This is a genomic window from Pseudarthrobacter sp. NIBRBAC000502771 (genome assembly GCF_006517215.1).
Lineage (GTDB): Bacteria > Actinomycetota > Actinomycetes > Actinomycetales > Micrococcaceae > Arthrobacter > Arthrobacter niigatensis.
The window spans coordinates 1,065,174-1,180,516 of sequence record NZ_CP041187.1 but is presented as its reverse complement, the minus strand read 5'-3'; the positions used below and the strand labels follow the sequence as shown (position 1 = coordinate 1,180,516).

The following is a 115,343-nucleotide window of genomic DNA, read 5'->3' as shown; positions in this document are numbered from 1 at the left end:
CGAATTGCGGTGTCGCACCCCGGAATTTCTACAGAAAGTAGAAGGGCGCTCCTCCTAGTTTACGGCTTTCCTGCGCCGGTGCGGGCATCGTGCCGGAGGGTCAGGCCGGACAGAACCCACAGGACGCCGGAAATAATGGCCCCTCCCCCGGCAACGCCCAGCAGGGCATGGGCCCCGAGGTTGACGAAGAACGGCAGCAGGATGGCGGTGCCGATCCCGATGATGCCCGACGCGATCCAGTCCCGGGCCAGCACGTGGCGCCCCCGGCGCTGAAGGCCGCAGGCAAGCTCAAAGACACCGGCCACGCCCAGCCCCAGCGCGGCAATGACTGCGAACAAGAGGTCACTGTGCAGCAGGACCACCGCAAAACCAGCCCCGGCCAGGACGGCGCCAGCGGCGGAAAGCAGCTTTCCAGGGGCGGAATTCCGGGCGAAACCCACCGCCGGGACACTCCGGAGGGACAGCACACCCGTCGCCAATAGGTAGAGGCCTCCGGCCCAGCCCATGACCTCCACGGAAGGCGAAGTCCAAAACACCGTCACTGCGCCGAACACCAGGGCAGCCGCCGAGCGCAGCAGCACCGGCTTCCAGAGGTCGGTACGGGGGGCAGTTCCTTGGGCAGCATCCGCGGGGATGGAAGATTGCGTCACCGGTCCAGTTTAGTGGGGGCTGATGGAAGGTCGAACCGGGCGCTGTTCCCCGGTTTGCCTACAGTCAATTCAGGCGGAGCCCAGCACCATCCAGCGGTCGGACCGGGCTCGCACGCCCAGGGTGAGTGCCCGCGCGGCCATGTATCCCACGCCGAAAGCGGCCCACAGCCACCCCAGCCCTGCGGCGCCGGTTGCACCGGAGAGTGCCACCCAGGCGAGCAGCGGCACATAGATGGCGATGTTCACCAGCCCTGCGAGGGCGAGGTAGCGGGCGTCCCCCGCGCCGATCAGCACACCATCGAGCACAAAAACGTAGCCGGCGATGGGCTGTCCGGCGGCCAGGACCCAGAGCGCAACGGTGAGGACTGACTGCACGTGGGGATCCGTCGTGAACAGGGCTCCCGCCCAGGGGGCAACCGCAGCCAGCAGCAGGCCTGTCACTACGCCGAACCCGGCGCCCCACCTGATCATGGTCCCGGTCAGCAGGCGCGCCCTGCCGGCATTGGAGGCACCGAGCTCCTTGCCGATGAGCGCCTGCGCAGCGATGGCCAGGGCATCCAAAGCGAACGCCAGGAAGGAAAAGATGGTCATGGCCAACTGATGGGCGGCAAGGTTGACTTCACCCTGGGCCGTTACCACCAGCACGGTGGCCAGTATTGCGGCCCGCAGGCTGAGCGTGCGCAGCATGAGCCAGGATCCAACCCGCGTCATGCTGCGGATGCCCCGCCAGCTGGGCAGCAGGCTGACTCCGTGCCGTACGGCGTTCCGGCGGACCATCGCCACGTAAACCGCAGCCATGGCCCACTGGGCAAGGCTGGTGCCGATCGCCGAACCGGTTACCGACGAGCCCAGCCCGTAGACAAGCCACAGGTTCAGCAGCGCGTTGACGCCGAATCCGGCCGTGGCCACCACCAGCGGGGTCCGGGTGTCCTGCAGGCCGCGCAGGACACCCGTGCCGGCGAAAATCAGCAGCATGGCCACCAGTCCCGGCATGGACCAGCGGAAGTAGTCGATGGCAAAGGTGCGGACACTGCCCTCCGCGCCCAGTAGGTCGATCAGCGGTTCGGCCGCAGCGAAGCCGGCGGCGGCGAGCAGCAAGCCCAGGAGCGTAGCCAGCCACACGCCGTCGCGCCCTGCCGCGAGGGCCTTGCCGAGTTGTCCGTCCCCGATCGCGCGGGCCACGGCGGGCGTCGTCGAGTAAGCCAGGAAGACCATGAGCCCGACGGCGGTCTGCAGCACCGCTGATGCCAGCCCCACGCCTGCGAGCTGCGCGACACCAAGGTGCCCCACAATCGCCGAGTCGGCCAGCAGGAACAGGGGTTCAGCCACCAGCGCCCCGAACGCAGGGATGGCGAGGCGAAGAATTTCACGGGCAGGCCCGCGCCCTCCGGAGACGGCGGCAAGGGCAGGTTGTTGGGGCACGTTGCCAGCCTAACCGGGCCGCACGCGGGACCCTTCAAGGCATGACAAAGACCACAAGTATGACGAATTAGTTGACACTACAACTATTAATCCGGGACAGTGGAACCCATGAACAAGTCTGCACTGACCACCACTGCCCTGGCCGCCCTACGAATCATCCTCGGCTTCCTCTTCGCAGCCCATGGCTGGCAGAAGTTCAATGAATGGACCATCGCCGGCACCCAGGCGTCCTTCGCCAAGATGGGCGTCCCGGCCGCCGACGTCATGGCCCCCGCGATCGCCGTCCTCGAACTGGCAGGCGGCATTGCCCTGATCCTGGGAATCCTGACACGGGTCGTGGCCGCCCTCCTCGTGGTGGACATGCTGGGGGCCCTGTTCCTCGTACATGCCCCCGCCGGTATCTTCGCGGCAAACGGAGGCTACGAACTCGTCCTCCTGCTGGCAGCGGCATCCTTCGCCCTGGCACTTACCGGAGCCGGCCGGCTGTCCGTGGACCGCGCCCTCTTCGGCCGCCGTCCGGAATCCCGGCTGGCAGTCCTCGCGTAGCCCCTCCCCACGCCACGAACGGCGGCAGGCCACCAAAGGTGCCTGCCGCCGTCGGACTTTAAGCTGCGCTTCGCATTGTTGCAGCGCCAACCGGCCGGTAACCGGGGCCGCCAGTAGGATCGCAGCATGACTGAGACCGGCCGCCCCAACTCCGTGACCCTCCGCTTCCTCGCCGCCCCCACCGACGTGGGCCACAGCGGCTCGGTGGATGCCGGCACAGTGCTTGAGTGGGTGGACAAGGCCGCCTACGCCGCCGCGGTGGGGTGGGCCAAGTCCTACTGCGTGACCGCCTATGTGGGAAACATACATTTCGCCGATCCCGTCAACAGCGGCGACATGGTGGAAGTGGAGGCCACCATCGTTTACACCGGCCGCTCCTCCATGCACATCCACACCGTGGTCTCCTCCGGCGATCCCAAAGGCGGCCCGGCCACGATGCGGAGCCAGTGCATGGTGATCTTTGTAGCGGTCGGCGAAGATGGCAGGCCGATCCCGGTTCAGCAGTTCCAGCCCTCCACCCCAGTCGAGATTGAGCAGCGGGACCACGCCTTGGCCAGGATCAAGGTCCGGGAACAGATTGTGGAAGCCATGAACCGGCAGGAATATACAGACGCCGGCACTGCCGAGCGCGTGACGCTGAGGTTCATGGCAGCCCCCACCGACGTGAACTGGGGCGGGAAGGTCCACGGCGGCATCGTCATGAAATGGATCGACGAAGCAGCCTATGTCTGCGCCTCCCGCTACTGCGGCAGGGATACCGTGGCCGTATTCTCCGGCGGCGTCCGCTTCTACCGGCCCTTGCTGATCGGGCACGTGGTGGAAGTGGAAGCCCGCCTGGTCTACACCGGGACCAAGGGCATGCACATCGCCGTCCACGTCCGCTCCGGCGACCCCAAGGGCCGGGAGCTGGATCTCACTACCTACTGCCTCACCGTGATGGTGGCGCGCGACGACGAAGGCAACTCGGTGCCGGTTCCCGCGTGGGTGCCGGTCAGCGAGGAGGACAAGCGGCTGCATGCCCACGCCCGCGAACTCCTGGAGATCCGGGGTACGGCGCCCGGCAACCGCCTGCCGAACCACCTGCTGGCCGCCGCAGGGCCTGCCGGCAGCGCCGCGGCCCGCTCCGGGAACGAAGGGGACTAGAAGCCTCCACCGCCAGCGTCGCCCGCCATGTTCGCAAAGCGGGAGTAGTGGCCCTGGAAGGCGACCACAATGTCCTTGGTGGGGCCGTTACGGTGCTTGGCCACCAGGATGTCCGCCTCACCGGCCCGGGGTGATTCCTTGTCGTAAACATCTTCGCGGTGGAGCAGGATCACCATGTCGGCATCCTGCTCGATGGACCCGGACTCACGGAGGTCCGAGACCATGGGGCGCTTGTCCTGGCGCTGTTCCGATCCACGGTTCAGCTGGGACAGGGCAATGACGGGAACCTGGAGTTCCTTGGCGAGGAGCTTCAGCGCCCGGGAGAACTCGGAAACTTCCTGCTGGCGGGATTCCACCTTCTTGCCCGAGCTCATAAGCTGCAGGTAGTCGAGGATCACCAGCTTGAGGTCGTGCTGCTGCTTCAGGCGGCGGCACTTGGCACGGATTTCCATCAGGGACATGTTGGGGCTGTCATCGATGAACAGCGGGGCATCGTTCATGCGGCCCATGGTGGTGGCGATCTTGGACCACTGCTCGTCCTTGATGGTTCCCTTACGGAGGTCCTGGAGCCCAATGGTGGCTTCGGCGGACAACAGGCGCATGGCGATCTCGTTCCGGCCCATTTCCAGGGAGAACATCACCGTGGCGAGGTTGTTCTTGATGGCCGCGGACCGGGCGAAGTCCAGGGCGAACGTCGACTTACCAACGGCGGGGCGCGCGGCGATGACGATCATCTGGCCGGGGTGCAGCCCGTGGGTCAACTCGTCGAGTTCGTAGAAACCTGTGGGGACACCGGTCATCCCCTCCCCGCGGTGGCCGGAAGCCTCAATTTCGTCCACCGTGGACTCCATGACGTCCTTCAGCACCACGTAATCCTCCGCGGTGCGGCGTTCGGCCACGGCGTAAACCTCGGCCTGGGCCTGGTTGACCAGGTCCTCCACCTCGCCGTCGGACCCATAGCCCAGCTGGACAATCTTGGTGCCGGCGTTGACCAGGCGGCGAAGCACCGCCCGTTCGGCCACGATCTCGGCGTAATAGCCGGCGTTGGCGGCAGTGGGGACGGTCTGGATCAATTCGTGGAGGTAGGCGGGCCCACCGATCCTGTTGATCTCGGCCCGCTTGGTCAGTTCATCGGACACGGTAACCGCATCCGCGGGCTCGCCGCGGCCATAGAGGTCGATGATGGCCTCATAGATGGTCTCGTGCGCCGGGCGGTAAAAATCCTGGCCGCGGAGGATCTCGACAACATCCGCGATGGCATCCTTGGACAGCATCATTCCGCCCAGGACTGACTGCTCGGCCGCGATGTCCTGTGGCGGCTTCCGGCTCGCGTCCGATCCACGGGTTGCCTCGACAGGGTCCAGATGCGCGATTGACAAAGCTGCCGTCCTCCATTTGTACCGGGTGTGCAGTCCGGTGATCCATCCTGTTCGTGGCTCCGATGTCCGGATCCGCCACGCGTCCAGGTCTACCCGCAGGCCCTGACAATCACGTGCCGGAGTTCCGGAAACCAGCTCCGGACCGGAGTTATCCCCAATATCCACAGCTTTTCCACAAAAAGATGTGGAGGAAGCATGGATGAGGTCCCAGTGGCCAGAACAGGGATCCTGTTTCGGCCCCAGAGAACAGGTACCCCGCTACGCTAACTGGCATGGGGGCCGCCGCAAAGCCAGCATGCCGCACACCCTGTGGATAACCTGTGCAGTATGCGGCATAGCTTGTGCACAGCCTGTGGGGAAGTCTGTGGATACAAAGTTTTTTTCGCCCTCCTTATGCCCCTGAACTGCGATAACACTGCCACCAGCATGTGGAGTAAATATTTCTTCCGCGGAATTTCATCCACAGGCACTGAGTGGGATCCGCAGCGATGGAAGGTGCGGAACGGCCCCGGAAGAGCCCTGCCCCCCGTCCGTGGCGCTCCTCATATTCCAGTGCGGGAGTTTGACTGGCGCCTGCGCGGCCCTGTATGCGGAAGAGTGAATATTGCTGTGGATAAACCCGATCTGGATTAGGCTCTAGGTATGGGCGATCTCCTGCTGGTGCTGTTGCCGGCGATTGTTTTGGTGGCCCTCCTCTGGGGAGTCGCCACCGCGCTGCGGCCGCGCGATCCGGGCTTGTCGGAGGCCGCAAAGTACCAGCGCGAGCTTGCCGAGCGGTCGGCACGCCACTACGCGGCCCAGGTCCAGGCGGCCACTGCCGCCCGGGACCGCTTGGCCGCCGCCACCCACCCCAGCCAAAACGCCCAGCAGCACAACCAGCAGCAGGAATATATCCGTGCGGCCCGCCAGCAAAGCGAACGCACCTGGCAAAGGCCAGGAACAACAGAGAACGGCACGTGAAAATGGAATCCCTGGCGGTCCCGGTCCTTATCCTGCTCGCGGTTGTTACTGGCGTCATACTGGCGTACCGCGCCTTCCGCACCCGCAAGGCAACGCGCGGCACAGCTCCCGCCCAGGCCGCTGCCTCGTCGCAGGAATTGGCCCGCGCGGCTGCGGGCCGCTTGTCCGAGGACCAGCACCGGCGGCTCTATGCCCTGATCGCCCAAGGGCAGGCCATGGCCGCCATCAAGCTCTACTACGAGGCCACCGGCGAGGGACTGCGGGCCTCCCGCGACGCTGTCGGCGCCATGGCGGCCCACCCCCAGCCTTACCGGGCCCAGGAGCCGGTGCAGGTCCCGGAGGAGGACGACGACGAGCCAGAGCGGTTCCCGTACCGCTACCGGGCGATCGCGAGCAAAGGTGACGTCACCCGGGAAGTAAGCAGCAACATGCTTAACGACGAAATTTACGGAAGGATCCGGACGCTGGCCCGGAGCGGAGAAACGGAGGCGGCAGCCACCGCGCTGACTCGGCACTCGGATATCTCGCTCAAGCAGGCCCGGGAGTTCATCGCGCTGCTGGACGACTAGGCTAGCGGCCAGCCGGCCTCCCTGGAACTGAGGTCCAGCCCATCACTGCTGCTCGTATCGAGCCCCCGCGATAGCTGGCGGCCCAGGTCACCCCGGTCTCTGTCCGGCCGTCGTCAGCCACAAGTTTGGCGTTCTACTTGCCAGTCGAGCCGCTTCTTATAGATTGCGTCGAACGAGCTTGTGCAGACAACCGCGTTCGTGGTTCCACTCGGCTTAGGCGCAGGCTCCGGCCGGTCAGGCGTTGCCGGAAATGCCCGCCAGCAGCTGCTCGAACGGCAGGGACTCCAGCGGGACTTCCTCCCGGCCCGGCTGCGGGCCGTCAAGCAGGCGCGTGAACTCGCCGGCTGCGCGTTCGATGCGGTCCGCGAGGGATCCCCCACCCTCCTCTGCGGTTCCCCAGTCCTGCGGTCCTGCAAAGACTCCGGTGGCTGCCATGCGCGTCCGGAGGTAGCTGAACAGGGGCCGCATTGCGTAATCCAGGACCATTTGGTGCCGGTCCGTTCCGCCGGTGGCGCCCAAGAGGACGGCCTTTCCGTCGAGTGACTTGGGATCAAGGACGTCGATAAAGGACTTGAAGAGGCCGCTGTAGGAGGCACTGAACACGGGAGTGACCGCAATGATTCCGTCGGACGCCTTCAGGCCCGCGATGGCGTCCGCCAGGCGGGGCGCGGCGTAGCCGGTAACAAAGTTGTTGGCGATGTCCACGGCCAGGTCGCGGAGCTCGACGACGTCCACGGCCACCTCATAACCGGCTGCTTCCAGCTGTCGCGTGGCGGCGACCGAAAGCTGGTCAGCCAGCAGCCGACTCGACGAAGGTACGCCAAGCCCTGCGGAGAGGACGGTGATGCGGCGGGTTTCCATGGCATTCTCCTGGTGTTTGTTCAGTTCATCATACATGCGTATGCATCTATACCTTTGAACTGTTGCGCGCAGCGGAGTATTCCCGGGCGAGCCTTGCCGGGCGCCGGATCAGAGCAGGACGGTGCCCCGGATACAGGTAGTGGACTCGCCGCCGACCCAGACGTCTCCGTCCTCCGTACTCACGTGGATGCGCCCGTCCCGTCCCAGGACGGTCCCCTGCGAGGCCACATACTGCTCCGGCGCCCTGCCGCTTCCCACCAGCCACTGGGCGGCACCGGCGTTAAAGCTGCCGGTGACGGGATCCTCTACCGTTCCAGCACCCGGCAGGAACGTGCGGACTTCAAAGTCGGTTCCGGCTCCGGGATGGTATGGCCCTATGACGCCGATCTTCAGGTCGCCCATGGCAGCCTGGTCCGGTTCCAGGGCCAGCACCTGCTCTGCGGATTCCAGCAGGACGCCAATCCATTCCGGGCCGTTCACCAGCCAGCACGCGTCAACGATGTCCCCGGCAGACACCCGCAGGGCGGCGGCCAGTTGCCGGCGGACCGGGTCCTCCACAGGGCCGAAACGTGTCAGGGGCGGCGCTGCGAAAGCCAGCCTGCCGCCGTCGAGCTTTATCCGGACCAGCCCCGCGGCGCATTCCTGCACCACGTGGCCGCCGGACTTCGGCACCCCTCCGCTCTCCAGCCAGGAATGCGCAGAGCCCAGCGTCGGATGGCCTGCAAAGGGAAACTCCTCGGCCCCGGTGAAGATCCGGACCCTGTAGTCCGCCCGCGGATCCCGGGGAGGCAGGAGGAAGGTGGTTTCCGAGAGGTTGGTCCAGTTGGCGAAGTGCTGCATGGTTGCCGCGTCCAGGCCCTGGGCATCAAGCACGACGGCGAGCGGGTTGCCGCGGTAGGCCTGTCCGGCGAAGACATCCACCTGGTGAAATGGGCGATGGCGGGGGTTCGGGTTCACCGGAGCAGGCTACCACCGGAAAACGAAAGACCCCCGCTGCCGGAGTCCGGCAGCGGGGGTCTTGGCGTGAGGCGGGGAAATTACTTTCCTGCCACCACGTCCAGTTCGATCACAGCGGCAACGTCAGCGTGGAGGCGGACGTTGGCCTGGTAGGTGCCAACCGACTTGATGTGGGCGGGCAGTTCAACCTTGCGCTTGTCGATCTTGCCAAGGCCTGCGGCCTCAACAGCGTCAGCAACGTCGCCCTGCTTGACGGTGCCGAACAGGCGGCCGGACTCGCCGGCCTTGACGACCAGCTTGACCGGCTTGGCGGACAGTGCAGCGGCCTGCTTCTGAGCATCTTCCAGGGAAGCGTGCTCGCGGGCGGCACGGGCAGCCTTGATGGACTCAACCTGCTTCTCGCCACCCTTCGACCAGGTCAGGGCGAAGTTGCGGGGCAGCAGGTAGTTACGTGCGTAACCGTCCTTGACCTCGACAACATCGCCAGCAGCACCGAGACCGGTGACCTCGTGGGTCAGAATGAGCTTTGCCATGTTAGTTAATCCCTTCCTTAGCCGCGGCCAGCGCCGGAGTAAGGCAGCAGAGCAACTTCGCGGGCGTTCTTGATTGCCTGGGCGATCTTGCGCTGTTCCTGCACCGTGACGCCAGTAACGCGACGGGCGCGGATCTTGCCGCGGTCGGAGATGAACTTGCGCAGCAATGCTACGTCCTTGTAGTCGATGACAGTGATGTCAGCGGCCTTCAAGGGGTTGGACTTTGGTTTGGGCTTACGGAGTTCAGCCTTAGCCATCGTGGAGCTCCTATTCTATGGAGCCCGTGGATATTGATCCACGGGATGGTGGTGGTCCGACGGCGGCAGTGCCCGGGTGCATCTTGCACCTTGGCAGCCCCAGCGCCGGGCCGTTGTTTAGGTTTTAGAAGGGAGGTTCGGAATCGGGGCCGTTGCCCCAGCCGCCTGCATTGGACACACCGGGCGTAGCCCAGGGATCGTCCTGTGCAGCCTGCTGGTTGCCGCCGCCCCAGCCTCCACCGGAGTTGCCGCCCTGGTTTCCACCAGAGTTGCCGCCTCCGAAGCCACCGCCGCTGTTGCCGCCACCGAAGCCGCCGCCACCCTGTCCGCCGGAGCGCTGGGTACGGTTGACCTTGGCGTTGGCGTAGCGCAGGCTGGGGCCGATTTCGTCGACCTCAAGCTCGATAACGGTGCGCTTTTCGCCTTCTTTTGTTTCGTAGGAGCGGCTCTTCAGGCGGCCGGTAACGATGACGCGCATGCCCTTGGTCAGGGACTCCGCGACGTTCTCGGCTGCTTCACGCCAAACAGCGGCGCGGAGGAACAGGGTCTCCCCGTCCTTCCACTCGTTGGACTGGCGATCAAAGGTGCGGGGGGTGGAAGCGATGGTGAAGTTCGCTACTGCCGAACCTGACGGTGTGAACCGCAATTCCGGGTCATTGGTGAGATTACCGATGACCGTAATGGTGGTCTCGCCTGCCATCTACTGCCTCCTTGTTCGATCCTGGGTGAAGAGTGCGTTTCCTGCGGGGTAAAGAATGAAGAATGGTGCTGAATTACTCAGCAACAACCTTCTGCTCTTCGGGGCGGGTGATCTTGGTGCGCATGATGGTCTCGTTAAGAGACAGCTGGCGGTCAAGTTCCTTGGCGGTCTCCGGCTTCGCGGTGAAGTTCACCACGGCGTAGATACCTTCGGACTTCTTCTTGATGTCGTAAGCCAGGCGACGACGGCCCCAGATGTCAACCTTCTCGATGGTTCCACCATCGTTCGTGATGACGTTCAGGAACTTCTGAAGCGACGGCTCAACGGTACGCTCTTCGACCTCGGGGTCGATGATTACCATCAATTCGTAAGGACGCATATGTGAACCCACCTCCTTTGGGCTAAGCGGTTACGGCATTTCCGTAACAGGAGGTTCATTTGCGATTCCGCGCGATGCCCGGCCACCGGAACGGAGGCAGGACGCAGCACAGACTTCAATATCCTAGTGCATTTGGACCCGATAGGCGATTCACGCTTGACCCAAGGCTAGCCCGCATGGATGCGGGACGGGGCCGGGCATGGTCGCTATGTGGAAAAGCCCCGCGCCCTGCAGGGTGCACTAGCAGTGGCCACGCCTGGGGCAGGTGAACGCCACGCGGGGGAAGTGAGACCCGTTACCTTATTGTGATTATCAGCGGGGTCTCGTGTACGGTCTTCCGGGGGCTGCCCCAGCCAGCCCCAATCCGGAGGACGCCGAGTTCTGCCGCCTCCCGGATCCACTAGGTTTCAGGCAGAGACGGGGGACCCAAGCCTCTCGGGCCGGATTTCCGCGCCTTGGGGTGAAGCCGCGCCAAGCGGCCGAATGGCCTCATTCGAACCCGACAGCTAACCCCGCAGGCGTTATGAGAGGTAATGTCCCCATGCCCGTATTACCCAAACGTAAAAGCAATGCATCATCCCGTTATCAAACCGAAATTAGTGGGCCCTTGACACAGGCGCCTGCCGTCCGGGGGCGAAAGCTTCAGTTTGCTGCCGGATTAGCCGCCACTGTCCTCGGGGCCGCAGTATTGGGCATTGGATTCAGCCAAGCTTCAGGCACTCCCGACGTGGACCGCGTAGCTAGCTCCGCTGACACAGTCAGCCAGCCAGTTGTCGCTGAACAAAGCCCGGTCCTTCCTGCATCGCCCGCTCCCGCAACCTCGCCCGCAGCCAGTGAACCCGCAGTCACCCCCATCGAGGCGGCCGCACCACAGGCTCCTGTTGCACCTGCACCGGCTTCCCCCGCTCCGATCGCCCCGATGTCTGCGCAATTGGCAAGCACCGGCACCTCACAACCCGTCGGTGTGCCGGGCAATTGGACCATGACCTTCGCTGACGAATTCAACGGAGCTGGCCTAGACGCAGCCAAGTGGTCCAATTGCTGGTTCTCCCCCGGCTGCGGAACCATGAACAAGGTTTCCACCAGCCCGGCAAACGTCTCGGTAGCGAACGGAAACCTGTCACTGGGCCTCGCCTCAGCCACCTCCGGCGGCCTGGTGTCCACCAACCCCAATGGGGGAGCCGGCACCGGGTACCAGTTCACCACCGGCTACGTCGAAGCCAGGATCAAGTTCACCGGTAATGCCAACGGGCTGACCAACTGGCCTGCTTTCTGGACCACCGGGCAATCTTGGCCGGCCACCGGCGAAAACGACATTGCCGAGGTCCTCAAGGCGAAAATGACCGTCAACTACCACTCCAGCTCGGGCACCCACAACCAAGGCACCGTCCCCGGGAATTGGGCCAACGAGTACCACACCTTCGGCCTCCACAGGATGGCAAACTCGTCGGATGTGTACTTTGACGGCGTCAAGGTCAAGTCCTACCCCACGGACGACGGGAATGCTCCGCAGTACATCGTGCTGAACGTCGGTTCCTCCTCGACGAACCCCGTGTACGGCCCGCAGTCACAGATGATGGTGGACTACGTCCGGGCTTGGCAGTAACAAGCCCCATGCCACCCGATGAAAGGGCGACGGCGGGACCTCCCGCCGTCGCCCTTTTCGCTTTCCTCAAGGTTGCCTAAAGCGACCCTCTGCCAGGGAAGTGATCCAGTAAACTCTTGCAATGAAGCTCCTGTACGTGACGGAAAGCGTGCCCAACCGGGATCCTGAGCAGGGGGACGGAAGCTCAATGATTCCGTACGAAGTGATCCTGCACCTCCCTTCGGACGTGGCCGTCACGCTCTTGACTTTTTCGGGTCCCGTTCCCGTTCCGGAGGAAATCAGGAGCCGCTGTGACACGGTGTACGAACTGGCGCCCCGGCAGGAACTATCGGCCTTTGCCCGCTCCGTGGGCGGCCTGACGGGACTGGGGAAACACCGGCGTTCCACCCCTTCTGCCCGCGCCGCAGCCACTCGGTTGTCCGCGGGTATGGACGCTACACTGATCCATGGCCCCCACGCCCTCTTCCTGTCCCACAGTGTCAACGGGCCACTGGTACTGCAGACCGTAGACCCCTGGTCCATTCGCGCCAGTATGGACACGGCGAGGGCACGCACCCTACAACCCGCGTACCGTCTGCGGGAACATGTGGCGGCCCGCGCTGAACGCCACCTGCCGTCCCGGGCCCGGCTTCTCACAGTCGGCGCCAGGGACGCAGCAGCTTGGTCCGCCTCATTGGACCGGGCCGTCACCAGCATCCCCAACGGCACGGCAACGGCCACCGGTCCCCGCCTCGAGGGCGACGCCCCGGTTGTGTGCTTCGCCGGAAGCCTGAATTACGGACCGAATGTGGACAGCGCCACCGTACTGGCCAGGAGGATCGCCCCGCTGGTGTGGCAGGAGGTTCCGAATGCCCGCTTCGTCATCGCAGGGCGGCAGCCCACGCCGGCGGTGCTGGCGCTGGCCGGGCCCCAGGTGGACATCCTGGCCAACGTGCCCTCCATCCTGGACGTGTTCCAAGCTGCGGACGTGGCTGCTTTCCCGGACGAGCACGGGGTGGGTATCCGGAACTCCGTCCTGGAAGCCCTCGCCGCCGGAGTGCCCGTGGTGGCCACACCCGTGGCCGCGAGGGAACTTCCCGCGCACCCGTTGCTTGCCGTTCGGGACAGTCAGGAGGCTCTTGCCCGCAAGGTGGTGGAGCAACTCTCGGCTCTAAAGCCACCGCAAGGGGATCTCCCCAGAGGCCGGCCGGGTGTTGCCGCAGGTGCAGTCCGCACTTGGGAAACCGTGGCAGGCGAGTACCTGGCGGAAGTCCGGGCAGCCATGGCGGGCGAACTCTCCGAAACGAACGGGCAACCATGACGTACGCACCGGGGGAATTGGAGCGCAAGGGAGTCCGGGGAGCCCTGTGGCAGGGACTGGCCTTCGCCTCGGGCAGGGTGATCGTGCTGGTGACCACCGTGGTCTTGGCGCGGCTCCTCTCGCCTGAGCAATACGGCCTCGTCGCGCTTGCGCTGGTGCTGATGGCCTACGCCGAAACTATCGCCGACGCCGGAGTGGGACAGGCCCTTGTCTACCTGCCCAAGACTCCCGTCATCGCAAGATCGGCGCTGCTGCTGTCCGTTGCCTTGGGTGCAGTGCTTGCCGTGGCAGCCCTGCTGGCCGCGGACACGGTGGAGGACCTCCTTGAGCTGGACGGGGTAGCACCTCTGGTGCAGGTCCTGGGTGTTTCCGTGCTGGCCACCGCCTGCGGCGCCGTCCCGGAAGCCATCATGCGTCGGGACCTGAAGTTCAGGCAACTCACTGCGGCGCCGGTACTGCGCGCCGCGACCATGGGAACGGTGACCCTCTACCTGGCCTTTACCGGCCATGGCGCCTGGTCTCTCGCCGTCGGGACGGCCGCCGGGTCCGTGGCATATGCCGCCACCTGCTGGTTCCTGGTCCGCCACGAGGCACCCTGGCAGATCTGGCGCGTAAGCAGAAGCGCCATCGCGGCAAATGTCCGCTTCGGTGCCCCAGTCGCTGGAAGCACCATGCTGGCCAGAGCGATCTTCGACGTCGATTACCTCGTCATCGGAATCGTCCTCGGAGCGCATGCTCTGGGCCTGTACACCCTCGCCTTCCGGCTGCCGGAGGCCCTGATCCTGAACGTTTTCTTCGTGCTGTCCACTGTCCTGTTTCCCTTGTACACGCAAGTCCGCGGCGACCGGCAGCGGCTGCGGGACGGATACTTGAAGAGCGTCACCGTCCAGGCCCTGTACGGCATCACGGCCGGCGTGGGGCTTGCCGTCGTGGCGCCGGTCCTGGTACCGGTCTTGTTCGGAGCGCAATGGGAACAATCGGTTACGCCGCTGGTTTTCCTTGCCCTGTATGCGGCCGCCCGGTCCCTTGGCGCCGGTGCCAATGATGTCTATAAAGCCTTGGGCAGGCCCGGACTTTCAATCTGGATCTCCGTTGTCCGCCTGGTTGTTCTTCTTCCCGCACTGATCTTTGCCACCCGGTGGGGCATTGTGGGTGTTGCATGTGCCCAGATGGTGGTAGCCGTTGTTTTTGCCTTTGGAATGCAGGCTGTGGCAGCAAAGGTGATGGGGACCAGGATGCGCCGGATGATGCGTGCCGCCGCGCCCGGAATGGTATGCGGGGCGGCCGTAGGCCTGGTGGGACTGCTCAACCTGGCCCGGCATTTAGTGGGGCCAGTGCCCACCTTAGCGGTCATGGTGGTTGCCGGGGTGGGCCTGGTGTACTGCGTGCTGCGGTGGGGCTACAGGGACCTGCACGACGAGGTTCTGGGGCTTTTCAGGCGCACCCACGGCGCATCAGAGACAGCTGAAAGCCGGGCTTCATAGGTCCGCCCTAGGCGGCGTTAAGGACGTGGCGCCACAACCAGAAATCCCTGTCCGACTGGAGGGCCATCCGGACTTTTCTGTTGCGCTGGGATGGGTCCACTTCCGCTTCCTGCGCCAACCGGTCGACCATTGTGGCAGTGGAGCGCGCCCACGTAGCAATAACCAGTAGTGGCAAAAGGTCCTGGTCGACTCCCCGCGTGCCGAGGTGGCGGGAAAGCGGGTCGATGGCCCAGCCCTGCTCGCCAAAAGCCTTGTCGAAGGCCGCAGCCTGGGCCTCCCGCGCAAATGCCTGCTCGCTGGATTCACTCAGGTACTGAAGGTAGAACACCAGGTCGTGTCCGGGAACGCCGTCGGTGAGGGAGCGTTCCCAATCCATGACCTGGAGGGCACCGCCAGATTTAACGAGGAGGTTCGGGTGGCTCAGGTCGCCGTGCTCGATCACCGCGGGCAGTTGCGACCGACGGAGTGGGGCAAGGAGTTCGTGCGTCTGCTGGACCATTTCATTGATGTGGGCGTCGGGGCCTGTCAGCTCTTCCAGGGCTGCAAGCGGAGCGGCAACGGCGCGCTGATACCACTCCACGTTGCTGGCGGCGGGCTGCGTGCAGGGAAGGGCCCCGACAAATTCGGTGCCCGCGGCGACGGCGGCCGGCAGGTCCGCCGCTACTGTCCGGGGATCTAACGGCAGGCCGGTCAGCGCGGTTTCAACCAGGACAGTGTATGGCCCCACGTCCCGAACTGCCACGAGTCGTGGAACACCGGCGCCTGAGTCGCGCACTACGGTGGAGAGTTGGGCCAGCATGGCCGCTTCACGAAGGACGCCGCTGTTATCCCCAGGCTGACGGGGCACCTTCACCACAAGGGCAGGTTCTGTCCGCCGGAATGGGAACACCAGGGCCACTACATGGCGGGAGGTGACAAACCGCGGGGTGAGCAGCAGCGTGTCCCATCGCTTGCCCAGTCCGTACTGGTCAAGCGCGAACTCGTCGTAGTGGTCCCGCAGGAATTGGTCGAAGAAGGTCATTGCTCCACAATCCTCTCCGGCCGCCGCCCCGTAACCGTGCCATCGGGGACGAGGAGATCAAAGACGTGCAGTGCCAGAGCTATGTGGACTGCTGCCGCCTTAAGGAGACCAAAGCGCACATCCTTGCGTAGGGCCACGGTGTCCCGAATGGATACGCCGGAGCGGACCGAAACCAGCCGGGCAGTCCGCGCGCGATTGGGGGCGTTCCAGTACAAGGCGACGTCCTGATACCCACAGCGTTCCAGCGTCCGTTTCCAGCCCCTCAACGTGCGTGGCCCTGAATGCCGGAAAAGGGTTCGGCCAGCCTCCACGCAAATCCACCCACCCGGCTTCAGCGCCCGTCCTGCTCTTTCCACCTGGCCAGGATCCGGCGAGGCAAGCATCACCACATCGCATGTTCCGCCGGGTAAGTCTTCCTGCTGGTCCAGCCTTACCGCCTGCGGATCCAGAAGCCGAAGTGCCGATTCTGTTTCAGGACTGATGCTTCCCGCAAAGCCCAGAGTGCGCGGCTGCAGGACGGGAAGCAGGTAACGCCAGTCAAGGAGACGCCAGAGGTGCAGGGAAAGGCCTTCGCCCATCCCGCTTTCCGGTGCGGGCCCGCTTTGGGTTGAGGGACCTACGCCGGATCCCGGGTGCGGGGCATGGCCGGCAGTGGTTGCCCGGCGTGCAGGGGAGCATTTGTCCCAAATGATACGGGTAGCCACTTGCTGGACAGCCTCCACTGGCTGGGCGGCGTCCACCACCCGGGTGCCGGGGAGCCGCGCGGCCAAACGGAGGTAGTCGTTCCGCCACGACTCCAGGAGCTCGGGGCTGTGTTCGCCTTTCCGCTCAAACATCACCGCACCGGGAACGTCCAGCACCAGTAGCACTTCCGGCGCCGGGATGATTGCCAGGGCCAGGGCATTACTCACCCGGGCCAGCGTGCCGCTGCTGGAACCAGCCAGCAATGCGTCGTAAGCCACCCGGTCCATCAGGACGACCTTGCCCATGCGGCGGTAGAACCTGGCCAGGATTCCGCCGCGCACCAGCCGGTAGACCTTCTTGGCAGTCCTTCCGCCCGGAATCCGGTTGAGCACCGAGTCAAAAGGCCCGGCACCCCACAGGCCCATGTACACGTACTTGGTGGGCAGCGGTACGTCAGCGTGCAGCCCGTTCAACAGGGTTGTCTTGCCGGCTCCGTCTGGAGCCATCACCCCCAGAAGGGGAGTATGGCCCCGGAGCCGGGCACCAGAGCGCCTTAGTACCCGGCTGACCTTTTCGATCAACGCAGGGTTTACCCCTCCACTCCAGGATGCCTTCATCCGGGAGGCCATGGCCGGCGCCTCCTCGAACCGTCCGGCGAGGACCACGTTCAACATATCGGTTGCCAGCCCTGCACCCATCCTTCGCCGGACCGACTCCGCAATCCGTCCGCCGTCTGCCGCCACCTTGGCAGCCGACTGCGCAGCTTCCTGCCGCCCCTGCGCTATTTCACCCTTGTCCATGAACAAGTGCAGCAACAGTAACCAAGCCTGGTCCGCGGCGTCGGGCAGCCAGTAGGAGCCATGCCGGGTCCTCCGACGCAGGCAACGGGCCGCCCATGGGGTACGCCATTGCTGGCAGGAGCCGAAGGCCAGCTCGGAAACAACGTCGAGCTTGATCCAGGCGCCCTCCTCCACTGAGTAGCAAAAATAGAACCTGTGGCTCCCATGGCCCCATGCCACAACCCGGCAGAATCCTGCCGACCCCAGAATGTCGTCGAGCCGGGAAAGGAGGTCACTGTCAACCAGGATGTCCACGTCCCCTGAAGGGAGGGCGAGATCATCCTCGCCGCGGAGCAGGAGCCATGGCAGCCCGGTTCCGTCAAGCGTGTCGAAAACTGCTCTCACCTTAGGGTGGATCTGCTGCTCCGCGGGGACTTTCGGCTCCGCTGAGGCAGCGAGGCGCCCCAGCTCTTCGGGACCTGGAAGCTCACTGGCAATATCCATTGTGCAATCCCCCAACTCGATCTGGACCGCGCCCGCGGCACTTGGTTCGTTCACGGTACGTAGGCATACTGGGCCACCCAATCGACCTGCAGGTGACCCGCTACGTCAGCACTGGGAAAGGATTCGGTTGCATTGTCGGCGGTCTCAGCCTGGAGCGTCCAGCGCATCGAGGTGTTGGGCACTCCGGAAGAATTCCGGGTCTGCCCTACCAGCTGACCGTCTAGATACCACTTCACCTTGCCAGGGGTCCACTCTGTGGTGGCAACGTGCCAGTTGCCCGGTCCGGACGCTGAGTACTGCCGGTCTGGTGGGTCAAATTTCATGGTCCCGTGATCGAGGGACCCCTTAACCGCCGAACTTCCGTACAACTGGCCGTCAAGGCCGCCTTCCGGCCAGTCGATTTCTCCCTCATTCCAGTTGTCACTGGAGGGCCATAAAAGAAAGGCAATCTTGTAGCCAGGCAGGGAATCATACTTGAACCTGACGGAGTAGCGACCATACGTCTGTCCCTGATAGCCGAAGGGAATGACGCTGGCCACCCTCGGTTTTCCACCGGACATGTGAAGGTAGTAATCGAGCGTTCCATCGGTTACGGATAACACGGCATCAGGCGTGTAGGTGCCCTGGCCGGAGGAGTCAACGAAACCTGAATAACCCCGCATGGCACTCCCGTACACATCTTCCACCTGGCCCGGTGCCGCAGGAAGCAGGAAGTCCTGCGCCGCCACCAACTTCCAGCCGGGCAGGTCGCCCTGCGGCATCCCGTCCGGGACGCCTTTGGTTTGGACAAATATCACCGCACCCACCATCAGCGACATCATGGCCACTGCCCAGACCTTCCAAAGGGAATCCTTCCCACGGGGGCCGTCAACGTTCCACGCCGTACTTGTATACACGGACCGTCCCATTATCGAAGACGCTCTCAACGCCGGCTCCTTCCGCAAGCATGGCCTCAACTTTCGGCATCAACGTGGTTTCGATCCGGTGTTCGCGGGCAGCGCGCGCATTCTGCTCATCGGAAATGACGACGTAAACCTCCTGGCCGCCCTTGAGATGCCTTACATAAGCCTGGAATGAGGACATGTTGATGTCCTGCGCGAACTCCTTCGCATAGTCGTACAGCGGTGTAACGGTTCCCCAGGCCAGGTAGTGCGCATAGTTGGGTCCTTGAAGGAGCGGGAAGAAGTATCGCGTCCCCAGGATGAGATCGCCTGGCTTAGTGTTGGCGTCCAGCCATTGGCCCGCAGTGACTTCCGCTTTTGGAACCTTGTATTGTCCGGCAGTCTGCAGGTGCACAAAAGAGAAGAGCAGTGCCAGCACCACCAGCGCGGATGCCGCGGTAACCGTTGCCCGCTGCTTGCGGACCGTTCCTCCCCAAAACAGCCAGGCGACTCCAATAGCCAGCCAGGGCAGGGCGAAAAGATATACCCGGAAGCGGGCTTCCCCGCCGTACGCCTGGCCGAACAACCCCAGGCTTGGAGCCACGGCCAGCCATGCCACCGCCAAGGTCGTGCGGACCTGACCGCTCCGGAGCTGGCGGACGAATCCTGCCGCACCAAGGATGCCGACGAAAACAGTCAGCACCGTGGCAAGTGCGCGCCCCATTCCCGGAGCCGTGAACAGTATGTCCAACAGCGGACCCGTGGCGCTGCCGGGTGCCTTGTACCCAGCGTTGGCGAAAAAGTTGAAGCCTGAGAACAGTCCATATTTGTCCCGGATGTAATCGATGTTGGGAATCAGGAACAGCAACGGCAGGACCAGGAGCGTCGGGCCAAGCCACCGGGGCCGGAAGTGCCCTCCTACGAAGAGTGGAAGTAGCCCAAGGACAGCCATGTACGGTGTCAGTTGATGGCTGATAACTATGACGGCCTGGATGCCGATGATAGCTGCGACAACGAGGGACTGCCGGCCGCCCGGCCGGCTGTCCCAACCGTCCCGGTCCTGGTGGATTTTTCCTTGGGCGAAAAGCCGGACGGCCAGCCCTTCCAGTGCCACGCCCCACCGCCCGGGAGCGGAGCGGAGGAATGTCAGTGCGAGTAGGCAAAGCGCCAGGTACAAAGAGTAGGAAAAGGACTGCGGTGAGTAGTAGTTCTGGTTTACCCAGTCTCCCAGGGTGAAAACCAGGGCCGCGGTCCAGTAGATGCGGCGGCTTTTCGAAAGACTGCGGGCGATGGCCAAGACCAATACCGCATCAAGAAGGGCGAACCCTGCTTCGGCCCACGCCGCATAGCTAATGGGAGTGCGGTAGCCAATCGCCTCCCCCAGGAAGGCGCTGTAGGAGAAGAAGCCCGGCCACCTGTTGTAAATGTCAATTAACGGATCAACGTGGCCTGTTTCCGTTATCAGCGAGGTGACCGCCATGTGCTTGTAAACCCAGGGGAAGCGCGGCACATCCATGAGCAGCGGGGCAGTGCCGTAAAGAATGGCAACCACCCCTGTGAGTGCAGAGCTTGTCAGCCAGGCTGAGGCGCCGTTCCTCGAGGCCACCGTCCATATGGACACTCCCAGCACCATGGCAAGCGACAGGAACCACAAGGGTGGCAATGCGGGAAGCAGGCCAAACGAACCCAGGTGCCCAGTCGAAGTCACAAGCAAGCTCAGAACCCATAAGACCATTCCCGCGAACAGGACCAGCCAGGGCTTCAGGCCCTTTCGGCGCAGAGCAATGGGACGCCCTAACGTCCATTTGATGCCCCGGTTTCTCGGCCTGTAAAGACCTGTGCGGCGTTCCCCGTCCTCCCGCCGAGGCGCGGAGTGATGGGAAAGGAGGAGACTGGCTGCCGACGGAAGCAAAATAAGGGCCGCCACCTCATGCGGGTACCAGAATCCAGTCCATGCCATCGCTGCCGCGAAGCCGCCGAATAAGACCGCACTGGCCGTCAGGGTCCAGACCAGCCGGGCAGCGGGCTCAATGGAGCGTACGCCGCGCAGCAGCGCCCAGCCAGGGAGCATGGCGCACGCAAGCAGCTTTATCGGTGCTGCGAAATCACCGCCAACGTCGAAAAGGATCAGGAGTGCGGTCACTGCGCCTGCGAGAGCGAATGCCACATCAAGCTGACTGGCCCGGGCACGAACAGAGCCCGGGGGCTGCTGGGGCTCGGACAGTCCGTCCTTGATCATCAAGGCCATATCTTCCTCCTGGTACCTGCGGATCATGCAAGTTTCTTGGGATTACGTTGCGGATGGTTCCACGTGTCGCCGCAGGGCGGACCTGCGGCGGGAGACTGCGTACTTGTAGGGACCCGCGGCCACCGCCAGCAGCTGCAGCCAGAGGAGTCGTTCCACCTGGGATTCCAGTGAGCTGTGGATTGGCTGCCCCTGGGACTCAAACGGGGTAATCTGTCGACGTCGATTCAGGAATTCAAGTCCAACTCCCCAACTCCTGGCTAGGGCCAGCCTTGCCGTCCGGGGGTCAATCATCACCTTGGTCATCCAGGCCCCCAGCCCGTTACCGTAGCCGCGGGCCTGTATCCGCAGGTCTTCCAGACCATCCCGGTGGCGGTGCCAGACAATGGCCGCCGGCTGGACCACTAAGGCATGCCCCTCAAGGAGGACACGGGTGAACATGTCGATGTCCTCCCCGCCGCCGGTGGGAGTCCCAACCCCCAGCGCGGGGTCGAATCCGCCGAGGCGGAGGGCTGGTTGCCGCCTCAAGGCAAAATTTGCTCCTGTACCGAATGCTCCAGGGCTGAACGGGAACTTTGGGAGCGCCACGGGCGGGTTGGCGAGGGAAAACACCTGAGGGACCAAGCTCCTTGACCAGCTGACCTTCGAATCAAAATAACCTTGGGTGGGGGTCCGCAGCTCTCCAGCCGGCACGAGCCCGGTGACACAGGCAGCAGCGGGGACCGCGTCGAATGCCGCGGCGATTTCCCGCAGCCAGGATCTGTCCACCACAACATCGTCATCGGTGAAGGCCACGATCTCACCGCTGGAGTGCCTAAGGCCGGTGTTCCTGGCATGGGAGAGGCCCGGTACGGGTTCCGACACCAGCCGTACCCGCTGGTCCCTGAACTCACGACGCACCAGTTCTTCGGTGTCGTGCGTGGCAGGCGCATTGTCAACCACCACGACATCAAAGTGTGCGTAGTCCAGCGCAAGGATGGTCAGCAGGGCACTCCGCAGCTGCTGGGTGCGGTCCCTGGTGCAGACCACCACCGTGATGAGGGGGTTTGTCACCGCAGGGGGGAATGATGGCACTGGCGACAGGGACGCCAGGGCGTCCTCGAAGTCAGTCCGATCCACGATTCCTGCCGGCGACGGCACATCGACAAACCCCCGCACAGCCCCTGCTGCACGCACCAGCAACCGGGCACGTTCATATCCATGATGATTCTCCAGTTCGAATCGGGAGCACTGCGCGAGGTCCTCAAGGTCCACAGACCCGATCCACCGGGCGCCCGGCCAGGTGGGTGGCGAGAGGGACTCCATGGCGGGCACCAGGACCAAGGACTCATCCTGCAAATCCTCAAGCATCTGGCTGGCACCTTCGCTCATTGCACTTCCCGCCACTGCCCGGCGGCCGGGGCCAGCACCACGTCGTCTTCGTCCTGGCCCGTCCAACGCTGAAGCCGACGTCCACGGAAGTAACCGGCCGCTGTGCAGGCCAGGACCGCAATGACGGCACCTGCCCGCCCCAGCCCGTCCGGGCTACCCTCTCGCCGCCATGACGTTAGGCCGGTGAAGACTGCGCGCGGGAGGACGCTGCGGACATAGCGGCGTTCGGGGCCGAGCGCCCGTTTGTGGCCCACGAGCTGGCTGACCTGGGCTTTGGACAATCCCTCAGCCCATGACCTGGACATCATGTAGCGCCAGGTTCCGCGGGACGCGGGAACATGGTGATGTACCAATGCGGCCGGTTCGTAGACAATGCGCGATCCCGGCAAGCCCATCCGGGAACGGATGCAGATTTCGGTTTCCTCGCATCCAAGTGGCAGGTGTCCCTTCCTGCCCAAGGATTGGTTGAAGCCGCCCACCTGCCGAAGGACTTCAAGGCGGAAGGACATGTTTGCCCCGATCACGTTCCGGACTTCCGAAGCCACGCGTGGCAGCCCGCGATGGCTGCAACCGACGATCCAGTCCAATTCCTCGGCGAAGTACCCCGGCCGGCCGGATTCCCAGAGCGGGACCACCTTGCCGCCCACAGCCAGCACATCCTGGTCGTCGTACAGCGCTACGAGACGTTCGAGCCAATCCGGTGCCGCCTCGGCGTCGTCATCCAGGAAGGCGACGATATCCGAGTCGGCGAGCCCGACTCCCGTGTTGCGGGCCCCGGACAAACCTGGGAGACCTGTGCTCTCAACGACCGTGACGTCATCGACAATCTCGATGAGCCGCTCGTACAGGTCCTCGTTGTGGTCGATGACCACCAACACTTGCTCGGGGGCAAGCGTCTGGTTGCGGACGGATTCGATCACGTCGAGCAGCATGCCCCACCGCTCCGAGGTGAAGGCGCAGATCACAACCGTCACGGACAGGGGTTTGGCGCGATCAAGCATGCTGCCCCACCGCCGTCGCAACAAGGGCCTCTTTCGGCTTCACGGCGGCAGTGAGAACGCTGTGGGGATCCACCGGAAGCCTGGGGAAGCGTACGTTGGAGTAGGTGTACTTCACGCGGCGGAGCGCCTCCGGCCGGGCACCTGCCGTGGGCGCCTCCCAGAGCGTGCATTCGCGGGCCAAGGTATGCAGCACGCGCCAACCGTCGCGGAACGTCTGGAGGTTCGATGCTCCGGAAATCCGGTCCAGCTCAAGGCTGGGAACTTCGGCAATCCTTAGGCCGCCCTTGGCAGCCCGGACGATGAGTTCGGTTTCGATTTCGAAGCCGTCCGACTGCAGCTCCAGCACCTCCAGGCATTCCCGCCGAAATGCAATGTATCCGTAGCAGAGATCCGAGTAATTGCTGTGCAGGACAGCGTTAGCCAATCCCGTGAGCGCCCTGTTCCCTGCCTTCCGAAGCCGGGTCAGGTCTTCCGATCCGCCACCGGTTACGTGGCGGGATCCCTTCACGAAGTCGAAATCGTGCTGCAGGGGTGCCACGAACCAGCCAATCTCCTGTGGATCCATGCTTCCGTCGGCATCCAGCATCACGATGATGTCCCCTTTAGCGGCCGTAAAGCCGGCGCGGAGGGCCACCCCTTTTCCCTTGCGTGTCTCATTGACCACCACCACGTCGGGGCGCAGCGCCTTAGCCACTTCGACAGTCTTGTCCTGCGAGCGGCCGTCCACGATGATCACCTCATCGACGTAGGAGGGCATCCGGCGAAGAACCCATGGGAGGTTCTTCTCCTCGTTCAGGGTGGGAATGACCACGCTGATTGAAGCTTGCGGAAATACGTGTCCCGGCTCGGAAAAAAGAGCTGGAAGTTGGGGCGAAATCGACAATTGCCTCACCACTTCATGACAGTTCGGATTCTGGACAATGCCGCGGGCGGTCTCGCCGCGGCAAATACGCTTGATCCGGTCATGGTCTGGTCGCTGATCCCCCAGCAACCCAGTCGCCAATCCTCTGGCCGTTCCCGGCAGACTACCCCCTACCTAATCCGGGTATCACGAGTAGTAGGTACTCACTTTTTACCCGGGGTTCACCCCCCGTTAGGCAAGTAAAGGGCTCGGTGCCGGCGCACGCGATTAGGTATAGGGGAATCAACGAACCCAATATTTGTTAGGTAGCGGGGCCTCGGAAGCCAGTATTTAGGTATGCCACTTGCATTGCCGTGCCACGTGTTCGGGCATACGCTTTCGGTACTTGGGGGCAAGAGCTCTTTGAGGACTGGGCCAAACGGGCGGAGTTCCCCGATCCCACCTATGCCCGGGAGTTCTCCTATGAAGCTCAAACGCAGACTTTTTCCGATCAGGATGGGCCAGGCCTTAGGCGTGGCCCTGGTTCTTGCAACCACCATCCTCGGCGTACCTGGTACTGCCGTGGCCGATCCCGTCTACGGCACGCAAAGCATCGCCTACTCAGGTGTGGCCAATCCGCCCACTTCCGACAAGCCGCAAAGCAAGCTTTGGTGGAATGATGGGTCGTGGTGGGCGGACATGTGGACGTCCGGTGCCGGCTGGAGCATTTACCGGCTGGACCGTACCTCCAACAGCTGGGTGGATACCGGGGTGGTGAACGACACCCGGGGCAGCACGCTCGCCGACACGCTTTGGGACGGGACCCACCTGTTCATCGCCTCGCACGTGGTCACCGTCAGCACCGACGGTTCCCCCAAACCATCGCTTTCCGGCCAGCCAGCCAAGCTCTACCGGTACAGCTACGCCGCGGGAAAGTACACGCTGGACCCCGGTTTCCCCTCGACGATCACCAACAATTCAAGTGAATCCATGACGATCGACGCGGATTCTGTGGGCGGCGTGTGGGCAACCTGGACTCAGGTGGGCGGGAACTCGACGTCCGGCTTCACCAACACCGTCTACGTGAACTACTCCACCAACAACGGTGCGACGTGGGGTACCCCGTTCGTCCTCCCGGTGGCCAGCCCCAACCCGGCCCCCGATGACATTTCCGCAGTGGTGGCATTCGGCGGCGGCCAGATCGGCGTCATGTGGAGTGACCAACTGACGGACACCATGTGGTGGGCTACGCACGCCGACGGGAAGCCCGCGAACGCCAACTGGAAACTGCAGCCGGCAATCAGGGGTAATGGGCAGGCCGATGACCACCTGAACCTCAAGACCCTGCAGGCAGACCCCTCAGGCCGGGTTTTCGCCGCGGTGAAGACTAGCCTCAACGACACGTCCTCCGATAAGACACTGCCGCAACTTCTCCTGCTGGTCTTCAAGCCGGGTACGGGCGCCTTCACCCAGTCCACCATAGCCACCACCGGCGACTGCGTCTCCCGCCCCCAGATCGTCCTGGATACCCAGAACAACCTGGTGCGGGCATTCCACACGGCACCGCCCACCTCGGTGGCCGGCTGCGCGTTCTCCGGCGTTGCCGGCAGCATCTACGAGAAGACCGCCTCCATGGACAATCCTGTCTTCGGGTCGGGCCGCGGCACGCCGATCATGCAGGCCGCGTCGTCGTCGAACATCAACGACGTCACCACCAGCAAGCAGAGCGTGAACAACGCTACCGGGCTGGTGGTCATGGCCAGCGACAACGTGGCCAAGCGCTACTGGTTCTCCGACCGGCCGCTGGGCGGCACTCCGCCGCCGGCAGGGCAGGCACCCGTGGCGTCGTTCACGGCCAACCCCACCACCGGCACGGCGCCGCTGAACGTCACCTTCACGGACACGTCAACAAATACGCCTACTTCCTGGGCGTGGGACTTTGGCGACGGCGGCACGGCAACAGTCCAGAATCCCGCCCACTCCTACGCGGCGGCCGGGACCTACACCGCCAAGCTCACGGCTACCAACAGCACGGGTTCGTCCTCCGCGACGGCCACTATCAGCGTCACCAGCACGCCACCACCGCCGACATCCGGCGGGATCACGGTGGTGAACGCCAACACGGCGAACTCAGGCACCGCCGTGACCACGGCTTCGTTGGCGGTTCCCGCCGGCACTTCCGCCGGTGACGTGCTGGTGGCCGCCATCACCGTGGACCTCAACCCCGGCCTGACGGCGCCTGCCGGCTGGACGGCGATCGTCAACGGGCAGTCCATCAACGCCTCCTCCACCTCCGGAGCGCGGGCTTACGCCTTCTACAAGGTGGTGGGTGCCTCCGATCCGGCCACCTACAACTGGATCCTCAGTTCGGCGGCAAAATGGGGTGGCGGCATCACGGCATACCGCGGGGTCAACAACACCACGCCGCTGGACAGCCCGGTGGTGACGGCGGCTGACACCAGCTACTCCGCCACCAGCATCACGGTGGGCAGCATCACCACGGCCACCAACGGCGCCATGCTGATCGGCGGAGTGGGCTGCGACTGCAGTGCTCCGGTGGTCACCGCGCCATCGGGCTGGACAGAACGCTGGGAGGCCGCTGCCGGCCAGGTTGCCGAGCAGGCGGACAAAACCCAGGCGACTGTGGGTTCAAGCGGAACCGCTACCTGGACCCTAAGCGCCGCTCGGGCTGTGGCCGCATGGCAGACCGCCCTAAAGCCTGCGGCGTAGGGCACGTAGTAAGGACGTTCGGTACGCATGCGGGGCCCCGGGGCTGCATCCAGCAGAGCCCGGGGCCTTCCGCTGCGCGCCGCTACTTCACCACAGAGAAGTGGTCCATGAAGCCGCTTTCCGATACGGGAACGAAACGCGCATCGAGGCGCCCTTCCGTGATGTGGACATCCAGGGTGCCCAAGGCGGGATTTCTATTCGCTGCGGACCATGCAGCGAAGTACGGGGCCTCCGGGTCGTCGCCGGACAAATCGTGCTCACCAGCGCCACCCGTTCCGACGCCCGCAAAGATGGTGCCCTTGCCGGAGGTCACCTGGCTCTCCGTGCTGGCAATGCAGGACCTCACTGCACTACCCGAAAATATCCAGGGGCAAGCGCCGTTGATGCCCAGCTGGTGACTCCGCTGGTACGCGTGCTCATGGGCCGTAAGAACCAGGTCGACCTTCTTACTTATGAGCAGGTTGGTCAGTGGCTGGCCGGCCTCGCAGCCATAGTGGCCCAAACTGAAGCAGGGTACGTGCATGGCAACTATCGTCCAGGGAACGTTGGCCTCCCTTGCCCCGTCGATCGCTGCTTCGGTCCATTTGTACCGTTCGCTGCCCCGCGAGTAGTCGAACTCGTCTTTGTCCTTGAATTCAAGCCCGGGTGATACCAAAATCATCCGAACCAGCGGCTTGTCCAGGGGGATGTCGACATACCATTGCCTTCCATAGGTTCCCTGTAAGCCTTGGAGTCTGTTAGGCAGGCAACCCGCGAAAACGTCGATGTCTCCCTCACTGCCGTCGCTTTCGTGGTTGCCTGCAATCAATTCGTAAGCAAAGTCCTCCCCTAATTTGCTTGTCACCACGTCGCAGTAATCCTGTTCCGCACCTGCTTTATAGGACAGATCACCAAGGGCAATGTTGAAGTCGGGCCTCAAACCCGAAACCACTTCCAAAACAGAGCGCGCACCGGCGCCCATGCCCATGTCCCCGGCTGCGGTGAAGTGTACAGCCCGCCCGTCCGTCGGCGGCTGTTGTTCCTGGCAGGCGGCTAACCCCAGGGAGCATCCTGCGACCAGAAGGGCTGCCAAAACGCGGTAACCGACACTTCCCATACCACAACCCATTCAAGTTTCCGAAGGTGCCCCAGCAACGAATTCCCTAGAGCATAGCGGCCCGGCGCGTCGAGGGACGAGCCGCTCTTGGCGGAACCTTGCTCGCAGCCCGGAACCTTGATCAAATACAGGCGCCAATCTTGATGGAATCCAGCGGGAACGTTGTGGTAAGGCTGCTGGTTGCGGGCTATATTCGCAGGTACCGGCAGAATCCGCACTGGGGAGCGGACGGCCGGGACGTGATCCGGCAGTGCAAGAATGCGGTCTCCTTCTTCGACGAATGGGGACACCATGCCACTTATTGGCCGAAGCAAAGAACTGGACCGCGTCCTCTCAGTTATTCGCGGGCCCAAGGACACTGCACTGGCGGTGATCGGCCGCAAAGGGACAGGCAAAACAGCCCTTTTGTCGGCAATCCGCATGCTCTCCGATTACCGCACCGTCTTCCTGTCCGCCACTGCCGCTGAATCGGACTGGCCACTGTCCGGGCTTACTGCACTCTTGAATGACATGGACGATCCCGTCCTGAACCGGATTGCTGACGAGCTGCTCCACGACAACACCGGCGCCATGAGCGTACCGGCAGTTTCAAGCATGCTGCTCAACGGCCTGCACCAGCGCTCGTCATCGCGGACCGTCGTCGTGCTCGATGATGTCGACCAGCTGGATCCCAGCAGCCAGGCGGTCATCGGCTTTGTGGCCAGGCGTTTGGTGGGTACGGATACCGTCCTTTTTGTCAGCATGCGGGAGGACCTGCCCGAGAGCCCCTTCAGCGGGCTCGCTGCCCTGCGCCTCGGTCCGCTGGGCTACAGCGACACTGTGCGGATGCTGGAGAGCATGCCCGCCAAGAGGACCACGACGGCGGCTGCCCACGCGGTTGCCGCAGCCGCCGGCGGCAACCCGCTCGCCGCCGTCGACCTTTACACCCGGTTGCTGGAGAGGCACACCGCAGGCAAATATGCGCTGCCCGTCCCGCTGCCCTCCGGGGGCAGCTTTGACGCGGAGTGCGCGTCGGTTGTCGGCGGTCTGACCCCCGGCGCCCGTAACGTGCTTGACCTCCTGGCTCTTTCCTTCCGCAGCGACATCTCGACGATCGAGAAGATCGACCGGGACGTGTGGACAAGCGTTGACGAACTGCTGGCTGCCGGCCTGGTGAAGCGAACAGGTCCCCACCTGGGGATCGGTGACCAGCTGCTGCGGGGATATGTCTTCGCGGCCATGACGCCGGCCGTCCGCACGGCCAACCATCGGGCCCTGGCAGAAGCAGCAAGTGACACCGATCCGTATGCCCGCAGGTGGCACATGAGTTTTACCGCACTGGAACGGCAAACCCCGTTCCAGCTGCTCCGTCACGCCGTTGACCTGGTTCGCAACGGTGAAGTGAGTTTTGCCGTGGAGTACATCGAGCGGGCGCTCACCATAAACCCCTGGGAGGCGGAAACGGCGGCCCGGCTGACCAGCGTTGCAGAAATGCTGTTCAACCGGGGTGAGTTTGTGTACGCCCGCCGGTACCTGGAGTGGGCCCAGCGGGTAACGCGCAATCCCGCACTGATCCTGCGGTTGACGGGCCTCTCCTTTGAAATCCAGTTCGCCCAAGGGGCTGCCGTGCGTTCCAGCATGGTGCTCCGGCTGGTGAAGGAATTCGGCCAGCACGATCCGGCCTACGCTGCGAGCCTGCTGTCCATCGGCGCCTTGTACTATGCGGAGAGGTGGGAACTGGAGGAGGCCTCGGAGCTCCTGCGCCACGGCAAGGGATTCCGCGGGTCCGCGTCGGCACATTGCCTGGGCATCGCTGAGCGCGCCGAGCTATTGATTGAGTCGATTGGCGGCGGAACTGCCGGCCTTGGCCGGCGGCAGGAACAAACGGGCGCCGCCCGGGCCGCCGGGCTTTTGATGCATGGCAGGGCCCTCACCTACGCCGAACACTATGAAGGCGCCCACGAAACTTTCGCCCTGCTCAGGAGTTCCGACGAACCAGGCCACGTTAACTGGCAGGAAACCGCAGCGTTCATGGCAGTGGACAATGCAATCCGTGCCGGTAACGTGCGCGCGGCGGTCCGGCTGATTGACGAACTTGAACTTTCCGAGCCCGAACTCAAGTACCACCGCGGCACGCGCCACCTTTTCCGGGTTTGGCGGGCACATTCCCTCGGTGACGACGCCCAGGCCCGGGCGTATGCCGCCGAGGCACTTCGCTATGCGGGTGCGGACAGCCACCCTGCCATCACGGCACAGCTTGCCGCCTGCCAAGGCCAGTTCGCGCTGCTGCGCGGCGACCTGGCCGAGTCCGTTGCCCAGTTGTCCCGGGCCGCCGAAATCGGCATGCGGTTCGGCAACCCCACGCTCCTGCGCTGTGAGGCGGACCTTGTTGAAGTACTGGTCCGGCTCGGCCGGCACCAGGAGGCCACGCAGGCACTTCTGCGCCTTGAGAGCCGCTCGGTGGGGCTCCGGTCACCATGGCTGATGATGGCTGTGGCCCGTAGCCGTGCCCTTCTCGCGGACGGCGAACAGTCACTGCAGCTTTTCAGCCAGGCACTGGACAGCAGGAACGGGCACACTCTTGAAAGGGCAAGGACCCTTGCCTGCTATGCGGAGCGGTTGCACGCCTTTGGCAGGCTGCGGGACGCACGGGATGCGTTGCTGCGGGCCAAGGTGATGTTCGACGAAGCCGGCGCGGATGCGTGGACCCAGCATGTGGACGCCCTCCTCCTGGATGAACGCATGGAGCCTGCCCGCCCGCAGGGCAACCCGGCAATGCTGTTGCTTGCGGACCATGAGCGGTCGTTGGCGAAGATGGTGGCACGGGGCATGCGCAACAAGGAAATTGCTGCCACCTTGTATGTCTCCGTGCGCACGGTCGAAGTGCGCCTCACCGCCATCTACCGAAAGCTCGGCGTCGAGTCCAGGGCCCAGTTGACGGCACTCGCCGCTGGCAAGGGATCCGCGGCCGCTGAACCCTACGTCCTGCCCGTCCTATAGGCCTAAAGTCCCGCAATTTGCAGGTACCCGCAGTTTCCACACCCTTGCACTGAGGTACCCACAAAGGCCTTCCCGATTCACCCTCAACCGCGTCAGTCCAGGGCTAGTTTTGCTTCACGGCCAGAGAACAGGCAGCTGCGTTGGAAAGGGGCACGATGGCGGAAATACCAGTAGCCAAAACCCGGCAGGCTGCCTTTGTCTGGCCCGTTGCTCCCGCTGCTGCACAGCGGGTGGCAACACCGCAGCCGGCGGCAGCGGACACCGCAGGAACCCGGTTCCCGCTGCCGCCGGCTGCATCCACTGGTTTTGAAGGGAAAGCCCGGCCCCGTAAGGCAACCGCAGCCTGGATCTCCCGGCATGTCAATCTCCTGCGGGGCGCTGACGCCGGTATGGTCATGGGCGCCGTCTACGCCGGTTTCCTCCTCTCCGAAGAAGGTTTCTCGCCTGCAGGTCCAAGGGACGGTGGCGCAGCGGCCGCGGCAGCAGCACTCACGGTCATCTGGTTGGCGGCGCTGGAGGCGTACCACACCAGGGATCCCAAGGTTCTCGGCATTGGCGCCGACGAGTACAAGCGGGTGGCTTCAGCCACCCTGCGCATTTTTGGGCTGATGGCCCTCGCCGCGGTGGTGTTCTCCGTTCATGGCGCAACCGCGTTCGTCATGGTGTCATTGCCGGTGGGGCTGGTGGCACTGACCGCCAACCGGTGGGTATTCCGCAAGCGGCTGGCGGCGGAAAAGCTTCACGGCCGGCACCTCTCGAGGGCCGTTGTGGTTGGCGAACCGGAGGACGTCAGGTACGTCATACAGCAAGTGTCCCGGCGGTCAGGGGCGGTATACGAAATCCTGGGGGCCTGCCTTCCGGGGGCCCGGAAGGGAACCGGGCTCCGGGTGGAAGGTTGCTTGGTGCCGGTGCTCTCGTCGACGGATGCAATCGCCCGGACCGTCCGCTTGGTGGACGCGGACTCGGTCATCGTTGCCGGTCCGCTGCCGGGGGGAAACAAGTTCATCCGTGAGCTGGGCTGGAAACTTGAGGAGTCCTCCACGGAGCTGATCCTGGCGGCCACGTTGACCAACGTCGCCGGCCCGCGGATCCACTGGCGCCCGGTGGATGGGCTGCCCCTCATGCATGTGGATATTCCGCAGTACAGCGGCGCAAAGCACGCGTTGAAGCGGATCATGGACGTCATTGGCGCACTGGCCGCGCTCCTGGTGCTCTCGCCGGTGCTCCTGGTGCTGGCCGCGGTGGTCCGGCTGGACAGTCCCGGGCCCATCCTCTTCCGGCAGGACCGGATTGGCAAGGACGGCAAAGTGTTCGGAATGTTCAAATTCCGCTCCATGGTGTCCGACGCCGAGGCGCAGCTGGCTTCCCTGGACCAGCAGAACCAGGGGTCCGGGGTGCTCTTCAAAATGAAGGATGACCCCCGAGTCACGCGCTGCGGACGCTGGATGCGCAAGTACTCCCTGGACGAACTTCCCCAGCTCTGGAACGTGGTCCTGGGGAACATGAGCATGGTGGGCCCGCGGCCCCCGCTGGACCGCGAAGTCAGCGGGTATGAACGGCACACCCACCGCCGTCTCCTGATCAAGCCTGGCATCACCGGCCTCTGGCAGGTCAACGGCCGCTCGGATCTGTCCTGGGAGGAATCGGTCCGGCTGGACCTCTACTACGTCGAAAACTGGTCCATTGCAGGAGACCTGCTGATCCTTTGGCGGACATTCCGGGCCGTCGTCCGGCCGTCCGGCGCCTATTAGCACAACCACAAAATGGGAAGTCAATCACATGAGAGTATTCGCCACTCACACCCACGCCCCTGACCAACCGCGGCCTGCGCGGAAACTCCGTATCGCCGTCGTCGGTGCCGGCTACTGGGGACCAAACCTGGCCCGCAACCTGCAGGCCAGTCCCGACTGGGACCTGGTGGCAATCTGCGACCTTGACATTGAACGCGCACGGAAACTGGCTGCCACGCTCGGGGATATCCCGTGCGTGGAGTCCATGGATGAGTTGCTGGACTTTTGCGAAGTGGATGCGGTGGCCATTGCGACGCCGGCCCGCACCCACCATGGTGCGGTGATGACAGCGCTGCGCGCCGGCAAGCATGTGCTGGTGGAAAAGCCGCTGGCGGACAGCAGGGAACACGGGCTGGAAATGGTAGCCGAGGCCAGGGCAAACGGGCTGGTGCTCATGGCGGACCACACCTACTGCTACACGCCGGCTGTCCTGAAGATGCAGGAGCTGGTGCAGTCCGGCTCGCTCGGGGAAATCCTGTTCGTGGACTCCACCCGTATCAACCTGGGCCTCGTCCAGCCTGATGTGGACGTCTTCTGGGACCTGGCGCCGCATGACCTTGCCATCCTTGACTTTGTCCTGCCGGGCGGGCTGAATCCATCAGAGGTTTCCGCGTTCGGCGCGGACCCGCTGGGCACGGGCCGGGACTGCGTGGGGCACCTGAACTTCCGGCTTCCCAATGATGCCACCGCCCACGTCCACGTGAACTGGCTGAGCCCCACCAAAATCCGCCAGATGGTTATTGGCGGGTCCCTCCGCACCCTGGTCTGGGACGACCTCAACCCGCAGCAGCGGCTCAGCGTCTATGACCGCGGTGTCAGCCTCGACCGTCAGCCCAGATCGGTGGGCGAGAAAGCCTCCACCGCAGTTTCCTACCGCCTGGGCGACACCTGGTCCCCCGCATTGCCGGAACGGGAGGCCCTGAGCCTGGTGGTACAGGAACTTGCGTCCTGCATCCGGCACGGCCAGGAGGCCAGGACAGGCGGCAGCTCCGGGCTGCGGGTGCTGTCAGTCCTCGAGGCGGTCACCCGCAGCCTGGGGATGGATGGCCAGGCGGCACCGGTGGCAGGCTCCGCCATGGCAGGAACCGGCACCGGAATGGAGGGGGCACGGTGAGCGCGTTGGAAGGTGCCACCGTACTGGTGACGGGCGGCGCCGGGACCATCGGATCCACCCTGGTGGATTCCCTGATTGAGGCCGGGGTCAGCCGGATCGACGTGCTGGACAATCTGGTCCGGGGCCGGCTGGACAACCTCTCCGGCGCCGTGGCGACCGGGCAGGTCGAACTGGTTCGGGGTGCCATCCAGGACCGGGACCTGGTGCATGACCTCACCAGGGGCAAGGATCTGGTGTTCCACCAGGCCGCTATCCGCATCACCCAGTGCGCCGAGGAACCACGGTTGGCCCTGGAAGTGCTGGTGGACGGTACGTTCAACGTCCTGGAGGCCGCCGCGGAGCACAAGGTGGACAAGCTGGTGGCGGCATCAAGTGCCTCCGTGTACGGGATGGCCGAGGAATTCCCTACTCCCGAACGGCATCATCATGCCAATAACGACACCTTCTATGGCGCAGCCAAGTCGTTCAACGAAGGCATGGCCCGCAGCTTCCGCGCCATGGCCGGCCTGGACTATGTGCTGCTCCGCTACTTCAACGTGTACGGGCCGCGGATGGACGTCCACGGCCTGTACACAGAGGTCCTGGTGCGGTGGATGGAGCGGATCATGGACGGCCGGCCGCCGCTGATTTTTGGCGACGGCCTCCAGACCATGGATTTCGTCCACACCGCTGACGTGGCCAGGGCCAACGTCCTGGCGGCCGCCAGCGGCGTCACCGAGGGCATCTACAACGTGGCCAGCGGCACCGAAACCAGTTTGCTGGAGATGGCGCAGGCGCTGCTGCGGGTCATGGGCTCCGGCCTTGAGGTGGAGCATGGCCCGGAGCGGCAGGTCAACGGCGTGGCCCGGCGGCTGGCCGATACGTCCGCTGCCGCACGCGATCTAGGCTTCAAGGCCGAGGTGGAACTCGAAGAAGGACTCCGGCAACTGGTCAGCTGGTGGATGCCGCTGCGCGAGGAGATTGCCGCTGCACGCACGGTTGGTGCCCGATGACTGCCGAGCCGGTCCTGGCCCGGATCAACGTGATGAAGCCCTGGCTTGGGGACGAGGAAGCCCGTGCCCTGGCCGACGTGGTGGCATCCGGCTGGGTGGCGCAGGGACCCAAGGTGAAGGAGTTTGAATCCCGCTTCGCCGAATCCCAGGGTGTCCGGCACGGCGTGGCCACCTCCAGTTGCACCACCGCCCTTCACCTCGCCTTGGTGGTGGCGGGGATCGGGCCCGGGGACGACGTCGTCGTTCCGTCCTTGTCCTTCATCGCAACGGCAAATGCCGTCACCTACGTCGGTGCCCGGCCGGTATTCTGCGACGTCGACCCCGTGACCGGGAACGTGACCGCGGAAACCATCTATGCTGCACTCACCCTGGATACACGGGCCGTGATTGTGGTGGACCAGGGCGGCGTGCCCCTGGACATGGATCCAATCCGCAGCCTGTGCGACCGCCACGAGATCACCGTGATCGAAGACGCCGCCTGCGCCGTGGGGTCGACTTACAGGGGCCGGCCGGTGGGTGTGGACGCGGATGTCGCGGTGTGGTCCTTCCATCCACGGAAGATCCTCACCACCGGCGAGGGCGGGATGCTCACCACCAACCGGGCAGACTGGGCTGCCCGGGCCAGGACCCTGCGGGAGCACTCCATGAGCGTCTCCGCAGCAGACCGGCACGGATCCCTGCTGGCACCGCCGGAGGACTACCTGGAGGTTGGTTTCAACTACCGGATGACGGACCTGCAGGCCGCCGTCGGCATCGTCCAACTGGGCCGGCTGGCTGCGGTGCTGGCACGGCGCCGGGACATCGCGGCACGGTATGTGGCCGGACTCGCCGGGGTGCCCGGCCTGCGTTTGGTGTCCGACCCGCCGTACGGCACAACGAACTTCCAGTCCTTCTGGGTGGAGGTCCTGCCCAGTTTCGGAACCACCCGGGACGGGCTGCTCGAAAAGCTGGCGGAAGCCGGGATCTCTGCGCGGCGCGGCATCATGGCGGCGCACCGCCAGCCCGCCTACCGGTGGCGCGACTCGGGCGGAGGCCTCCTGCAGCACACGGAGCGGCTCAATGACAGGACATTGATCCTGCCGGTGTACCACGAGTTGGACGACGGCGGCCTGGACAGGATCATCGGCGCCATCCGGGCTTCGGCAGCGGGGACGCGCACATGAGTGAGCTGATCCTGATAGCTGCCAGCGGCCTGGCCCGTGAAGTCCTGGCGATGGTGCGCAGCAGCGGCCAGTACGACGTCGTCGGCCTGCTCGATGACGATAAGGAAATGGCGGGTGTCAGCGTGGACGGCGCCCCGGTGCTGGGAACCATCGATGACGCCGCCAAATACACCCACGCGTTCATCCTGGTGTGCATCGGTTCGGGCAGGGCGCGTGAATCCGTGGTGGAGCGGCTGACGGCGCTGGGGCTCACCGAGGCGCGCTACGCCACCGCCATCGACCCTTCGGTCCTGTGCCCGGAGGGGTGCCGGGTGGGCAGGGGCAGCATCCTGCTCCGCAACGTCACGCTTACTGCCTCGGTCACGCTGGGTTCGCACGTGGTTGCGATGCCGTCGGTGACATTCACGCACGACGACGACGTGGCGGACTTTGCGACGTTCGCGGCGGGGGTGTCACTGGGCGGCGGAGTCCGGATTGGCCGGGCGGCATACCTGGGCATGAACGCCAGCGTCCGCGAACGGACCTCGGTGGGGGCATACGCGACCGTGGGGATGGGGGCTGCTGTCTTGAGCAACGTCCCTGACGGGCAGACGTGGGTTGGGGTGCCGGCACACGAGATTGATGGCGAAAGCTTCCGGATTGGAGGGATGTCATGAGCGTGGATGTTCATCTGCAGGTTGTTCCCTTGGTGGATTTGGTGGCCCAGCAGGCCGAAGTTCACGACGAAGTCATGGCGGAACTGGCCAGCGTCTTGTCTACGGCTGCCTTCATTGGAGGGCCCGTGGTTGCGGCTTTTGAGGCGGCGTATGCCTCATTCGTTGGTGCTTCCCACTGCGTTGGAGTGGGAAATGGCACCGATGCACTCGAACTTGCGCTGCGCGCTGGAGGCGTGCGGGCCGGCGGGGAAGTCATCCTTCCTGCCAATACATTCATCGCGACGGCCGAGGCGGTGAGCCGGATCGGGGCCGTGCCCGTGCCGGTCGATGTGGATCCGGACTACTTGCTGATTTCACCGGCCGCCGTCGCCGCCGCCGTTACATCCCGCACGCAAGCCATCGTGCCGGTCCATTTGTTCGGGCAGACCGCCTTTGTGGAGCAACTGTCCCCCATCGCAGAGTCCTGCGGCGCTGTGATTATCGAGGACGCCGCGCAGTCGCAGGGTGCAACGCGTTTTGGCAGGCACGCGGGAACGTGGGGCCTGGCCGCCGGGACCAGCTTCTATCCAGGTAAGAACCTTGGCGCCGCGGGGGACGCCGGCGCCGTCCTGACGGACGATCCTGCAGTTGCTGCGCGGGTGCGCCTGTTGAGCGCGCATGGGAGTTCCGAGAAGTACCACCATGAAGTCATCGGGTTCAATTCGCGTCTGGATACAGTTCAGGCCGTCGTGCTCAAAGCAAAACTTGCCAGGCTTCACTTATGGAACCTGCGGAGGCGGGAAGCCGCGGAGCGTTACGCGGCATTGCTTGCGGATGTGCCGGGGGTTGAGCTGCCGCGGGAGGCGCCCGGGAACGCGGATGTGTGGCACCTGTACGTGGTACGGGTCCAGCACCGGGATGCGGTCCTCCGGGCGCTGCACGATGCCGGAATCCAGGCCGGAATCCACTACCCGGTTCCAGTGCACTTGAGTGGGGCTTACGCCAAGGCTTCCTTCGGTGCCTTCCCTGTCGCCGAGGAGGCTGCCGGACAGATCCTGTCGCTGCCGCTGTTCCCGCACATCACCGTTGAGCAGCAGGAGCGGGTCGCAGAGGTTCTTGCAGATGGGGTGAGGGCGGTATGACGACGGAGTCCGACCACAGGTCGGCCTGGAAAAACTCACTGCCATTAGTAACGGCAAATTCCGGACGGGAGGCCCGCCTCGCCGCATCGGTCAAACGAGGTGCGGGCTGGTCTGCTGGCGGAACAATTTTTCTGCGGCTCAGCAATATTCTTCTAACAGCTATTGTGGCCCGGATCGTTTCTCCCGAGGCACTGGGGGTCTTTACACTGGCAGTGACAGTACACTCCATCGTGGTGACGTTGGCAGAACTAGGCGTAGCCAGCGCTGTGTCCCGCTGTGATCTCGACGTCGACAAAATAGCGCCCACGATAACCACTCTTGCTATCGTTGGTAGCCTGCTTCTGGCTATCCCGATGGCCGCCTTCGCCTCTCAAATTGCACAGTTCATGGGCAACGAGGACGCAGCTAGCTCAATTAAGATTCTCTCCATTGGCGTCGCTCTGATCGGCCCACTGGCCGTTCCAGGAGCGTTGCTGCAACGCAATTTCAGGCAAAAGGTCAACTTCTGGGCATCTGTTGCATCATTCGTCCCGGGCAGTGCCACACTGCTGGTTCTTGCCACCCTTGGGGACGGGGCCGAGGCCTACGCCTGGTCACGCATCGTAGGCCAAATCGTAATGGGGGGCATAATACTCGCCTATTCCTCACGCATATATTTACCAGGCTTAGAGTTTCCGCTATTACGTCCCCTGCTCGCCTTCGGGCTTCCGCTGGCTGGTGCCAACCTCCTCAGCCAAATTCTTCTGAATCTGGATTACGCACTCATCGGACGGCTGCTAACTGTCGCAGACTTGGGAGTCTATTTCCTGGCATTCAACGTGGCAATGTGGCCCACAGCGATTGTCGGAACAGTTTTGAACAGCATCGTCCTTCCCGCTTTTTCCCGCGTCTTGCGTGACAATGGAAATATTAGAAAGTCAATAACAGATGGCCTGACTGTTATTGCACTGATTGTATTTCCAATTGGTGCATTCTTGCTAGCATTTTCAGATCAACTGATAGTCATTGTTTACGGACCGAAATGGGCGGCTGCCGGCCCCGTCCTGTCCATTCTTGCCACCTATGGCGTGCTGTTCGTATTTGGACTTTTCATTGCGAACATCCTTATTGCCTTAGGCAAGACTTCCCTGCTCTTCGTTGGCCAAGTAGGAGCGCTCCTGGCTCTGGTACCTGCCCTCTGGATCGGCATAACCTTGGCCGGTCTCCATGGAGCAGGTGTTGCCCATATTGTGGTCATGTGCGGCGTAACCATTCCGGTCTATTTTTGGGGGTTGCGCCGTGCCACTTCCATTGGCCTGGGTGAGCTCTGTGTCGCCCTCAAGACACCAGTCCTTTCTTCGATATTCGCCGCAGTCCTTGCCAAGACGCTGACGCTTCCGTTGCCTGATGGCTGGTTGAGCGTTCTCTTGGGGGGCGTGATCGGCCTCGGAACATGCATCGCCATGAACTATCGGGTGCTGACTCAATTGATTCCGATGACCTCCCGACGGGTGTCGCAGGCATCACAAAAACGCAAGAGTCCAACTGCAGGCAGGGATCACCCATGACTTCCGAATCCACGGACCTCCGTTTACGTACTCCGCGAGCAGCATCCACCCGGACCCGGATCAGTTAAAGGGAGCAATCGATGTTACAGCGCGCTAGGTCAACTGTCTCTTCTGGCCGCCTACCGCATGTCGCCGTAGTGGTGCCCTGTTACAACTACGGACGATATTTGCAGGACTGCATAGAAAGTATTATTAGCCAGCCTCAGGTGACTACTAATGTCCACATTCTCGACGATGCATCCACGGATGGGAGTGTTGCAACAGCAGAACAGATGGTCTCCCGATATCCAAATGTCCGACTCTCACGTCACACAGATAATAGGGGTCACATAGCCACCTATAACGAGGGACTTTCGCAGGTGGACTCGGACTATGTGGTGCTCCTGTCGGCCGATGACATGCTGGCACCTGGTTCGCTAAGCCGAGCCGCTGCACTTATGGAAGCTAATCCACAGGTCGGACTCGTATACGGTCATCCGCAAGCATTTACGACGAGCCCCCATGCAGGTCGGACGAAGTCACGGCACTGGTCAGTCTGGCCTGGTCCAAGCTGGATATCTGCTCAGTTTCGACGCGGCCTTGGCATCATCGCCAGCCCCGAAGCTGTGGTTCGCACCTCTATTCAGCATCGTGTGGGCTACTACCGGCCAGAACTACCGCATTCCGGCGACTTGGAGATGTGGTTGCGGATAGCAGATGTAGCTTCGGTGGGCCGGATCAACGGTGTGGACCAGGCATATCGCCGAGTGCATAACGACAGCATGATGCAGACAAGTTACGGCAACCTTCTTACTGATCTTGAGGAACGAGTTCGGGCATATAAAACATTCCTCATGCACAGTGGTCTCAATGAGGGTATCAAAAGGAGTTTACTAGCGACCGTCTGCCGCAGGATGGCAATCGAGTCCCTTCGTTGGGCCACAATCGAGGCAAAAAAACCGCTGCCGAATTTCTTGGAGATTTCCAAAGCCCTGCAATTTTCAGCTAAAGTCTTCGATAACTTTACCGACTTAAATGCCTATCAGAGTTTCATTGCCTCCGCCGACGAAAGCCTTCGAAATGACCTCGGACTCTTCAACAACGCGACTGACTCCTTCAAGGCATGGCGTGGCTATATCGAAGGAGAACTAGGGGACCGCCTCAGGTGGCGTCGATGGAGGATTTTTGGGATCTGACGCGGTCCTATCGACCGCACGAGCCTCATCTATTAGGAAGCGAACAGGAGGGTGAAATGACTTCAGCCCATAGCATGCGACGGATGATCCAACTAGGCGCCACTGCAATTTCCATGGGACCTCGCAACGCCGCGAACGCTGCAATCCGCCGTGCATTGGTGAGTCTGGGCAGCCTTGTTGACACGCCGATCGATGAACTGCCGGTCTCGATTGAGTACCTCACATCTGCCGATGAATTACAGCCCACACGCGCCGAAGACTCAAGGGCCAAAGTGCTCCACATAGGATGGATATGTTCCCCCCCCAGTGCTGGCTCCGGAGGACACACAACCCTCTTCCGTATGGTTAAGGCGGCCGAGGAACGGGGTCATATTTGCACATTGCTGCTGTACGACAAAAACTCGAACGATGTCGCCCGACACGAGGTGCAGGTACGCCAGTGGTGGCCAGAGCTCAAGGCAAGCATTCGCAGCGCCACTGGCGACCTAGCCGGCCTGGACGCAATCGTGGCCAGCTCATGGGGCACAGCGCACCTGCTGGCATCCCGAAAACCCCAAAATCTACACTGTTTTTACTTTATTCAAGACTATGAGCCCTACTTTTACCCCAGGGGAGCCCTATACGCCTTTGCCGAGGAAACGTACCGTTTTGGCTTCATTAATATAGCCCTCGGCGCTATGGTCGATGCAACAATTGAGAGAGAAACCGGCATACGATCGGACGTTACAGTTCCATTCGGTTGTGATCTCAAAACATACCGGCTCCTTCCACGCCACGATGAGAAAGAGAACCGAACTGGGGTTGTCTATTATTCCAAGCGAACTGCTGACCGCAGAGGATATCTGCTTGCAAAGTTGGCGCTTGAGATATTTCACAAATTACATCCGGAGCAGGAAATACACGTCTACGGCGACGTCGTTAAAAACTGGCGAATACCCGTGACGAACCATGGAACTCTCTCACCAAGCCAACTCAACGAGCTCTATAATAGAACCATTGCAAGCGTTGCGCTTTCGTTCACAAATGTCACGTTAGTCGCTGAAGAAATGATGGCCGCAGGAAACGTTCCTGTGATCAACGACCATCCTTTCTCACGGGCGGTGCTGGACAGCTCCGGCCCTATCTGGACTGCGGCCACACCGAAGGGAATTGCTGCTGGTCTTTGTGCGGCCATATGTGCGGAGAATAAAGCTGTGCGAGCCACGCGACTGTCCAACATGTCGCGAACGGACTGGAATCATACCGGCGCCTTAGTTGCAAGTTGCATTGAGAAATATTGCAATAGGCAGCCAGAAGGCGCGGCCGCTCTATTCATTGCGAATAAAAAATGACTTCCCTAAGTGCCCGCCTAAGGCGATCGGACCGACGCTCAGAAACGGGCCGCCGCACCGCCAAAGCTTTCACCCCAAAAGAGGCGAGGAGCGAGCCAAAACTATCTTTCCTAATGAAATTTACGGCTTTTAGCATATTCTTTTTTCCGTCCTCAATGGTGCTCAAGCCCATGGGAGCAGCTGGGACCGTCCCCCTCCTGCTGGCTATGCTGGTATTCGCATTTTGGCTCGGCTCAGTACTTTTTGGACTTGAAGACCCCACCCACAGAAGTAACCCCGGCCGACTCGCGCTGGCAGCACTTTGGCTAGCGACTACAGCGTCATACGTCGCACTCAACGCCGGCCTTACGGGGGGAAGTTCGATGCCAGCCAGGGCTGCCGCGGATCGTGTATTAATCCTACTTCTTGCGAGCGCGGGCCTGATCCTCGTAATCAGCGAAGTTGTTCGTTCCGCAGAGGATGCACTTGTCCTCGTCCGATGGTTGTTAGCGGGCGCATTTTTCTGCTGTCTTGTTGCCCTTGTGCAATTTGTTTTTCGAGTGAATCCTATGGAGTGGATTCGGGCCCTACTGCCGGGATTTACCTATAACGGCGGCGATACGCCTTTCCAGACCAGAGCTGCATTGGTTCGGGTTGCGGGTAGTACTTTCCACTCCATAGAACTCGCAGTCGTCTCTTCCATGCTACTTCCGCTGTCTATATGGAGAGCAGTCTATGATCCACTGGGAAGAAAATGGTTCCATTGGCTGCAATGCTCATTGCTCGTTATTGCAATCGCCTCTACCGTCTCAAGGTCGGGCGTCATTGGCCTCGTTACGGGGCTTTTCACTTTTGTCCCATTTCTGCCCAAAGGGGCTAGGAAGTGGACAGTGATCGTAGCGCCTATCACCATGGCATCCCTGTTTCTCATTATACCCGGCCTTATGAGTACTCTCGCATCATCCTTCACCATCGGGAGCGCCGATCCTTCAATTTCTACTAGGACGAATAATTATCCGCGCGTTGAAGCGCTGTTTAATGAGCGCCCTATTTTAGGATTAGGACCGGGTAACTATATCTTCGAAACGGCCCTGCAGATCCTGGACAACCAATACCTGACCGCCCTAGTTACCCTAGGAGGCGTCGGACTGGTGGGAACTGCGGTATATTTCGTTCTCCCGGCGATTTCCGCGCTTATGGCCGCAAAAGCAATTAAAGTGCAAAAGACAAAATCGCTCGCAGGCGCCGTTGCGGGCGGCGGTCTTGTGGCAGCGGTATGTTCATTTACTTTCGACTCCCTTTCTTTCCCTGTTTTTGCCCTCACTTATCCCATTTTAATTGGTTTGAGTGGTACCGTCTGGTGTCTGGCGAGGGACGAGAAGAGATCATCTAGAAGAAGCTAGCAGGAGGGATACCATGGATCCTTTGTCCGTTATCCGCGTCATTATGCAATATAAGCTTGCGGCGATACCAGCAATGGTCGCTACACTTATTGCTGCGGTGTATGTTTTCCAGTTCGCACCACGTTCTTTCGAGTCAAATGCATCGTATGCCATAATTAATCCGAATCCCCCAGCCAAAGAAGATGCCCTGCTAGATCCCGCACTTGGTAAATTGAACTCTGATAACCCCTACCTTCGCTCATCCGATCCCACTTTGATTGTTCAGGTAGTGATGACCGACCTTAACAGCAAGAGTTCCGCTGATTTGCTGGAAGGCATGGGGTTAGGCACTGATTATTCAGTGACACGTTACTCCGCTGGCAACGGTTCAGGCTTTGTTCTAGACATCGCCGGCCGTGGTACCAGTCCCGAAGAGTCTTCCGCCGTGACACGAGCGGTCGGTGATATGCTCCAAAAAGATCTATACAGGCAGCAAAAGGTAAATGGTGCCGATGATCGATACCTATACACCTCCATTGTGATAGCTCAGTCAGCCAAGGCCACAGAGCAATTCTCTAGCCGACTTCGTTCAGTTATCGTTGTGATTCTCGGGGGCGTTGTACTTACATTTGCATCTATTTCTGTGGCGCGATCTGTAAAGAGAGCGCGAACGAGTCATCTAAGAGTGACTGAAGAGGAAAGTCATAAACACTTTTCACGTGATGGGGTAATCGAGAGCTCTTCGTGAAGAATTGAGAGGCATATCGTCATTTAGGTAACCCAACCTGAGCCGGATGGTGGAACACGGACTCTTCAAGGTTCGTGGTAAAACAGGGCCTTGGCATTCTTGTCAGGGTCGCCTTTCCATATGGGCTTCTTTGGTGGCTACCCACTTCCAAGAGGCACTGACCACTTTCCTGCTGCACCACACCGGACCTGGCACCGTCCACCCGCCGGCCCCGCGACGCTCTCGTGTGTAGCCGTGATATGGTTCGGTCGGGCCGCGGTGGCGCCCCGCGTTTCGTTCGGTGTCTAATTAGGCTGGTCCAGCGGACCTTGGATTCAGCAGCTCTGACGCTGACGCCCTGTGGGCGCGGATGCTCGGCATCGATGAACACCACTACCGTTTCGTGCGGTCCTTCCCCGACCGGGCTAAGGCCTGGAACGCTGCGAATCGTGAATTAGCATCATCGTCGTCTCGACGCCGGACAAGCCCTGGGAATTGTGGCCAGCCACGAAAGCGAGGGCGTCGGCGACTGGCTGTTCACCCTCCCGCTTCAATGACGCCTGGGCAGGCATGTCGTTGCGATTTACCCGTCCGCGGCGTTCCGAAGGCCCTGCGGATATGGTGGCTCTTCGCGGTTCGTGGGGAAATTGATCCCTGGGATGAGTGTCATGCCGCCGTCCGGACGGCACTTCTCAAGAGAATAACCGATTTGTAATTGGCTGCATTGCGGTACCCACGGGCGGTTCGCTTGATGTTCTTGATCGCCGTGTTGTTGGCTTCGACCTTTCCGGTAGTGGCACCGGTGATGATGAGCACCTCGATCTCTTTCCACCACCGGCAGACAGTGCGGTAGAGCCTGTTCGTCTCGGGCCTGGCTGCTGCCTTCACCAGTTCTTCGAGCTTTGTTTTCGCTGCGGCGGCGTCGTCCAGGGAGCCGGTGCGCAGCAGGACCCGGAGCTGTTCTTTGACCTTCCAGACCGCCCGGAGGGTGCCGGTCGGGTCGTCGACGGCGAAGACTTCCTCAAGCCGGAGAGCGGCCCGCCAGCTGAGTGTGTCGCCGCCGCGCAGCAGGAGCATGCGGTGGGCCCACGCCTTGTCGATGGCACGTCCGCGTCGGCCCTTGACCTGCTGCGAGAGGTTCTGCCGCGTCTCCGTCATCGCGTGGTTGGCCAGCGAGATCAGGTGGAAGTGGTCGACCGCGACGGCGGTACGCGGAAGCCACATCCGCAACGCTTTCCTGAACGCCGCCGAGGGGTCGATCGCGACAACCTGCACAGCCAGACGCCAGTCCAGAGGCCGGGCAAACAGCCATTCCCCGACGCCCTTGTGGTCACGACCGTCCACGACGCCCAGGACCTGGCCGGTGTCCAGATCCACGATGGTGGTCATCCACGGCTCGAACCGTGTCCACGCCTTCGTTGCGGGGTCCTGGAAATAGCGCACGGACCGGAACCGATGCTCATCAATGCCCAGCATCCGCGGGCTGAGTTTGTCCACGTCCGGCAGCTTCAGCAGGCATGCTTCGGTGACGGCGGCACGGACCATCCACCAGGACACGGCGAAGCCGGCAGCTGTCTCAGAGACGGGCCGCCCGGAGCGGATCACGGCATCCACGAGCTGGTCCCTGAGCCGGCTCGTGGACCGGGAACGGCGCGGGACCTGGGGCGTGGATTCAAAGAACGACAGCCGGTCGCACGCCGGTTCCTCGCAGTACCAGCGGTACTTGGACCAGAGCACGTCCACCGGCCCGGCGACAGGAATATCGCGGAGCCGTTGCAAGCGGCGCTCTTTCCGGCGGGAGGCAATGACCCCGCAGCTCGGGCAGCCAGGAAGTTCGTCAGTTTCGACGATGACCTGCCGCCGGCCAGCGGTGATGGAGGTGGAAATGACGTGGCAGTCGGGCAGGTTGAAGAGGATGGTGGCAGCATCGGCTGCGACCCCGGTAGGCTCAATCACGGCTCGTGGTCCTGTTCCAGGTTGAATGCTTAGACACACTCATCCCAGCAGGGCCACGGGCCCCTTTGACTTCAACGACACGAACTCATTCCCCACGAACCGCGAAGAGCCGATATGGTTGCCATGCACTGCAGTCTTGGTGGACGCGCCTCACCTGGGCAAGCTCCCAACGACATTCTCACCGAAGTCGCGAAACGCCTCACCCCCGCAGGTCTAAGGCCGGCAGGGACGCTCGGTGATCTGGTCTGAGCCAACCGGAGACGACAGGCTCTAGGCCCTTGTCAAACCAGCCGGCTCTGGCGCATGGTCCGTTGGTCGTGGAAATAGATCGTAGTCCTCATTGTCACCGAGGCCCCAGCCCCCGCGCCGGGTCCGCTCCCACCACAAGGATGCAGCAGGACAGTCCTTACATTCCGGCCGTTTAGGCAGTCCCAGCAGCTGCCTCGAGTACTTTCGCATGCCGACTCAAGCACACGTCGGCGTCGAACCTTCGGGCAGCCTCAACTGCGATTCCTTCACTTCGACTCCAGGCGCGATCTCGGCTGAATGACAGCATTGCCGCGATCAACTCCTCCCTATTTTGTTGCCTTTGGAACCTGGAGGCCGCCATGCTCTTCCAGTCAACTACCAAGGGGTCACCCAAGGGGTTAGAGACGAGACATCCCCATTTCGGTTTATCGGCGAGTTGCTCACGAGCTCCTCCGACGTCGCTCATGACTACGGGGACCCCCGACATCAGCGCCTCCATGGAGGCAAGAGCCCAACCTTCGAAAAACGAATTGAGAACAAATCCATCGGCAGCGGACAAAAGCACTCTGGGCTGCTGCGTGTGATCCCGCAAGTGCAAACGACCGCCGTGCCGCATCCTGTTCTTTAGTTCTAGCACTTGTTCCGCGTAGGAAGCGTCATCCGGACGTCCGCAAATGAGCAGGTGCGCGTTGGGAACGACTTCGGCAACCTCGGAGAAGGCACTGGCTAGTCCAAAATTGTTCTTCTGCAGGCAGTGTCGGGCGAGAGACACGAATAGGTATTCATCAGTGAGGCCGAGGAGCCTTCGAGCGTTCTCCCTTGAAATGCTTGGTCTTGGCGAAGACACCACACCGTTTGGAATGTTAGTAATGAAATCAGGTTCGCAGTCGACATCTACAGCCAAGTACTGCCGACGGACCATTTCACTGACGCTCACCAGCCCTGCCAATAAATCACGTCGTGCACGAACTTGGACTCCGTCCACGTTGAATTGGTTGTGCATTCCGTGAAGCGTTTCTACAACTGGTATCGAACATGCGGCAGCGCTTTCAAGCATCCATTTGGGAACACCATGAGCACTCACGACGTCCGGCCGCCAAAACCGCAGCCACGCCTCACAGTCTTCTGCATTGAGGCGTACAACCTCGAGCCCTTCTGCCTCCAGATTGTGCCGCAGACGATCTTGACCTGTCTCCGCGCTTCTCCGATACACGTAGTCAGGCGTGTGCGCGACCGCTACACGATAGCCACGTCGGTGCAGCCCCCGGGCAAGAAATGCGACGACTTCATCCATCCCACCTGCATCCAACGACTCCGTGGCGATCACACACCGCATCCCTCGGTGAGCCGGCACGAGGGGGACATTTGAAACGCTTGTTTCGCTGCCACTCGACTCATGCGCCGATAGGCAGACCGATTGGGGAGCTAAACGCTCCGACCGTCCGGATATAAGTGGACGGGACCAGCCCTCTAGTTGAACTTCCGCGAGATGCCCGGTCGGCCGCAGCAACATTTTCACGAGGCGTTTTATAGGCTTTGGAGTAAAACTCGAGTTGCGCTGTGCAAACAGAAAGAGTTTCCTCGTCACTTTCGACTCTCGGACGACTGCGATCAAATCTTTCACCTTGGTCCTCGGAGTTAGTTTCAATCTAAATTCGGCTGCTTTCATCCCGCTCCCAAGTGGCGCGGGTATGGCGCAGAGCCAAACGGCCACCGACCGCAAATGCAGCGTAGACCAGGGCATCCAGGGCGGTCGCCGGACCCTTCACGGATCCAACTAGTTCCCGCAGCGTCCTGCCCGTGTGGGCTCCGTCCATCCCCCGTAGCTCCGAATTGCCGCGGTACACCCGACAGAGGGTTGAAAGAAGTACTCTCGCAGACCGCGGTGTGCGGACGGTCACCGGCGTACATTCAACGACCACTTTTTCTGAGTCGCTAAAGAGCCTGTCGATATAGCAGTCGTCGGCGGTCAGAGCCGGAAACTCACCCAGGCGCTCATGACCCTCCTGATTCAGCCCGTAAATGCCCGCCCCCCACATCGATGCTGAAGACTGTGGAAGACGGCTGCGGGCCCGGTAGTAGGCCCGGACTGCCCAGGAAGCCCCGGACGTGTTATAGACAAAGGCAGGCCGCGCACAGAGCACCCCATTATCCGCGGAAAGTGCCTTCAGAGTGGCGTACAACGCCTCCGGGGGAACCTCGATATCTGCATCCACGTAGACCCTGGGCCACCGCACGGCGGCCTCATCGGCGGCATTGAGGGCAGCCACCTTGGAAGCCACAGGCACGTCGATGACCCGCACGCCGGGAACGGCGGCAGCGATGCCCGAAGTCGCGTCGGTGCATCCGTTGCAGGCCACAATGACCTCTACCTGGCCTGTGGCCAGAGGAAGCTTGAGGGCCGCCAGAGTCCTGCCGAGCACGGAAGCCTCATTGTGTGCAGGAATGATGACCGCCGCGGCCGGCGGATCTTCGGTCACACCACGGGAAGGTTTGTAGGTAACGGAGTGGGGAAGTTCCGCCCACCGGGTCTCCCTGGCAACCAGTCCCAAAATGCCCCGGTGGGCAGGAAGCGGCGCCCGCAGCAAGGCGGATAGAACGACGGCGGCACGGAACACACGCGCGTACCCCAGAGTGTGGAACTTGCGGGCATAGCGGATTCGGTTTGCACTCACTAGGGCGTCGAGCGCCGGCGAGCTTCCCGATCCACCCCTGCCATGGGTCATGGCGGCCACTGGCTCAAACCAAATGGCTGCCCCCAGTTCGCGGACGCGGTGCAGATAGTCCGTCTCCTCGGAATACAGGAAGTAGGTCTCATCCCATTCGCCCACTTCGTCGGCGACATCGGCCCGGATCAGCAGGGCAGCCCCCGTAGCCCACTCAACCCGGTGCGGGTGGGCGTAGCTTTCGGCGTCGAAATCCATCTCTGAAAGCCATCCCGGTCGGCCCGGAAGTTTGCTGCCCAAGGCTGCATCACCGAGCGCCCGCAGAATGCTTGGTTCCCGCCGCAGCGAGGGGTAGAGGGTCCCGTCTTCGTCCCGTAGAAGGGGAACAACAACCCCTGCGCCTGTCCTGCCCATAGAGGCGCGCATGGCGCGTACGGACCCTGAATGGAGACGGAGATCCGGATTGAGCACCAGATAGGCATCGGCAGTGCCCGCCCGGGCGCGGGCGGCGTTGATCCCGCCGGCGTAGCCCAGATTTCCCCCGGTGGCGAAGGCTGTCACCTCCGGGTAGTGCTGGAGGCAGACCAAAGTTTCGGGATTGGGCGAATTGTCAGCCACCACCACCTTGATCGACTGCTCCGTAGTTTCCTGCAGCAGGCTTTCAAGCATTCCGCAGACATCGGAACCGTTGTTATAGGTGACCACCAGCGCCGCCACGTCAGCGTGCTCGCTGACAGGCGTGAACCCCCGGGGCCTGAAGCTGCGGGTGATAGCGTCGGCCGAGGTGTGCGAAGCAGCCGGAACGGCAGGCACCAGGGCTGTGCTGTGCCGGCGGAGCCGCACGTAAGACTCCGGCCCTTCCAGCAAATACCTTTTGGCGAGCCTCCGCGGCTCGATAGCCAGCCTCCAGGCCCATTCGAGTCCCATGCTGCTGACTTGCGCCGGCGCCCGCTGGACATTGCCCGCCAGGAAGTCGACGACGGCCCCAAAGGCCAGGAGGACGTTCGCTCCCGTAAGGTGCCCGTACTCCGCTATCCAGAGTTCCTGACGTGGCTTTCCCAAGCAGATTAAGAGAATGTTGGCTCCCGCAGCGCGGATCTCGCTGCACAGTTGGAGCGATCCCCGTCGGTCTGCCAGAACCTCCCGGCCTGGCGCCCACCAGCCCGCCACTTTCAGGAAAGGCTCTTGGGCCTTGAGCCGTGCACCAGCCCGGCGTTGCGCTTCCGCGCTGCCGCCCAGAAACCCGACGGAAAGCCCAAGGTCCGCCGCGGTGGCGAGAATCTGGTCGATCAAGTCGCTCCCCGCCAGACGGGGCCAATGGCGTCCCGTCAGTTCCCCCGCCCTCGAAACCAGCGGAGCACCATCCAGCAGCGTCAGCCATTCCAAGGGAGCGACATCCAGGCTGCCCTCCCACCGGCCGCCCACGCCGAAGTGGTTCAGGTGATCCAGGTTTGCGGACAGCACGCACAAGGGCACTGGACCGGCGCCTGAAGCGCGTCCCATGATGGTCGCAACAGCCTTCTCCCGCCCCATCAGGTCAACGGGTACACCTCCAAGGCACACCCGCGCCGGTCGGCCCTCAGTGACCCCAGCTTCAGCGGCCCGGAAGAAGGAGGACCCGGGCAGCTGCCGCCCCCGAGGATGGACCGCCCTTCTGGGAGCTATCAGGTCTGCCATCCCCAGCTTTGGGATATGGCGGGGAAGAACTCGTGGTGCAGATGTCATTCCGGCTCCATGTTCGCGGCACACTCGCGAAGCGGCATGAAGAAGGGCTGCACTCCCCCGACATACCTGCGGGCCGCCTAAACGGCCCTGCTGTCGCTTACCTGGCAATGGCGACACCAGCGGTTATGCGTGAACGGCCCGGAACCTTGGCTCGAACACCCCGCAGGTATCTCCGAATCAACGCTAGGCAGGCCCCGGGAGCCGGACCATACGCCTGCCCCCGACTCTGTGGATACCCGCACGAGCTGTGCGGACATCAATGCGGACGGACAGCAGGCCGGAAGTACCTACTACACCGCCGTCCCGAAGAACAGCTCCGTGACAACAGCCAGGCGGTACGGATCCTCCACGCCGCACAACTCGCGGGCGGAGTGCATGGACAGCAGCGGCACACCCACGTCCACGGTCCGGATCCCCAGCCGGGTGGCGGTGAGCGGGCCAATCGTGGAGCCGCAGGGCACCACGTTGTTGGAGACGAACTCCTGGTACGGCACCCCGGCTTCGCCGCAGAGCCGGGCCCAGAACGCGGCACCAAAGGCGTCCGTGGCGTACCGCTGGTTGGCGTTGATCTTCAGCAGCGGACCGCCGTTCAGCACGGGATGGTTGGCGGGGTCATGCCGCTCGGGGTAGTTCGGGTGCACCGCGTGGCCGGCATCGGCAGAAAGGCAGAACGACGCCGCCAGGGCCTGCCGCCGCTGGCTCACCGTTGCGCCAAGGCCGTCGGAGATGCGCACCAGGACATCTTCGAGGATGGGCCCGCACGCACCGGAGCGGGAGTTCGACCCGATTTCCTCATGGTCGAAGGCCGCAAGCACTGCGATGGGACCGCCCTCGGGCCCGGAACCGGTGTGGGCGGTCAGCGCCGCCAGCCCGGCGTGCGTGGCCGAAAGGTTGTCCAGCCGCCCGGACGCGAAGAACTCCCCCTTGCCCCCGAAAACTGCCGCCTCCTGCGTGTCCGCAATGACGACGTCGTACCCGCCAATCTGCGCCGGGTCGACGGACGCCCCGGCAACCGAAGCCGCCAGTACGCCCAGCAGATCGGAATCCGACGGATTCCCCAGCCCCCACACCGGATTCATGTGCCGCTGTTTGTCCAGCGCCAGCCCCTCGTTCACTGCCCGGTCCAGGTGGATGGCCAGCTGGGGGAAGCGGAGCAGCGGCCCGGTGGCCGTAAGGTGCTCGGTACCGTCCAGCATCACCAGCCGGCCCGCGAGCCGCAGCTCGCGGTCCAGCCAGGAATTCAGTAGCGGGCCGCCGTAGACCTCCACACCGGCCTGAAGCCAGCCGTGGGCACCGGTGGTGGGCTTGGGCTTGAGCTTGAAGGACGGCGAATCGGTGTGCGCGCCGAGGATGTTGAATCCGGTGGCCGGTCCCGCACGCTCCGGGACCACCCACGCGATCAGCGCGCCGTCGCGGATGATGTAGAACGAACCCGGCCCGCCCTCCCACGGCTCCAGCTCATCCAGGCGCGTGAACCCGGCCTCCGCCAGCCGCCGGCCTCCCTCGTGCGCTGCATGGAAGCTCGACGGCGATGCGCTGACAAAGGCGCCAAGGTCCTGGATGTGGTCTGCGGCAGAGGAAGGCAAAGGCATGGTCCCGAGTCTAGCGCCGCCCTACTCCGCGGGAGCCGGGGCAGCCTCGGCGGCTACGGCGGGCTGTGCGTCCGCTGCCGCATCCTTGCGGCGGTACCGGAGGACGCCCACTGCCACCACAACGGCGGCCAGCGCCAGGGAGAGCAGCAGGGACTCACGAGTGGATTCCACGATCACCATGCCGATCAGCAGGGCCACGATGCTGATGATCGCTGCCCAGGTGAGGTATGGGAAGAGCCACATCTTCAGCTGAAGGTCCTTCGCTGCGGCACCCATCCGACGGCGGAGGACCAGCTGCGAGGCGGAGATGACCAGCCACACAAACAGGGCAATGGCACCGGAGGTGTTCACCAGGAAGAGGAACACCGTGTCCGGGGCGATGTAGTTCAGGCCCACGGTGACGAAGCCGACCACGGTGGAGGCGAGCACGGCGGCAGCGGGAACGCCTCGGCGGGAGATGCGCGTCCAGGAGCGCGGGGCGTCACCGCGGGTGGAGAGGGAGAACAGCATACGGCTGGCGGTGTAGAGGCCGGAGTTCAGGCAGGAGAGGACCGAGGTCAGCACCACGACGTCCATGATGGTTCCGGCGCCGGGGATGCCGAACAGCTCGATGACCGCAACGTACGGGCTCTTGGCGACGGAAGCAGAGTTCCAGGGAAGCAGGGTGACCACTACCGCGATGGAGCCGATGTAGAACACCAGGATGCGCCACACGGTGGACTTCACGGCCTTCTTCACGGCGTCCACGGGGTTCTCCGATTCACCGGCGGCAATGGTGGCGATCTCTGCCCCGAAGAAGGAGAAGACCACCACCAGGATGCCGGCCAGGACTGCGCCCGGACCGTTTGGCATGAAGCCGCCGTTGTCGAGCAGGTTGCTCAGGCCGGGCGCAGGGACACCGGGGATGAGCCCCAGGATGGCGGCAACGCCGAAGATCAGGAACAGGACGATCGCCGCGACCTTGATGGACGCGAACCAGAACTCGAACTCGCCGTAGGACTTCACGGAGCCGAGGTTGGTGAGCGTCAGCAGCACCATGAGGACAAGGGCCCACACCCACTGGTCGATGCCCGGCACCCAGCGGTGCATGATCGCGGCACCAGCTGTGGCTTCAATGCCCAGGACGATGATCCAGAACCAGGCGTAGAGCCAGCCGATGCTGAACCCTGCCCAGCGGCCCAGCGCCTTGTCCGCGTAGGTGGAGAAGGAACCCGTTTCGGGGTTTGCGGCGGCCATCTCACCCAGCATGCGCATCACCAGGATGACCACCAGGCCGGCGGCCGCATACGCCACGAGGATGCCGGGACCGGCCTGCTGGATGGCTGCCCCCGAGCCGACGAAGAGTCCTGCACCGATGACGCCGGCGATGGCGATCATGGACAGGTGCCTGGGTTTCAGGGACTTTGAAAGTTGCTGGTCAGCATGCATGGAAGTGCCGTCCTGTTGGGAAATAGCATGGGTTGGGCGACGTGCCTTGGTGGTCACCGGCGGACCGTGTGATGCACCACATCGTCGTCTCACCCTAGAGCCGCCATTATGCGCCTTGCTTTGTGCAGTCCAACAGATCTGGCTCCAGCCAACAGGACGGCGCTCCAAGCGGAGACCGTCAGGGGCAATAAAAGTTTTCCTTCAGGCATATTTGTAATGTGCCCGAAACCACGCGGCCACCCCGGGCGCGTGGCGGAAACCGGCCCCGCGGGCCTATACGTCCCGGCGCTTCAGCAGCACGGCTGCGAGCAGGACGGGGATAACCACCCAGGCGCCCAGGACCAGTCCTGCCTGCCAGGCCTCCAGGCTATCCGGAACGTGCTGGGCGGCCGTCAAAGGCTCCACGGTGTTGCCTGGCAGGTATTTGCGGGCTTCCTTGAAGAAGTCCCCGGGGATGAGCTGGAACGCAATCGGTGCCACGAAGAAGATGCCCACCAAGCTCATAATGCCGCCGGCCGAATTCCTGATCAGCGTCCCCAGGGCCATTCCGATGGCGGCGACGGCGGCCACATAGATGCTGTTGACCAGAAGGAGCTTCACCGGCTGGGAGCTGCCAAGGTCCAGTTTCAGTCCGTAGTTGTCCAGGATAGGCACCGCCACGAGTCCTGCCACCCACGTGGAGGCAGCCGTGACCACGAACGAAGTCACCATGACCACCACCAGCTTGGCACCGAAAGCCGGGAGGCGACGGGGAACTGCCGCGAAGGTGGACCGTGCCATTCCGGTAGTAAATTCCGAACTCATCAGCAGCACGCCAAGGGAGCCGAGAATCAGCTGGGCGAAGGCGATGCCGGACGTAGGCACGCTGACGGCAAGGTCTCCGCCCTGTGCTGCCATCCGGGCAGCAGCCTGCGGGTCCCGGGTGGCCGCATCGGCGAACTGGCCCGTCCCCCATGCGGACAACGCGCCAAAGCCAACCATGACGACGGCCGTGGAGGCGAGCAGGATCAGGGTCGAAAGAAGGCTGCGGAACTTGATGACTTCCGAGTTGAGCACCCGGATGAAGGTGGGCCCGGGAAGGGAGCGTCCGGCACTGCGCGGGTCCGGTCCGGCGGGGGAGGGCATGGATTCAGTGGTCGTGGAGCTCATGAGTGGGCTACCTCCGCAGCGGGCAGGGAGTGGTATTCGACGTCGTCCTTGGTCAGTTCCATATAGGCCTCCTCGAGGCTGGCCACAAGGGGCGTGAGTTCATACACCATGACCTGGTTTTCCAGGGCCGTGGCTGCAATGGTCCTGGGATCCAGGCCGGTCACTTCGAGCAGTTCCCGTTCCGGCACCTCAATGGATGCTCCACGGCCGGCCAGGAGCTGGCGCAGGTGGTCGGGCTGGTCGGTGCGGACGCGGACCCGGGACTGGCCCTTCCCGGTGATGATGTCCCGGATGGGGGCATCGGCAATGACGCGGCCGCGGCCAATGACAACCAAGTGGTCCGCCGTCTGTGCCATCTCGCTCATCAGGTGGCTGGAGAGGAACACCGTCCGCCCTTGTCCGGCAAGGTACCGCACGAGATTCCGCACCCACACCACGCCCTCAGGGTCCAGGCCGTTGACGGGTTCATCGAGGATGAGCGTCTGGGGGTCCCCCAGCAGCGCCGCTGCGATGCCCAGGCGCTGACCCATGCCCAGCGAGAATCCGCCGGCTTTCTTGCGCGCCACCGCCTCGAGTCCGGTCATTTCGATGACTTCGTGCACCCTGGCTTTCGGGATGCTGTGGGTGGCGGCCATCGCCAGCAGGTGGTTGTAGGCGCTGCGGCTGGTGTGGACGGCTTTGGCATCCAGCAGGGCGCCCACCTCCCGCAGCGGGGCTTTGTGCTGCCCGTAGGGCAGTCCGTTTACGGTCGCTGACCCTGACGTTGGCCGGTCCAGTCCCATGATCATGCGCATGGTGGTGGACTTTCCTGCCCCGTTCGGTCCAAGGAAGCCGGTGACTTGCCCTGCCCTGACGGTGAAACTGACACCGGCAACGGCGGTTTTGTCGCCATAGACCTTTGTCAGCCCGTTTACCTCGATCATGAATCATCCTTTGAACGGCAGCGGACGGCTGCGGACGTTGTGGGGTGCGGATACCTTCCCCACGCTACCGAGGCAGGCGCCGCTTTGGGCCGCTTTCAGGGATGATTCAGGGGAGAATCAGGGTTGTCCTCCCCGGCGTGGCCCATGTCAGGGGCGTGGCGAGTAGTACGCCAGGGCCTTGGGCCGTACTTCGTAGGCCACCTTCCGGACACCGGCCAGCGCTTCTCCGTCCACTGCCAGCGCCATGGGCGCGCCGCCGGCGTCGATCCTCACCTCGGTGGCTTCCCGCAGGTGGGTGATCCTTGAGCTTGCCACCGTCCCCGTCAGAACGGACCAGAGAAGCCGGAGCCGGGCAAAGGATTCGTCGGCGGTGATCAGCCGGACGTCGAGGACCCCGTCGTCCATCACCGGCCTGATCAGGGGTGCGTGGTCCCGCGGATAGTACCGGCCGCGGCCCAGGTAGGCGATCCACACCTTGTGGCGGACGCCGTCCACGCTCAACGTTGTGGGGGTGCCGGCGGCGAAGGTGCGGAACATGGCCACAACACCGGCCAGCGGCTTGCCCAGCGCCGGCTGCAGGTGTTCCCGCCGCCGCACAAGATTCGGATAAAGGCCCACACTGGAGGTGTTCAGCATGATCAGCCGGGAGACTTCGGGATTGCCGGCAAGTCCGCGTTCCACGGTGACCACACCAACGCCGGCCAGGGCCGCCTCGCCCTTTTCCGCGGCCGCGACCGCCTCCTTGAGGCTGCCGGTCCCGGCGTCCCGTGCAAAGTGGTTGAGCGTCCCGCCCGGCAGGACCAGCAGGGGTATGGAGCGTTCGACGGCGACAGCGGCTGCGGCGCCGACGGTCCCGTCTCCGCCCCAGACACCGAGGGCCAGGGTGCCGGGATGGTCTGCAGTGGCATTGATGCGCTGGACCAGGTCTTCGTCCGGCTGCGCGACATTGATATGCGCCTTCGGGAATACTTCTTGGAGCGCTGCCGCGGTTTCCTCCTTGAAAGAGCCGCCCAGGGTGTTCACAACGATACTGAGGCCCTCGCCGCCCGGCAGTGCCGGTGCGCTGGTCACCGCCCGCGTGGTCGGGGGGATGGGCGGACGGACAGGCCACCAGTGGCGCGTCACCAGGGCAGCTCCTGCACCCAGGACCGACCCGAAGATTACATCGGAGGGCCAGTGCGCGCCGGTGTGGACCCTCGAATAGGCCACCCCCAGGGCGGCCGGAGCCAGCGCGATTCCCAGCGCCGGACGGACCAAGCCGGCTCCCACGGCAAACGCTACGGCTGATGCGGAGTGCCCTGACGGCATGGAGGAGCTCGTGGGCTGCGGATGCACGAAGCGGAAGACCGGCAGGTGCTCGGGGAGCGGCCGGGTGCGGGGGAGCAGTGTCTTGAACACCACGTTGGTCACTGCCGACGCCACTCCCTGTGCGATCAGCCCGTGCACCGCCGCCCTCCTGGTCTTCCCCGGGAAGAGGGCCAGGACCGCTGCCGTCCCCATCCAGAGTTTGCCCTGGTTGGCGGAGGCGGAGAGGCGGCGGAAGAAGGCGTCGTGGTTTCCTCCGGGCAGGCCCGAAACATGCCCTACGAGGTATCTATCGAGGCGGCTGACCCAGCTCCGGCCCGGGGGCTTGGTGCTTTGCATGGGATCACCCTAACCCCACTGGCTCCTCCTCCGGGGCTGGCCCCGGTTCAACGCGCAGGGGTTTCGCCGCTCCGGCGAGGAGCAGTGCCACCAGGATGGGCGCCATGATGGCCAGCAGCGCGGTGTGGATTCCGGTGAGGTCACCCAGGTAGCCCAGCAACGGCGGCCCGGCCAGGAAAGATATATACCCCAATGTGGATACAACGGACACGCGGGCCGCTGAATGCTTGGGGTCATCCGAAGCTGCGGACATGCCCATGGGGAAGGCCAGGGCGGCGCCCACGCCCCACAGGGCAGCTCCAATACCTGCCAGCCAAATGTTTGATGCCAGCACGAAGAGACCCAGTCCGGCGGCGGCCGCGGCCATGCTGGCCCGTAGGACGGCCACCCGGCCGTACTTGTCGATGACCCTCCCGCCCAGGAACCGCATTGCCGTCATGGCCAGGACGAACAACGCGAACATGAGGGCGCCGGTGGATTCGGAGGTGGCAAGCCCGTCCACCGAGGCCTTGGCGATCCAGTCGTTGCCTGCGCCTTCGGTAAGCGTGGCGCCGAGGACCACCACACCAATGAGCAACGTCCTGCTGTCCCGCCAGGCGGACGGTCCCTTGGCTCGTTTCGGCTCCCCGTCCACAGGGGCAGTCGAGACGTGGGGAAGGAAGTAGCGCGGCACCGTCAGCGCCACCAGCACCACTACGGCTGCGATCACCAGAAGGTGCAATGGCAGGTCCACGCCGAGGGTTGACAGCCCCGCCCCCACCAGGGCCCCTACGAAGGCGCCTCCGCTGAAGGCTGCGTGGAACTGGGGCATGACGGTCCGCCGGAGCTTGTGCTCCACGTCCGCCCCTTCGATGTTTTGCGCCACGTCCCAGAGGCCAATTCCAATGCCGAAGAAGAAAAGTGACACGGCCGTTCCGGGAATGGACGTTGTCAGGAGTGACATGGCGATGCCCACGCCGGCGGCCGCGGCCAGCAGTCCGGCATAGCGCACGGTATTGGCCGTTCCGAGCCGGCCCACCACGAGTCCTGCGGTTGGCAGCGCGAGCAGGGATCCCACGGCCGTGCACAGCAGCAGGGTGCCCATTTGGCCGGAAGTGATGTGCAGCGTCTGGGTGACGGCGGGGATGCGGGCCGCCCAACTGGCAAAGACAAGCCCGTTGATGCCGAAAACCACGAAGGTCGCCGCAGCGGCGGCCTTTAGTCCTGCCTGCTGGTCCGTTCCGGTGTTGGTGCTCATACGCTCACTACTTCCACTGGGTATTTCTCAAGTTCGGCTTTGTCCTGTGCACTGAATTTCCGGTCCGTGACGATGACGTCCACCCGGTCCAGTCCCGCCACGAGAACCCTGGCGTGCGCCTGCCACTTTGCGGCTGAGGCGGCCACCACCACCCGGGCTGCGGATTGCAGGCCGGCTGCTTTTACGGCCGCATCTTCAAGGTCGTGGGCCAGGAGTCCGTCTTTGAAGTCCACGGAACACGGCGTCAGCACCGCGGTGTCGAAACGCAGGGACCTGATGGTGGACTCGGCCAGTGGTCCGCGGAAACAGAGTTCACCGGGCACCACGCTTCCCCCAGGCAAGAGCAGCGCGGGGCGTGAGCCCCCTGCGCCGTCTCCCTCAGCTGCCGCATTCAAGGCCTGCAGGGACATGGGCATCAGCGTCAGTTCCCTGCCCGCCACGGCCCGGGCCACTGCGGTGGCGGTGCTTCCGCTGTCCAGCCAGACGTGCTCGTTCTCCGCCAGGAGGCCGGCGACGGCTGCCGCAATGCGCCTCTTGCCGTCCTGCTCCTCCAGCTCCCGCTGTCCGTAGCCGGGATTCTGCCCCTGCCCTATCAGGCTCCTGGCCCCGCCGTGGACCCTGCGAAGGACACCATGGCCGGCCAAAACCTCGAGGTCGCGGCGGATGGTTGCTCCGGAGGCGCCGCAGGCCTGCATCAGCTCCTCCACGCTCACCTCCGGCTGCTGCCGCAGGACTTCGGCGATTACGCGGTGCCGCTCATCCGTCTTCATGATCAAATGCTATCAATATTTGATCATTTGATCACTCACGTGATCGAACCCTCAGCGGGCGCGCTCCACCCGCTGTTCGTCCCAAACGGGCTCCGCGGACTCATAGACCTTGCCGTCCGAACCGAAGACCAGGAATCGGTCGAAGGTCCGCGCGAACCAACGGTCGTGGGTCACGGCCAGCACGGTCCCCTCAAAGTGGTCAATGGCCCGTTCCAGCGCTTCGGCCGAATGCAGGTCCAGGTTGTCCGTGGGCTCGTCCAGCAGGAGCAGCGTGGCGCCGCTGAGCTGGAGCAGCAGGATTTGGAACCGCGCCTGCTGACCGCCGGAGAGGGACTCATATTTCTGTTCCGACTGCCCCGCCAGGCCGTAGCCGTCCAGCGCGCCGGCGGCGGCCTCGCGACCCAGCCCGGAACGGTGTTCGTCGCCGCGGTGCAGGATCTCCAGGAGGGTCTTGCCCAGCAGGTCGGGCCGGACGTGGGTCTGGGCGAAGAATCCTGGCCGGATCCTGGCACCGAGCTTCACGGTTCCCTCGTGGGGTACCTCGGCGATCTCCACATCGGAAACGGGGAGGTGCTCGCGTTCGGGGTCGGTGCCGCCGGTGGCGAGCAGCCGGAGGAAGTGCGACTTGCCCGAGCCGTTGGATCCGAGAACACCGACCCGGTCGCCAAACCACACTTCGGTGGAGAACGGCTTCATCAGGCCCGTGAGTTCCAGCCGCTCCGCCACGATGGCCCGCTTGGCCGTTCGGCCGCCCTTGAGCCGCATCTGGACATTCTGCTCGATGGGCAGGGCCTCGGGCGGCCCAACCTCCAGGAACTTGGCCAGCCGGGTCTGCGCCGCGTGGTACCGGTTCGCCATGTCGGAGCGGAAGGCAGCCTTGTTCTTGTACATGTTGACGAGTTCCTTGAGCTTGATGTGCTCCTCGTCCCAGCGCTTGCGGAGCTCCTCGAAACGCGCGTTCCGGTCTGCGCGTGCCTCGACGTAGGACCCAAAGCCGCCGCCATGGATCCATGCTGCCGCTCCGTTGATTCCGGGCTCCAAGGTGACAATGCGGCCGGCCGCGTTGTTCAGCAGTTCCCGGTCGTGGCTGATGAAGAAGACGGTCTTCTTTGAGTCATTCAGTTTTTCCTCGAGCCAGCGCTTGCCCGGGACGTCCAAGTAGTTGTCCGGCTCGTCCAGGAGCAGGAGGTCGTCCGGGCCTGCGAAAAGTGCCTCCAGCACCAGGCGCTTCTGCTCGCCGCCGGAAAGGGTCGACGCCGGGCGGTGCTGCGCGCGGTCGAACGGGAGTCCCAGCGCGGCCATGCAGACCTCGTCCCAGACGGTTTCGACGTCGTAGCCCCCGGCATCGCCCCAGTCCACGATCGCCTGGGCGTACCGCATCTGGGTGGGCTCGTCGTCGTGCTCCAGCATGGCCAGTTCGGCCTCGTCCACCTCTCGGGCGGCGGCCGCAAGGGCCGGGGGAGCAGCGGAGACCAGCAGGTCCCGGACCGTGGAACCATCCCGGACCTGGCCCACGAACTGGCGCATGATGCCCATGTTGCCGGAGCGCCCGATGACGCCCTCGTCGGGGACCAAATCCCCGGCGATGATCCTGAACAGGGTGGTTTTACCTGTGCCGTTGGGGCCGATCAGGGCGGTCTTGGTGCCGTCCGGGACCTTGAAGGTCACCCCGTTCAGCAGCTGGGTGCCGTCGGAGAGGAAGTAGTCGATGCCGGAAACGTCAATATGGGCCACGCCGTCAATCCTCCCACGCCGCTTCCTAGCCGGCGGCGGTGAGGAACTGCTTCAGCAACGGCCCGGAGGTGGTGGCGCCCAGGCCGCCGTCCTCCACGAACACGGCCACGGCCAGGTCACCGTGGACGGCCACGATCCAGGCGTGGGTCTTGGGCGGGTTCTCGGTTCCGAATTCGGCGGTTCCCGTCTTGGCTCCTACCGGTGCGCCGGGGACGCTGGACAGGAAGCCCGCGTGCCCGGAAGTGACCACGGCGCGCATCATGTCCGACAGCGATGCCGCCTCCGCTGCGGTGATGGGCTTGTCCGACGCCGTAGAGGGCGCCTGCGCAGTGGCCGTCGCCGATGCTTCGGCTGCTGGAGCGGTGGAACCCGCCGTTGTTCCGGCGGCGGGAGCACCGGCGTCGGGGTTCAGGACCAGCTGCGCCGAGACCGGGGCGCCCTTGGCGACCGAGCCGGCCATGATCGCAGCGGCCAGCGGGGACAGCAGCACCTTGCCCTGGCCAATCATGGAAGCCGCATGCTCCGTGCCTTGGGCTTCACCTGGGACGGAACCCAGGAATGCTTCTGCGCCGAGTTTGGGTGCCTCAACCGCCACCCCCATGGATGTGGCCGCTGCTTCAAGCTGGCCCTGTGAGACAGAATCGCGCTGCGAGATGAAGGCGGTGTTGCAGGAGTGGGCAAAGGCGTCGCGCAGGGTGACCGCACCCAGCGAGGTTTCCGGGTAGCCTTCGGAGTTCTTGAAGGTCCGTCCGTCGACCGTGAGCGTGGGCGTGCACTGGACGGTGGAGTCCGGCGTCATCCCGTTGCGGAACATTGCAAGGGAATCCACCATCTTGAAGATGGATCCGGGGGCGTACTGCCCCAGCATGGCCGTGTTGTAGCCGTTGCTGCCGGGCCCCGAGGCGGCGGCCAGCACGGCGCCGCTGGAGGGCCTCAGGGCCACAATGGCCGACGCCGGACCCACCTTATCCAGGGTGGTTTCGGCCAGCGACTGCAGCCGGGGATCGAGCGTGGTTTTCAAGGGCGTCCCCGGCTTGGGTGCCACCTGGAAGAGGACGCGCCGCGGGTCCGTACCCGCCGACTGGATCTGTTCGCGGGTCAGGTCTGCCCGCTGCGCGCGGATGACCACCGCGTCCGAGCCACGGAGCTGTTCGTCATACTGTTGCTGGAGCCCGCCGATACCAGTGACATCACCCGCGGTAAGGACGCCTTTCGACGCCTCAATCTGTTCGGCGGTGGCTTCCCCAACCGATCCGAGCACTGCGCGGGCAAACGTCCTGCTCGGGGCCAGGGGGATCGACGCCGGGATCCCGCGGGCGCCGGGAATGGCCGCGATCTGCTCGTCTGAGATGGTGCGGCCTTCTTCACGCAGCGTGATCGCGGAAACAAAGGCCTGTGCCCCTGCCGCCTTGACCTGCTGCACGTACGCGGCAGGGTCCACACCCACCAGTGCCGCCAGCTTACCGGCGGAATCGGCCGGGTCCGCGGTGCCGAGCTGCGGTTTGTCGATGCCTACGTTCACCACGGGGCGGTAGGTCACCAGCGGGACGTCACCGGCACCAAGGATGTCTGCACGCTGGGGGGACTGGGATCCCTTGGTCACAATCTCGCTGTCCGCCAGGCCTGGTGCCAGGATGGCCGGGTCCCAGACGGTGAGCCACTTGCCGCCGGACTTCTTGAAGTTCACTGCGATGGTGTACTTCCACTCCGCATCGCCGAATTTCCAGGTGTAGTTTAAGGGCGCCGACGCCTTGTCTCCGTCCAGCGTCAGGGTGCCTGACTGGACCTCTGGCTTTTGCGGGTCCAGCGCCGCGAAGACCTGGTGCAGCTGGTCGTTTGCCGCTGCGGCGTCTTTGCCCTCGAAAGCCACAGACCCTACATCGAGCGCGGAGACCGCGCCTGCCAGTTGTTGGGCGGCAGCTTCCGCTCCGGATTTTCCGTCATCGCAGGCCACCAGCGTGGAACTGAGAATGAGCGCAGCTACGGCAAGCGAAAGTTTCGTTGATTTCCCCATCGCGCCATTATCCCCCGGACCGGACGTGGGCCGCGCCACGCCGGCGGTTGCCGCCGTGCAGGGGCCTAGGACAGGCCCAGATCCGGGACCGGGAGCTTGAAGATGTCCTTGAGGGCATACTTTGCCGCGTGCAGCCCGGGCATGCCCGTGACACCGGGACCAGGGGGCGTCGATGACGAGCACAGGTAGACGCCGAGCAGCGGTGTCCGCCACGGGACGGGAGATACCACCGGTTTCTGGACAAGTCCGCGGACATCCATCACGCCGGCGCTGAAGTCGCCCCCAATGTAGTTGCGGTTATAGCCGGCCAGTTCCGCAGCGGTGATGGCGTGCGATTCCACCACGAGGTCGCGGAAGCCCGGCGCGAACCGTTCCAATTGGGCCACCACCTGGCTGGTCATGTCCTTCGTCGAGCCGGACGGCACATGGCAGTAGGTCCACAGGATGTGCCGGCCTTCCGGTGCGCGGCCGGCATCGAACCGGGAGGGCTGGGCCACGAGCACATACGGCCGTTCAGGGTGGCGTCCGCCACTGACCTCGTTCTCCGAGCGCGCGAGCTCAGCCCGCGTGCCGCCCACATGAACCGTCCCGGCGTCGGAGAGCCCGGCTGCCTGCCACGGCACGGGGCCGGACAGGATGAAGTCCACCTTGCAGGAGCCGTTGCCGTAGCGGAAACGCTCCAACGCCCTGCGGTAGTGGGCGGGAAGGGAATGTCCTGCCATTCCGAGCAGCCCCGCGGGGGCAACGTCCAGGAGGGTGGCGCGGGCAGCCGGAAGCTGTTCCAGCTTGTCGATCGGCGTGTCGGTGTGAATGACGCCGCCGTGTGCCCGGATGTCCTCGGCAAGTGCTTCGGCAATTGATGCGGAGCCGCCGCGGGGGATGGGCCACCCGCCGGCGTGCCCCAGGGCGCCAAGCATGAGACCGGCGCCGGAGGCTGCGAGGGAGGGCAAATGGGAAATGGCGTGGGCGGCCACACCGCTAAGGAGTGCCGGCGCAAGTTCGTCCCGGAACCTGGCGTTCCACAGTCCGGTGCCCTGCTCCATTGTCCGCAGCCCATAGACGGCGGCCACCAGGGGGTTCCGGGGAATCCGGAGGAGCTGGTTCTGCGTGAAGTCCATGACAGCGTCGATATGCCGGACCAATGGTTCCATGAGCCGCCGGTATGCGGGGCCATCCTGGCCCAGCTCCGATGCCGTCCTGTCCAGCGACTTGTAGGCCAGCGCCGCGCGGCCCCCGTCCAGCGGTGACCCGAAGGAAATCTCCGGGGTAACCAGCTCCACCCGCCGGGGCAACTCGAAGGCACGGAAGAAAGGGGAAGCAACGGCCATGGGATGCACCGCAGAGCAGACGTCGTGGAAGTGTCCCGGCCGCATGAGCTCTATGGTCCGGGTGCCACCACCGATTTTGGGGGCTGCCTCGAAGACTTCCACTGACAACCCGGCGCGTGCCATGACCGCTGCCGCGGAGAGTCCGTTGGGACCGGAACCGACTACCGCGACATCAGGCATGGGACTTTGCTTTCGAGGGAAGCAGCGGAGCGGCCGGGCCGAATGGATTTAGCCGGAACCGGTCCGGTGCGTTGGCAAACGGACCGCCGTGGGGATCGTCGAGGTGGTGCCGGCGGATGGGATCGTACATGGGATCGTAGATATCCCAGAGGACGCGTGCCATGAGGTAGCCCACCGCGACCATGTGCGCGGCCACAGCCAGGACGTAGTAGGGCATGTCCAGGTTGTGCTGGGAGGAACCTGCGCTGGTCACCTGACCAAGGTACATCCAGATGGCAGCCCAATGCAGGGCTTCGACGCCCTGCCACACGAGGAAGTCACGCCACCGCGGCCTGGCCAGCGCCAGCAGCGGGATGAGCCACACCACGTACTGCGGGGAATAGACCTTGCTGGTCAGGATGAAGGCAGCCACGATCAGGAATGCGAGTTGCGCCAGGCGCGGGCGGCGACGGGCGGTGAGGGCAACAGCAGCGATACCGAGGCAGGCCACCACGAAGAGTCCGCCCGACAGGAGGCTGACGACTTCGGCACCCAGCTTGGACCAGCCCAGCCTGTCCGCCACCAGGTTGTAGGCAAACCAGGGGGAACTGTATCCGGCGCCCCGGTCGGCGCTGTACTGGAAGAAATAGGTCCAGCCGGAAAAGTTCGCGAGGGCGAAAGGGAGGTTGACCACCAGCCATGCGGCGGCGGCGCTCCCGGCGGTAACCAGCAGTGGCCGCCATCGGGCAGTCCGAACCGCCAGCAGCAGGATGGCCGCCAGCACCAGCACGGGATACAGCTTGGTGGCTGTGGCCAGGCCGATCAGCACGCCGGCGGGAACCAGCCGCTGCCTGGCGAAGAGATACATTCCCAGCGCAAGCAGGCAGGCAGCCCAAAGGTCCCAGTTGATGGTCCCGGCCAGCACGATGCCCGGTGCCAGTGCCACCATGGCAGCATCCCAGGGACGGCGGCCGGGCATCCGGGCAGTCACCAGCACGGTAATCATGGCCGCCGCCGCCAGCAGCACGGCGTTGATGTCGAAGTAGGCCAGTGCCTGGGCGTTGGCGTCCCCTCCCGGGACCAACCATGCCGTCAAGCCCGCGATCAATCCGATGAGAACGGGGTATTCGAACAAGCTGCCGCTGCCCACGATGGGAAAGACTCCCGCTGCCATGCCCCGGTTCCGGAACAGCTCCGGAAAGTCCGAGTAGCAGGTGGCATAGAACTGCGTGGGAGTCTCCCACCCGTTGGCCCTGCAATAACCCTTCAGCAGGATCCCCGACAGGGCTGCCAGCGCCGTGAGGGCAATGAGCACCCGCTCGACGGTAAAGATGCCGGGGGTGACGACTCCGGGATCCGTCCGGGTCCCCAGCGGGCCCCCTATAACCTCGGTGAAATTCCGCAGGAGGGTGTCGCTTCGGCTGGGCACCACGATGCGGGGCCGTCGACCATCCTCCGGCGCCTGGGTCTCGTGCATGGGATCGAGCTTACAGCCGGCCCCTTCCCACGGGACCGGGGCCGGCCGTCAGCGCAGGCCGCCAACCTGCTGGTGCATCAGCACGAATACGTCATTTCGATGCTGCTCCAGCAGGCCGCTGTTAAGGGAACTGCGGCGCTGCAGGGGACGGGTCAGGAGTCTCATGATTCTTTGCATCAAGGGGAGCCACCTCCTTTCTTGGGCGATCGGAAATAGGGCATGACAAATCAGCGCCATTTAGGGCGCACAAAAGTAAGGCAGAAATAAGGACCGGCAATCCATGGAAGAATCCAGATTAATTGCAGGAATCAGCGCAATTGTAAGTTCGGACAATTACGGGAGTTGCGCCGGAGCTGGCCACTGCCGGCCGTCGGTGGCCCGGTTAGGGACATCGGACGACAAAGGAAGGAGTGATGCGGTGGCTATCAAAGAGCCGGCGGAGTGCGTTCCTTTACCGGACGGCTGTCCCGGGCGGAAGCCCGTGCGGGGTCCCGGCCGGAGGCTGGTGCCGCTTAGCGGCGCCGCAGGCCCTGGACGGCGGCTGAACGCCAGGTATCCGGGGTATCCGAGGCAACCTCTGCAGAATCAGCAAAGGCCGGGAACGCATTGACGAGGGCATTCCATTCGCCAGTCAAAGTCATCATTTTCCCAACCTCCTTTTCTGCTGTCCGCTGCTTGGTGTGCAATGCGGTCTTGGCCCCGGCAGATTGCCGCGGGGTCAGGAATAAAGGTACCCCAGGAATCTGCGAAAGGCCAGCAATTCCCGGGAAATGCTGATTAGTTTTTTACTAAAGGCGATTCAGAGGCCCCAACGGACAATGGCGGGCGTCTTCTTATCCCAGCCCAGGGTGCATACTTTGGCCGTTCCCAGGACAAAGTGCCGTCCCTCCGCGGGCGGCAATTCAAGCCAGCGGGCAGTCAGGATCCGGGAGAAATGCCCGTGTGCCACGATCAGCACATTGTCCATCCCCGATTCGAGGATCCGGCCGATGATTTTGTCCGCCCTGGCCGCCACCTCGTCCAGGGTCTCGCCGTTGGGTACGCCGTGGGTCCAGATCAAGTAATCGGGGTTGTCCTTGCGGATCAGGTCGGAGCTGATGCCTTCGTAATCGCCGTAGTTCCATTCCACCGCCAGCGGCTCATGCCGGGCATCGGGGAATCCAGCCAGCTCGGCGGTTCGCCGTGCGCGCCGCAGCGGGGAGGTGAGCACCAGGTCGAAATCGACGCCGTCCAGTACCTTGCGGGCCTCGACGGCCTGCTGTTCACCTTCCACGGTCAGGGGGAGGTCGGTCAGGCCGGTGTACTGACCGCTTTTGGACCACTCGGTCTCACCGTGGCGGAGGATCCAGAGCTGCGGGCGCGGGGCAAGGGCGGGATTGGTCACTTGGACTCCTCAACGGGTGAAGGTTCGACGACGGCGGGAGAGGCTTCCGCCCCGGGGCCGGAAGGTGCGGATTCAGGCTGTTCAGCCCACCAGCGGAGCAGGCGCGCCTCCGCTTCCTCGGTGGGCAGCGGTCCATGCTCCATCCGTTCATTCAGGAGGAACTTGTAGGCCCGGCCCACTACAGGCCCCGGTTTAAGCCCCAGCAGCTCCATGATCCGGGCACCGTCGAGGTCCGGGCGCACCGCATCCAGGGATTCCTGTTCACGCAGGGCTGCGATCCGTGACTCGAGGTCGTCATAGGCGAAGGCCAGGCGTTCTGCCTTCCGCTGGTTCCTAGTGGTGACATCGGAGCGGGTAAGCCGGTGCAGCCGCTCCAGCAGCGGCCCGGCGTCCGTGACGTAGCGCCGGACGGCGGAGTCACTCCAGCCGGCGTCACCGTAGCCGTAGAAGCGCATGTGCAGTTCCACCAGCCGCGCCACGGCCTTGGTGGTGTCGTTGTCGAACCGCAACGCCTTCATCCGCTTGCTGGTGAGCTTGGCACCCACCATGTCGTGGTGGCGGAAGCTCACCGCGCCGCCCGGTTCGAAGCGGCGCGTAGCCGGCTTCCCGACGTCGTGCATCAAGGCTGCGAACCGCAGCACGAAGTCCGGCCCCGGCACGGGCCCTTCCGCGTTCGTTTCAAGTTCGGCTGCCTGTTCCAGGACCTGCAGGGAATGCTGGTAGACGTCCTTGTGCCGGTGGTGCTCGTCGGATTCGAGGCGAAGGGCGGAAACCTCAGGCAGCACATGTTCGGCCAGTCCCGTATCCACAAGGATGTCGATCCCGGTCCGCGGCCGGGCCCCGCAAATGAGCTTGACCAGTTCGTCCCGCACGCGTTCCGCGGAAATGATCTTGATCCGGTCGGCCATGCGCGTCATGGCGTCCCGGACGTCGTCGTGGACTGTGACGCCCAGTTGTGCGGCGAACCTGGCCGCCCGCATCATCCGGAGCGGATCATCGGAGAAGGACGCCTCCGGTGAACCGGGGGTTGCCAGGATAGAAGCATGAAGGTCGCGGACCCCGCCGAAGGGGTCCACCAGTTCCATGGACGGCAGTTTCAATGCCATGGCGTTGATGGTGAAGTCCCGGCGCAGCAGGTCATCGGTGAGGGAGGAACCGAAAGCCACCACGGGCTTGCGGGAGTCGGGATCGTAGGCCTCGGCCCGGTAGGTGGTGATCTCGATCTGGAAACCGGCCTTGCGCATGCCGATGGTGCCGAACGCCCGGCCGATCTCCCAGAAGTTGTCCGCCCACTTCTTGATCAGTGCCACCGTCTGGTCCGGCGTGGCATCGGTGGTGAAGTCGAGGTCGGGGGAAACCCGGCCAAGGAAGAGGTCGCGCACCGGACCGCCCACCAGGGACAGCTCGTGGCCGGCGTCCACGAAGCGCTGCCCGAGCTCCAGGACCACCGGCGGTACCTTGAAGTCGACAGTGTGGGAATCAATCTTGTGATGTGCGTGCGCCATAGTTCCTTAAGCTTGGCAGAAACCAGCGCCTTGGCAGTCCAAAAAAGCGTCACGATCCGCGCTGATTCGGGTTCCCGTGCGGAAAGTGCGTCATATCCCGTCCATGTTGTTGTCATGTTCCGGTCATCACGCGAGGGCAACAGTCGTTAGAGTGGACTCCATGGCCCATCCAGTACCGAGCGCTCCAGGCAGGAGGACAAACGCACCGTTGCCGTCAGCAATAGGTGCGCACGTTGCCCCTGCCCAGCAGTCGGCACCGGCATCGCTGCCAACGGTTGAGGAAGTGTCGGCCGGCGGCGTGGTGGTGGACACGTCCGACGCCGAACTGAGGGTTGCCATCATCGCCCGCCTTAACAGGGGTGGACGCCTTGAATGGTGCCTGCCCAAGGGGCATCCGGAAGGTAAGGAAAACAACGAAGAGGCCGCGGTCCGGGAAATTGCCGAGGAAACCGGCATCGAGGGAGACATCCTGGCACCTCTGGGCAGCATCGATTACTGGTTCACCGTCAGCGGCCACCGGGTCCATAAGACCGTGCACCATTACCTCCTGCGTGCCACGGGCGGTGAGCTCACCATCGAAAACGATCCCGACCAGGAAGCCGTGGACGTGGCCTGGGTGCCCATCCAGGAGCTGGCACGGAAGCTGTCCTTCCCCAATGAACGCCGCATCGCCGACCTCGCCCGCGAGGTCCTTCCCGGGCACCTTTAAGCCCGGACGCCGCCGTCGTCGTTGCGGTGTTATGCGCCCGCGGGTGAGACGATGAAGTCGATGTCAGCTACCAACTTTCCTTCCGACCGGTCAGGCCGGCCCGATGACGCCGCGCCCGACGGCGTCCCCCCTGAGCCCGCCGCACCGGACCTTGCGGAGCCTGCTGCGGCAGGCGTCAGCGAGACCCGTTCCAGCGCCATCATGGCTGCCGGGACGCTGGTGTCGCGTTTCCTCGGCTTCGGCAAGACCTGGATGCTGGGTACCGCCCTGGGCCTCGGTTCAACGGTCAATGACACGTTCATCAATGCCAACAACCTGCCCAACCTGATCTTCCTCCTGGTGGCCGGCGGCGTGTTCAACGCCGTGCTGGTCCCGCAGATCATCAAGGCCAGCAAGGCTCCGGACAGGGGAGCGGACTACATCAGCCGGCTGCTGACGCTGGCTGTCCTGCTTCTCTTCGGCCTGACTGCGCTGGTTACCCTGGCGGCCCCGGGGGTCATCGAGCTGACCACGCAGGGGTACTCCCCGCAGCAGAAGGCCCTCGCCGTCACCTTTGCGTTCTGGTGCCTGCCGCAGATCTTCTTTTACGGCCTCTACGCCCTGCTCACCCAGGTCCTGAACGCCAACGGCGCGTTCGGCCCTGCCATGTGGGCACCGATCCTGAACAACGTGGTGGCCATCGCCGGCCTGGGAATGTTCATCTGGATCTTTGGCACGAACGAGTTCAGCCCCCACACACTGGACAACTGGGGCGCCACCCAGACACTGTTGGTGGCCGGGTTCTCCACTATTGGCGTGCTGTCGCAGACCGCGATCCTGCTGGTACCCGTCTTCCGGCTGAAGCTGGGACTTCGGCCCAGGTTCGGCTGGCGCGGCGTAGGACTTGGGCACGCCGCAAAGCTGAGCGTGTGGACGCTGCTGACGGCCGCCGTCGGGCAGCTGGCTTTCCTGTACGTCATGCGCATCGCCACCATCCCCGGCGCGGAACGCATCCGGCTGCAGGAGGCGGGGGACCCGGCAGCATCCACCCTGCCCGGCAACGCCGTCCTCGAAGTGGCCAGCCAGCTGTACCTGCTGCCGCACTCGATCATCGCGCTGTCCCTGGCCACCGTGCTGTTCAACCGCATGACCCGCGCCTCCCAGGAAGGCAACCGGGCCGAACTGCGGGATGCGCTCTCGCACGGCCTGCGGACCATGGCCGTCGCCACCGTCTTTGGTGCGCTGGCGCTGTTTGCCCTGGCCGGTCCGCTGGGCATGTTCTTCTCGGGCGGCCTGCGCCAGGACGGCGTCATGCTGGCCCAGACACTGACCATCCTGGCCCTCAGCACCCCGTTCATGAGCGCCAACTTCATGATGTCCCGCGTGTTCTACGCCAACGAGGACGCCCGCACCCCGTTCTACGTTCAGCTGCTGCTCGCCGTGGTGTACGTCGCGGGTGCGTTCGCCATCCAGTTCCTGCCGGTGGGCCAGATCATCTATGCCATAGCCATCCTGTACATGGTGGGCAACATCCTTTCGGTGGTCATCAGCGCGGTGTTCCTGCGCCGCATGCTGGGGCACCTGGACGGCGCCCGGATCGCCAATTCATACATCAGGATGGGATACGCGGCCCTGGGCTCGGCAATCGCCGGTGCCGGCGCCCTGTGGCTCATGGGCAGCTACAACCCCGACGGTTTCGCCTGGAGCGGCCGCCTCCAGGCACTCGTGACGCTCATTATCGTGGGGCCGGTCATGCTGGCCGTCTACTTCCTGCTCCTCCGTGTGTTCCGTGTGTCCGAGCTCAGCGACATGCTCCGGCCCCTGCTGGGAAGGTTTGGCCGCGGTAACCAAGCCCAAGGGCCGGAAGCGGGGGACGCGCCGTCGTCCTCTCCCTCCGCTGGATCCCCTGCCCGCGGCAACCAGCCTGAGCGCGCCACCACCTCGGTGGACACCGGCCTGATCCCAAGGATTTCCGGCGAGTTCGACGCCGTCTCGTTCCGCGCCGGGCCGGACCCCCAGCGCGCGGGCGGCCGCCGGGATACGCACGACGGCGGGGCACGGCAGGCTGCCGACAGCTCATATCTGCCGGGCGAGGACCAGCCGAGCACCGCCCGCGGCGGCCTGCTCAGCGAGCAGATTCCGCTTCCGGGCCGCAGGACCTACCAGGGCAAGGCCGGTGAGAACCCATTTTTCAGTACCCGGCGCAAGCGCAAAAAGTAAGTTCCGCGGCCTGTGGCGGCCGTCTTCTCCGCGGCCGTCCGGGGCGGATCGGCTAGGATCGAACAGATACAGGGGTAGTTGCATTCAGGCCGGGCCGTGCGCGCGGGCACCTGGAAAGCGGTTGCGTCATTGAGGCCGGCAATCCCGGACAGTCTAGGAGGAACACGTGTCCAACCCGATCGATGTCGGATCAGTACTGGGCGGCCGCTACAAGGTCACCGCCACAGTGTTGGCCTCGCACGACCACGATCTGGTGCTGGATGGTGTGGACCAGGTCCTGAACCGCCCGGTCAGCATCCTGGTTGCCGGACCGGAGAACACTGAGCAGGTTGCCCAGAGCGCCCGCGAGGTGGCCACGGGCGAACGTCCCGGAACGGTGCAGGTACTGGACCTTGGCGTGACCGAGGACGCCACCTACCTCATCACAAACCACACCTCGGCGGCCGATCTCCTGGACCTGGTGGTGGCGCCCAATCCGCCCTACGTCGAGCCGTTCTTCACGGACACCCTGGGCAGTGAAATCTTCGGACAGGCGCGGTCACACGAGCCTGAACCTTACGACGAGGAAGACCACGTCGAGGCCGGCTACATCAGCTACGCCGATTCACACCCCAACCCGGTTGATAACTACCGGTCAGCTCCTGAGCGGTCAGCCCCGGAACGTTCAGCTCCCGCCGTTCCGCCCAGGCCGCCGGTGAGGCCCGCTGCCCAGCAGCCCACTTCCCAGGGCCGTTCCGGGGCTGCTGCCGCAGGTGCCGCCGCTGCCGGTGCTGCCGCCGCCGGTGCGGGTGCCGCCAAGTCGGGTGCCTCGCGGATTGATCCGGATGCCACTGCCGCCCAGCCTGTGGCGCACACTGCCGCAACCGAATCGGGGCGTGCCGTCTCTGCTGAGGCGGACACGGGCCCGAACGATACTGCTGCTCCGGCCGGCAGTCCTGCTGGGGAACAGTCTTCGGCTGCTGACCAGAAGCCGAAGGTCTCCTTGTGGTCCAATGATGACTACGCTCAGTCCGGAGGCCACGACGCTTACGAGGACTCCAATGGAGCGGTGGAGGAGCAGCGTCCGGTCAAGGGCAAGGCGGCCCTCTTTGCCCGTGCGGCCGCGCCCGCTGCGGCTGGTGTGTCGTTTGCCGACCGGGATGACGATGACGATGACCGGGACGAATCCGACAATCAGCCCCGCTCAATGCGCTGGTTGGTTGGCGGCCTGTTGGCTGTTGTCCTGATTGCAGGCCTGATCTTCGCGGTTACCAATCTTGGCAGCCTCTTCACATCAGAACCACAGGCCAAACCCACGGCTGCCCCTGTTACCAGCAGTGCTCCACAAAACTCGGCAACGGCAACCCAGGCAGCCCCGTCGGCTCCGCCGGCCGTCCCGCCGGTTATCGAGAGCGTCAGCCGGCAGGGGAATTTCGATTTCGCTGCCACATTCGATGGTGACCTGGTCAAGGCCTATGACGGAAATGCCGCCAGCTACTGGTCCGACATGGAATTTGCGACCGAAAACTGGGGTGGTCTGGCTCCCCAGGGCGTCCCCCTCGTGGTGAAGCTGAAAGGCACTGCAACCATCTCCTCAATCACGCTCTCCCAGCTGGGGGGATCGGGCGGCAACATCACCGTTTACACCAACGACCGGCCCTCCACGGACGGAGCCAAGGCGGTGGGGACGAACAGCTTCACGTCCACTGACTTGAACATGCCCCTTTCGGAACCCGTCCAGGCGCAGTACGTGATCATCTCCATCAATTCCCTCCCCAAGCTTGCAGCGCCGAAGACCCGGTACGGTTACGGTCTGCGGCTCGCCGAGATCAAGGTCCAGTAGCACTCCACCACCACCATCAAGCGGGCTGGTGCTGCCTCTGTGCTGCGGGATGGCCCACGTCGCTCGGGCGCTGGAATATTCAGCAAGCGGACACAGTTGTGCCATGTGGCCGGCCTCCGAGTGGAGGCGAGTCGAAAAAGGAAGAGGTTCACGGTCCAGTGACCATCGAAGAGAAGTCGGCGTCGGACGTTCGCGACGTCATCATTGTGGGCTCGGGCCCAGCGGGCTACACAGCAGCCGTCTACACCGCCAGGGCAAACCTCAAGCCTCTGCTACTGGCTGGATCGGTAACCGCCGGCGGCGAACTGATGAATACCACGGACGTGGAAAACTACCCGGGGTTCCCGGAGGGCATCATGGGACCGGACCTGATGGAGAACTTCGAGAAGCAGGCCGCCCGGTTCGGGACGGAGATCCAGTTCGAGGACGTTACTGACCTTGAACTCGACGGGCCCGTCAAGACGGTCACCATCGCAACGGGGGAGACCTTCAAAGCAAAAGCAGTCATTCTCTCCACCGGCTCTGCCTACCGGGAACTGGGCTTGCCCAACGAAAAGCGGCTCTCAGGACACGGTGTTAGCTGGTGTGCAACCTGTGACGGTTTCTTCTTCAAGGACCAGGACATTGCCGTCATCGGTGGCGGAGACTCGGCCATGGAAGAAGCGCTATTCCTCACCAAGTTTGCGAAATCAGTTACGGTTGTTCACCGCCGTGACTCGCTGAAAGCGTCGAAAATCATGGCAGACCGTGCCCTGGCCCACGAAAAGATCAGTTTCGTCTGGAACAGCACCGTTGATGACGTCCTCGGCACGGATAAGGTAACCGGCCTCCGGTTGAAGAACCTTTTGGACGGTTCGCTGTCCGAGCTCGCTGTTACCGGAGTCTTCGTAGCCATTGGTAACGATCCCCGCACGGATCTCGTCAAGGATGTCCTGGACCTGGCTCCGGAAGGGACCATCGCAGTACAGGGGAGGAGCTCCCGGACCAGTCTTCCGGGCGTCTTCGCTGCTGGTGATGTTGTCGACCCCACCTACCGGCAGGCCATTACCGCCTCAGGTTCGGGCTGTGTTGCGGCCATCGACGTCGAGCACTATCTGGCCGACCTGTCCGCCTAATTTGCGCCACCGTAGTTTGAAAAGAAAGAGAAGGTTATGAGCAACGCAAAAGATGTAACTGACGCAAGTTTCGACACCGATGTCCTCTCTGCCGACAAGCCGGTCATCGTTGATTTCTGGGCCGAATGGTGTGGTCCGTGCCGCAAGCTCGGCCCGATCCTGGACGAGATCGCGGGGGAGTACAGCGAAAAGGTTGACGTTGTCAAAGTAAACGTCGACGACAACCCTGCCATCGCCGCGCAGTACGGGATTACCTCTATTCCGGCTGTCTACCTCTTCCAGGGCGGTGAGGTGAAGAGTACCGTCATCGGTGCCAAGCCGAAGCAATTCTTTGAGAAGGAATTCGCCGACGTCCTCTCCTGATACGTGAGATACCTGCAGTCGATCTTGCGGGAAAAGCTTAGAAAGGTGGTCACTGCCGGCTGGCGGTGGCCACCTTTCTGCATCCCGGCCCTTTAGTAGTGGGCCCAGGCATCGGCATCGGCATCGGCGACAGTGTTTCACGTGAAACACTGTCACGGTGTCCAAGGGGGCGGGCCCACCCCGTGCTCTTCTCGCTACTCGACTCGGGCTCTGGTGTTGCAATTGCCAGGCTCCGCAGATCGAGCACCGCCCATCGAGTCGCGGCACACAGCGCAAAATATGGGCTCGTGAAGCGGATCTGCCCGGTCACAGGGTTCTGGCGCGGAACCGCGGGCAGGAAATCGAAGGATGCATGCTGTTTACGGTTACCGGGGACCATCAGCAGCATGTCCGCTTGCGCCTGGAAACGAGACGACGATGTTGCGCCTAAGCCAACCCATTGAGACGTGGTGGCGTTTCACGTGAAACGCCAGGTCAAGCAAAATGGCTCTCGGACTCGGACAATTAGCAGCAACCGACTTATGAATCCGAACTGCCAGCCTTCACAGTTTGTGAATCATCACGGATGACAGAATGACCGGTAGGTCTGCAATTCCCTATGAGTACGACAAAACTGTCTGCTGTTTCCTGCCATCGCTGTGCCGGCACTCCCCGCCCATTAGTCAGGCTGCGCCGAGCGGTAGGCGCTGCCGCTGATCCTGCTGGACTACACCTGTAAAGTCTGTCAGCAGACGTGTGCACTAATGGAGCTGCGCTCTGCGCATACCCAGGCCCCCGTTTAGATTCGCACCAAGCAAAGCAGCGGCCCAACCACGGTACGGAACGTCCGACTGCCCAAATACGACCCCAGCTCATCAGCAGGGTCAGCGGCGGCAGTGGCACCCACTAGGGCGCCCTAGGTGGCCTACATCTGCCATCTAAGCGACTAAGTTTCCAGCTCCGGGCGGTGCCGTCGAAAGGATTCGTACAGCTCAGTCGACTTATACATTCACTGCTCTGAAGCGATATGAACCAGGATGTTCGGTCGCCCTGCTCTGGGTCTGGGTACAGATATTGGCTCTCGATCCTGGACCGATGATCAGCGCTTTGCGCTGCGGATTGAGCCTAAGAATTCACCGCGCGGCCGACGTACAGGACTTCAGTCGCATCGCAGTCCGTTCTCAACTGTTGCCCTAGAGAGGCTTTTCGACAATATCGAAGTACACCTTCCGAAGACCTGCAACTGTTTCGCGTGAACATTGGCCACGCTTGCATTCGTTTCACGTGAAACATCGGCCGGGCTGCCATTTGTTTCACGTGAAACGGATGCTGCAGCTGCCCAGACTAATTCGGGGATAGCCTGACTGCCGGGGTATTGATTGATGCCTATGCTCCGGATCGTGGCTTCCACTCCAGTGGTGTCTCAGGACGGAGTACGATAGCCGCCATCGTATCGCCCTGAGTTCCCGCTTAGGAGGAGCCAAGAAGTGTAGAGCTGCCCTGGCTTCTTGTTCAAGCTGTGTCGCCAGTAGACGGGGTAGCAGGGTCGATCTTCGCGCCTGGGCATCACCTTCACCGCGCGGGCTTCGGACTACTGTCTTAATGGGACAAGACAAGGTACGCGTCCTGGATGGCACCGCGGCAGAGGCGAGCCTCTTAGCAGCCCTTTCGCGGCTGCCCATAAGCGAGTCCGTGCGGCTCCTGAGACGGGCGAGACTTGAAACCTGCGCCATGAAGGAAGCACGGGCCTCCTGAGCGGGGTGGAGTTATCCACAACGTTATCCCCAGTCGCCTCGATGGGAATCAACAGACTTATCCACAGGTAATTGCACAACTGGCTTCGTTCGGAGGCCGGGAGCAACCCCTGACCATATGCACCGTCCACGCAGCGTGCGGGCCCCGCGCGGGCCAGGACAGGGTCCTCATTTGTAGCTTTGCGACGCCAGACTGACGGCCCGAGGAGATTAATTAACCTTCACTGGGTGACGAGACTGGTGATTTCGTCGTGCATGCATCGCTGCGCCCGGTTCCACGTGAAACATCGGCAGCAGCTCGCAGATTCCCAATCAGTAATTCCGGTGACCCCGGGGCAGGAAAGGCGGGAAAGGGGGACAGGAGGCGCGTGGCGAAGCATCTGGCTGAACGTCTATATCCACAAAGTTATCCACAGCGATATCCACCGGTTTGGATGTGCCGACCACCTAGGGAAAATCAAGGTCCGGCGAGGAGACAGCAGCGCCGGTCGAACTGCCGAGGCATGTTAGCCACAACAGACAAGATGGCTCCGGACTGGATACCGTCAGCCCCAGCCATCCTTGGCCACACTGCATCCCATTAGCAGCATCTGTCTCGAGCCCTCGGGCTAGCGTGCCTCGCCCGACGCACAGTGTCAGGAGGCTCAGTTGTTTCCGCCACTTTGGGACACTGGACAGTACGCCCATCCCGATTGCATGCGCCGTCACCAGCGATCCTGTCAACATCGCACAATCCGCCCACTTGAGCACTCCTAACTACGTCGGCCTTTTCTCTGCGGGACTACCAGATCACACCCTCCCACTGACCTTGTCCGGGGCCAGGGGCATTGCAGCACACAGTTGAACTACGATGAGGCCCATGTTGAGACCTGGGTATTGGCTCATTGGGCGGCCCTTGTTAGCTGACCGCCGCCCGGTCGACTTCCGTTCCTCACGCAGGCCGCTCTGTCTAAGACGAGCATCCGTTTGGCCCGACGGTGACCTTGATCCGTTGGGTCTCTCTCCTCGGCCGAGGCCTCGAACGCGCACAGCAGACCCAGACGACACGTTGTGTTGGCCCACTTTGCGTTAGCCCGATACACGGCGCAGCTGCGGGCGTTTCACGTGAAACAGTACAACCGCACTGCGCTAATACTCATAGCCGCTCTCGCCACAGCTATGGCCTTTGAGCTTGCATCGATGCGGTGGACACGTCCGGCCAATCGAAGGACCAGAATGCCACGCAGGGTGCACTTGGCACATGTCCTGGAGGGAGATCTATTCGCTCGCCATGACGCAGATCCACGTCAGCATCGGTCAGGCTCAGGTGTTTCACGTGAAACACTTGTCCTGGCAGTACGGAGCACTACTTGAAGACGCGTTTCACGTGAAACATTCAAGCAGTCGGCTTTCACCGGGCGTAGGTAGAACCAGTGCGAGCCAGCCAACCTACTCGACAAGGAGTCGATAAAATCCAATGTCGGCGCACCAAAGGACTATCCGCTGAGCCACCTTGAGCCGCCTGTGATGCGATTCCTGCGCGGGATGACTCTTGTCGTGGTGCAACAGCCCAAATGTGACCCTTCGGGGAATTGGAGCTGACGCGCGCGACGGTGTCGGGATAACGCAGTGAACAGGAGACCTCTACTTATCACTCAGCAGTTTGCCAGTCAGGTCCCTTGTTCTCATCAGTGAACTGGAAACACCTCGGCTGACCACTACCGCAGAGTCTCTACCAGTCATCGCTTCATGGAGATTAGCGAATTCGAACCCATCTACTACGTCTGCGTTCCTTGGTCGCCCGATACGCTGGCCGCCCCGCCAGTGCCCTAACGTCAGTGGCACGGGATTCGTCAGTACTCTAGAGAGATTGAAGTAGTGATACGGGTACGACGGTCCACCGGACCCCACGTCCCTCACTGACAAGTCTGCTGAGATGTTTGAGCGAAAAGTCGGTCGCCTTCGCACGGCGGTGAAGAGTCATCCAACAACCTGTGCGTCGTACCTACTGATACTGATAGAAAATGCCATGAAAATCCCTGGCCGAACGACTTGTGAGGAGTCCCAGGTGCCTGTTTCACGTGAAACTTCGGACGCTCCATGAAGGCTCTGCCTAAGAGACTACGCAGTTGGCCGGACTTGCTGAATTCGCATGAGCATCTCAAATCGGAAAATACTTACTCAAAGCCGCTAATCTGCCATCGCATCGTCATTAAAAAGTTCCGTAATGCCACGGAAATGTTGTCCGCTATTAGTCGGCGCGTTCTTCCGCTTCACTACCGGAAGATGTCAGGCTTTGGGCCAAGTGTTCCATTTTCGCGCCAACGGACATACGAGAATCAAGTTACTTCGGGACGCCCGGGCTGTAGAAGCCCCCACTGGACAAGAAAAGGCCCGATTCTCGAGGAATCGGACCCTTTCATGTAGGCAGTTATTTGAGCCGGTCAGTTATTTGAGCCAGGAGCTAAAACGTCCATAATGCGGTTCAAATCCTCAACGCTTGCAAACTCAATGCTGACCTTGCCCTTGCGGACTCCCAATGAGATCTTGACGTTGGTGTCCAGACGGTCGGAGAGCGAGGAAGCGAGATAGTCAAGGCGCTCGTGCCTGGCGCCGGGGCGGGGGATGTTGTTCTTGGCCGGCTTAGCAGGATCCTGGTACAGGGTGACTGCTTCTTCCGTCGCCCGGACAGACATGCCTTCGGCAACGATCTTTTGGGCAAGCCGCTCCATTGCCGCCGCGTCAGGAAGGGAAAGCAGCGCCCTGGCATGGCCCGCTGACAGTACACCGGCAGCGACGCGGCGCTGCACCAGCGGCGGAAGCTTCAGGAGCCGCAGGGTGTTGGACACCTGCGGCCGGGAACGCCCGATGCGGTCTGCAAGCTGCTCGTGGGTGGTACCAAAGTCCTCCAGGAGCTGCTGGTACGCCGCCGCCTCTTCCAGGGGGTTCAGCTGGCTGCGGTGGAGGTTCTCCAGCAGTGCGTCACGCAGGAGGTCGTCATCTGTCGTGTCCCGGATGATCGCTGGGATGGTATCGAGGCCTGCCGCCTGCACTGCGCGCCAGCGGCGTTCACCCATGACCAGTTCGTAAGGTACGCTACCATCTTCGGTTGATGTGCGAACCACGATAGGCTGGAGGACGCCAATCTCGCGTACTGAGTGCACAAGCTCGGCCATGTCATCTTCATCGAAGACGCTGCGTGGCTGCTTCCGGTTGGGGTGAATGTCAGCAACGGAAATTTCCGCGAAGCGGGCGCCCGGAACCTCAACGAGTTCAACCCCCGAGTCCGCTCCGGTGTCCACGGCATTGGGTGTAGCGGCAGAAACCGTTACAGCAGCATCTTCATCCTCCGGAGCAGGCCCGGTAGGCGTTCCAGCCGAAGGGACGGCAGCGTCTGCAGCCGACTTGGACCCCCCACGGGGAGCCTTCCTGGCCGGCTCCTTTTTCGCAGCCGACGTATCGGTACTGGCATCAGCATTGGTTTCCCCAGCACCACCCTTACCGGCAGGGGACTTTGCGTCCGCTGGTTTAGCCGGCGACCGGCGAGCAGCGGCATTCGGTGCCGTATCCTTGTCCGCCTTGGCTTCAGCACGCGCTGCGGGCTGGTCCTGGGGTTCGGTCTTTTTTCGGCCCTCGGGGAAGAAGAGATCCACCGGCCGGGATACCGCCCCGCCGTTACCGGAAGACCCATTGGCTGCGGCGGAACTAGGAATCAGCGCGCCAAGACCGCGGCCTAGGCCCCGTCGCTTCTCGCTCATGGGTAAATCCCTCCAGTGATAGAGCCGGGACGAGCCTGGCTCCGTGCGTTGCGGTATTGAAGATTCTAGCGTTCGGCGATTTCCGCGGCGGCTTCCAGGTAGGACAGCGCACCACTTGAGGAAGGGTCGTACGTCATGACCGTCTGCTGGTAGCTGGGTGCCTCAGAAATCCGCACGGAGCGGGGAACGACGGCCGAGAGGACCTGGTCGGGGAAGTGCTGGCGCACCTCCGCGGCTACCTGGGCGGCCAGGTTGGTGCGGCCGTCATACATGGTGAGCAGGATGGTCGAGACAACAAGATCGGCATTGAGGTGCTTCTGGATCATCTCAATGTTCTTGAGGAGTTGGCTGAGGCCTTCCAGGGCGTAGTACTCGCACTGAATGGGAATCAGGACCTCATTGGCTGCACAGAAGGCATTGACCGTCAGCAGGCCCAGGCTCGGCGGGCAGTCAATGAAAACGTAGTCCAGCCGTTCTTCGCCGTTTTTCTCGCGTGCCTTGGCATAGACGTCGATGGCGCGGCGCAGGCGCTGTTCACGCGCTACAAGGGATACGAGTTCAATTTCGGCGCCGGCAAGGTGGATCGTGGCGGGTGCGCAGATGAGCTTTCCGATGTCCGGGCAGGGGGCCACCACATCAGCCAGCGGGACGTCGTTGATCAGCACGTCGTAGATGCTGTCCACATCGGCGTGGTGCTCGATGCCCAACGCGGTGGAAGCATTGCCCTGCGGATCAATATCGATCACCAGGACATTCAGCCCGGCAGCAGCAAGGGCAGCGGCGATGTTCACCGTCGTGGTGGTCTTGCCTACTCCGCCCTTCTGGTTGGAGACGGTAAAGATCCGCGTCTTTTCCGGGCGGGGGAGCTTCCGGCCCACCAAACGCTCACGCCGTTTGGTTTCATGGGCAAGTTCGCGTGCGATGGGACTCGAGTCATCAATGGCATCAATAACGTTGGAACGACCGGCAGAGGTTGTTTCACGTGAAACTGCACTGCTGGAAGCGGACGAAACAACAGGCTTTGGATGATTACCACCACGGCCGGGAGCCATTGCGATGCCCGCAAGCCCTGACCCAGCGACAGAACGTGCCGACCCCAAGGACACAAACGGTGGGATCCGTTGTGCGGAGGCTTCACTACTGGTCACTGGGGCACACTCACTCTCGTTCAGCCAATTTTGCTGCCGTTGTCTAGCCTAACTGCTCCGGCCTGCTGACAGCCGTCAGCGGGCCCGCATTAGGACTTCTTTTGGGACTTGTTCACCACGATGCGCACAACCGTCGTCGGCTCCTCCAGGAGGTTGTCACCTACGGTCAGTACTGACGTCTCAACGCCACCCAGCTTACGGATGGTCTTGGCCGCCTTCTCGATTTCCTCGCCCGCGCTGCGGCCCTTGATGGCTACCACTTCGCCGTGCCCTCCCAGCAGTGGGATGGTCAGGCCGGCGAGGTTGGTCAACGCAGATACGGCGCGCGCAGTCACAACGTCAGCCTCCACATGCCCAACAGCGAGTTCGGCACGGGTGCGCATCACCGTGACATTGCCCAGGCCGAGGTCATCGACAACTTCCTGAAGCCAGATAACCCTGCGCTCCAGCGGTTCGATAAGGGTGAGCTCAAGATCGGGGCGCGCAATGGCAAGGCAAAGGCCCGGCAGGCCGGCACCGCTCCCGACGTCGGCCACATGGCTTCCGTGCGCAATTTCGCTTTCGATGACCGCGCAGTTGAGCACGTGGCGGCTCCACAGCCTGGGCACCTCGCGTGGTCCGATTAGGCCCCGCTCGGTACCGGACGTGGCCAGGTGCTCAACGTAGCGCTTTGCCAGCTCCAGGCGATCGCCGAAGATCTTCTCAGCAGCGCGCAGCTCTGCCGCCGTGATGTCAACCATAACTATTGGTCCGGCATTCACTAGTCTGCGGAAACGACGATGTGGCGTCCGGCGCCCTCGCCCTCGGACTCGCTGACCAGGCCGAGGTCAGCCACGGCGTCGTGCACGATCTTCCGTTCGTAGGCGCTCATTGGCTCCAGGGCCACCGACTTGCCGGATTCCTTTACGGAAGCTGCTGCGTCCTCGGCGATCTTCTGCAGGTGCCCGGTGCGTTCCTGCCGGTAGCCGTTGATGTCCAGCACGAGCCGTGAACGGTTCTCTGTTGCAGACAGCACTGCCAGGCGGGTGAGTTCCTGCAGGGCTTCCAGGACTTCACCGTCTTCGCCGACCAGGCTTTCGAGCCCTTCGGTCTCCTCTTCGGCAACGATGGAGATGTAGGTCCGTCCATTGCGGACCTCGATGTCGATGTCGCCGTCGATGTCGGCGATATCCAGCAGTTCCTCGAGGTAGTCGGCGGCGACGTCCCCCTCTTCCTCGAGGCGGCTGGCGGCGGAACCCTTGGCGGTGGAATCATCCTGGCCCACGGACTCGTCCTGATCTTCGATCTCTTCAGAAAGGGCGTGCTCGGTGCTCTCGGCTGACATTACTTCTTCTTCCTGTTCTTGCGCTGGGGCTGGACACGCTGTCCCTTGATCTCAACTGCGGCGGCTGCGGCATCGTCGGCTGCCTCATCCCGCTTCCCGCTCAGGACGGACAGAGCCGGCAGGCCCTTGGCGGCACGGCGCTCGGCGAGGGCCTTCGCGGCGGGGGAACCCGGCGTCGGCATCCGGCGGATAACGAAGAACTGCTGGCCCATGGTCCAGAGGTTGGTGGTGGTCCAGTAGATCAGGACGCCGATGGGGAAGTTGATGCCACCCACGCCGAAGACGATAGGCAGGATGTAGAGCATCATCTTCTGCTGCCGCATGAACGGGCTGGCCATGGCTTCTTCGGACATGTTCTTGGCCATGATCTGCTTCTGCGTGATGAACTGCGAAGCCGTCATGGCCAGGATCATCACGATCGAGAGCACCACCACGGCTGTGTTCCCGGCACCGCCGTGCAGCAGGGCGGCGGACAGCGGCGCACCGAAAATGCTGGAGGCATCGAACTCCACCACCTGTTCGTGGCTCATCGCACCGATGCCGGCTCCCTGGTCCTTGGCCTGCGAAATGCCGGAGAGCACCTGGAACAGGGCGAAGAAGAACGGCATCTGGATCAGCATGGGAAGGCACGCCGAGAAGGGGTTGGTCCCATGCTTCTTGTACATGGCCATCTGTTCCTGGGCCATGGCCTGGCGGGACAGCTGGTCGGTTTTACCCTTGTACTTCTCCTGCAGCTTCTTCAGGTCCGGCTGCAGCAACTGCATGCCGCGCTGGGCCTTGATCTGCTTGACGAATACCGGGATCAGCGCGGCACGGATCACCAGCACCAGCCCGATGATGGCCAACGTCCAGGTCCAGCCGTTCGCGGCGGGCATGCCGATGCTGCTCAGCCCGTCGTGGAACGCCACCATGATGAACGAAACCAGCCACTTGAACGGGCCGATTATTGCTCCAAAGATGTCCATACTTATCCCTATTCGTCAGGCCGCACTGCGGCCTTCTTCATCAGTCCGAGCAACCAGGTACTTGTCCGGATTGTTCAGCACAACAATTGTGGGGGTTCGGCCCGCAGGCCATTCCCGGCCGCCGGCGGGGACGTGGTCCACTCCGCCGGCATTCCATGGGTGGCAGTGGCCAAGGCGCCGCGCTGCGAGCCAGCTTCCCTTGACGGCACCGTGGACGGTGACCGCTTCCAGGGCATATGCGGAACATGACGGGAAGAACCGGCAGACCGGGCCGTACAAGGGAGAAACCACCTTGCGGTAGGCCATCAGCAAAAGAATGAGGATGTTCCGGGGCAGGTTCCAGAGGAACCTGCCGGCAACGGCGATCACGGTGCGGAGACGGGCGACGACGGCGGTGGCGTTAGGCACGCGGTGTCCCCTCCTGTGTTGTACCGGCTGAACCCCTGGCGGCAGCCCGCGAGGGACGGCCGGCCAGCCGGTTCAGCGTAGATTCCAGTGCAGCGTTGTAGTCCGACAGCAGCTGGTCCCAGCTGGCCGAGGCGGACGCAGGAAGCGCCCGTACGACGATGGCGAGTCCTGTACCGTGCTCGCGCAACGACGCAGCACCCGCTTCTCTCAGTCTCCTCTTAACGAGGTTCCTGACCACCGCGTTCCCTACACTCTTGGAAACAATGAACCCGATCCGGCTGGGTTCGTCAGCAGCAATGGCTGCCGCATATAACACTACGTTCCGGCGTCCATTGCGGACACCGGAACGTACAGTTGTTGAAAAATCGGTTGGGGTCCTCAAGCGGTTGCGGGCGGCCAGCACCTTAAACTCGCAAGGGAATGTCTACCGACAAGCCAGTTATTTAGGCCGACAGTTCGGTGCGGCCCTTGCCACGACGGGCTGCCAGGATGGCACGGCCGGCACGGGTACGCATACGAAGGCGGAAGCCGTGCTTCTTGGCTCGACGGCGGTTATTCGGCTGAAAAGTCCGCTTGCTCACGTTAGTTACTCCAGTGGATCAAAGGTGCGCCCACCCGATCAGTAAGGGGAAGAACTGGCCGACGCTAAGTTTTGTATATGCACGCTTCCCCCGACTGCCCAGGCGCACTGCGCCTGGATGTTCAGATGGGGCCCAAAAAGCGGACACAAAGGACTTCACAACGTTAGGGCAATTTGCAGGCCCGAGTCAAACCGGAGCGGTCCCGTACGGCCGTCCCCAGCTGTTGCTAAGTATCCCCAACAGCCTGTGGATGAAGTGGCTCACAGAGGCACTTCCGGAACCACAACCGTGTAATTATCCACAGCCAGATAGCCAGCTATCTTCTAGGCTTTTCATCACCTAGAGTGTCCCAGTAGCCGATTATCCACGGACTGTGCATAACCCTGTGGATGAAGCTGGGCCAGCACCCTGGTTCCGGACTTGGGGCTGCAGGCAATGCAGGCATAGCAAGTTTTGAGGGAACCGATTGATGACAGTAGACGAAGCCAACCACGCCAATACTGTCGGAAGTTCCTGGCGCCGGGTTGTCAGCCTGCTGGAACAGGACCACCGGGTATCACCGCGCCAGCGTGGCTTTGTCATCCTTGCCCAGGCGCAGGGCCTCATCGGTTCCACGCTCCTGGTGGCCGTCCCCAACGAACTAACCCGCGAAGTGCTTCAGACCCAGGTCAAGGAAGCCCTTGACGATGCGCTCCATAACGTTTTTTCCGAAGACATCCGCTGCGCCATCGACGTGGACACCGATCTGGTGCCCATCCACGAGGAGCCCGAGCCCGCCGTCGAACCTGCTTTCGCGCCGGACCAGGTCATCGAGCAGAAACCGCAGCCTATGCTCCCCAGCACGTCGCACGAGTTCGGCCGGCTGAACCCCAAGTACGTCTTTGACACCTTCGTGATTGGTTCCTCGAACCGGTTCGCCCACGCCGCCGCCGTCGCTGTTGCCGAAGCGCCCGCCAAGGCCTACAACCCGCTCTTCATCTACGGTGATTCGGGCCTGGGCAAGACCCACCTCCTGCACGCGATCGGCCATTATGCCCGGCGCCTCTACAGCGGGATCCGGGTCCGCTACGTAAATTCGGAAGAATTCACCAACGACTTCATCAACTCGATCCGCGATGACGAGGGCACCAGCTTCAAGACGACGTACCGCAACGTCGACGTCCTGCTGATTGATGACATCCAGTTCCTGGCCGGCAAGGACCGGACGCTGGAGGAGTTCTTCCACACCTTCAACGCCCTGCACAACAACAACAAGCAGGTGGTCATCACCTCTGACCAGCCGCCCAAGCTGTTGGCCGGGTTTGAGGATCGGATGAAGTCCCGCTTCGAGTGGGGCCTGCTGACGGACATCCAGCCGCCGGAACTGGAGACCCGTATCGCCATCCTCCGTAAGAAGGCGCTGAGCGAGGGACTGTCCGCCCCGGACGATGCCTTGGAGTACATCGCCTCGAAGATCTCCAGCAACATCCGAGAACTTGAAGGCGCCCTGATCCGGGTGACTGCGTTCGCCAGCCTGAACCGGCAGCCCGTGGACGTGGCCCTTGCCGAGATGGTCCTGAAGGACCTGATCACGGACGACGGCGCGCAGGAGATCACGTCCGCCCAGATCCTCCAGCAGACGGCTGACTACTTCAAGCTCAGCATGGAAGAGCTCTGCAGCAAGTCCCGCACCAGGACCCTGGTGACTGCACGCCAGATCGCCATGTACCTGTGCCGGGAGCTGACGGACATGTCACTTCCCAAAATCGGACAGGAACTTGGCGGCCGCGACCACACAACCGTCATCCACGCAGACCGGAAGATCCGCGAACTCATGGCGGAGCGCCGTGTGATCTACAACCAGGTGACCGAGCTGACTAACCGGATCAAGCAGCAGCAACGCGACTCCTGAATCCACACTGCGTCCGGCACTCTATACCTTATTAACAGGGCCATGTGGATAAGCCTGTGGATACTTAAGGGGACAAGCGCGGTTAATGGGCTTAAAACCCTTAAGCCGTCTGTGGATCGTCAAAAATGGCCGTTTGCGTTGTCCCCATCCACACCCTGTTTAAAACCCACTTAACGCACAGCCGGTGAACAGGGCTTAAGCGCGGAACCATGCGGCAGGACCGGGTTATCCACAGTTTCCACAGCAGTTATTAACACTACTAATCCCAAAAAATTGAAATCCCTCAAACAACAAGAACCTTCCGCTGGTCCGCCGAGGGGCCTGCCGGCCCCTGAAGGGCCGGTCCGGTCTTGCGGGGGATGGGTTAATCCCCGATCTTCCGGCTAAGCTGTCAGCAGCGCTCCCATCCCTGGGTTTTCGTGTGGTTTCTGTCTCCGCGGACCATGCACCAGCCGGGTGGCGCCCAACTTCTTCCGGAGTTTCCTGCGAAATTCCCGGGTTTACATGGCAGCAGCAATGAAAGGCGGCACCCTTCCGTGAAGTTCAGAGTCGATCGGGACGTCCTGGCAGAAGCCGTCACCTGGACAGCCCGGTCGTTGTCTCCGCGGCCTCCTGTGCCTGTCCTGTCCGGCCTCCTGCTGAAGGCTGAAGCCGGAACCGTCAGCCTTTCCAGCTTTGACTACGAAACCTCGGCGCGCCTTGAGATCACAGCCGACATCAGGGATGAAGGCACCATCCTGGTATCCGGACGCCTCCTGGCTGATATCTGCCGCAGCCTGCCGTCGGCCCCGGTGGACGTGGAGACTGACGGCAACAAAGTCACCCTCACCTGCCGCCGGAGCAGCTTCCACCTGGCCACCATGCCGGAAGCTGAATACCCACCACTTCCGTCCCTGCCGGCCATCAGCGGAACCGTCCCGGGTGATGCCTTTGCCCAGGCTGTCTCCCAGGTGATTATCGCGGCGAGCAAGGACGACACCCTCCCGATCCTCACCGGCGTACGGATGGAAATCGAAGACGACCTGATCACGCTCCTGGCCACCGACCGCTACCGGCTCGCCATGCGCGAAGTACCGTGGAAGCCCGTCACTCCCGGGATCTCCACCAGCGCCCTGGTCAAGGCCAAAACCCTCAACGAAGTAGCCAAGACGCTTGGTAACAGCGGCGACATCAACCTCGCCCTGTCCGACGACGACAGCCGCCTGATCGGTTTCGAGAGCGGCGGCCGAACCACCACTTCACTGCTGGTGGATGGCGACTACCCCAAGATCCGCTCGCTGTTCCCCGAGTCCACCCCGATCCACGCCACGGTGCAGACCCAGGAACTCGTTGAGGCCGTCCGCCGTGTATCCCTGGTGGCCGAGCGCAACACCCCGGTCCGCCTTGCCTTCACCGACGGCCTGCTGAACCTTGATGCCGGGACGGGAGAAGACGCCCAGGCATCGGAAGAGCTGGAGGCGCAGTTGTCCGGCGAGGACATCACGGTTGCCTTCAACCCGCATTACCTGATCGAGGGGCTCAGCGTGATCGAAACCAAGTTCGTCCGGTTCTCCTTCACCACGGCGCCCAAGCCTGCCATGATCACGGCACAGGCAGACGCTGACGGCGAAGACCAGGACGACTACCGCTACCTGGTCATGCCGGTCCGGCTTCCCAACTAGTCCCCACCCATCGGCTCCCAGCCTTCCCCAGCTCAGGCCCGCCCCCACCGCCGCCACACACCAGCGCAGAAATGAGATCCACCATGCATATTGGACTGATAGGCCTCGGCAAAATGGGATTCAACATGCGTGAGCGCCTGCGCAAGGGAGGCGTGGAAGTCACCGGTTACGACCGCAACCCGGACGTAACCGATGCCGCCAGCGTCGAGGAGCTGATCGCTACCGTTCCGGCGCCAAGGATCATCTGGGTGATGGTGCCCTCGGGGCCCATCACGGACGCCGTTATCACCGAGCTCAGTGAAAAGCTGGAACCGGGCGACCTGGTTATCGACGGAGGTAACTCCAGGTTCACCGAGGACCAAAAGCATGGCGAGCTCCTTGCCGCCAAAGACATTCGTTTCGCTGACTGCGGTGTCTCGGGCGGAGTCTGGGGCTTGCAGAACGGGTACGGACTGATGGCCGGCGGGGACGCCGCAGACATCGAACGTGCCCTGCCGGTCTTCGACGCATTGCGCCCCGAAGGTGAGCGGGCGGACAGCTTTGTCCACGTCGGCGGCATTGGTGCCGGCCATTACGCCAAGATGGTCCACAACGGGATCGAGTACGGCCTGATGCAGGCGTACGCCGAAGGCTACGAACTGCTTGCAGCCAAGGACATCGTCACCGACCTTCCCGGCACGTTCCGGGCATGGCAAAAAGGCACCGTCGTCCGGTCATGGCTCCTGGACCTCATGGTCAAGGCACTTGACGAGGACCCCGGCCTGGCCTCGATTGACGACTACGTGGAAGACTCCGGTGAAGGCCGTTGGACCGTTGAGGAAGCCATCGCCAACGCAGTTCCCGCTCCGGCTATTACAGCCGCATTGTTCGCCCGGTTTGCCTCCCGGGAGGACATTTCGCCAGCCATGAAGATGGTTTCCGCGCTGCGCCACCAGTTCGGTGGCCACGCTACCCGTCCCGCCAAGTAGCACCCACCGGGAACCATCAGAGTTCCCAGAATTGCCGAAAACCGCGTGTATCTGGAACACCTTTCACTGACCGACTTCCGCAGTTACGCCCAGGTGGATCTCGCCCTGGAACCCGGCGTCACCGTGCTGGTGGGATACAACGGCATTGGCAAGACCAACCTGATGGAGGCCATCGGCTACCTGGCCACGCTCAGTTCGCACCGGGTCAGTTCCGATGCGCCCCTGCTGAGGTTCGGCACGGAACGCGCGCTGGTCCGCGCGCGTCTGGTCCGCGGCACGCAGACGACGGTCCTTGAACTGGAAATCAACGGCAGCCGGGCGAACCGCGGGCGTATCAACCGCAGTAATCCGGTGCGTGCCCGTGACCTGGTGGGCATCTGCCAGACGGTACTCTTCGCTCCGGAAGATTTAGCGTTGGTCAAGGGAGATCCGTCCAACCGCCGCCGCTTCCTGGACGAGCTGCTGGCGAGCCTCATCCCGCACCACGCGGCCACCCGCAGTGACTACGACCGGGTGCTGAAGCAGCGCAACGCCCTGCTCAAGTCCGCGCGGGCCGGAAGGTTCACCTCCGCGCATGAATCCACGCTCGAGGTGTGGGACCAGCACATGGCCAGGGCCGGAGCGGAATTGCTGCACGCGCGGCTGGAGCTGGTGGAAAGGCTGCGCCCACACCTCGCCCGTGCCTACGCCGAACTTACGGATGCGTCCAAGCCGGCGGACGCCACCTACCGGTCAACGCTGCAGAACCAGATGGACGACGACGGCGTTCCTGCCGGAAGTTCCCAGCGCGCCAAGCCGGGAGGTTCTTCAGACGGCCCCGACGATCTCCGCCTTCTCTCCGTGGACCAACTCACGGAACGCTACATCCAGGCATTCGCGGAATCCCGCAAGAAGGAACTGGAACGCGGCATCTCCCTGGTCGGCCCGCACCGTGACGATTTGGAACTGATGCTCGGGCAAGCCCCCGCCAAGGGGTATGCCTCGCATGGTGAAACCTGGTCCATGTGCCTGTCCCTGCGCCTGGCCTCGTACTACGTCATGCTGGACGATGCCCGCACGGGCGGTTCCGCTCCCATCCTCATCCTTGACGACGTCTTTGCCGAACTCGACGTCCAGCGCAGGCGTAAACTGGCCGCAATAGTCTCCGGCGCGGAACAGGTCCTGGTGACCGCCGCCGTCGACGCCGATATTCCGGGAGAGCTGTCCGGACGGCGGGTGAAGGTAGTCCCGGGAGGTATCGATGAACAGTGAGCAGGGCGGCGGGCTGCAGCCCGGCCGGGAGCCTGACGACATCGATGCCCCGCAGGCTGCACTGAACCGGATGCGTGAAGCCGCGGCCGCACGCGGTGAAGTCCGCCGGAAAGTGGCGCGGCCTGGCGCACCGAAAACCAAGGGCAGTATCCGGGACACCCGCGGCTTCAGCCAGTTCCACGCCACCGGGCGGGATCCCCTGGGCCTGGGAAAGGTGGTTGGCCGGCTGGTGGCGGAGCGCGGCTGGACTTCACCTGTGGCCGTTGGTTCGGTCATGGCAGAGTGGGCAACCCTGGTGGGACCGGAAATCTCCTCCCACTGCACTCCGGAGAGTTTTACCGACACCACCCTCCACGTGCGGTGTGATTCCACGGCGTGGGCCACCCAGCTTCGGCTCCTCAGCACCAGCCTGCTTGATAAGTTCCGCCGGGAACTGGGCGAAGGGGTGGTTACCAAAATCCAGGTCCTCGGACCGTCGGCACCAAGCTGGCGCAAGGGTGGACGCAGTGTCCAGGGCCGTGGTCCGCGGGACACTTACGGATAACCGGGGCGGCAACTCTTGAAACTGCGCGCAAGGGCGTGTAGGGCGCTGTAAGGACCATTGCGTGTATAGGCACCCGGAGGGTGTACCGCTGGGCCGCCCTAGGCGCGGCCAAGAGCCTCGCACAGCCATGTTCACCTGCGCTGAAGGCCCTGGAATGCGGGGATATGAGCCGGTTCACGGTAGAATTGGTGCAGATAACTGGGCGCGGATGAAACGTTGACTTCAGTCCGTTCTCCGCGCGCTCTCCGCGTCCGGGGAACGGAGCACCACTGTCAGCAGGTCACCGGCGCCATAGGTTTGTGCCTGTTGGCGGGTGGCTTTCCCTGGGAGAGGCACCGGCCGGCCATCATCGAGAACAGAGGAGTCGCAGCGCCTGTGGCTAACGACAATACAGATATTCTGGCAGCAGATACAGCAGTCGAGGATGGCCGCACCCCTGACACCCCGGCTGCGGCCACAACGCCGAGGGAATACGGCGCCAGCGACATCACTGTCCTCGAGGGCCTCGAAGCTGTCCGCAAACGTCCGGGCATGTACATCGGATCCACCGGACCCCGTGGCCTCCATCACCTGGTGTACGAGGTGGTGGACAACTCCGTGGACGAGGCACTGGCCGGATACTGCAGCCACATCGAGATCGTCCTGCAGGCCGACGGCGGCGTCAAGGTAGTCGATGACGGCCGCGGTATCCCGGTGGATATGCACCCCACGGAACACAAGCCCACCGTCGAGGTGGTCATGACCATCCTGCACGCCGGCGGAAAATTTGGTGGGGGTGGATACGCTGTCTCCGGCGGCCTGCACGGCGTGGGCATCTCTGTGGTCAACGCCCTGTCCAGCCGCGTGGATACCGAAGTGCGCCGCCAGGGACACGTATGGCGGATGTCCTTTGCCGATGGTGGCAAGCCGCAGGGCAGCCTGGTCATGGGCGAAGAGACGGACGCTACCGGAACCACCCAGACGTTCTACCCGGATCCGGAGATCTTCGAGACCACCGAGTTCGATTTCGAGACGCTGCGCGCCCGCTTCCAGCAGATGGCTTTCCTGAACAAGGGCCTGCGTATCACCCTCACGGATGAGCGCGCGCCGGCCGGGGACGATGCCGACGGCGACCTGGACCTTGACGACCTCAGCACCGAGGGCGAAGTCAGCGCAGAACACCGCACCGTGGTGTACCAGTACGACGAAGGCCTCCTGGACTACGTCCGGCACCTGAATTCGGGCAAGAAGGTGGAAGTGGTCCATGAGGACGTCATCGCCTTCGAAACCGAGGACAAGGACCGCAAGATCGCCCTGGAAATGGCCATGCAGTGGACCAGCGCCTATTCCGAAAGCGTCCACACCTACGCCAACACCATCAACACCCATGAGGGTGGCACGCACGAAGAAGGCTTCCGCGCTGCCATGACCTCCCTGGTCAACCGCTATGCCCGGGAAAAAGGCATTATCAAGGAAAAGGACGACAACCTCACGGGCGACGACATCCGTGAAGGCCTCACTGCCGTCATTTCAGTCAAGTTGGCTGAACCGCAGTTCGAGGGCCAGACCAAGACCAAGCTCGGCAACTCAGAGGTCAAAGGCTTCGTCCAGCGCGTGGTCACCGACGGCCTGGGCGACTGGCTCGAGCGCAACCCCGGCCCCGCCCGTGACGTGATCCGCAAGGCGATCTCCGCCGCGCAGGCCAGGATGGCGGCGCGCAAGGCCCGCGACAACGCACGGCGCAAGAGCCCCCTGGAGTCTTTTGGCATGCCCGGCAAGCTGTCGGACTGCTCCTCCAAAGACCCGGAAAAGTGCGAGGTCTACATCGTGGAGGGTGACTCGGCCGGTGGTTCCGCCAAGCGCGGCCGCAACCCCGAGACCCAGGCCATCCTTCCGCTGCGCGGCAAGATCCTGAACGTGGAGCGTGCCCGCCTGGACAAGGCCCTGGGCAACGCCGAAGTCCAGTCCATGATCACCGCATTCGGCACCGGCATCGGTGAGGACTTCGACCTCGCCAAGCTGCGCTACCACAAGATTGTGCTCATGGCAGATGCCGACGTGGACGGCCAGCACATCACCACGCTGCTGATGACCCTGCTTTTCCGGTACATGCGGCCCCTCATCGAGAACGGCTACGTGTACCTGGCCCAGCCGCCGCTGTACCGGATCAAGTGGTCCAATGCCCCGCACGACTACGTGTACAGCGACCGGGAACGCGACGCCAAACTCGTGGCAGGACAGGCAGCCGGACGCCGTATTCCCAAGGACAACGGCATCCAGCGCTACAAGGGCCTCGGCGAGATGGACTACACCGAACTGTGGGACACCACCATGGACCCCGACCACCGCACCCTGCTGCAGGTAACCATGGACGACGCCCTGGCCGCCGACCAAATCTTCTCCGTCCTCATGGGTGAAGACGTGGAATCCCGACGCAACTTCATCCAGCAGAACGCCAAGGACGTCAGGTTCCTGGACATCTAAGGACCCGCTCCAAAGTATTCGGAACCAGACATATACCTGAAACGGAAAATAACTAATGAGCGACGAAATCCCCGAGAACTCCGCCCCTGAGGGCGGAACTCCGGACACCGTTCTTGAAGGCGACGTGCTGATCGACCGGGTGGAACAAGTGGACCTGCAGACGGAAATGCAGCGTTCCTACCTCGACTACGCCATGGCCGTCATTGTGGGCCGCGCCCTCCCCGACGTCCGTGACGGCCTCAAGCCTGTGCACCGGCGTGTGCTGTACGCGATGTTCGACGGCGGCTACCGTCCCGACCGGTCCTTCAACAAGTGTGCCCGCGTGGTGGGCGAGGTCATGGGCCAGTACCACCCCCACGGTGACACCGCGATCTACGATGCCCTGGTACGCCTCATCCAGGACTGGACCATGCGCTACCCGCTGGCGCTGGGGCAGGGTAACTTCGGCTCGCCCGGCAACGACGGTGCCGCCGCACCGCGATACACCGAAACCAAAATGGCACCGCTTGCCATGGAAATGGTCCGGGACATCGACGAGGAAACCGTCGATTTCCAGGACAACTACGACGGCAAGAACCAGGAACCCACCATCCTGCCGGCCAGGTTCCCCAACCTGCTGGTGAACGGTTCCTCCGGTATCGCCGTGGGCATGGCCACCAACATCCCGCCGCATAACCTCCGGGAAGTAGCCGACGGAGTGCAGTGGTACCTCTCCAACCCCGGTGCCACGCGCGAGGAACTCCTCGAGGAATTGCTCGTACGGGTCAAGGGCCCGGACTTCCCCACGGGAGCCACCATCCTTGGCCACAAGGGCATCGAAGACGCCTACCGCACCGGCCGTGGATCGGTCACCATGCGCGCGGTGGTTGCCGTGGAGGAACTGCAGGGCCGGACCTGCCTGGTGGTCACCGAGCTTCCGTACCAGGCCAACCCTGACAACCTGGCCATCAAGATCGCCGAACTGGTCAAGGACGGCAAGATCCAGGGCATTGCCGACCTCCGCGATGAAACATCCGGACGCACGGGCCAGCGCCTGGTGATCGTGCTGAAGCGCGACGCCGTGCCCAAGGTGGTGCTGAACAACCTCTACAAGCACACCGAACTGCAGAGCAACTTCTCCGCCAACATGCTTGCCATCGTGGACGGGGTGCCGCGGACCCTGAGCCTGGACGCGTTCATCCGCCACTGGGTAACGCACCAGATGGACGTCATCGCCCGCCGCACCCGGTACCGGCTGCGCAAGGCAGAGGAAGAAGCCCACATCCTGCGCGCCCTCCTCAAGGCACTGGACATGCTCGATGAGGTCATCGCACTCATCCGCGCCTCCAGCACCACCGAGGCCGCCCGGGACGGGCTGATGGAGCTGCTGGACATCGATGAGCTGCAGGCGCGGGCCATCCTGGACATGCAGCTGCGCCGCCTCGCCGCCCTGGAACGCCAGCGTATCCAGGAAAAGCACGCAGAACTCGAAGCGCTGATCACCGAATACAAGGAAATCCTGGGTTCGGAGCAGCGCCAGCGCGAGATCATCAGCACCGAGCTCGGCGAGATCGTGGACAAGCATGGCGATGACCGCCGTACCAGGATCCTCATGGGCTACGACGGCGACATGTCCATGGAGGACCTGATCCCCGAAGAGGAGATGGTGGTCACCATCACCCGCGGCGGCTACGTCAAGCGCACCCGCAGCGACAATTACCGGTCGCAGCAGCGCGGCGGCAAGGGCATCAAGGGCGCCCAGCTGCGTGGAGACGACGTGGTGGAGCACTTCTTCGTCACCACCACCCACCACTGGCTGCTGTTCTTCACCAACCTGGGCAGGGTCTACCGCGCCAAGGCCTACGAGCTGATGGAAGCGGGCAGGGACGCCAAGGGCCAGCACGTGGCCAACCTGATGGCCTTCCAGCCTGATGAACACATCGCCCAGGTGCTGGATCTCAAGGACTACCAGCAGGCCCCGTACCTGGTCCTCGCCACCAAGAGGGGCCTGGTGAAAAAGACCAGGCTGGAAGACTACGACACCAACCGTTCGGCCGGCGTGATCGCCATCAACCTGCGGGACGGTGACGAACTGGTCTCCGCGCAGCTGGTGTCCGAGACCGATGACCTCTTCCTGGTCTCCCGCAAGGGCCAGTCAATCCGCTTCACCGCCACCGATGACGCCCTGCGCCCCATGGGCCGCGCCACATCCGGCGTTACCGGCATGAAATTCCGCGAGGATGACGAACTGCTCGCTGCAGACGTGGTCACCGACGGTTCATTCGTGTTCATCGTGACCGAAGGCGGCTACGCCAAGCGGACGGCCGTCGAGGAGTACCGGCTGCAGGGCCGCGGCGGCCTGGGCATTAAGGTAGGAAAGTACCAGGAAGAGCGCGGCCACCTGGTGGGCGCACTCATCGTGCAGGAAGAAGACGAAGTCCTGGTGGTCATGGAGGGCGGCAAGGTTGTCCGTTCCTCGGTTGCCGGTGTTCCCGCAAAGGGCCGCGACACCATGGGCGTCATCTTCGCCAAACCGGACAAGAACGACCGGATCATCGAGGTGGCACGCAACAGCGAACGCGGTCTTGAGGACGAGGAATCCGCCGGCGATGACGTAACGTTGGCTGAAGATGGCGGAACCGCTGGGGAATCCGCCGCGCCAGCAATGGCAGAAGAATCACCGGCCGTTGAGTCAGAGGACGCCTCGGGCGACGCTGAGCCGAACGAAGACAACACGGAGGTAACGAGTGAGTAATTCCGACTCATTTCCCAAGCCGAACAGTACTGTTCCCGACGGGAACCGGCCTTCCGCGGCACCCCGCGTGAACGCCCCCGTTCGTCCGCAACAGCGCCCCTCGGCGCCCGCCGGCGCGCCAGGCCAGCGGCCTGCCGTCCCGGGCCAGCGTCCCCAGCAGGGAGACCGCCCCGCACAGCCGGGCCAACGCCCCTTCCAGGGCCAGCCCGGCCAGCGCCCGGCACAAACAGGCCAGCGCCCTGCGCAGGGAGCCTCCGGCCAGGGAACACCTGGCCTGGTGAAGCCCGCTCCGAAGGCAAAGGTCCGCCGGGCCAGGCTGCTGATCAGCAAAGTGGACCCGTGGTCCGTGCTGAAAATGGCATTCCTGCTGTCCGTGGCACTGGGCATCGTCACGGTGGTGGCCGCCATCGTCCTGTGGACCGTCCTGGACCTGACCGGGATCTTTGACCAGGTGGACAGTCTCCTCGGCACCCTGGCGGGCGCTGAAAGCGGCGGCTTCGAACTGAAGAAGGTTGCTTCGCTGGGCCAGGTGGCATCGTTCGCCACCATCATTGCCGTGGTCAACGTCGTCCTGCTGACGGCGCTCTCCATGCTTTCCGCTGTCCTGTACAACATTTCCGCCACCCTGGTGGGCGGCATCGGCGTGACCCTCACCGACGATTAGGACACCATTCCACCGGCTCCGCGCCGGTGGAATGGCCCGATTTGAGATCGGGCCGGGGTGTGCTGTAAAGTCATGTCTCGGCCCGATGAGGGATTGAGGGCGTATAGCTCAGGCGGTTAGAGCGCTTCGCTGATAACGAAGAGGTCCCAGGTTCAAGTCCTGGTACGCCCACGGAACCTGTGCAGGTTTCAAACGGAGGTATGGTGCGGATCCGTCCGGTACCTTGCCGGATTGGGGAGCATGTGAAGAAGTTGCTTGTACTGGCAGCCGCAATCGCAGGCTTCCTGGTTTACCGGAAAGCACAGGAATCCGAAGCCCGGAAAACGGTCTGGAGCAAGTCAACCGACACGGTGGACTAGCCCGGCCGCCCACCCCGGGAGCCGGCCAGAGGCTCCCAGGTTCTAGGGTATGATTGACGGGTTGCTTCTTATGGGGGCATGGCGCAATTGGTAGCGCACCTGCTTTGCAAGCAGGGGGTTCGGGGTTCGAGTCCCCGTGCCTCCACCATAGGAAAGTCCCGGTCAGCGGAAACGCCGGCCGGGACTTTTTGCTTTCCATCTGCGCAAGGAACCAGCACCAGGGGGCTGCATTGAACTTCTTATTCGCGGCCCTGGGGGTCCTGGGCGTTGCATCCTCCGGACCGCTGATAGCCGCCACGCTTGGTGCCACCAGCGTCAGCGCGCTTGCCATCGCCTTCTGGCGCAATGCCATTGGTGCCGTTGTCATGGCAACTCCCACCCTTGTCCGGGAACCCGGCCAGTTCCGCAGGATCAGCGGCCGGGAGTTCCGCTGGTCCATGCTGGCCGCCATTGCGCTTGCCTTGCACTTCGCCTGCTTCATCACCTCCCTTCAGCTCACGTCCGTAGCAGCTGCCACAGCCCTCGTGTGCCTGCAGTCAGCCTGGATTGCCGTCTTCCAGCTCTTCCGGGGCATCCGCCACCGGTGGCAGGTCCTGGCAGGGCTGGGGATTGCTTTTGGCGGAGTCCTTGCCATCACCGGGTTTGATATGGGCTCCTCTCCGCAGGCCGTTACGGGGGACCTGTTGGCCATGGCCGGTGGAGCGCTGGCCGGCCTATATACGCTCGCCGGCGGTAAGGCCCGGCAAAGTATGACCACCGGGACCTATACAACGCTCTGCTACGGGATGTGCGCCGTCCTCGTGGCAGTAATGGCGCTGCTCTGGGGGCAACCCCTGGCCGGGTTCGAGCCGGCCGGGTGGCTCGGCATCGCGGCCATCACCGTCTGTGCCCAGTTGGTGGGCCATACGGCCTTCAACCACCTGCTGGCCACCATGAGTCCCCTCATTGTCTCGATGATCATCCTGCTGGAAATCCCCGGCGCAGCGCTGCTGGCCGCCGTCTTCCTGCACGAGACCCTGCCGGCGGGCACCTACGCCGGGCTGGGCCTCATCCTGGCGGGACTCGCCGTCGTGGTGCTGGGCCAAAGGAGTGGCCGGGGCCGAGGGAACGCCACGCGCAGGGGCCGCAGAACCGATCCCCAGGAGGAACCGCCGTCGGAATACCTCGCCGGGCTGGGGACCGACTAGGCGCTACTGGCCGCCGCGCCGGACCGGCTGGGCCGTATTGACGGTGTGGATGGCCCTGAGGAGCTTGGCCGGGAAATACACCGAGAAGAACACCACCATGGGGGCCTTCAGCGCCATCTTCCTGACGTTGTGCGCCTTGTAGGTCCGGTCGAACCGGGTGACGTAGTAGCGGTAATCCCGGGGTGAATCCTCAAGCCTCCGGGCAGACATTCCGGACACCATCTGCGGCCAATAACGGACAGGCAGCTCGTGGTCGGCCAGGTGCAGGGACAAATCGATGTCCTCGTGCATCTCATCCTTCTCGTCCCGGCAGGTTTCGGAACGGATGATCTCCCAGGCGCCGGCCCGCAGGGCCATGTTGGAGCCGAACAGGAAATGGTACTGGTGCTTGGCCAGCTTAAGCATGAGCTGGCGCATTTTGTCATCCGCCTTGAGTCCAAAGCGGCGCATTGGCATGTCGTAGTAGACCACGGGGCCGGTTGCGGCCTGGACCGACTGGTCCGCGAAGGCCTTCTGCACCTGCTCAACCCAGTCGGGTTCCACAATGGAGTCGGCGTCGATCCGGCCCAGGATGTCACCGGTGGCACTGTCCAGCCCGAAGTTCCTGGTGGGGATGAGTCCCTGCTCGCGGTCCTGGCTCAGGAGGATGATGGGGCTTTCCGGATACTCGAGCTGCATCTGGCGGACAATGTCAGCGGTCCGGTCCTTCGAAAGGTTGTCCACCACGATGATCTCGTGGGCGGGAACAGACTGGTAGATGGCAGCTATCAGGCACTGCCTGATCACGTTCTCCTCGTTGTACGCCGGGATGACGATTGACACGCGGAGCTGTACGGCTGCGTCGTTCACGGCATCCCCAGAGGATCGATTGGCTGACATCACTTCAAATCTAGCATCCGGGATAGATGCCCCCGCGGACGGGAAAGGTCACAAAAGGGGGCCCCGCCGTGGAACGGAGCCCCCTTGTGTGTATGGCGGAAATCAGGCCTGGCTGTTGCCCTTGCCCTCATCGGCGACCGTCTTGGCGCCGCCTTCGGTGTCATCGGCAACATGCTTGGCCTTGTCGGCGGCATCCTCTGACTTATCAGCCACAGTCCCAGCTGCGTCACCGGCTTTGTCCGCTGCAGCACCGGCTGCGGCTTCGGACGTGCCCTTGTCGGCGGTGCCGGCAGTGGTTGCCTTGACGTCGCTGACGGTGGTGGCCGGGACGGGTGCCGGGGTCGGGGTGACCGGCGACGGAGTCTTCCAGGGGTCCTCGACCGGCTTGGATGCCTTCCATGCGGCGACGCCGGCTGCGACGGCAGCAGCCACCACGCCGAAGACCAGCCAGCCGCGCTTCTTCGGCTTCTCCGGCTGGGCAAGCTTCACGTCCACTGCGCGGCTGGCTCCTGCTGCGGCCGCCTTCAGCTGCGTGCCGGTGGCCTGTGCCTGCTCTTGGAGGGCGTGGATGATTCCCACGTCCCCGAGCTTCTGCGCGACGGCGTCGACACGGGCCGGGGTGTTTTCCAAGGTGCGGTGGACAGCTCCGGAGGCCACGCCAATCTGGTCGGAGAGCTTGGGCAAGTACTCCACCACCACCCGGTCGCGGGCATTCAGGACCACTGGCGTGGCCTTGTCCAGGGCCTCGTGCAGCTTGGGCGATGCGCTTTCCACTACGTCGTTGATCTTGGGCGCCAGGTGGGCCAGTCCGTCCTGGATCCGGGGAGTCACGGTGGCCACGCCGTCGGCCAGGCTGTGGGCCGCCGTCTTCAGGCCTTCCTGGATCTTGGGAGATGCGGTATCCAGGCTCTGCTGGAGGCGGGGAACAGCCCAGTCCACGGCAGCTTCCACCCGGGGGGCCGCCCAATCCTTGGCGTTTTCCACCGCACTGGTGACCGACTGCTCAAGGTCACGGGCAATACGATCCGATTTCTTCACAACTACCTCCCGATTAATGTGACGGTTCTGTCGCTAGCCTACGTGCCCAGATCACCACGGGCTATTCACTCTGCGGATTTTAGGGCGATTTCACCCAGCGCGGAACTGCCCCCGCGGCCATGGCTGCCCGGAACCGGCATGGGAGAATCGACCTATGACTGCAATCGCAACCGCAAAAGCAACCATCCACACCAGCCTCGGCGACATCGTGGTTAACCTCTTCGGCAACCACGCGCCCAAGACGGTCAAGAACTTCGTGGGCCTTTCCACCGGCGAGCAGGCCTGGACCCACCCGGAAACCGGCGAGGACAAGACCGGCACGCCGCTTTACAACGGAACCATCTTCCACCGCATCATCAAGGACTTCATGATCCAGGCCGGCGATCCCCTGGGCCGTGGAACCGGTGGCCCGGGCTACCGTTTTGACGACGAGATCCACCCCGAGCTGAGCTTCAACCAGCCCTACAAGCTGGCCATGGCCAACGCCGGCATCCAGATGGGCAAGGGCACCAACGGTTCACAGTTCTTCATCACCACCATTCCCACGGACTGGCTCCAGGGCAAGCACACCATCTTTGGTGAAGTTGCCGACGAGGAATCCAAGAAGGTTGTCGACGCCATCGAGGGTGTCCGCACCGGCATGGGCGACCGCCCGGTTGAGGACGTCACCATCAACAGCATCGACATCGAACAGCTGTAACGCGGCACCATGAGCTACGGAATTCCGTCGGCCGAGCCGTCCGCCCAGGTCCCGGTCTGCCCCCGGCACCCGGACCGGCCGTCCTACGTACGGTGCCAGCGCTGCGGGCGCCCGGCATGCCCGGACTGCCAGCGGGCGGCCGCCGTCGGATTCCAATGCGTTGACTGCGTCAACGAAACAAAACGTACGACGCCGGAGGTGCGGTCGGTCTACGGCGGCGCCGCAGCCACCGGGAAGCCTTTGGTGACGTTTGGCATCATCGCAGCGTGCGTAGCCGTCTACGCCCTGCAAATGCTCATTCCTGGCGACTGGGTCTACAAGCAGTTTGCCTACAACAACATTTTTGTCGCCCCGCAGTACGGCGCCTTCGAGCCCTGGCGGATGGTGACGTCAGCCTTCCTCCACTCCCCGGACTCCTTTCTGCACATCCTCCTGAACATGTACACGCTGTGGATCTTTGGGCAGGCACTGGAACCGGTCCTGGGCCGGGCCCGCTTCCTTGCGGTGTACTTGATCTCCGCCCTTGGCGGCTCGGTGGGGTACCTGCTGCTAAACCCTGTGCTGGTTCCCGGCCAGGGCCTGGTGGGGCTGGTCGGCGCTTCAGGTGCCATCTTTGGCCTCTTCGGTGCCATGTTGCTGGTTCAACGCCAGCGGGGCGGCGATACACGGCAGCTCTGGGTCCTGATTGCCATCAACGGCGTCATTGGCTTCCTGATCCCCCACATCGCCTGGCAGGCCCACCTGGGCGGCCTCATTACCGGTGGTCTCTGTGCCGCTGTCCTTGCCTACACGCCGCGGGGACGCCGCCAGGGCCTCCTCCAGGCACTCGGCTTGGCCGCAGTGGTGGTGCTGCTCGTCGCAGTGAGCTGGGCACGGGTGACGCTCTAACCCTTTTCGGCCTGCGGACAAACACTATGCCCCCGTCACCCTCCGGTGACGGGGGCATTCGTGTTTTCCACAGCGTTTATCCACAGTGTTGGTAACTTACATAGCTGTAGTTCATTTGCTGGATCGGCTACTCCCGGCGATCCTCGTCCATTACGAGGCGTACCGGGCACCCTTTCTCCACATCTGTGGATAACCTGTGGGGATATTGCTGTGCGTAAGTGGATAAGCCGCCACTTTCGGGCACTCCTGTGGATAAACCGGCGGGAACATTGCCGGCAGGAGGCGGTGCACACCCTGTGCGGGACGTTATCGACAGCTGTATCCACACTGTTAATAAGTGACAGCACTGTTGTTTGGGCCGGGATCGAGCCCGCCGGAGTAAGGCTGGAGTCCCCGGGAGAGCCGAGTGTCCACGAAGTTTCCCACATCTGTGGATAACTTGTGGGTATCGCGTTGTTGGTAAGTGGACAACCGTCCCCAGTGCCGGACGGCCGCCAGCCTATGATGGTGGCCTGCCAAGCCGTTCAACCGATAAGGACTCCCGTGAGCGCCACCGAACACCTGTACTTGGACAAACAGCACCCGGCCCTCTGGAGAGCCATCAGTGGGTTGGGACTGAAGGTCCAGGAAGCAGCAGAAGAGGCCGGACTGGGCCGGGGCCTGGTGGAACTCCTGAATGTGCGCATTTCCCAGCTCAACGGCTGCGCGTATTGCCTGGACCTCCATGTTCGGAAGGCTGCCGAGGCCGGTGAAACCCCGCAGCGTCTCGCGGTCCTCCCCGCATGGCGTGAAACGGCACTCTTCACCGACCAGGAGCGCGCCGCCCTGGCCCTGGTGGAAAGCATTACAGAACTCCCGGACGAACGGTCACGGGAGCACGCGGAGGCTTATGCGCGGGAGCGGCTCAGCGCCGCGGAGTTTTCGGCCGTGAGTTGGCTTGCCGTGACCATGAATGCCTTCAACCGGGTGTCCATCACCAGCCACCACCCGGTGCGGCGGGACCGCCCATAGTTCCGGCCATCGGGCGTCCCTCCACTCGGGCCCTGCACTTTTCCACAGGTATTCCACACTGTTAATAACCACATCTGGCCGGCAGGTTTCCCGGAAGAGGCCCTGCAGGGCGGTGCAGCGGAATCAGTTTCGATCGAAGGGGGAGGTTTTCCCCATTGTGGATAACCTTCCCAACAGCTGGGGAAAACAGTCTGTGCCAGTGCCTTTAGGCCTCAATGGGCCACACGCCGGAAGATCCCCGGCGGTGGCTTTGCAGGAGGTGGGTGTCCACCATGCCGATGGCTTCCATCAGGGCGAACATGGTGGTGGGGCCTACGAAGGAGAATCCGCGCTTTCGAAGCGCCTTGGACAGGGCCACCGACTCTTCTGATTGGGTGGGAATATCGGTTATTGCCTGTGGCTTGGGCGTGCTGGCCGGACGGAAGCTCCACACGAAGTCCACCAGTCCGCCGTCGTTCCTGAGCTCCTGGGTTGCTTGGGCGTTCTTCACCGCCGCCAGGATCTTCAGCCTGTTCCGGATGATGCCGGGGTCCTGCATCAGCCGCTCCACCTCCGGGGCGCCAAAAAGCGCCACGGCATCCGGATCAAAGCCGGCGAAGGCCGCGCGGAAGGCCGGCCGCTTTCGCAGGATGGTGGCCCAGGAAAGACCCGCCTGGAAACCCTCAAGGCAAATCCGCTCGTAGAGGCCCTGCTCGTCAGTAACGGGCAGCCCCCATTCCTGGTCGTAATAGTCGCGCATCAGCGGATCCGTGGCAGCCCAGGCAGGCCGTGCCAGGCCATCCTCGCCAACGATCACGCCGGTGGAATCAGGAGCCAGTGGAGTCCTCCTTGGAACAGTTCCGCAGCAGGGGCTAGGAGCGCCAGCGGGTGGTCATCAGGAACCCGACGATGGCGATGCCGAAGCCGGCAACGATGTTCCAGGACTGCCAGGCCTGGACCGGGAACCGTCCCTCGCTGATGTAGAACGTGATGATCCAGAAGAGGCCGATGATCATGAGGCCGAACATGACCGGCTTGAACCATACGGGGTTGGGCTTGTAGGCCTGCGGTGATGCCGGCTGGGCGGTGCTGGCGGTCTTCCTGCGAGGCTTTGACTCGGGCACTGGCTCTCCTTGGCGGACTGGGCAAGCTCGGCGGCCCGGGCTTGGTATCCTGCAAGAAGGAAATTGCCAGCGGTCTGCGCGATCTTGGTCAAATCTGGATTCTTACTAGCAGCCAATTCTAGCCGCAGTTGATGGGCAGCCGGTGCCCAGGGTAAACGCCCGGAGGAGAACGCGTGGTATTGCAGGAGAAGGCGGGGACCGCCACCGCGCCCGCATCCCGTCGAGCCCTCCTGCCCGGCATTATCTCGGTGCTCGGTGAACTGTTGATCACCGTTGGCGTCATCCTCCTGCTCTTTGTGGCGTGGCAGTTGTGGTGGACCAATGTTGAGTCCGATGCCAAACAGAGCCAGGTCATCAAGGAATTCGCCCAGGACCTGGGCACCGCAGCCCCCGCTCCCTCGGCCTCAGCACCGGCGTCGCCTCCTGCCGCCGGGGAGGACTTTGGAAAGCCCGTGGTGGGCACGGCTCCCGGCCACGCCGGCACCATCGGCATTATGTACATCCCCAGGTTCGGTCCCACCTACACCCGTCCGATCGTCCAGGGGACAAGCCAGGACGTCCTGGACACCCTGGGCCTGGGCCACTACAGCAACACCGCCATGCCCGGCGCCGTCGGCAACTTCGCGGTGGCCGGCCACCGCCAAACACATGGAGCCGTGCTGGACAACATCCACACACTGGTCCCGGGTGACAAGATCTACGTCCAGACCAAAGACGGTTTCTACGTCTACGTCTTCCGGAACAACCAGATCGTGATGCCGTCCCGCACCGATGTCCTGGAACCGGTTCCCACCCGGCCGGGTGCCGCGCCGACTGAAAGCTACCTCACCATGACAAGCTGCAACCCCCGCTTCGGAGCGGAAGAACGCATCATCGCCTACGCCCTGCTGGACAGCTGGCGCCCCCTGGCGGCAGGACCACCGGCCGAGATCGCGGCCCAGGTGGCAGCAGCCACCGGAAGGAGCTGACCGTGTACGCCTGGATCTTCCGCCACCTCCCCGGGCCGCTGTGGCTCAGGATCTTCATCTCGCTGGCACTGGTATTCCTTGCCCTGGTCCTGATGGTCCAGTTCCTGTTCCCCTGGATGTCCCATTTCACCCCGTTCACCGACTCAACGATTGGTTCCGCAGACCAGCCATGACCACAACCAAGATCCTTGTAGTGGATAACTACGACAGCTTCGTCTACACCCTGGTGGGCTACCTCCAGGAACTCGGCGCCGAGACCACGGTGGTCCGCAACGACGACGTCACGCTCGCCGAGGCCATCGAACTGGCCAGCACCCGTGACGGCGTCCTCATTTCCCCCGGGCCCGGAAATCCCGCCGAGGCGGGAGTCTGCATCGAGCTGATCAAGTGGTGCGGTGAAAACAGCGTTCCCATGTTCGGCGTGTGCCTGGGCCACCAGGCGCTGGCGGAGGCTTTCGGCGGCAAGGTGACCCATGCCCCTGAACTCATGCACGGCAAAACGTCCAAGGTGGAGCACATCGGCACCAGCGTCTTTGCCGGGCTCCCCTCCCCCGTCACGGCCACCCGCTACCACTCGCTGGCCGCGGTCCGGGAATCCATCCCGGACGTCCTGGAAATCACGGCGCAGACCGCGTCCGGGGTGGTCATGGGGCTGCAGCACCGGACAGCACCATTGTGCGGGGTACAGTTCCACCCGGAATCGGTACTCACCGAGGGCGGGTACCAGATGCTCGGCAACTGGCTCGAATCGCTGGGCATGAAGGGCGCCGCTGCCCGGGCAGCGAAACTGAGCCCGCTGATCCAGCAGTAGCCGGAGCTGCCGGACCGGCCAGGACGCGTCAGCCCTTCTTGGTGGGTTTGGGCGTCGGTGTTGGCGTGGGGGTGGCGGTTTCCGTTGGCGCGGGCGGTGGCGGCGGAGGCGGCGGTGCCTTGGCCACCACGACAGTGATGGTCTTCCCCTGCGGTACGGCAGCGTTGGCCGGGTCGCTTTGGTCCGTGACCTTGCCGGGCTCCACCTGGGAGTTTTCCACCTCAACCACCGACGGCACCAGGCCGAGCTCCTTCAGTGCTGCCTCGGCTTCGTCACGCATCAGGCCCCGCAGTTCCGGGACCACTACCTTTCCGGTGGACACGATCAGCTCCACGCTGGTGCCGACACCGACGCTTTGCCCGGGGGCCGGGTTGGAGGTGATGACGATTCCTGCCGGAACCGTGGCGCTGTTGGCGGTGGTGGTCGAGGGGGCGCCCACCAGCCCCACCTGGCGGAGGATGTCCCGCGCCGCTGCCTCGGTCTTGCCGGGGAGGCTGTCAGGGATCTTCACCGAACTGGGGCCGTCCGAAACGTTGAGGATGACCTCAGCTCCAGGATCCAGCGAACCGCCCGCCGCGGGGTCCGTCCCGATCGCGGTTCCCTTGGGCACTGTGTCGTTTGCGGACCGTGCGATCCGCGGCCGCAGGCCGGCGTTGTACAGCTCCTGCAGTGCGGCGGTTTCCGTCATGGACGCCACCGCCGGGATGGACACCTTGGGCGGCGCAGGAGCGGGCCGGTTGACCGTTTGGTACAGCCACAATCCGCCGCCGGCGAGGATCAGGAGGGTGAAGATCACCAGGGTGGCGATCCAGGCACGACGCCGGGACTTCTGCCGTGTGCTTTGCTCACGTTCCGTAGCGAGGCCCAGCGGGAGCGCGCCGGCCCCATACGCGTCCGCCCCGTGCTCATCGGCCAGTTCCAGCGGAGCCGCCGCTCCGCCGTCGTCATGGTACAGGTTGGTGGCAGCCAGCCGCCCGGTGGGGGCATCGTCGAGGAAGCTTGCCCCTGTGGCGGCGAACGCCTCGGTGGGTGGCGGCGCCTGCGGAACGTGGTCATTGGGATCGGTGGGCGCCTCTGACGCCGCCACGGCCGGCACGGGAACACCGGCTTTGGCCGCGCGCAAGGCGCGCCGGAAGGCCGCCGCGTCCTGGAACCTGTCGGCCCGGTTCTTTTGCAGGGCCTTGGCGAGGACGGTGTCCAGCGCCGGGGACACATCCGGATTGAGGCTGCTGGCCGGTTCCGGGATTTCGCGGACATGCTGGTAGGCCACGGAAACCGGGCTGTCCCCGATGAACGGCGGCCGCGAGGTGAGCATTTCGTAGAGCAGGCAGGCAGCGGAATAGAGGTCGCTGCGGGCATCCACCGTCTCGCCCCGGGCCTGCTCCGGCGAGAGGTACTGGGCGGTTCCCACCACAGCCTGGGTCTGGGTCATGGTGGCGGAGGAATCGGCGATGGCGCGGGCAATGCCGAAGTCCATCACCTTTACCGAGTCGCTGCCCGGGCAGTACATCACGTTGGCCGGTTTGATGTCCCGGTGCACGATGCCGGCCTTGTGGCTGTACTCAAGGGCTGCCAGGACGCCCAGGCAGTAGTCGATGGCCTGGCTGATGCTGACCTCGTTGGCGCGGATCAATTCACGCAGGGTCCTGCCGTCAACGTATTCCATGACGATGTACGGCACCCGTACGTCCTCGGCGGAACCGTCATGGACCACATGCTCGCCGGTATCAAAGATGGCGACGATGGACGGGTGGTTCAGGGCGGCCACCGCTTGCGCTTCACGCTTGAAGCGTGCCTGGAACTGCGGATCCCGGGCCATGTCCGGCCGCAGCAGCTTGACGGCAACGGTCCTGCCCAGGCGGGTGTCCGTGCCCTTGTAGACATCCGCCATGCCGCCCCGGCCAATGAGGTTACCCAGTTCGTAGCGACCGTTCAGGACACGCCGGTTATCCACCGGAAGGCTGTCCTCCCGGTGTAACGGTGTGCGTGGCGACTCATTCACTGGCTGGTCCCGAGATCAGGGTGCGCAGGTAGGGGGCGTCCCGGGCGTTTGGCCGGCCGCGCAGGTTGCCAGGGGCGAGATGGGCGTCGGTCCGGCCACGGGCGCGGACGACGTGGGGGCAGGGGTCGGTGCTGCGGTGGTGGGCGCAGGGCTGGGAGCGGTCGCGTAGACGACGGTGATCAGCGAACCCTTGGGCACCGCTCCGGTGGGGTTGAGTTCCAGCACCGTTCCGGGCGTCTCCGTGCTGCTCTCCTGCGGAACGACGGTCACCTGCAGCCCCATGCCTGCAAGCGCAGCCTGGACCTGCCGGTAGTCCTTGCCGAGGTACGCCGCCGGAATGACGTTGACGGTGGCCTGGGTGGGCTGCGTGGTGGGTGTTGGTGTTGGAGTGTTGCGCGTCGGCGTCGGTGTAGCCGACTGGGTGGTCCGCGTGGGGGTCGCGGACGACGGCGGTGCGCTGCTGGCAGTGGCGCTGGAGCCGGGGTTCCCGGCCGGCGAGAAGAGTCCTGCCTGGTTCAGGAGGAAGCCCACCAGGGCGAAGAGCAGCAACAGGATCAAGGCGACCAGAGGCCAGGTCCAGGGGCTGCGGCCCTTGCGCCGGGGCTCGTCGGAGGGCCCGTCGTCGTACGTTTCCTCCTCCTGGTCCCAGTTCCGCTCGGCAGCCAAGGCGTTGGCGCGGGCCAGCGGGCCCTGCGCCCGCTCCGCGCCGTCCGCGGATGCACCGTGGGCGCCGGCAGCCATGGCTGCGGCCGCACCTGCTGCGCCCGCACCCATCACCGGCAGTGCCGACGTGGCGGTGGGCGCAGAATCCCGCTGCGTGCCAATCACGCCGGTGGGGGCGGTGGCGGTGTCAACAGGAGCCGTGATGGGTCCCGTCGCCGCGTCGAAAAGCAGCATGCCGGGCACCGCGGCGCGGGCGGCACCGACGTCCCCGTTGCGGATGGCCTCCGCTGCTTCGGCGAGCTTGATGGCGTTCGCCGGCCGGTCCTTGGGGTCCTTTGCCAGCATGGACATCAGGAGCGCCCGGACCGGCGCGGGCAGGCTTTCAGAAAGCGGCGGCGGGGCGTCGTTCACTTGGGCCAGGGCAATGGCGATCTGGGATTCACCCGAGAACGGGCGGTGGCCGCTGAGGCACTCGTAGCCAATAACGCCGAGGGAGTAGATGTCCGAGGAACCGGTGGCGGTCTGTCCCGTTGCCTGCTCGGGCGCCAGGTACTGCGCGGTTCCCATGACCTGCCCGGTCTGGGTGAGCGGCACCTGGTCGGCGAGTCGGGCGATGCCGAAGTCGGTGACCTTGACCCTCCCGTCGGGGGTGATCAGGAGGTTGCCAGGCTTGACGTCGCGGTGGACCAGGCCCTGGGCGTGAGCGACGGCCAGGGCGCGGGCGGTCTGCGCGATGATCGACAACGTACGGTCCGGCGAAAGCACCTGTTCGTGTTCAATGATGCTGCTCAGCGGCTGGCCCGGGACCAGCTCCATGACCAGGTAGGCCGAGCCCTCCTCTTCGCCGTAGTCGAAGACGTTGGCAATGCCGACGTGGTTCAGCAGCGCGGTGTGGCGTGCCTCAGCGCGGAACCGCTGGAGGAAGCCGGGGTCACCGGTGTACTCCTCCTTCAGCACCTTAATGGCGACGATGCGGCCCAGGACGAGGTCTTTGGCCTTCCACACTTCCCCCATGCCACCGATCGCAATCCGCGTGGTCAGCTGGAATCTGCCGCCGAGGGTGATTCCCGTTGTAGGCCTCACTTATTCAACACCGCCTCAAAAATCTTCTTCGCGTTGGGACTGGTCAGCTTTGCTCCCGCGTAGATGTCTACGCCTTCCATGACGATCGTGACGCTGACCTTCGGGTTGTCAGCGGGGGCGAATCCGGTAAACCACGAATTGTTGGTTCCGTTTCCGAGTTCGGCGGTGCCGGTCTTGCCTGCGACCTGGACGCCCGGGACGGCGGCGCCCTTGGCAATCCCGTCAGTCACCACGCTGGTCATCCATTCGGTGATCTGCTTGGCGATTTCCGGGGTGGTGGACGTCCTGAGCTGCGAGGGCTGCGGCTCGTCAATGACGCGCAGGTCCGGGGACCGGAGGGTCTTGACGAGGCTTGGCGCCATCTGGGCGCCGCCGTTGGCGATGGCGTTCGTCATCATATTGACCTGCAGCGGCGTGACCCGGACATCCTTCTGGCCGATGGCGGACTGGGCGAGCCCGGGCTTGTCCAGGTTGTCAGGGAACCCGTTTCCCGCTGCATGCCCCAGCTTCAGCAGGCCTCCCACGTCTTCGCCGAACCCGAACTTCTTTGCCTGGGCGGCGATGGCGTCGCGGCCCAGGTCCAGGGCGATGCTGGCGAACGGCGTGTTGCAGGACTGCTGCAGGGCGAAGGCGAAGCTGGCGGTGTCCCTGGTGTAGCAGTTGCCCCCGGCGTAGTTGGGCAGCTTGTACTGGATGCCGTCAAAGGGCATCTCCGCAGGGTTCGGCAGGACGCTGTCCTTGTTGTACTTCCCCGATGCCAAGGCCGCGGCCGTATCCACGAGCTTGAAGACCGAACCCGGGGCGAGGAGTTCGCCGGTGGGACCACTGACGTTCTGGTTCAGGTTGATGCCAGGGACCTTGACCAACTCGTTGATGTTGGCCCGTTCCGCGGCTGCGTCCTGCGTGGCCACCAGGTTGGGGTTGTAGGAAGGCTTGGACGCCATCGCCAGGATGGCACCGGTCTTGGGGTTGGTGACCACGATCGAACCGCGCTGGCCGTCCGGGATCAGGCTGTAGGCAAGCTGCTGGATCTGCGGATCGATGGTGAGTTCCACCGACGCACCCTTGGGCTGGTTTCCCAGGAAGAGCTGGCCCACCCGGTCAAGGAAGAGTTGGTCGGAGTTCCCTGCCAGCTCGGCGCCCATGGTCTGCTCGAGGCCCGTGGCTCCGTAATTCTTCGAGAAGTAGCCGGTGATGCCGGCGTAGAGTTCCGGCTGCGGATAGGTCCGCTGGAATTTGCACGTCTCCGAACCGGTTTCCGCCGACTCAGCCACGGGAGTGCCGCCCACGATGATGGCACCGCGGTCGTTGCAGTAGTTCTGCAGGATGGCGCGCTGGTTCAGCGGATTGGTCTTGAGGTCGTCGGCGCCCACCACCTGCACATAACTGATGGCGCCGAAGAGCAGCGCAAACATGGCAACTGCCGCTACCCATGAGTGTCGAATTGCCTGGTTCATGCCTGCTTCACCGCCTCGGTTGGAGTGTCAATGCCGTTTGCCGCCGCCGCCCCGGCGGGTGGGAGCGGGGTTGTATCCACCGGCCCGCGCGCAGCGTGGGAAATCAACAGGAGCAGCCCCACGATGATCCAGTTGGCCAGGAGGGACGACCCGCCGGCCGCCAGGAACGGGGTGGTAAGCCCGGTCAGGGGAATGAGGCGCGTGACGCCGCCGATCACCACGAAGCACTGGAGGGCCACGGCGAGGGACAGGCCGCAGGCGAGGAGCTTTCCGAACGCGTCGCGGGTGCCCAGGGCTGCCCGGAAACCGCGCGTTACGAACAGCAGGTAGAGCAGCACGATGGCGAACAGCCCGATCAGTCCCAGTTCTTCGCCCAGCGAGGCGATGATCATGTCGCTGTTGGCGAACGGGACCAGGTCCGGACGGCCCTGGCCAAGGCCGGTACCCACCAGCCCGCCGTTGGCCATGCCGAACAGGCCCTCGATGACTTGCCGGCTGCCGTTCTCATAGACATCGGGGGAGAAGGCGTTGAGCCAGCCGTAGACGCGCTGCTGCACATGGGAAAAGACCTGTGCCGCCACGAAGCCGCCGCCCAGGATCAGCGCCAGTCCGATCACCACCCAGCTGATCCGGCTGGTGGCCACGTAGATCATCACGATGAACAGGCCGAAGAACAGCAGGGACGAGCCCAGGTCGCGCTGGAACACCAGCACACCGATACTGACCAGCCAGGCCGTGACCATGGGCCCCATGTCTTTGAACCGCGGGAACTGCATGGGGCCGATCTTGCGGCCCGCAAGCAGGATCAGGTCACGGTTGGACGAAAGATACCCGGCAAAGAATATAGCCAGCGTAATCTTGGCGACCTCGCCCGGCTGGAACGTCATCGAGCCGAACCGGATCCACACCCGGGCGCCCAGGATTTCCCCGGCGCTGATTCCCGGGACAAGCGGCAGGATCAGCAAAAGAGCCGAAGCCGCCAGCGAAATGAAGGTGAACCGCCGGAGGATGCGGTGGTCCTTGAGGAAGAACACCACCGCGATGGCCACGGCCATGGCAATGAGGGTCCACCGGAGCTGGTTGTTCCCCGTGTCCTCGCCGGGAGCGTCCAGGCGGTGGATCATCGCCAGGCCCAAGCCGTTCAGTGCGATCACAATCGGGAGTATTACTGGATCGGCATATTTCGCCCGGAAACGCAGGACGCCGTGGAAAACGAGCGCGGCCACTGCCAGGAGGCTCGACTGGAACCAGAAGTCGGAGTCGAAGGCCTTTTCCTGGTCCACGCCTACCATCATGTTGGCGCCGATGCCGACGGCGAGGGCCACCAGCAGCAATGCCAGTTCGACGTTGCGGCGAGGCTTGGGCATGGTGCTTACCTGGCTCATTTGGCCGCCTCGCAGGTGATGGTCGGAGTGGGTGAGGGGGACGGGGCCGGCGGTGCAGGGGCAGGCGCGGACGCATCGGTTGCCGGCGGCGGGGCTGCCGCGGTGGCCGGAGGTGCGCTGCCCGGGGCCGGTGTCGGGGAAGCGGACACCTTGGGGCATTCCTCCTCGGGGGACGTGGTCCCGGTCAGCTCCAGGTTCTTGACGATGCGCTGTGCGTCGTACAGGTCATTGGCAGGGACCGTCTGGCGGACCCGCTGCTGCGAGAAGGGTGGAAGGGAATCCATCCGGATGTCCGTCACCGCTTCAAGGGAGGACAGCTGGATGGGACCCAGCCGCTGGGACACGCCGTTGTAGATGGCCACACGGGAATCGAACTCGCCCACGTAGTACCGGGTCTGGGTCCAGGCGTAGCCGAGCCAGAGGCCCACTGCCACCACAACCAGTACGGCGGCCGCGATGGACCAGGTCAGCCAGCGGCGGGGACGCAGCGCCGGCAGCGCGTCCTCTCCGTCCGCCGGTTCCGCCTTGTGGGTGAGGAGCGTGGCGGCCCGGCGGGCCACGGTCCGGCCTGCCACCGTGGGGATGGAGCCGGACTCCGCGGCAGCAGCGGCGGCACCCACCAGCTCGTGGGGGCGGGAGGCGAGTTCCTCCCGCAGGACCTCGGCAGAGAGGTGTTCGCCAAGATGGGGGTCGGTGCTGCCGGACTCGGCCTGAGGGGCGTTGGCGGCGTTGCCATCCTGCGGTTCCTTGGCTGGCCCGGAGCCGGGAGTGGCATCCCCGGGTTTGGGGGCGTGGGTTTCCTTGGGCTCGTTCGCGGCGGCTGCCGCGGCAGCGGGCTTGCTGCCCTGCACGGGAGGGATGATTTCGACGGCGGCCGTGCTGACGTCGTCGGGCGTTTCCTCCACGATGTCCACCATGACCACGGTGACGTTGTCAGGGGAACCGGCCTCGAGGGTCAGCTCAACAAGGGTTTCGGCGCATTCATGCAGGTTGTGGGTTTCGCGGACCGTCCGCTCCACGGCATGCGCGGCAACGTAGTTCAGGCCGTCGGAGCACAACAGCCAGCGGTCCCCGGGCCGGGCATCGAGGGTGTCCAGGTCCAGTTCGGGGCTGGCGTCGACATCGCCAAGGACGCGCATGAGGACGTTCTTGTGGGGGTGCGTTTCGGCTTCTTCAGGCCGCAGCCGGCCTTCGTCGATAAGCCGCTGGACGAAGGTGTGGTCCACGCTGACCTGCTTGAATTCACCGTCGCGGAGCCGGTAAGCGCGTGAATCGCCGATGTGGGCGAAGTGCAGCTTGCCGTTGGCCAGCAGGAGGGCGGTGACGGTGGTACCCATGCCCGCAAGCTTCGGGTTGATGTGCACCAGCTCGGAGAGGAGGGAATTGGCGGTCTGGATCTCGTCCGCCAGGACCGTTCCGGCATCGTCACCATGGTCCGGGCTGTCCAGGTGGATCATGTCCAGGACGGTTGCGGCCGAGGCGACGTCGCCGCCCGCATGTCCTCCCATGCCGTCCGCGACGACGGCAAGGTGCCGGCCGGCGTAGGCGGAGTCGTCATTCTTGGCACGTATCCGGCCGACATCCGACCGCGCGGCGAAGCGCATGATGAGAGGCCGCTGCGCCGGGCTGGAGCCGGTTGCGGGGTTTTCGGGAACGGCCACGGTTACGGCCTCAATTCAATGACCGTCTTGCCGATCCTCACGGGTACCCCTGGCTCGACAGGCAGGGCACGGGTAAGTTGCTGGTCTCCCAGGTAGGTTCCGTTGGTGGAGCCAAGATCCTCGATGAACCAGCGGCTTCCCTGGGGGAAGAGCCTGGCATGGCGGCCGGAGGCGTAATCGTCCTCGAGGACCAGGGTGGCTTCCTGCGCGCGTCCCAGCAGGATGGGGCTCGCTGCCAGTGGGAGGGTCCTGCCCTTGAGCGGTCCTTCCAGCACCACCAGCTGCCGGGCCTGCTGTTTCACGGGCTGCGGAGGCGTTTCGGCCAGTTCGGGGTTACGCCGGAGCTGGCGGGCTGTGGGTGCGCCAGCTGCAGCCTTGCGGCCCAGCATCAGGTCCCGGCGCATGGCGGAGACGATGCTGAAGATCAGGACCCAAAGGAGCAGCAGGAAACCGAACCGCAGCGCCGTGATGGTGAGGTCGCTCATGCGTGGCCACCCTGGTTGGCAGGAAGCAGGCGGAAGATGATCTTTGTCCGTCCCATCGTGATGGTGGAGCCGTCAGTGAGTTCGGTGCTTCCGGAGACCTTTTGGCCGTTGACATAGCTGCCGTTGGTGGACCCCAGGTCAACGGCGCTGGTGACTCCGTTCTCCGTGCGGATCTCCAGGTGGCGCCGCGAAACGCCCGTGTCTTCGATGAGGATGTCTGCCTCGGATGACCGGCCCAGGACGATGGACGGGGCGTTCAGCGAGTACCGCTGCCCGTCAATATCCAGAACCGGCTGGAGCCTGACCGGCTGCCGGCTCGGAGCCGCCGGGACGTTGGGCCTGGACTGGGCGGCTCCGGAACCCTGGGACTTCTCTGTCGAGGAAGCGATTTCGAAGTCGCCGGCCCGAAGTTCCGCGTCGCGGCGGAACGAAATGCGGACGGGACCCTGGAGGGTGTAGCCCTGGCTGCGGACGTGGTTGATGACGACGTCGCAGAGTTCTTCGGCCAGGGGCGTGCCCCATTCCTGCGCCCTGCCGAAGTCATCGTCACTGAGCTGGACGTCGAAGACATTGGGCACCAACGTACGT

The 115,343-nt window shown here is 63.5% G+C and carries 94 protein-coding genes, 2 tRNA genes and 1 riboswitch (1 of these 97 only partly in view); of the genes, 43 read left to right on the top strand and 53 right to left on the bottom strand.

Annotation, left to right across the window (positions count from 1 at the left end; translation table 11 throughout):
• Window positions 1–59: 59 nt before the first annotated feature.
• Together NIBR502771_RS05590 and NIBR502771_RS05585 are read right to left on the bottom strand one after the other, a co-directional pair.
• Window positions 60–650 carry a hypothetical protein gene (locus NIBR502771_RS05590; protein ID WP_210411337.1) on the bottom strand — a complete coding sequence of 197 codons (591 nt, stop codon included), beginning with the start codon at window positions 648–650 and terminating at the stop codon, window positions 60–62.
• 69 nt (window positions 651–719) lie between these two features.
• On the bottom strand, window positions 720–2,072 hold the full coding sequence (locus NIBR502771_RS05585) for an MATE family efflux transporter (RefSeq protein ID WP_141158860.1): 1,353 nt from the start codon (window positions 2,070–2,072) through the stop codon (window positions 720–722).
• Window positions 2,073–2,180: 108 nt separating this feature from the next.
• On the opposite strand from NIBR502771_RS05585, the gene NIBR502771_RS05580 reads away from it, so the two are divergent.
• Both NIBR502771_RS05580 and NIBR502771_RS05575 read left to right on the top strand, forming a co-directional pair.
• Window positions 2,181–2,618 carry a DoxX family protein gene (locus NIBR502771_RS05580; protein ID WP_141158859.1) on the top strand — a complete coding sequence of 146 codons (438 nt, stop codon included), beginning with the start codon at window positions 2,181–2,183 and terminating at the stop codon, window positions 2,616–2,618.
• 126 nt (window positions 2,619–2,744) lie between these two features.
• Window positions 2,745–3,761, top strand: a complete 1,017-nt coding sequence (locus tag NIBR502771_RS05575) for an acyl-CoA thioesterase (RefSeq protein ID WP_141158858.1) — start codon at window positions 2,745–2,747, stop codon at window positions 3,759–3,761.
• Here NIBR502771_RS05575 and dnaB read toward each other — a convergent pair.
• Window positions 3,758–5,140: a replicative DNA helicase gene (gene dnaB / locus NIBR502771_RS05570; RefSeq protein WP_141158857.1), complete on the bottom strand. Its 1,383-nt coding sequence runs from the start codon at window positions 5,138–5,140 to the stop codon at window positions 3,758–3,760. The two genes, NIBR502771_RS05575 and dnaB, sit on opposite strands and share 4 nt — an antisense overlap.
• A gap of 642 nt (window positions 5,141–5,782) precedes the next feature.
• Between dnaB and NIBR502771_RS05565 the strand changes: the two genes are divergently transcribed.
• Both NIBR502771_RS05565 and NIBR502771_RS05560 read left to right on the top strand, forming a co-directional pair.
• On the top strand, window positions 5,783–6,100 hold the full coding sequence (locus NIBR502771_RS05565) for a hypothetical protein (protein WP_141158856.1): 318 nt from the start codon (window positions 5,783–5,785) through the stop codon (window positions 6,098–6,100).
• Window positions 6,101–6,102: 2 nt separating this feature from the next.
• Window positions 6,103–6,669: a hypothetical protein gene (locus tag NIBR502771_RS05560; RefSeq protein ID WP_141161427.1), complete on the top strand. Its 567-nt coding sequence runs from the start codon at window positions 6,103–6,105 to the stop codon at window positions 6,667–6,669.
• A 234-nt stretch (window positions 6,670–6,903) separates the two neighbouring features.
• On the opposite strand, the gene NIBR502771_RS05555 is transcribed toward NIBR502771_RS05560, so the two are convergent.
• The 6 genes from NIBR502771_RS05555 to rpsF all read right to left on the bottom strand — a co-directional run bounded on the left by NIBR502771_RS05555 (window position 6,904) and on the right by rpsF (window position 10,356).
• Window positions 6,904–7,530: an FMN reductase gene (locus NIBR502771_RS05555; protein ID WP_141158855.1), complete on the bottom strand. Its 627-nt coding sequence runs from the start codon at window positions 7,528–7,530 to the stop codon at window positions 6,904–6,906.
• A 108-nt stretch (window positions 7,531–7,638) separates the two neighbouring features.
• Window positions 7,639–8,487 carry a PhzF family phenazine biosynthesis protein gene (locus NIBR502771_RS05550; RefSeq protein WP_141158854.1) on the bottom strand — a complete coding sequence of 283 codons (849 nt, stop codon included), beginning with the start codon at window positions 8,485–8,487 and terminating at the stop codon, window positions 7,639–7,641.
• A gap of 80 nt (window positions 8,488–8,567) precedes the next feature.
• Complete coding sequence (rplI, locus tag NIBR502771_RS05545) at window positions 8,568–9,020, bottom strand: 50S ribosomal protein L9 (protein ID WP_141158853.1); 453 nt, start codon at window positions 9,018–9,020, stop codon at window positions 8,568–8,570.
• A 17-nt stretch (window positions 9,021–9,037) separates the two neighbouring features.
• Entirely contained in the window at window positions 9,038–9,277 is a 240-nt protein-coding gene (gene rpsR, locus NIBR502771_RS05540) for a 30S ribosomal protein S18 (RefSeq protein ID WP_003800144.1), read from the bottom strand.
• Between the two features lie 124 nt (window positions 9,278–9,401).
• A complete protein-coding gene (locus NIBR502771_RS05535; protein ID WP_141158852.1) occupies window positions 9,402–9,977 on the bottom strand; it encodes a single-stranded DNA-binding protein in 576 nt (191 codons plus the stop codon).
• A 73-nt stretch (window positions 9,978–10,050) separates the two neighbouring features.
• Window positions 10,051–10,356 (bottom strand): 30S ribosomal protein S6, encoded by a 306-nt coding sequence (rpsF, locus tag NIBR502771_RS05530; RefSeq protein ID WP_015939036.1) that lies wholly within the window; start codon window positions 10,354–10,356, stop codon window positions 10,051–10,053.
• A 362-nt stretch (window positions 10,357–10,718) separates the two neighbouring features.
• A riboswitch (cyclic di-AMP (ydaO/yuaA leader) is annotated at window positions 10,719–10,891 on the top strand.
• A 447-nt stretch (window positions 10,892–11,338) separates the two neighbouring features.
• Here rpsF and NIBR502771_RS20675 point away from each other — a divergent pair.
• The 3 genes from NIBR502771_RS20675 (at window position 11,339) to NIBR502771_RS05515 (ending at window position 14,746) form a co-directional block, all read left to right on the top strand.
• Window positions 11,339–11,962 carry a family 16 glycosylhydrolase gene (locus NIBR502771_RS20675; RefSeq protein ID WP_168225720.1) on the top strand — a complete coding sequence of 208 codons (624 nt, stop codon included), beginning with the start codon at window positions 11,339–11,341 and terminating at the stop codon, window positions 11,960–11,962.
• A 121-nt stretch (window positions 11,963–12,083) separates the two neighbouring features.
• Entirely contained in the window at window positions 12,084–13,262 is a 1,179-nt protein-coding gene (locus tag NIBR502771_RS21150) for a glycosyltransferase (RefSeq protein WP_141158850.1), read from the top strand.
• Window positions 13,259–14,746, top strand: coding sequence for an oligosaccharide flippase family protein (locus NIBR502771_RS05515; protein ID WP_141158849.1), 1,488 nt, complete (start codon window positions 13,259–13,261; stop codon window positions 14,744–14,746). The genes NIBR502771_RS21150 and NIBR502771_RS05515 overlap by 4 nt, the downstream gene beginning before the upstream one ends.
• A 7-nt stretch (window positions 14,747–14,753) precedes the next feature.
• Here NIBR502771_RS05515 and NIBR502771_RS05510 read toward each other — a convergent pair whose 3' ends face one another.
• From NIBR502771_RS05510 to NIBR502771_RS05480, 7 genes are read right to left on the bottom strand one after another with little or no spacing between them, the layout of a single operon-like run.
• Window positions 14,754–15,767 carry an aminoglycoside phosphotransferase family protein gene (locus NIBR502771_RS05510; protein ID WP_141158848.1) on the bottom strand — a complete coding sequence of 338 codons (1,014 nt, stop codon included), beginning with the start codon at window positions 15,765–15,767 and terminating at the stop codon, window positions 14,754–14,756.
• Entirely contained in the window at window positions 15,764–17,734 is a 1,971-nt protein-coding gene (locus NIBR502771_RS05505) for a hypothetical protein (protein WP_141158847.1), read from the bottom strand. Before NIBR502771_RS05505 ends, NIBR502771_RS05510 begins: the two co-directional genes overlap by 4 nt.
• 50 nt (window positions 17,735–17,784) lie before the next feature.
• On the bottom strand, window positions 17,785–18,555 hold the full coding sequence (locus tag NIBR502771_RS05500; protein ID WP_168225719.1) for a glycoside hydrolase family 16 protein: 771 nt from the start codon (window positions 18,553–18,555) through the stop codon (window positions 17,785–17,787).
• 46 nt (window positions 18,556–18,601) lie between these two features.
• Window positions 18,602–20,863 carry a hypothetical protein gene (locus NIBR502771_RS05495; protein WP_141158845.1) on the bottom strand — a complete coding sequence of 754 codons (2,262 nt, stop codon included), beginning with the start codon at window positions 20,861–20,863 and terminating at the stop codon, window positions 18,602–18,604.
• 42 nt (window positions 20,864–20,905) lie between these two features.
• Window positions 20,906–22,231 (bottom strand): glycosyltransferase family 2 protein, encoded by a 1,326-nt coding sequence (locus NIBR502771_RS05490; RefSeq protein WP_210411335.1) that lies wholly within the window; start codon window positions 22,229–22,231, stop codon window positions 20,906–20,908.
• Window positions 22,228–23,232: a glycosyltransferase family 2 protein gene (locus NIBR502771_RS05485; RefSeq protein WP_141158844.1), complete on the bottom strand. Its 1,005-nt coding sequence runs from the start codon at window positions 23,230–23,232 to the stop codon at window positions 22,228–22,230. Before NIBR502771_RS05485 ends, NIBR502771_RS05490 begins: the two co-directional genes overlap by 4 nt.
• Entirely contained in the window at window positions 23,225–24,043 is an 819-nt protein-coding gene (locus NIBR502771_RS05480) for a glycosyltransferase family 2 protein (protein WP_246839822.1), read from the bottom strand. Before NIBR502771_RS05480 ends, NIBR502771_RS05485 begins: the two co-directional genes overlap by 8 nt.
• 564 nt (window positions 24,044–24,607) lie before the next feature.
• On the opposite strand from NIBR502771_RS05480, the gene NIBR502771_RS05475 reads away from it, so the two are divergent.
• Entirely contained in the window at window positions 24,608–26,803 is a 2,196-nt protein-coding gene (locus NIBR502771_RS05475) for a PKD domain-containing protein (RefSeq protein ID WP_210411333.1), read from the top strand.
• An 82-nt stretch (window positions 26,804–26,885) separates the two neighbouring features.
• On the opposite strand, the gene NIBR502771_RS05470 is transcribed toward NIBR502771_RS05475, so the two are convergent.
• The gene (locus tag NIBR502771_RS05470; RefSeq protein ID WP_141158843.1) at window positions 26,886–27,899 is read right to left on the bottom strand and encodes a metallophosphoesterase; all 1,014 of its coding nucleotides are present in this window, start codon (window positions 27,897–27,899) and stop codon (window positions 26,886–26,888) included.
• Between the two features lie 291 nt (window positions 27,900–28,190).
• Between NIBR502771_RS05470 and NIBR502771_RS05465 the strand changes: the two genes are divergently transcribed.
• The 12 genes from NIBR502771_RS05465 (at window position 28,191) to NIBR502771_RS05410 (ending at window position 43,876) form a co-directional block, all read left to right on the top strand.
• Window positions 28,191–30,878 (top strand): LuxR family transcriptional regulator, encoded by a 2,688-nt coding sequence (locus NIBR502771_RS05465; RefSeq protein ID WP_141158842.1) that lies wholly within the window; start codon window positions 28,191–28,193, stop codon window positions 30,876–30,878.
• 155 nt (window positions 30,879–31,033) lie between these two features.
• Window positions 31,034–32,629, top strand: coding sequence for a sugar transferase (locus tag NIBR502771_RS05460; protein WP_141158841.1), 1,596 nt, complete (start codon window positions 31,034–31,036; stop codon window positions 32,627–32,629).
• A 28-nt stretch (window positions 32,630–32,657) separates the two neighbouring features.
• On the top strand, window positions 32,658–33,782 hold the full coding sequence (locus NIBR502771_RS05455; protein ID WP_141158840.1) for a Gfo/Idh/MocA family protein: 1,125 nt from the start codon (window positions 32,658–32,660) through the stop codon (window positions 33,780–33,782).
• Window positions 33,779–34,774, top strand: coding sequence for an NAD-dependent epimerase/dehydratase family protein (locus NIBR502771_RS05450; RefSeq protein ID WP_141158839.1), 996 nt, complete (start codon window positions 33,779–33,781; stop codon window positions 34,772–34,774). The genes NIBR502771_RS05455 and NIBR502771_RS05450 overlap by 4 nt, the downstream gene beginning before the upstream one ends.
• Complete coding sequence (locus NIBR502771_RS05445) at window positions 34,771–35,937, top strand: DegT/DnrJ/EryC1/StrS aminotransferase family protein (protein WP_141158838.1); 1,167 nt, start codon at window positions 34,771–34,773, stop codon at window positions 35,935–35,937. The genes NIBR502771_RS05450 and NIBR502771_RS05445 overlap by 4 nt, the downstream gene beginning before the upstream one ends.
• Complete coding sequence (locus NIBR502771_RS05440; RefSeq protein ID WP_141158837.1) at window positions 35,934–36,593, top strand: acetyltransferase; 660 nt, start codon at window positions 35,934–35,936, stop codon at window positions 36,591–36,593. Before NIBR502771_RS05445 ends, NIBR502771_RS05440 begins: the two co-directional genes overlap by 4 nt.
• Window positions 36,590–37,714: a DegT/DnrJ/EryC1/StrS aminotransferase family protein gene (locus NIBR502771_RS05435; protein WP_141158836.1), complete on the top strand. Its 1,125-nt coding sequence runs from the start codon at window positions 36,590–36,592 to the stop codon at window positions 37,712–37,714. The genes NIBR502771_RS05440 and NIBR502771_RS05435 overlap by 4 nt, the downstream gene beginning before the upstream one ends.
• The gene (locus NIBR502771_RS05430) at window positions 37,711–39,261 is read left to right on the top strand and encodes an oligosaccharide flippase family protein (RefSeq protein WP_141158835.1); all 1,551 of its coding nucleotides are present in this window, start codon (window positions 37,711–37,713) and stop codon (window positions 39,259–39,261) included. The genes NIBR502771_RS05435 and NIBR502771_RS05430 overlap by 4 nt, the downstream gene beginning before the upstream one ends.
• An 80-nt stretch (window positions 39,262–39,341) precedes the next feature.
• Complete coding sequence (locus tag NIBR502771_RS05425; RefSeq protein WP_141158834.1) at window positions 39,342–40,436, top strand: glycosyltransferase family A protein; 1,095 nt, start codon at window positions 39,342–39,344, stop codon at window positions 40,434–40,436.
• A 56-nt stretch (window positions 40,437–40,492) separates the two neighbouring features.
• Complete coding sequence (locus NIBR502771_RS05420) at window positions 40,493–41,767, top strand: glycosyltransferase family 4 protein (RefSeq protein ID WP_141158833.1); 1,275 nt, start codon at window positions 40,493–40,495, stop codon at window positions 41,765–41,767.
• A gap of 113 nt (window positions 41,768–41,880) precedes the next feature.
• Window positions 41,881–43,149 carry an O-antigen ligase gene (locus NIBR502771_RS05415; RefSeq protein ID WP_246839821.1) on the top strand — a complete coding sequence of 423 codons (1,269 nt, stop codon included), beginning with the start codon at window positions 41,881–41,883 and terminating at the stop codon, window positions 43,147–43,149.
• A gap of 13 nt (window positions 43,150–43,162) precedes the next feature.
• Window positions 43,163–43,876, top strand: a complete 714-nt coding sequence (locus NIBR502771_RS05410; RefSeq protein ID WP_141158831.1) for a chain-length determining protein — start codon at window positions 43,163–43,165, stop codon at window positions 43,874–43,876.
• A 645-nt stretch (window positions 43,877–44,521) separates the two neighbouring features.
• On the opposite strand, the gene NIBR502771_RS05405 is transcribed toward NIBR502771_RS05410, so the two are convergent.
• From NIBR502771_RS05405 to NIBR502771_RS05330, 17 genes are all read right to left on the bottom strand, one after another.
• Complete coding sequence (locus NIBR502771_RS05405; RefSeq protein ID WP_141158830.1) at window positions 44,522–45,811, bottom strand: ISL3 family transposase; 1,290 nt, start codon at window positions 45,809–45,811, stop codon at window positions 44,522–44,524.
• A gap of 421 nt (window positions 45,812–46,232) precedes the next feature.
• The gene (locus NIBR502771_RS05400; RefSeq protein WP_168225717.1) at window positions 46,233–47,387 is read right to left on the bottom strand and encodes a glycosyltransferase family 4 protein; all 1,155 of its coding nucleotides are present in this window, start codon (window positions 47,385–47,387) and stop codon (window positions 46,233–46,235) included.
• A 322-nt stretch (window positions 47,388–47,709) separates the two neighbouring features.
• Complete coding sequence (locus NIBR502771_RS05395) at window positions 47,710–50,229, bottom strand: WecB/TagA/CpsF family glycosyltransferase (RefSeq protein ID WP_246839820.1); 2,520 nt, start codon at window positions 50,227–50,229, stop codon at window positions 47,710–47,712.
• Between the two features lie 512 nt (window positions 50,230–50,741).
• The gene (locus NIBR502771_RS05390) at window positions 50,742–52,043 is read right to left on the bottom strand and encodes a M18 family aminopeptidase (protein ID WP_141158827.1); all 1,302 of its coding nucleotides are present in this window, start codon (window positions 52,041–52,043) and stop codon (window positions 50,742–50,744) included.
• 21 nt (window positions 52,044–52,064) lie between these two features.
• On the bottom strand, window positions 52,065–53,471 hold the full coding sequence (locus tag NIBR502771_RS05385; RefSeq protein WP_141158826.1) for an amino acid permease: 1,407 nt from the start codon (window positions 53,469–53,471) through the stop codon (window positions 52,065–52,067).
• 273 nt (window positions 53,472–53,744) lie between these two features.
• The gene (locus tag NIBR502771_RS05380; protein ID WP_371706623.1) at window positions 53,745–54,620 is read right to left on the bottom strand and encodes an ABC transporter permease; all 876 of its coding nucleotides are present in this window, start codon (window positions 54,618–54,620) and stop codon (window positions 53,745–53,747) included.
• Window positions 54,617–55,543 carry an ABC transporter ATP-binding protein gene (locus NIBR502771_RS05375; protein WP_141158825.1) on the bottom strand — a complete coding sequence of 309 codons (927 nt, stop codon included), beginning with the start codon at window positions 55,541–55,543 and terminating at the stop codon, window positions 54,617–54,619. Before NIBR502771_RS05375 ends, NIBR502771_RS05380 begins: the two co-directional genes overlap by 4 nt.
• A gap of 147 nt (window positions 55,544–55,690) precedes the next feature.
• Window positions 55,691–57,187, bottom strand: a complete 1,497-nt coding sequence (locus NIBR502771_RS05370) for a bifunctional phosphatase PAP2/diacylglycerol kinase family protein (RefSeq protein ID WP_141158824.1) — start codon at window positions 57,185–57,187, stop codon at window positions 55,691–55,693.
• Window positions 57,188–57,191: 4 nt separating this feature from the next.
• On the bottom strand, window positions 57,192–58,424 hold the full coding sequence (locus NIBR502771_RS05365) for an MFS transporter (RefSeq protein WP_141158823.1): 1,233 nt from the start codon (window positions 58,422–58,424) through the stop codon (window positions 57,192–57,194).
• Entirely contained in the window at window positions 58,421–59,194 is a 774-nt protein-coding gene (locus NIBR502771_RS05360; protein WP_141158822.1) for a DeoR/GlpR family DNA-binding transcription regulator, read from the bottom strand. The genes NIBR502771_RS05365 and NIBR502771_RS05360 overlap by 4 nt, the downstream gene beginning before the upstream one ends.
• Before the next feature lie 51 nt (window positions 59,195–59,245).
• A complete protein-coding gene (locus tag NIBR502771_RS05355) occupies window positions 59,246–60,928 on the bottom strand; it encodes an ABC-F family ATP-binding cassette domain-containing protein (protein WP_141158821.1) in 1,683 nt (560 codons plus the stop codon).
• A gap of 25 nt (window positions 60,929–60,953) precedes the next feature.
• Window positions 60,954–62,942 carry a penicillin-binding transpeptidase domain-containing protein gene (locus NIBR502771_RS05350; protein WP_141158820.1) on the bottom strand — a complete coding sequence of 663 codons (1,989 nt, stop codon included), beginning with the start codon at window positions 62,940–62,942 and terminating at the stop codon, window positions 60,954–60,956.
• 65 nt (window positions 62,943–63,007) lie between these two features.
• Window positions 63,008–64,450: an NAD(P)/FAD-dependent oxidoreductase gene (locus NIBR502771_RS05345; RefSeq protein ID WP_141158819.1), complete on the bottom strand. Its 1,443-nt coding sequence runs from the start codon at window positions 64,448–64,450 to the stop codon at window positions 63,008–63,010.
• Window positions 64,443–65,906 (bottom strand): glycosyltransferase family 87 protein, encoded by a 1,464-nt coding sequence (locus tag NIBR502771_RS05340; protein ID WP_141158818.1) that lies wholly within the window; start codon window positions 65,904–65,906, stop codon window positions 64,443–64,445. Before NIBR502771_RS05340 ends, NIBR502771_RS05345 begins: the two co-directional genes overlap by 8 nt.
• 512 nt (window positions 65,907–66,418) lie before the next feature.
• Window positions 66,419–66,550, bottom strand: coding sequence for a hypothetical protein (locus NIBR502771_RS21100; protein WP_256371468.1), 132 nt, complete (start codon window positions 66,548–66,550; stop codon window positions 66,419–66,421).
• A 155-nt stretch (window positions 66,551–66,705) separates the two neighbouring features.
• Complete coding sequence (locus tag NIBR502771_RS05335) at window positions 66,706–67,290, bottom strand: histidine phosphatase family protein (RefSeq protein ID WP_141158817.1); 585 nt, start codon at window positions 67,288–67,290, stop codon at window positions 66,706–66,708.
• Window positions 67,287–68,795, bottom strand: coding sequence for a CCA tRNA nucleotidyltransferase (locus tag NIBR502771_RS05330; RefSeq protein WP_141158816.1), 1,509 nt, complete (start codon window positions 68,793–68,795; stop codon window positions 67,287–67,289). Before NIBR502771_RS05330 ends, NIBR502771_RS05335 begins: the two co-directional genes overlap by 4 nt.
• 208 nt (window positions 68,796–69,003) lie before the next feature.
• Between NIBR502771_RS05330 and NIBR502771_RS05325 the strand changes: the two genes are divergently transcribed.
• The 5 genes from NIBR502771_RS05325 (at window position 69,004) to trxA (ending at window position 75,003) form a co-directional block, all read left to right on the top strand.
• The gene (locus NIBR502771_RS05325) at window positions 69,004–69,504 is read left to right on the top strand and encodes an NUDIX hydrolase (protein WP_141158815.1); all 501 of its coding nucleotides are present in this window, start codon (window positions 69,004–69,006) and stop codon (window positions 69,502–69,504) included.
• Between the two features lie 60 nt (window positions 69,505–69,564).
• The gene (murJ, locus tag NIBR502771_RS05320; protein ID WP_141158814.1) at window positions 69,565–71,703 is read left to right on the top strand and encodes a murein biosynthesis integral membrane protein MurJ; all 2,139 of its coding nucleotides are present in this window, start codon (window positions 69,565–69,567) and stop codon (window positions 71,701–71,703) included.
• A 166-nt stretch (window positions 71,704–71,869) separates the two neighbouring features.
• Window positions 71,870–73,525: a discoidin domain-containing protein gene (locus tag NIBR502771_RS05315; RefSeq protein WP_141158813.1), complete on the top strand. Its 1,656-nt coding sequence runs from the start codon at window positions 71,870–71,872 to the stop codon at window positions 73,523–73,525.
• A gap of 158 nt (window positions 73,526–73,683) precedes the next feature.
• Window positions 73,684–74,640: a thioredoxin-disulfide reductase gene (trxB, locus tag NIBR502771_RS05310; RefSeq protein ID WP_141158812.1), complete on the top strand. Its 957-nt coding sequence runs from the start codon at window positions 73,684–73,686 to the stop codon at window positions 74,638–74,640.
• Window positions 74,641–74,676: 36 nt separating this feature from the next.
• Complete coding sequence (gene trxA, locus NIBR502771_RS05305) at window positions 74,677–75,003, top strand: thioredoxin (protein ID WP_141158811.1); 327 nt, start codon at window positions 74,677–74,679, stop codon at window positions 75,001–75,003.
• 4,156 nt (window positions 75,004–79,159) lie between these two features.
• Here trxA and NIBR502771_RS05300 read toward each other — a convergent pair.
• The 8 genes from NIBR502771_RS05300 to rpmH form a co-directional block, all read right to left on the bottom strand.
• Window positions 79,160–80,473, bottom strand: a complete 1,314-nt coding sequence (locus NIBR502771_RS05300; protein ID WP_141158810.1) for a ParB/RepB/Spo0J family partition protein — start codon at window positions 80,471–80,473, stop codon at window positions 79,160–79,162.
• 65 nt (window positions 80,474–80,538) lie between these two features.
• Entirely contained in the window at window positions 80,539–81,621 is a 1,083-nt protein-coding gene (locus NIBR502771_RS05295) for a ParA family protein (RefSeq protein WP_246839819.1), read from the bottom strand.
• A gap of 89 nt (window positions 81,622–81,710) precedes the next feature.
• Window positions 81,711–82,361, bottom strand: coding sequence for a 16S rRNA (guanine(527)-N(7))-methyltransferase RsmG (gene rsmG, locus NIBR502771_RS05290; protein ID WP_141158808.1), 651 nt, complete (start codon window positions 82,359–82,361; stop codon window positions 81,711–81,713).
• A 20-nt stretch (window positions 82,362–82,381) separates the two neighbouring features.
• Window positions 82,382–82,945, bottom strand: a complete 564-nt coding sequence (locus NIBR502771_RS05285) for a R3H domain-containing nucleic acid-binding protein (RefSeq protein ID WP_141158807.1) — start codon at window positions 82,943–82,945, stop codon at window positions 82,382–82,384.
• On the bottom strand, window positions 82,945–83,910 hold the full coding sequence (yidC, locus tag NIBR502771_RS05280) for a membrane protein insertase YidC (RefSeq protein WP_141158806.1): 966 nt from the start codon (window positions 83,908–83,910) through the stop codon (window positions 82,945–82,947). Before yidC ends, NIBR502771_RS05285 begins: the two co-directional genes overlap by 1 nt.
• A gap of 15 nt (window positions 83,911–83,925) precedes the next feature.
• Window positions 83,926–84,318, bottom strand: coding sequence for a membrane protein insertion efficiency factor YidD (gene yidD / locus NIBR502771_RS05275; protein WP_210411331.1), 393 nt, complete (start codon window positions 84,316–84,318; stop codon window positions 83,926–83,928).
• Window positions 84,311–84,721, bottom strand: a complete 411-nt coding sequence (gene rnpA / locus NIBR502771_RS05270) for a ribonuclease P protein component (protein WP_141158804.1) — start codon at window positions 84,719–84,721, stop codon at window positions 84,311–84,313. The genes yidD and rnpA overlap by 8 nt, the downstream gene beginning before the upstream one ends.
• A gap of 40 nt (window positions 84,722–84,761) precedes the next feature.
• Complete coding sequence (gene rpmH, locus NIBR502771_RS05265) at window positions 84,762–84,899, bottom strand: 50S ribosomal protein L34 (RefSeq protein ID WP_003800212.1); 138 nt, start codon at window positions 84,897–84,899, stop codon at window positions 84,762–84,764.
• A 469-nt stretch (window positions 84,900–85,368) separates the two neighbouring features.
• Here rpmH and dnaA point away from each other — a divergent pair, with 469 nt between their 5' ends.
• The 12 genes from dnaA to NIBR502771_RS05210 all read left to right on the top strand — a co-directional run bounded on the left by dnaA (window position 85,369) and on the right by NIBR502771_RS05210 (window position 98,621).
• Window positions 85,369–86,790 carry a chromosomal replication initiator protein DnaA gene (gene dnaA, locus NIBR502771_RS05260; RefSeq protein ID WP_141158803.1) on the top strand — a complete coding sequence of 474 codons (1,422 nt, stop codon included), beginning with the start codon at window positions 85,369–85,371 and terminating at the stop codon, window positions 86,788–86,790.
• Between the two features lie 536 nt (window positions 86,791–87,326).
• Window positions 87,327–88,451 (top strand): DNA polymerase III subunit beta, encoded by a 1,125-nt coding sequence (gene dnaN / locus NIBR502771_RS05255; RefSeq protein ID WP_141158802.1) that lies wholly within the window; start codon window positions 87,327–87,329, stop codon window positions 88,449–88,451.
• Between the two features lie 83 nt (window positions 88,452–88,534).
• The gene (gnd, locus tag NIBR502771_RS05250) at window positions 88,535–89,419 is read left to right on the top strand and encodes a phosphogluconate dehydrogenase (NAD(+)-dependent, decarboxylating) (protein ID WP_141158801.1); all 885 of its coding nucleotides are present in this window, start codon (window positions 88,535–88,537) and stop codon (window positions 89,417–89,419) included.
• Between the two features lie 45 nt (window positions 89,420–89,464).
• Window positions 89,465–90,670 carry a DNA replication/repair protein RecF gene (gene recF / locus NIBR502771_RS05245; protein ID WP_141158800.1) on the top strand — a complete coding sequence of 402 codons (1,206 nt, stop codon included), beginning with the start codon at window positions 89,465–89,467 and terminating at the stop codon, window positions 90,668–90,670.
• A complete protein-coding gene (locus NIBR502771_RS05240) occupies window positions 90,660–91,214 on the top strand; it encodes a DUF721 domain-containing protein (RefSeq protein ID WP_141158799.1) in 555 nt (184 codons plus the stop codon). Before recF ends, NIBR502771_RS05240 begins: the two co-directional genes overlap by 11 nt.
• A gap of 375 nt (window positions 91,215–91,589) precedes the next feature.
• Window positions 91,590–93,677, top strand: coding sequence for a DNA topoisomerase (ATP-hydrolyzing) subunit B (gene gyrB, locus NIBR502771_RS05235; protein ID WP_141158798.1), 2,088 nt, complete (start codon window positions 91,590–91,592; stop codon window positions 93,675–93,677).
• Window positions 93,678–93,732: 55 nt separating this feature from the next.
• Window positions 93,733–96,411 carry a DNA gyrase subunit A gene (gyrA, locus tag NIBR502771_RS05230; RefSeq protein WP_141158797.1) on the top strand — a complete coding sequence of 893 codons (2,679 nt, stop codon included), beginning with the start codon at window positions 93,733–93,735 and terminating at the stop codon, window positions 96,409–96,411.
• Window positions 96,404–97,075: a DUF3566 domain-containing protein gene (locus NIBR502771_RS05225; protein ID WP_141158796.1), complete on the top strand. Its 672-nt coding sequence runs from the start codon at window positions 96,404–96,406 to the stop codon at window positions 97,073–97,075. Before gyrA ends, NIBR502771_RS05225 begins: the two co-directional genes overlap by 8 nt.
• A gap of 97 nt (window positions 97,076–97,172) precedes the next feature.
• Window positions 97,173–97,246, top strand: a tRNA-Ile gene (locus NIBR502771_RS05220).
• Window positions 97,247–97,317: 71 nt separating this feature from the next.
• Window positions 97,318–97,434 (top strand): DLW-39 family protein, encoded by a 117-nt coding sequence (locus tag NIBR502771_RS20825; protein WP_210411329.1) that lies wholly within the window; start codon window positions 97,318–97,320, stop codon window positions 97,432–97,434.
• A 72-nt stretch (window positions 97,435–97,506) separates the two neighbouring features.
• Window positions 97,507–97,582, top strand: a tRNA-Ala gene (locus NIBR502771_RS05215).
• Window positions 97,583–97,664: 82 nt separating this feature from the next.
• A complete protein-coding gene (locus tag NIBR502771_RS05210; RefSeq protein WP_141158795.1) occupies window positions 97,665–98,621 on the top strand; it encodes a DMT family transporter in 957 nt (318 codons plus the stop codon).
• 3 nt (window positions 98,622–98,624) lie between these two features.
• Here NIBR502771_RS05210 and NIBR502771_RS05205 read toward each other — a convergent pair whose 3' ends face one another.
• Both NIBR502771_RS05205 and NIBR502771_RS05200 read right to left on the bottom strand, forming a co-directional pair.
• Window positions 98,625–99,500 (bottom strand): glycosyltransferase family 2 protein, encoded by an 876-nt coding sequence (locus NIBR502771_RS05205; RefSeq protein ID WP_141158794.1) that lies wholly within the window; start codon window positions 99,498–99,500, stop codon window positions 98,625–98,627.
• A 102-nt stretch (window positions 99,501–99,602) separates the two neighbouring features.
• The gene (locus tag NIBR502771_RS05200; protein WP_141158793.1) at window positions 99,603–100,538 is read right to left on the bottom strand and encodes a hypothetical protein; all 936 of its coding nucleotides are present in this window, start codon (window positions 100,536–100,538) and stop codon (window positions 99,603–99,605) included.
• A 154-nt stretch (window positions 100,539–100,692) separates the two neighbouring features.
• On the opposite strand from NIBR502771_RS05200, the gene NIBR502771_RS05195 reads away from it, so the two are divergent.
• From NIBR502771_RS05195 to NIBR502771_RS05185, 3 genes are all read left to right on the top strand, one after another.
• Window positions 100,693–101,238 carry a peptidylprolyl isomerase gene (locus NIBR502771_RS05195; RefSeq protein WP_141158792.1) on the top strand — a complete coding sequence of 182 codons (546 nt, stop codon included), beginning with the start codon at window positions 100,693–100,695 and terminating at the stop codon, window positions 101,236–101,238.
• A 9-nt stretch (window positions 101,239–101,247) separates the two neighbouring features.
• A complete protein-coding gene (locus NIBR502771_RS05190) occupies window positions 101,248–102,126 on the top strand; it encodes a rhomboid family intramembrane serine protease (protein ID WP_141158791.1) in 879 nt (292 codons plus the stop codon).
• 543 nt (window positions 102,127–102,669) lie between these two features.
• The gene (locus NIBR502771_RS05185) at window positions 102,670–103,137 is read left to right on the top strand and encodes a carboxymuconolactone decarboxylase family protein (RefSeq protein ID WP_141158790.1); all 468 of its coding nucleotides are present in this window, start codon (window positions 102,670–102,672) and stop codon (window positions 103,135–103,137) included.
• Between the two features lie 205 nt (window positions 103,138–103,342).
• Here NIBR502771_RS05185 and NIBR502771_RS05180 read toward each other — a convergent pair whose 3' ends face one another.
• Both NIBR502771_RS05180 and NIBR502771_RS05175 read right to left on the bottom strand, forming a co-directional pair.
• Window positions 103,343–103,933, bottom strand: coding sequence for a DNA-3-methyladenine glycosylase I (locus tag NIBR502771_RS05180; RefSeq protein WP_370871459.1), 591 nt, complete (start codon window positions 103,931–103,933; stop codon window positions 103,343–103,345).
• Between the two features lie 55 nt (window positions 103,934–103,988).
• Window positions 103,989–104,240, bottom strand: a complete 252-nt coding sequence (locus tag NIBR502771_RS05175; protein ID WP_141158788.1) for a cell division protein CrgA — start codon at window positions 104,238–104,240, stop codon at window positions 103,989–103,991.
• A 173-nt stretch (window positions 104,241–104,413) separates the two neighbouring features.
• On the opposite strand from NIBR502771_RS05175, the gene NIBR502771_RS05170 reads away from it, so the two are divergent.
• The 3 genes from NIBR502771_RS05170 to NIBR502771_RS05165 are packed head-to-tail and all read left to right on the top strand — an operon-like array spanning window position 104,414 to window position 106,019.
• The gene (locus NIBR502771_RS05170; protein ID WP_141158787.1) at window positions 104,414–105,208 is read left to right on the top strand and encodes a class E sortase; all 795 of its coding nucleotides are present in this window, start codon (window positions 104,414–104,416) and stop codon (window positions 105,206–105,208) included.
• Between the two features lie 2 nt (window positions 105,209–105,210).
• Window positions 105,211–105,381, top strand: coding sequence for a hypothetical protein (locus NIBR502771_RS20670; protein ID WP_168223195.1), 171 nt, complete (start codon window positions 105,211–105,213; stop codon window positions 105,379–105,381).
• Window positions 105,378–106,019, top strand: coding sequence for an aminodeoxychorismate/anthranilate synthase component II (locus tag NIBR502771_RS05165; RefSeq protein ID WP_141158786.1), 642 nt, complete (start codon window positions 105,378–105,380; stop codon window positions 106,017–106,019). The genes NIBR502771_RS20670 and NIBR502771_RS05165 overlap by 4 nt, the downstream gene beginning before the upstream one ends.
• 28 nt (window positions 106,020–106,047) lie before the next feature.
• Here the strand turns inward: NIBR502771_RS05165 and pknB are convergent, their stop codons facing one another.
• The 7 genes in view from pknB to NIBR502771_RS05130 are tightly spaced (at most 15 nt apart) and all read right to left on the bottom strand, a layout consistent with a single transcriptional unit that may run on beyond the window.
• Complete coding sequence (gene pknB / locus NIBR502771_RS05160) at window positions 106,048–108,021, bottom strand: Stk1 family PASTA domain-containing Ser/Thr kinase (RefSeq protein ID WP_141158785.1); 1,974 nt, start codon at window positions 108,019–108,021, stop codon at window positions 106,048–106,050.
• A gap of 15 nt (window positions 108,022–108,036) precedes the next feature.
• Window positions 108,037–109,767 carry a protein kinase gene (locus NIBR502771_RS05155; protein ID WP_141158784.1) on the bottom strand — a complete coding sequence of 577 codons (1,731 nt, stop codon included), beginning with the start codon at window positions 109,765–109,767 and terminating at the stop codon, window positions 108,037–108,039.
• On the bottom strand, window positions 109,764–111,224 hold the full coding sequence (locus tag NIBR502771_RS05150) for a penicillin-binding protein 2 (RefSeq protein ID WP_141158783.1): 1,461 nt from the start codon (window positions 111,222–111,224) through the stop codon (window positions 109,764–109,766). The genes NIBR502771_RS05155 and NIBR502771_RS05150 overlap by 4 nt, the downstream gene beginning before the upstream one ends.
• Window positions 111,221–112,609, bottom strand: coding sequence for an FtsW/RodA/SpoVE family cell cycle protein (locus tag NIBR502771_RS05145; protein WP_141158782.1), 1,389 nt, complete (start codon window positions 112,607–112,609; stop codon window positions 111,221–111,223). The genes NIBR502771_RS05150 and NIBR502771_RS05145 overlap by 4 nt, the downstream gene beginning before the upstream one ends.
• Window positions 112,606–114,270 (bottom strand): PP2C family serine/threonine-protein phosphatase, encoded by a 1,665-nt coding sequence (locus NIBR502771_RS05140; RefSeq protein WP_141158781.1) that lies wholly within the window; start codon window positions 114,268–114,270, stop codon window positions 112,606–112,608. The genes NIBR502771_RS05145 and NIBR502771_RS05140 overlap by 4 nt, the downstream gene beginning before the upstream one ends.
• Window positions 114,271–114,272: 2 nt before the next feature.
• The gene (locus tag NIBR502771_RS05135) at window positions 114,273–114,755 is read right to left on the bottom strand and encodes an FHA domain-containing protein (RefSeq protein ID WP_141158780.1); all 483 of its coding nucleotides are present in this window, start codon (window positions 114,753–114,755) and stop codon (window positions 114,273–114,275) included.
• Window positions 114,752–115,343: the 3' portion of a DUF3662 and FHA domain-containing protein gene (locus tag NIBR502771_RS05130; protein ID WP_141158779.1), read on the bottom strand. 149 nt of this gene lie beyond the right edge of the window; 592 of the gene's 741 nt are visible here — the last part of the coding sequence; its start codon lies beyond the right edge, outside the window; it ends in the stop codon at window positions 114,752–114,754. The genes NIBR502771_RS05135 and NIBR502771_RS05130 overlap by 4 nt, the downstream gene beginning before the upstream one ends.

Coding starts and splice junctions, on each gene's coding strand:
- NIBR502771_RS05455 (WP_141158840.1), top strand. CDS start 32,658: ATGAGAGTATTCGCCACTCACACCCACGCCCCTGACCAACCGCGGCCT.
- NIBR502771_RS05435 (WP_141158836.1), top strand. CDS start 36,590: ATGAGCGTGGATGTTCATCTGCAGGTTGTTCCCTTGGTGGATTTGGTG.
- rpsR (WP_003800144.1), bottom strand. CDS start 9,277: ATGGCTAAGGCTGAACTCCGTAAGCCCAAACCAAAGTCCAACCCCTTG.
- NIBR502771_RS05195 (WP_141158792.1), top strand. CDS start 100,693: ATGACTGCAATCGCAACCGCAAAAGCAACCATCCACACCAGCCTCGGC.
- NIBR502771_RS05345 (WP_141158819.1), bottom strand. CDS start 64,450: ATGCCTGATGTCGCGGTAGTCGGTTCCGGTCCCAACGGACTCTCCGCG.
- rpsF (WP_015939036.1), bottom strand. CDS start 10,356: ATGCGTCCTTACGAATTGATGGTAATCATCGACCCCGAGGTCGAAGAG.
- NIBR502771_RS05340 (WP_141158818.1), bottom strand. CDS start 65,906: ATGCACGAGACCCAGGCGCCGGAGGATGGTCGACGGCCCCGCATCGTG.
- NIBR502771_RS05385 (WP_141158826.1), bottom strand. CDS start 53,471: ATGCATGCTGACCAGCAACTTTCAAAGTCCCTGAAACCCAGGCACCTG.
- NIBR502771_RS21150 (WP_141158850.1), top strand. CDS start 12,084: ATGAAGCTCCTGTACGTGACGGAAAGCGTGCCCAACCGGGATCCTGAG.
- NIBR502771_RS05330 (WP_141158816.1), bottom strand. CDS start 68,795: ATGGCGCACGCACATCACAAGATTGATTCCCACACTGTCGACTTCAAG.
- NIBR502771_RS05535 (WP_141158852.1), bottom strand. CDS start 9,977: ATGGCAGGCGAGACCACCATTACGGTCATCGGTAATCTCACCAATGAC.
- NIBR502771_RS05565 (WP_141158856.1), top strand. CDS start 5,783: ATGGGCGATCTCCTGCTGGTGCTGTTGCCGGCGATTGTTTTGGTGGCC.
- NIBR502771_RS05440 (WP_141158837.1), top strand. CDS start 35,934: ATGAGTGAGCTGATCCTGATAGCTGCCAGCGGCCTGGCCCGTGAAGTC.
- NIBR502771_RS05465 (WP_141158842.1), top strand. CDS start 28,191: ATGCCACTTATTGGCCGAAGCAAAGAACTGGACCGCGTCCTCTCAGTT.
- NIBR502771_RS05190 (WP_141158791.1), top strand. CDS start 101,248: ATGAGCTACGGAATTCCGTCGGCCGAGCCGTCCGCCCAGGTCCCGGTC.
- rplI (WP_141158853.1), bottom strand. CDS start 9,020: ATGGCAAAGCTCATTCTGACCCACGAGGTCACCGGTCTCGGTGCTGCT.
- NIBR502771_RS05505 (WP_141158847.1), bottom strand. CDS start 17,734: ATGGATATTGCCAGTGAGCTTCCAGGTCCCGAAGAGCTGGGGCGCCTC.
- trxA (WP_141158811.1), top strand. CDS start 74,677: ATGAGCAACGCAAAAGATGTAACTGACGCAAGTTTCGACACCGATGTC.
- yidC (WP_141158806.1), bottom strand. CDS start 83,910: ATGGACATCTTTGGAGCAATAATCGGCCCGTTCAAGTGGCTGGTTTCG.
- NIBR502771_RS05365 (WP_141158823.1), bottom strand. CDS start 58,424: ATGAGCACCAACACCGGAACGGACCAGCAGGCAGGACTAAAGGCCGCC.
- NIBR502771_RS05430 (WP_141158835.1), top strand. CDS start 37,711: ATGACGACGGAGTCCGACCACAGGTCGGCCTGGAAAAACTCACTGCCA.
- NIBR502771_RS05555 (WP_141158855.1), bottom strand. CDS start 7,530: ATGGAAACCCGCCGCATCACCGTCCTCTCCGCAGGGCTTGGCGTACCT.
- NIBR502771_RS05485 (WP_141158844.1), bottom strand. CDS start 23,232: ATGCTTGATCGCGCCAAACCCCTGTCCGTGACGGTTGTGATCTGCGCC.
- NIBR502771_RS05395 (WP_246839820.1), bottom strand. CDS start 50,229: ATGGGACGCGCTTCAGGCGCCGGTCCAGTGCCCTTGTGCGTGCTGTCC.
- NIBR502771_RS05470 (WP_141158843.1), bottom strand. CDS start 27,899: ATGGGAAGTGTCGGTTACCGCGTTTTGGCAGCCCTTCTGGTCGCAGGA.
- NIBR502771_RS20675 (WP_168225720.1), top strand. CDS start 11,339: ATGACCTTCGCTGACGAATTCAACGGAGCTGGCCTAGACGCAGCCAAG.
- dnaA (WP_141158803.1), top strand. CDS start 85,369: ATGACAGTAGACGAAGCCAACCACGCCAATACTGTCGGAAGTTCCTGG.
- NIBR502771_RS05575 (WP_141158858.1), top strand. CDS start 2,745: ATGACTGAGACCGGCCGCCCCAACTCCGTGACCCTCCGCTTCCTCGCC.
- NIBR502771_RS05135 (WP_141158780.1), bottom strand. CDS start 114,755: ATGAGCGACCTCACCATCACGGCGCTGCGGTTCGGTTTCCTGCTGCTC.
- NIBR502771_RS05495 (WP_141158845.1), bottom strand. CDS start 20,863: ATGGCCTTGATGATCAAGGACGGACTGTCCGAGCCCCAGCAGCCCCCG.
- NIBR502771_RS05560 (WP_141161427.1), top strand. CDS start 6,103: ATGGAATCCCTGGCGGTCCCGGTCCTTATCCTGCTCGCGGTTGTTACT.
- NIBR502771_RS05360 (WP_141158822.1), bottom strand. CDS start 59,194: ATGAAGACGGATGAGCGGCACCGCGTAATCGCCGAAGTCCTGCGGCAG.
- NIBR502771_RS05410 (WP_141158831.1), top strand. CDS start 43,163: ATGGATCCTTTGTCCGTTATCCGCGTCATTATGCAATATAAGCTTGCG.
- gnd (WP_141158801.1), top strand. CDS start 88,535: ATGCATATTGGACTGATAGGCCTCGGCAAAATGGGATTCAACATGCGT.
- NIBR502771_RS05165 (WP_141158786.1), top strand. CDS start 105,378: ATGACCACAACCAAGATCCTTGTAGTGGATAACTACGACAGCTTCGTC.
- gyrA (WP_141158797.1), top strand. CDS start 93,733: ATGAGCGACGAAATCCCCGAGAACTCCGCCCCTGAGGGCGGAACTCCG.
- murJ (WP_141158814.1), top strand. CDS start 69,565: ATGTCAGCTACCAACTTTCCTTCCGACCGGTCAGGCCGGCCCGATGAC.
- NIBR502771_RS21100 (WP_256371468.1), bottom strand. CDS start 66,550: ATGATGACTTTGACTGGCGAATGGAATGCCCTCGTCAATGCGTTCCCG.
- NIBR502771_RS05150 (WP_141158783.1), bottom strand. CDS start 111,224: ATGAACCAGGCAATTCGACACTCATGGGTAGCGGCAGTTGCCATGTTT.
- NIBR502771_RS05390 (WP_141158827.1), bottom strand. CDS start 52,043: ATGCCTTTGCCTTCCTCTGCCGCAGACCACATCCAGGACCTTGGCGCC.
- NIBR502771_RS05425 (WP_141158834.1), top strand. CDS start 39,342: ATGTTACAGCGCGCTAGGTCAACTGTCTCTTCTGGCCGCCTACCGCAT.
- rsmG (WP_141158808.1), bottom strand. CDS start 82,361: ATGGTTGACATCACGGCGGCAGAGCTGCGCGCTGCTGAGAAGATCTTC.
- NIBR502771_RS05445 (WP_141158838.1), top strand. CDS start 34,771: ATGACTGCCGAGCCGGTCCTGGCCCGGATCAACGTGATGAAGCCCTGG.
- NIBR502771_RS05380 (WP_371706623.1), bottom strand. CDS start 54,620: ATGAGCTCCACGACCACTGAATCCATGCCCTCCCCCGCCGGACCGGAC.
- NIBR502771_RS05145 (WP_141158782.1), bottom strand. CDS start 112,609: ATGAGCCAGGTAAGCACCATGCCCAAGCCTCGCCGCAACGTCGAACTG.
- NIBR502771_RS05490 (WP_210411335.1), bottom strand. CDS start 22,231: ATGAGCGAAGGTGCCAGCCAGATGCTTGAGGATTTGCAGGATGAGTCC.
- NIBR502771_RS05460 (WP_141158841.1), top strand. CDS start 31,034: ATGGCGGAAATACCAGTAGCCAAAACCCGGCAGGCTGCCTTTGTCTGG.
- NIBR502771_RS05370 (WP_141158824.1), bottom strand. CDS start 57,187: ATGCAAAGCACCAAGCCCCCGGGCCGGAGCTGGGTCAGCCGCCTCGAT.
- NIBR502771_RS05420 (WP_141158833.1), top strand. CDS start 40,493: ATGACTTCAGCCCATAGCATGCGACGGATGATCCAACTAGGCGCCACT.
- NIBR502771_RS05300 (WP_141158810.1), bottom strand. CDS start 80,473: ATGAGCGAGAAGCGACGGGGCCTAGGCCGCGGTCTTGGCGCGCTGATT.
- NIBR502771_RS05375 (WP_141158825.1), bottom strand. CDS start 55,543: ATGATCGAGGTAAACGGGCTGACAAAGGTCTATGGCGACAAAACCGCC.
- NIBR502771_RS05350 (WP_141158820.1), bottom strand. CDS start 62,942: ATGGGGAAATCAACGAAACTTTCGCTTGCCGTAGCTGCGCTCATTCTC.
- NIBR502771_RS05240 (WP_141158799.1), top strand. CDS start 90,660: ATGAACAGTGAGCAGGGCGGCGGGCTGCAGCCCGGCCGGGAGCCTGAC.
- NIBR502771_RS05580 (WP_141158859.1), top strand. CDS start 2,181: ATGAACAAGTCTGCACTGACCACCACTGCCCTGGCCGCCCTACGAATC.
- NIBR502771_RS05415 (WP_246839821.1), top strand. CDS start 41,881: ATGAAATTTACGGCTTTTAGCATATTCTTTTTTCCGTCCTCAATGGTG.
- NIBR502771_RS05205 (WP_141158794.1), bottom strand. CDS start 99,500: ATGTCAGCCAATCGATCCTCTGGGGATGCCGTGAACGACGCAGCCGTA.
- NIBR502771_RS05500 (WP_168225719.1), bottom strand. CDS start 18,555: ATGATGTCGCTGATGGTGGGTGCGGTGATATTTGTCCAAACCAAAGGC.
- NIBR502771_RS05285 (WP_141158807.1), bottom strand. CDS start 82,945: ATGTCAGCCGAGAGCACCGAGCACGCCCTTTCTGAAGAGATCGAAGAT.
- NIBR502771_RS05515 (WP_141158849.1), top strand. CDS start 13,259: ATGACGTACGCACCGGGGGAATTGGAGCGCAAGGGAGTCCGGGGAGCC.
- NIBR502771_RS05510 (WP_141158848.1), bottom strand. CDS start 15,767: ATGACCTTCTTCGACCAATTCCTGCGGGACCACTACGACGAGTTCGCG.